A 115343-nucleotide genomic window follows, 5' to 3' on the forward strand; every position below is an offset into this window, starting at 1 on the left:
TTTACCAATGTGTAGAATATCTTGGCTTTCAGTTTTTATCCCCCTCGGCGCTGCCCCGTATTTTGTGCATTCCTAGATTTTTTCGCGGATGTATGATCCTGCGTTTGATTTCCTGTATGCTGAGCAGATTCTTGCGCTTTCGTTTTACCTACTTGTTTACACCCTTTCCTTGTTTTCCCATCCATAGGGTGCGTAATTTTTACTCTTATATACTACCGTCCTGTTTCATTTTCTTGTATATCTTCATATACATTTGCAATTCATTTATTAAATCGGCAACCATTGGTTTAGCCTCTTCTAGCAACTCACCATTTTGAAAATAAATACCATCCAAGACAAGCTGTTTTGGAATGACATTTGCGTATACACCTCTACCAACTGTTCTCATGTTGTTTAATGCATTTATTCCTCCTTTTCCTCCTCCTGCTACTGCAAGTAATGCAACCGGCTTATGGGCAAATTCTTTACTGCCCAAAAAATCAAGAGCATTTTTTAATGCCCCGCTCATAGCATTGTGATATTCAGGGGTGCATAATACAATACCATCCGCTTCTACTATTTCTTTTCTAAGCGTTTTGATAACGGAAAGTGTATTCTGTTGTTCCTCTCCGTTATAAAGAGGCAGTGGTTCTATACTTAAATCAATCAAACTTCCCCCGTATGTTTTTGCAATATAACTAGCCGCTATTGTTGTACGTCCATGCTTTCTAGGCGTTCCATTAATAATTGTTAATTTCATAACCTAAAGCTCCTTTTGCTCTATACTTATATAATATAGTATAGACTATTGTCCATTTTTCGAAATAGTAAAAAGGAATGATAGCTCTCTAGAACATTAGTATGACATGCCCTCATACTAATGTATGAGATTCTCTTTATACTATATACTAACCTGTGCTTTACTGCATGGAGGGCAGCTTGCGTACGGTCATCCAACTCAAGTTTTGCCAATATGTTTGATACATGCGTTTTGACGGTTTGCTCTGTAATATGCAGATCAGCTGCAATTTCTTTATTGCTTTTTCCGCTCGCAATTTCCTTTAACACTTCCGTTTCACGTGGTGTTAAAGTATGAATATGACTTGGCTTTGGTTGTTTTTGCGTTGAGAGAGGCTGGAACACAGCAGGAGTTACCTTCGGATGTAAATCAGTGCTCCCTCGGTATACCGCAACTATGGATGCAACAAGCTGGTCAGGTTCTACTTCTTTTAATTGATACCCATCTGCCCCTGCTTCTAATGCAGGAATCACATAATCCTGTTCAGCAAAGCTTGTTAAAATCAATATTTTTATAGATGGGTGAATCCGCTTCATTCTTCTTGTCGCTTCAATGCCATCCACGATAGGCATCGACACATCCATAATGACAACGTCCGGCAGGTGTTGTTGTATTAACTCAACCGCTTACACTCCATAATATTAGAAGCCTTCTGCAACCGCCCATCTGCAAACTTGTCGACACATCAGCACCGCCCTTCGCACATTGGCCTCTTCTGTTCAATGAGCAAAGCAGGAGGAAGTGCAGCATACGCTGCTAGTTCATGTCGGCCATTTTCATTGATGAAAAAAATCCATCCTGTTTCTAAGTTCATCGCTTGCAGTAATTTATGTAATACCTGCTCCAGCATCCGTTCCAGCTCTGTAGCCTCGTTTAAACTTTCTGCAATTTCCTTTAATGCCTGCAGTTCATGCATGCGCTTTTCCTCTTCCCTCATGATCTCCCTCCTTTCCATGTACTATAGATTCGTTTCACTTTACTCCTATCCTGTATAAAATAATCCGATTATGTCCACCTATCAAAAAAACGGCCCTATTGGACCGATCATACTTTTTTCATAACAAGACTAATACTTAAGTTATCGTACCTCTGCATTCAAAGAGGTTTGAAAATGCCCTAATGCCCATTGATGCCCCGCTTCATTAAAAGACGCGACCATTTTTGAATGCACTACAAGGTTAAATCCTTTATTATAAGCATCCACCGCTGTATGCAGTACACAAATATCCGTACAAACGCCTGCTAAATGTATTTCTTGAATTCCGCGCTCTCTCAGTTTGATTTCTAAATCAGTTCCTGCAAACGCACTATATCTCGTTTTATCCATATAATACACATTAGATTGGCCCTTATATCGGTTATAAACCTCTTGTAGTTTGCCGTATAGATTTCTTCCCTTTGTCCCTGCTATATTGTGAGGTGGATACATTGCAGTCTCAGGGTGATATGAATCGTTATGTTCGTGCCGATCAATAGCAAAGACTACATAATCCCCTTGCAAAATAAATTCCTCTGTTAATCCAGCAATATTAGATTCAATATTTTGTCCCGGCTCACCACATGTTAATGCTCCATTCTCTGCTATAAAATCATATGTATAATCAATATTAATCAATGCTCGTTTCATTTTTGTTCTCCTTCCATTAGCAGCATATTGCTTGAAAAGTAAAGCACTTCTGCTTTTACTATTTTATGTATTTCATTCATCTTATTATCAATCATATTCTAGTTCTCTCATACACAATACCTGTAAAATTCTATTTCTACATAGCATAATAAGCAAAAAGTAGAAAGATACACATTTTTCATTTTAAAAAAGACTGTCTATCACCACTCTATCTTTGTTTCATAACATATTTACAAGAGAGGACATGTTCTCTCTTCTTTATTTTATTGTGAAAGGAGGGAGAATGTAGGGTGTTAGCTCACGGCATCATTATGTTATTAATTGTTGTTTTATGTATTGCTCATTTCTTTGACCATAATGTAGCACAATCTATTAAACAAGCGATTTTGAATATTCTGGAACCTGATCTTGAAAAGTAGTATAAGAACAGCCTATTCTCCATAATTACGCATTTTTCACTGTCTGCCTACTATATACCAAAGATAAGGGCTCCTTATCTTTGGTATACATAAGTGAAGTTTACATAAAATAAAGTCTTGAATCACTAGTAAAGTTTACCCCACTATATGCTGTTATTCGCATTCTTTAATAAGGTTCAACCTCCACATTCATGCTAAAAAAATTACAATCTGTTTTTCTTCTGCAATTCCGATTAACTTACCCCTTATTTGCTAAATCTATAAATAGAGGAGGTGAATACGACATGAGTTATGAAGAGATTCCATATTTTGACGGCAGTCTGTCCCCCAATGAGGTGTTATTGACCAACAGCGCCTCCCTAGAAGCAGGTGTAATTACGCCTGAGGCACTGACAGCACTCGGCTACAATCCATTTGGAGAGTTTGAGAAGGAAACTCTCCAATAGGCAGAGAATAAACCTTACTTCCATTGAAGTAAGGTTTATTCTCTCTTTAACCAATTTAACAAAAAAATATAAGATTGATAATGCAGTTGTCTTACCAATGCCAAGAAAAGTAAAAATACAACACCTACTGCACTGTATAATAGTAAAAATTTCAGTACCATTTCTGCCATAGGCGCTAACATACTTTGTTTATAAATCACACCCGTTGTCAAAAATAATACAAGAAACATTGGAACATGTTGCAGTTCGTACGGTATTCCTTTTTTACCTAAAAGCTGGGCAAGCTTGCTGCTCGCGGCTTCTGCTGTCACATAAAATAAAAACCCTCCAATAATAACCCCTACCATCATCATATTCTCACAACCCTTTTCTTAATAATTAAAGAGTGAGTTGATAAAATAACACATCCTGCCACTTTTCAAATTTGAATCCTACTCCTCGGAAACATCCAACAAATGTAAATCCAAAACTCTCATGAAGATGAACACTTACATCATTTCCAGCTGTTATACCAGCTATAATGACATGATGATTCGCTTGTTTGCCAAGTTTAATTATGTTCATAATCAATTGACGGGCAATCCCTTTTCCTCTCGCATTTTCATGAACATAAACGGAAAGTTCTACTGTACGCCCATATGCTTCCTTTTCTCGAAAAGGTGACAAAGAGCAATAACCAACAACCTTTCCATCCATTGTTGCTACAATAAGCGGATAACGATCATTGTATTTCTCAAACCATTTGTTCATTTCTTCTACTGTTTTTTCTTTCAAATCAAACGTAGCAGTTGTATGGAGCACTGCATGATTGTATATTTCTAAAATGGCTGGTACATCGTTTTGTTTTGCTGCTCGAATGTCTATCACTGTTTATCCTCCTAATTATAGCGCTTTCTCCATACAATCTACGAGAATTCCTTTTGTTGTCTCCTTTTGAGTGTAGCAAGTAAAACCAATTGACTTCCAAAATGCATGTGCCTTTTCGTTAGTAGGTAATACACCTAAGCGAAGAGCGGTTTTTCCTTTTTCTTTTAATATCGCCTCTAGTGCATAATAAGCATTCGTCCCATAGCCATATCCTTGATAATCATGATGAATCATTAATAATCCAAGCCACGGGTACCCATCTCGTTCATTATGCTCCATATAATCCAGCAGGCCGATATATGTGTCGTCTGCTTTAATAAAATATGTTACTCGGTCTGAGTCACTATGCAAAAACTCTTCCTTCAACTCTTCATCTGTGCGTATAGGTTCGCCATTTTCTAGTAAATTATATTCTCTGTTGGAATTAACCATTTCTTTAACAATATCCAAATGTCCTTCTGTTACTGCTTCAAAGTGCAACATATATTCCTCCATCGTTTTCTTTTCATGTTATTACAATTGTATAAGCAAGGACAAGTATTTATGAAAAAAGTTTTACAAAAATACGGTAATTGAAATTATGTTTTTTTGTCAGTTTTTAAAATTGAAGTGTGTCACATTGTAGGCATATATCATATGATAAGGCAGATTCACATTCATTAGGAGGGGTCCTTATATGAACGATGAAAAACAAACTAAAACAACTTCTCGTTCTCATATTCGCGGGTATTTAAAACAAATTGACGAATTTTTCGAGCAAACTCCGCTTCGCGGTATCATTGAAGAAATGAATCATTTTTTTCAAAAAGGAAATCGTTTGGTAACATTCCCGGTTGATCTATATGAGTCCGGTGATGACCTTGTCGTGAAGGCGGAACTGCCAGGCATCAGCAAAAATCAAATTGCCATTGAAATACAAGGAGAATATGTTCGTATTGCTGTAATGTATGAAGTGTTAGAGGAAGAAGAAAATGAGGCTGACAACTATTACCGTAGAGAGCGTTCTATGTCAGAATCATCCCGTACTATTAAATTGCCTTACACAATTAATAAGAAATTAGCGAAGGCAAACTACCGTGATGGAGTACTTGAAATACGAGCTCCAAAAAAACCGTACAAAAAAGATATATTAATTATCGACTAAGATATTTCTATAAAAAACGCTTGGATTGAAGAATCCAAGCGTTTTTTATGTAACAATACTCTATTTTTTATTTAAAATCGTAATATCTTGTATGATTTCGTCGTATGGGGTATTTTTTAACCCGTTATAGCTTTTCATAACCTTTCCATTTTTATCGACCAGATAAATAGAAGTGCCATGAATCACTTGATCTGAAGATTGAGGCTTATCGACTAATGTCCGAAAGCTGTTTTTTGAAAATTCTTCAATATCCTGTTGGGAATATCCAGTTAAAAAATGCCAGTTGCTCAAATCCTGCGTAAACTTACCTGCGAATGTTTTTAACATGCTAGGTGTGTCTACTTCCGGATCAACACTAAAAGATACGAACTCCACATCTATATTTTTATCCTTGACCATTTTTTGCAAACGAGCCATGTTTGCGGTAATTGGAGGACATACGGTTTCACATGTTGTAAAAATAAAGTTAGCTATATATACTTTTCCTTTTAAATCTGCAGACCCAAACGCTTTACCATCTTGGTCCGTGTATGTATAGGACTTTACATTCCAATTTAATGCTCCCTCTATGTTTCTCCCCGTACTGCATGCTGACAAAAGAACGACACTTAAGATAACTAGCAATATAAGCCTATTTTGCATTTTCTTCATTTGTATGTTTCCTCCCTCTTTTCTCTATTTATTATTGTAATAAAAGTTATACTAAAAGAAAACATTCCCCTTCCTTAACACTTACTTTTTGTTTGTACTTGTCATCAAATGTTCAAATTTCTCTGTCGCCTCCCCTCTGTCAAAGGTGCTAAACAAACGATACCCTTCCCTATCCAATATACGATAATGCTGACTAATAATATTTTGCTGCAGCAGAAATTCTCCTTTTTTCTCCAGTTCCTTCCACCATACCTTACCGCCTAGTGTTTTGTCTTTTGGCCTCTCTACATGATCATGCGCCAATGTTTCAATCACTTCTAAAGGATCTCCTCCTAGTGTCGTATACAAAATTTCGCTGCTTCGAAATAGTGAGCATGCAGCGACAACCGATGTCCATGAAGGTAGAATCCGTTCCTTTTCAATTTGCACAAGTGTTTTTTTGGAAAGCCCGAGAACATATGCCATTTTATCTTGGGTATAGCCGCTCTCGATTCTTACAAGCTTAAACTTTCGAGCGATTAGTTCAATTGCTTCATCTCTATGCATCCATACACCCCAGTTATTATTGTAAATTTATATTGATTGTAATTTTACACTTTTTTAATAATTAGTCAATTCATTTTACTTCTCTAGGCTGTTATATTGGAATACAATAGAAGCAAGAATCCTATGTGAGGTGAGTGTTCATTGAAAACAATACGCTTTGAAAACTTAGACAGTATTTCAACCAAAAAGTCTGTCCTTGATTTTATTAAATGGAGAAGAGCACGAAATAAAAAGCAGAAAGATACCTCCTTTATCATTGAACAATCACCTATCAAACAAATTGACTATCTACAAGGTAACAAATCAAAAACTACAATCACTTGGATTGGGCATTCAACTTTTTTAATTCAATCGGATGGTCTCAACATACTGACAGATCCCGTTTGGTCTAACAAACTAAAAGTGGTTTCACGCATCTCAAATCCCGGATTAACGATGGAGGATTTGCCCCCTATACATGTTGTACTTCTATCTCACGGTCATTATGACCATTTAGATTTTACAACGCTGCGCAAACTTCATCCAGACGTCTTATACTTAGTTCCTGCTGGCTTACAAGCATTATTTAAACGAAAAGGATTTCTCAACGTAAAAGAGTATTCCTGGTGGGAAGCCGAGACAATCAATGAGGTTACCTTTTCGTTCGTTCCGGCACAGCACTGGACACGCCGTACTCTTTTTGATACGAATCGCTCCCACTGGGGCGGCTGGATAATAGAAGGACATGAGGAGACAGTCTACTTTTGCGGTGACAGCGGCTATTTTAGGGGATTTAAGGAGATTGGTGAAAAGTATTCCATCGACATCGCCTTGATGCCGATCGGTGCATACGAACCGGAATGGTTCATGAAAGTATCTCATATGACGCCAGAAGAATCCATAAAAGCCTATTTGGATTTAGGTGCACACCACTTTATTCCCATGCATTACGGAGCCTTTTTACTCGCAGATGAAACACCTAAAGAAGCGTTAACTCGTTTACGTAATGAATGGAATCGTCTCCAGCTCCCTTGGGAGAAATTGCATCTATTATTTTTAGGGCAAACCTTTACTCCGTCTGTAGCAGTTAACCTTGAAGAAGAAAAAGAACTGCAAAATATGCAATAAAGGTATAGCAATCCCCTCCTCCTGAACATCCTATATAGAAAGATACTCAGGAGGTTAACTATGCAATATATTCAAAAACGATTTTTTATGAGCTTGGCGGCAGGATTAACTCTTCTTATTTGTTACGTGATTTCGTCATAAAAACAGGACTGACCCTGCACCTTTTCAGTGGTAGGATTTCAGTCCTTTTTTGTTTAGTTGTATACAAAATTCCCATGATTTTTTAATTCAATACACCTGAACGCTTAATCGTCGTATCAATATGAATGCGAAACTGTGCATTTGGATACAAATTCTTATACCATTTTGTATTGGTTAGGCTCAAATTCCGAACCGATGTATCATAGATAGCTCCAAAACCAATCGGATCTACGTTTATTTTTTGCATCTTTTTTATTGTTTTTATAAGTTCAGCCTTTACCTTTTTATCGATGGCCTTCTCAAATACCTCATAAATTCCCGGTTGTCCCAAATCAATTTCTTCTGTTAATTCCGCAATACTACCTGTTAATTTCACATCCACATCAAACACAGGCGGATTTTGCTTCATCAATTGAATTTTTCTCTTAGCAGTAATATTTCTTATATTCACATGGATACTCTTTGGCTTATTTTTTTGTTTATATAGCTTTTGAAATGGTTCAAAAGGGAGTTCTAAGTCTACCACAGTGCCTTTATATCCATCCCGTAGCATTCGAATAAAAAATTCATTTCGAGCAGGGACTTTCGCTGCAAATTTGCTCCCTTTCATCAATGCCACTGCATCAATTAATACATAATCTCTTCTTTTTTCCATCATAGGGAGAACCGGGTCTCTTCCAACCTGATAATAATCCCGCAAAAATTCTTGTACTGTACAGGAAACCACTTGTTCCTCTTCGATATTTTGGCGAATCATTTTGTATAAATACGTCCCCATATTTTTCGATGATTCTGTTTTTTGCTGAAATAAAATATCTCTGGCAGTTGTTTCACTAATGGCCAAGTACATATTCGTTTGCGTAGAAGCATCACGCTTTAATGATTCCACAAGCTCAATAATACCCCTTTTTTTGGCAAGCTCTTTTCCATATACTGCAACGCGTAGCTGCCCCGTTACAAGTCGATCACTCGTTTCAAGGTTCATAAATTTTCGAAGCCCTTTATCTGTATACCCTGAGCTCGTTAGTTGTTGTGCCACATCCTCTGGCCGTGAACCAAAATGATGCAGCACAACCACCCCTTTAAGTTTGTTTCCTTTGGCTTGATCAATACCAACAGCTGTAGCCAACCCCAATTGTTCAAGAGGCTGTGTTTTTACAATACACCCTGAACAGACAAGCACGATGACCATTAGCAATAGGATTTGTTTTTGTATTATTTTCATGTTACAGTCACCTTCTTCTTGTTCCTTATTTTTTCAAAAACTATTGAGAAAAGGAAGAGAAATAAGGGATATATGTAAATAAAATAAAAAGCTATTTTACTGAACCAAGTCGTGTAACTGTTAATTTGTACGCTTGTGTTAAAGAAGAACGCTGCAATGATTATAGTAAAAGCGCAAATAAAGATTCCTGTTTTTTGGCGTACAGGAAGTAATTTTTTCATTCCTTTTGATGCTGACCAAAACAGCGTCGTAAAGTTTGGAAGAATGACCAACATAAATAAAGATACGATAAGAACCTCAAATTGCTCCAAAAATGGAAAACGAATCACCTTAAACAAACTGAGTGAAGGCCATAGGGTTTTTTCTAGTTGTTGATTACTATAAAAACCTAAGTTTAATACCATAACATACAAGTAAATCAAATTAGTACATAACGCTCCAAGCTGAGCATATATGCCTGCTTTTCTTTTGTCTTGTGCATAAGGATAAAAAAAATATAAGATTTCAAATCCTGTAAGCGCAAACGTCATATGATAGGTACCAAGAGCCAATTCTTTTGGATTCGCTTCTAATACAGGAAAAAAATGAAGATAGTCAAAATATTCAATAGACTGGACCATGACAGGCAATAACCAGGTTGTCAAAAGAAAGCTTACAAAAGCGACTCCTACAATTACCCTTATGCCACCAAACACTGCATAAATTGTCAGCGTAATCATAACAGTTATGACCAGCCACATTGGGGCATCTTCAAATAAGAATGCACGGATAATTTCAAAATATCCAAGCAGTATAGAAAGGGCGGATGAAATAAGATAGACAATGATACATCCATTAACAATAACACTTATTTTCTTTCCGAATAGTATTTTATGAATATCATACAAATCTTGTTGATCGTAGCGACTTAGTATCCTGACTATAATAAACAACGTAATATGAGTAAGCAGGCCAGCCAATATAACCGAAATCCAGCTGTCCTGTCCGGTATCGATAAATAAAATTCGAGGAAAGTTTGTGATACCGACTCCTACTTGTAACGTAGTAATAACAAAAAATAATAAGGAACTAGGAAACATAAGATGCTTCGGTATTGTTTTAAATTCATTCATACATAACCTCTACTCATCAATATCTTTTTTCTTTCTTTTTCGGGGTTTCGATTTCCTATCCCTATCTTGCGGACTGTTATAGCTCGAACGCTTTACTGTATATTTGTGAGGCAGCTGCAATATATTTTGACTGAAATTTTGAAAATGGAATGGATACACAGGCTCCAAATACGGACGATTCAAGCTTGTGATTTTCAAAAGGTGGATTAGCAATAAACTAAGTCCAAACACAAGTCCGATGCCTCCTGCCATTCCAGCTAGTATGATAAGAGGGAATCTCACAATACGTATTACTGTACCCATCACATAATTTGGTGCTGTAAACGAAGCAAGCGCACTTAATGCCACAACCATTATCAAAATATTACTTGTAAATCCCGCTTCTACTGCTGCCTGCCCGATTACAATCCCTCCTACAATACCCATGGTTTGACCTACTTTTGTTGGCAAACGAATACCTGCTTCACGCAACAGTTCAATCAATAATTCTAAAAGAAGCGCCTCCATTACGGGTGGAAACGGGACATTCGCCCGTGAAAGACCGATAGAAACAAGAAGTGCTGATGGTATAATTTCATAGTGATAAGTTAGGGCAGCTACATAGGTAGGTGTAAAAATAATAGAGATAAACATGGCTACAAATCGCATTAACCGTAAAAATAAGCTAAGGTTCCAGCGAAAATACAAATCTTCCGTCGATTCAAAAAAGCTGAAAAATGTGACCGGCCCAATGATAGCCATTGGACTTCCGTTTATTAACACACCTACTTTCCCGTTTAAAAGGGTATAAGCAAGGCGATGAGGCTGCTCGCTCTGAAGCAGCTGCGGAAATAAAGAAAATTCATGCTCCTCAATCAGTTGAATTAAAATCGAGCTGTCTTCAATTGAGTCTACGTCTACAGCTTGAATCTTTTCACGGAAGGTATTGATATTCTCCTCTTCAGCAACACCCTTCATATAAACAATACGTACTTCTTTCGGAGCTCTTTTTCCAATAGTGAGCGGCTCCATTACTAGGTTTTCATTCGGAATAATCTGGCGTAGCACTTGTGAATTTGTCTCTAATGATTCTGTAAATTCCAGTTTCGGTCCTAGTACATTAGATTCATTCATGGGTTGAAACAGATTTCTATATTGGGGTTGAGAAAGGTTATACAGAAGTCCTTCCGACTCCCCATCAATATGCACAAATACCCATCCATCTAATAAGGATTGGCAAACTTCCTTTATTTCATTGACTGTTTTGGATCGTGCAACAGACACAGTCTCATTTAATTCTTCATTCGTTATCGCTCCTTGTATAGCTTGAATTTTACCTATAACATCCTCATTTAACGTTTGTTCATTTATGGATCCTTTCACAAACAATAATGTGAGCTGCTTTCCTTGTATCCTAATTTCTCTAGATTGGAGATCTGGATTTCGGTTTAGTCCGTTTGTGATTTGTTCTACAAGTTGTTCACCATACAACTCGATTGGTTTTGTTGCAGAAAGCTGGTTGTTTTCATTAGTATGACTTGTCTGGTCAATTGAGTGTTTCTCACCATTATTTTGTTGTTTTTTTTTTCGTCGTATAATCTTTTTAAAAATCATCGCCATCACACCATTAGTTTTTTCTTATATTCTCCAATTTGAAGTATAATATTAAAAATAAAAAAGACTACGGCTATTCAATCCGTAGTCTTCACACATTATTCTGCAAAATACATAAAGCCGATAGCACCAACACCTGTATGAGTACTGATAATCGGACAAGTATCATAAATTTCTGTACCCTGGAAACCACTTATTTCTTCAACTCTTCCCTTTATTGATTGAGCTAAGGGTATTGCTCTTACATTTGCAATCCCAACGGCTTTTACTGTCTTACCAGCCGTTTCTTCTTCAAAATATTTAGCTAATGTTTTAACAACTTGATTTTGACTTCTAACTTTCGCCACTGGTGTATAGACCCCGTCTGCCAAGCTAGCAATCGGCTTAATATTTAATAGAGAGCCTATTAACGCCTTTCCTCTTCCGATACGACCGCCCTTTACCAAGTTATCAAGTGTATCTACAACAACATATAAGTATGTATTGGCACGTACTATGTCTAATCGTTTTATAATTTCCTCAACTGTACGTCCTTCTTTTGCCATTTTGGCTGCTTCAATTACTTGAAAAGATAAAGCATGAGAAATGAACATAGAGTCAATTACCGTTACCTTTGTGTCGGTCATATCAGCCGCACTGCGGGCTGTAGATACTGTTCCACTCATACCTCCTGTCATATGAATGGAAATAACTTCGCTTCCATCTTCTCCAAGCTTATTATACATATCTATAAATGCTCCGACAGCAGGCTGTGACGTTTTTGGCAACTCTACCGCTTGCAGCATTTTATCGATAAATTCATCAGGAGAGAGGTCCACACGATCTAAATAGGTTTCTCCATCGATAAAAATGGAAAGAGGTATTACATGAATATCATATTTATTCAAAATATCTGAGGATAAATCTACTGTTGAATCTGTTACTATTTTTATCTTTTGCATGCTTTCACTTCTTCCCTAAAAAATACTCTCCTAGATATTATACTAGCATTTATAGTGCTTTCAACTACGACTTTTGTTTTTTCGACAAAAAGCGTATTTTTCATAAAAAGCTTCTGCCGTTCTTTTTTAGATTTGGTTATTTCATTCATTTTCATTCAAAATCAATCCACATAAAAACAGGAACACGCTATGGCTGTATTCCTGTTTTTATGATGCTTATGCATTTTGTTCCAATGTATTTCCTTCATATACTTTAGAATAGTCAGTCCATTTTAAACAGCTTCGTAAATAATCTCGAAATGAGTAAATTTGCCTTGGATGATGATGTTTTTGAATTTTGGAGACAAACAATTGAAGACGCATTTTTAGCTGATATGCTAACGGATCAGCTTTCTGTAAAACGGGGATATCCACGATCTTAACGCATTTTCCATTTTGATGAGTGAAATAGAAGCTTTTCATAATCACAAATATCAATCCTCTTTTTTGGATTTATTTTTAATTATAGTTTGAACTAGTTGAAAAGTTTGTCTAAATTTAGGTGGTCCATAAAGAAAATTTTCGCCCATTCTTTTTATTGTATGCGCTTCCATTCATAGTATAACAAAGAAAATAAAAAAGTGCCCAGCAAAATGCTAGACACTATCATTCATATGTTCTCTTTCTCTTTTTAATCTACGTTTATAAACAATACTGGACAAAGAAATACTTAATTCGTATATAAATAATAGAGGCAGCGCGACCGAAAAGTCCGAAATAAAATCCGGAGGCGTAACCATAACCGCAATCACAATTAAGATAAAGTATGCATATCTTCTCATTTTTCGCAATACAATCGGGTTCAATATACCAATACTCGTCAAAAACATTGCAATTACTGGAAGTTCAAAAAGCACCGCAAACGGAAGAGTCATATTCATTACAAATTGAAAATATTTTTCCGTTGTAAACATGGTTTGAAACATTTCATCGCCAATACTAACCAAAAAACGAAAGATTAACGGCATGATGATAAAGTAACCAAAACAAAGGCCGCCTGCAAATAAAATGAACAACGCAGGTACATAAAGAATAGTCATTTTTTGTTCATTTGGCTGCAGTGCTGGTTTTACAAACAGCCAAATCTGAAATGCTGCAAACGGGATCGTACATACAATGGAAAACACTGTTGCAATAATAAAATAAATCCATAAAATATCACTCGGTCCAAGAACTGTCAGCTTCACCTCCAAATCTTTGACAATAAAAGAATAGATATCTTTTGTATATACAAAACCAATAATTAGAAAGAAAAAGAAGATAAGGATGGTTATAATTAAGCGTTTTCGCAGCTCGCCTAGATGTTCTATTACACTCATTTCTTGATTATTCATGTTTTCACCACATTTCCCCTGTTTTCTCCTCAAAAAAAGATGCAAGATTGTGACCTTACATCTTTCATGCTTCTTATTTCTTTTCTTTGTCGTCCATTATTTCATCCCGTAAATCATTTGTAGACCTTTTAAACTCTTTTAATGTCTCTCCGAAAGCCCTTCCAATTTCCGGAAGTTTTTTCGGTCCAAATACTACTAACGCAATAATTAATATTAGTATTAAGCCTGGAAACCCAATGTTAGGTAACATATATTTTCCCCCTTGAGTAGCTTTGCTTTTATAGCCACACTCTTTCAATTCAATTCCTTTATATATTTTGTCAAAAATTGCGGCATCCGTCAACTATTACCTATTATTTCACTATAAAATCGTCAGATTTCTTTTTCACTATTTGCTTATATTTTAATGGAGCCCGAATAAGATAAGCAAACCAAAGCCCACAACCAGCGACCCTGATATCTTGTTAATTACCGCTACATACTTATCTTTCATTTTATTCCGAACACCAGACAGAATGATTGTAAGCAGCAGCCACCAAAGAGCATACCCCAAAAATACACCTATACTAGTAAATAGAATATTGCTTTGTGAAATATGATGTGCATTAATCCCAAGCCCAGCAAAAATACCGGCAAAAGCAAGAATAGCTAAAGGATTCGCAAGCGTAAGCAAAAAGACTGAACCGTACGATTGAATAAGTTTCCCACTGTTCATGTCCGGATGAAATTCCGGCTTCTTCATAAAAATTCTTATCCCCAGAATGAGCAAATACAATACCCCAAACCACTTAAATATTGTTGTATAGTGAAGAAGCACATGAGCTACATAGCTCACTCCTACCATCGCAACTCCGCAATACAGAGTATCTGCGCTTGCAATTCCAAGCCCTGAAGAAAAGCCATGTCGAAACCCTCGTAGCAACGTCCTTTGAATACAAATTAAGGCCATAGGTCCTATCGGTACTGCAAGTGAAAATCCAATTGCCATTCCTTTTAATAAATGAAACATGAATATACCCCTTTTGCACCTTATTCAAAAGTCCCCTTTACAAGGATACTTTGATTTTCTACCATAACATTTCCTTTTGCAATCACAGTTTGAATGTGTAGACTTTGTTTATCGAGCAAAACTATATCCCCATCTTTTCCTTCTTGGATCTGTCCTTTTTGTGTAAGACGAAGCACTTGAGCAGGGTTTGATGTAATCACCTGCAAGGCAGTTTCCATTGAAATATTCTCTTCAAGCACCGCTTCCCTTACCGCCTCATACAACGATGCGACCTTGCCAACCTGCAGCCCTGTAAATTCTCCTTCTTTATTGAACGCCGGCAAACTCGCTTGTCCATCCGAACTGAAAGTAATACATCCAATTGGTACGCCTTGCTCTAGCATCAGACGCAGCCCCTTGCTGCATTTCACTTCCCCTTCTGCTAAAAACTGGGGGATGGTACTCGTTGTCAAATCTACATAGCCTCCCCGTTTAGCATACCGAATACCTGCTTGGAACAGTTCTTCATTTCGATTAATATGGGTTGGGTGAAATTGACGAATCGGGAGCTCTGTTTGATCGATAATTTGTTCAAGCAAAGTTAGCTTTTCATCCCCATCCCCAACATGAATCTCTATCACTCCTGCTTTTCCAGATAAGATCCCGCCATTGCGAGCTGCCGCTGCGACCTTTACCAACTCATCTAAGGTAGGCTGTGAGGACCGATGATCTGCAATTGCTACTTCCCCTACTCCAATAATTTTATCAATCAAAATTATGTCATCTTGGATACGAGACGTTAGCGTTTTTATTGGAATATGATAAGAGCCTGTGTGTATATAACAAGTGATTCCTTCTTCTTCAAGTGCACGTGATTTCGCTAATAAACTTTCCATGGTTCTAGTTGTACCATCTGTTCCTAGCACCCCTACTAATGTCGTAATGCCAGCGGTGGTTGCGTCCGTTAAATTCAATTCCGGTGTTCTTGTATGAAAGCCACCTTCTCCTCCGCCTCCAATAATATGGACATGGGCATCTAAAAAGCCGGGCACAACGTATTTATCCGAAGCATCTATTACATTTATATCTACAAAATTAGTTGGTACATCAATAGAATCGCGTATGCAGCCGATTTTATCGCCAACAAGAAGTATGTCCTTCTTTCCTAAATAGGAGGGAGAAAATACTTCTCCATTTTGAATTATAGTAAGCATAGTAGCCCTCTCTTTGATGTAATGTTCACCATTTCACCGCTCTGTAATCTGTTACTTTTCGGTTCCATAGTATGTTAGTAGTCTATACTTTTCCAATAAAATACAGACATGAAATTGTAATTTTTTACATATTACAAATCAAAAGCTCGCACCGAAACAATGTTGTAAAGAGAAAAGAAGCAGGCCATCTACTTTAAGCAGATGACTTACTTCTTTTATTTTCTCTATGTTGATAAACGTTGCCGTTACAAACGAGAAGTATCCACATTGGCAATGTTCTCCCTCATTTAGGCCGAAATGATTACATTTTCGAAGCAATGAGATCTTGCGTGTACTTAGCCAAATCTTTTAACTCCATCTCTTTATATTGCTCTTCATAAATGGGTGGAGAAACAGTAAGCTTAACATGAGCAGGCTTGATTCGGTTTCCATTTGCTTCAAGCAGGTTATAGGTACCATTGATTGTCACTGGTACAATTGGGACACCCGATTTTACAGCAAGATGAAAGCTTCCTGTTTTAAACTCTGCCATTTGTTTCGTTTTACTTCTTGTTCCTTCCGGGAAAATGACTAATGAATGACCATTCTTTAAAAGCTCAATCCCATCCTTAATGGCTTGCAATGATTGTCTGCGGTCACTGCGATTCATAAAGATAGAATTCATGAAAGTCATCCACTCCGCAACAAGCGGCAGCTTCTGAAGTTCAGCCTTTGCAATAAAGCCAATCGGTTTTTGCAAATAGCCCATAAGCAGCGGGATGTCAAAATTGCTTTGGTGATTGGATACGAAAAGGACCGCACGATCTGTCGGAATATGTTCGATTCCTTCTACTTCAACTTTTGCACCCGCTGCCTTCATCATGCCTTTCCCAAAAGAATCAGGCGTTTTATGAATTAACATATCCTTTTCTTGTGGTGACATCGAAGCCGGCAATTTTTTGATTTTCTGTAAGGGTGCATATGTGCCTAACACTAACAGAATAATTTTAAATGCTGCATAAATAGTACGAAACATAGAATTCCTCCACTTTTCTCTCATTCAACCTTCATTATACCGAAGACAAGGAAAAAAATGAAAGGAGTTTTTCAAATACACAACAATTTTAAAGAGAAAACAGTATGCTATGGAGATATTATAATGAACATATAAAAACCTAAGCCCTGTTCGACTTAGGTTTTTATAAACTACTATTCTTATGCTGTTACAGTTTCTTTTCCGAATCGAACAGCCATTTCCTTCGCTTTTTCCATTGCCACAGCTTTAATTTCGCCAGATCGTTGCGGCATTGCAGCCATTCCTTCTACTGCAAGCAACTCTACATCTTGGACGCCTAAAAATGCAAGAACTGCTTTTATGTGATTATGACCAAAGTCCATAGCTGCTGCAGGTCCCTCAGAATAGATGCCGCCAGTTGCTTGGATATGAACCGCTTTTTTTCCTTCAAGCAAGCCGACAGGTCCATTTTCTGTATACTTAAATGTTTTACCTGCTACTGCTAAATTGTCGATATACGCTTTTACAATCGGCGGGTAGCTAAAGTTCCACATTGGTGTCACGAACACATAACGGTCTGCTTCCATGAATTGCTCTAAATTTGCACCCATAGCGCTCACTTTTTCTTGTTGACTTTGACTTAGGTCCGTAAACACAGTGCCCGCAGCTAATTTTCCCCATGCATCTAACACTTCACCGTCAATCATCGGTATGTTCGCTTCAAATAAATCAATGGTTATCACTTCATCAGTTGGATATGCTTGTTTGTATGCATTCACAAATTCTTGACCTACTGCTAAACCGAAAGAGTTGTCTGCCGAATTTGGATTCGCTGTAATAAATAATACTTTGTTCATAAATAGTCTCTCCCTTGTTCCTCAAATTTTATTATTTTAATCTGGTTTCTATTTATCAATAACTTACATTACGTAAGTAAGTATATAAAATAATATACTTACTGTCAATAAGTAAGTATATTATTTTAAAAAAACCGTTCAAACGAACGGTTTTTTAGTTATTTTTGTCTCTCATATACCACAAACTCATAATCATACGGATTTTTTTCATCTCGTATGCCTTGTTCTTGTGTAATAACCTGCCACTCTTCTTTTTCAAACTGTGGAAAATACGTATCTCCTTCAAATACTTCATGAATGTGTGTTACATACAACCGATCAGCTAAAGGCAGAGCTTGTTTATAAAGCTGCGCTCCTCCAATTACGAACACGTCTTTCTCTTGTGCCTGTACTTCTTCTAACGAGTGAACAACAGTCACACCTTCCGGCTGATACTCCTTATTTCTTGTGACAACAATATTTTCACGTCCCGGCAACGGCTTACCGATTGACTCATATGTTTTACGCCCCATTACTACGGGATGACCATATGTCACCTTTTTAAAATATCCCAAATCAGCTGGAAGGCGCCAAGGTAAATCATTATTTTTACCGATTGTGCAATTGTCGTCCATTGCCCAAATCAATGAAATCATACACTGACAACTCCTTTTATATGCGGATGTGCTTCATAATTTTCAAGGATGAAGTCTTCATATTGGAAATCAAAAATAGACGTTACCTCAGAATTGACTTTCATCGTCGGCAACGGTTTTGGTTCACGGGAAAGCTGTAGCTTAACTTGCTCTAAATGATTGGTATAAATATGGACATCTCCAAATGTATGAATAAATTCACCTGGCTCTAGATCACATACCTGTGCAATCATCATCGTTAATAAAGCGTAAGACGCAATATTAAATGGTACACCTAAAAATACGTCCGCTGATCTTTGATAGAGTTGGCAAGACAGCTTCCCGTTTGCTACATAAAACTGGAACAAGCAATGACAAGGCGGGAGTGCCATATTTTCAACATCCGCTACATTCCATGCAGAGACGATGAGACGCCGAGAGTCGGGATTGTGTTTAATTTGATTAATTAAATTAGAAATTTGATCGATAGTTTTGCCATCCTTAGCTGGCCAAGAACGCCATTGATGACCGTATACGGGACCCAATTCCCCATTTTCATCTGCCCATTCATTCCAAATGCGCACTCCATTATCCTGTAAATACTTAACATTTGTATCTCCTTTTAAAAACCAAAGCAGCTCGTGAATGATGGATTTTAAATGAAGCTTTTTTGTAGTTACAAGAGGAAATCCTTCACTTAAATCAAAACGCATTTGATACCCAAATGTGCTGATCGTTCCCGTTCCTGTTCGATCTTCTTTTGTAACACCATTTTCCAAAATATGTTTGCACAGCTCTAAATATTGACGCATACTTCACCAGCTTTCTATGTATAGTATCCCATCCATTTTAGCATATCCTTTCCAGTATGCGGATAAAAAAATAGGGCAAGCTTTGCTTGTCCTATTTTACGATAGCCATTGCGGCGGTTTATTTTTACTCCAATATATTTTCCCTAAATCGTTATGAGCTAAAAAGTTATCCTCTGTAGAGTGATAATGAAAATTAAAATAGTATCCATCTTTAGGAGGATTATCACGTCTTACATGAAAACGCAGTAAATCTTTTCCGCTTTCCGAATTGTATACATGAAATATTTTTTCGTTTTCTCCACCCTTCGGCTTTGGTGATACAGCTAGATGCTGAACCGTTTCAGAAGGAAGTGCCTCCGTAAAAGCTGCTAAGGTATCTTCAATACGAGGCAGGATAGTACTCTTGAATTCCTTTTCAATAACCGGACCAATTTTTGAACCAAACTTAATCATGGATTGTTTCTCTGCTTCTTCTACGGCATAAGAGATAAAATCCTCCGGTGTTATCTCCGGTATATCGGCAGATTCTTCTTCTGTTTGCTGCTCTTCATCCATTTTCTCTAAGCTTTGTCTTGTCGGTCGGTCTGCTTTAGAGCTTGTATCGAGCAATACCGAAGGCGGTGTAACGAGTCCAAATGTAAATACTGTGATTAAGGCTACGAGTGTTTTCTTTATCCATGCAGGCATTACAAATCTTCCTTTCAGCGTGTACCAGTACATATTAGTCTATACAGGTGTATCTTCTTTTCTAGATTATATTTTGATTATACAAAATATTCTTCTAAAAAACTATTACGTTTTCGTTAAAATTAACTAAATTTTCAGATTAAAAATTCACAGATTGGACAAAATTTGGTAATATAGTTATAGGCTTTCTTATGAGGAGGGTTCTAATGGAGCTAAACACTCTATTCTTCATCGCAAGTTTTATTTCAATTATTTATTTTATTTATCAAATGATTGCCGATTAAGGTAATAACGCAAAAAAGATGGTAGCATACCATCTTTTTTGCGTTATTACAGCATTGTCATTGCAATTGTCACTCCGAGAACCAACGTAGCTATTATTCCAAAAACCGTCATTTTCAATGCTTTTTCTTTCCCTTCTTTTCGCTTCAAATAAAAATACATGATAATATCCAATACTAGAATAGCTAATAAGCCAATAATTAGACCTCTCATATATTGCCTGCCTTTCTCTATTTGTTATTGCTATTGTTCCTGTTTCTACCACAATTCATTCTCTCCAAAACACGATTGCAGCACATTATACAAGAGTTAGTAATGCGCCTCCGGCAGATCCAATTACGACAATAATCCAAGGTGGTAATTTCACATACGCAAGCATAGTGAATAATAAAGATGCAAAGGCAAAATCGATGGGCAGCAAAATAGCACTTGTCCAAATCGGCTGATAAAATGCCGCAATCAAAATCCCCACTACTGCTGCATTTACTCCCATCACCATCCCTTTCATGCTGGAACTGTGACGCATGGTGTTCCAAAATGGCAATGTACCGAAAAGAAGTAAAAATGCAGGAAGAAATATAGCCACAGTGGCAACTAAGCCACCCTGCCAGCCGTTTATGACTGCTCCAATATACGCAGCAAAGGTAAATAATGGTCCTGGTACAGCTTGTACAGCGCCATATCCGGCAAGAAAAGTCTCCTCATTCAGCCAGCCGCTTGGAACAAATTCACGCTCAAGCAAGGGTAGCACAACATGTCCTCCTCCAAACACTAAGGAACCGGATCGATAAAAGTTGTCAAACAAAGCCACCCACTGCAAAGAAGTATTCTCCCGTAAAACTGGTAAAAGAACAAGCAATACAAAAAAAATGCTCAAACATATAAATGCAAACCTTCGTGAAATTGGAAACTGCATGTTAGGAGTATTTTCGCCTTTCTGCTTCTTAAACATCAGAAAGCCCGCTGCTGCCGATGCCATAATTACCCCTATTTGCATATAGGTCGTTTGCCATATCACTGTACAAATGAGTGTACACAACGCAATCCACTTTCTTTGTATGTCAGGTGTAAGCTTTTCTGCCATTCCTAAAATAGCATGTGCCACTATCGTCACTGCAACGATTTTCAAGCCGTGAATCCAACCGGCATTACTAATATCCGCACCTTGCAGAACCCCAGCAAACAAAATGAGTGCGATAACAGAAGGAAGCGTAAATCCGATAAATGCCGCAATACCTCCTAATACTCCCGCGCGCATCACTCCAATTCCAATACCTACTTGACTGCTCGCCGGACCGGGTAAAAATTGACATAATGCTACTAAATCTGCATAACTGCGTTCATCCATCCATTTTCTCCTTTGGACATACTCCTCATAAAAATATCCTAAATGAGCAATAGGACCACCAAAGGATGTAATGCCGAGCTTCGTGGAAACAAAAAGGATTTCGAATAACGCTTTTAGCTTTTGAGTTAATTGTGTCTTACTCATACTTTATCTCCTGTTTTTCATATAAACTTACACTGTAATTTCTTACCTGTTCAACAGTATACTCTAAAACTTAACATAATCTTTACAGTATGAGATTGTACTCCTTTACAGTTTGGTCCAAAATAATGAGTGGTATTATATGTATCCTATCTGACTACTCTTGTTGTTATTGAAGCGATCAGATAATTTTATATACAAATTCACGGCATGTGATAAATCCGCATTTTCTATAAAATTCTTTCGCTATTGTATTGGCACACCAATAATCCAGTTCGAGTTTCCGTATCTTCTTAGCATTGGCAATTTCTTCGATTTTCTCCATAATTTTCGAACCATATCCTTTTTTTCTATAAGAATCCACTATACTGAATTGATGTATATAAAGTGACTGATAGGCTTTCTTAAATGGATTTTCTTGATACCGCTTTATTTCAATCATTGCATAGCCAAAATATCGACTTTCATCCTCTAATAATAAAAAGATAAAATTAGGATTATTCACCATACTTTCAAAAAACTCTTTTACTACATTGTAGTCATATTCTTTAAAATAGTCCGGATATAACTGCACATGCAGTTCTTGTACACCCTGACTTAAAACCGAAAGTATTTCACAATCTCTCGTTTCACTTATTTTCATATACTCCCCTCCTCTTTTGTCTTTCAAAATCCAAGAGAGATATAGTATGTGTGAGAGCTGCTTGAGGCCAGCATTCCCATACGTGTTTTCGGATATAACGAATGAACAAGTCGCAAAAGCTCTTTTCCCATTCCACGCCCTCGATATTCTCCACATATTAACAGTTCGCAAATATATAAACTAATTACTCCGTCTGTTAGTCCCCCAACAAATCCAATAGCTTTCTCTTCCACTTCAGCTACCTAGGCAATAGGAGAGTGCTTCCAAGCATACTTTGTATTCTCTTGCCTCTGTATAAAAGAAAGCCATCCTTCTTTTTCATTTAACCTTTGTATGATCGAAAAATCGATTTCTTCATATGAAACAAAGGTTACATTTTGTTTATTTTTATGTAACCTTTCCATTTGATTCTTCACCTCTGCCATTATTATAGTTGTATTATTTTTGTCAATAACATAAAAGCATCGGAGTAGTCTCCAATGCTTTTCTTAACGAAACTAATGATGTTCACATTCACATCCTAGAATGTAACAAACCTTCTTATTCTTTTATCCTCTCAATATATGGATAATCCTCTAAATGTCTTGTAAGTTCCTCCATCGTTTGTGCAAACTCATCATAATCTATATATTCAACAGGGAACGTAATTACACTTTCATTATAACGGGTACATATGGTCACCGTTGGTACATTACGTTTGAATAAAAATCCTTTCGTTTTTACCATTTTAATAGAAATTTGTTTGATTTCATGCAATTTCACGGTAACCTGCTCTTCACCATCGAAGTACAGGAATTCATCACCCTTTATTTGTATCAAAATATTTCCTATTTTTCGTTGATAATGAACGAAGGACTGCATTTCCTCTCTTTCTTTTTCGCGCTGCTCCATAAAACGCTGTATATGTCCTTCCACAGAATAGTCATGAAAGTTCTCCTCGATTACATATGTACCATCCCACATATAAATAGAATCTTCATCTTCTTCCGTAGCATATGCTCCAACCCAAGCACCATGGATACTGTCAATTTCATCTATAAATGTAACTAAATAATAACGAATTGGCTGACCGTAAGAATTTGTTATATTCAAAGTTTCTTTAATTTCAATTTTTTCAGAGGACAAAACAAATTCTTGTTGACCTAAAACATGATGAAATAAATGGCTTTTCACAAAGTAATGCTGCTTATTTTGCTTGATAGGAAATCGGTTTTCCATATTAATCCTTAGCAGCTCCCAATAAACAGTCTCTGACGTTTCCAAATTACTCGCACATTCTATAAGATGATTTTCGTCGATGGAAATCCCCCTCTGCAAGCATACACTTACAGATGCTGTTTTAATAACAGGATCAGCGAACAGCAGAGCTTCTTGTATTTCTTTTTGGATTTCTTCATTATAATAAAATACCATCAATGACAGCAGCAGCTCCATTTTTGTACGTAATGGAATATACGTTGCTTTCCAGCTCCCATAAACATACTTTGGATGATAAGCAGCCTCATATTCATTATACGTTTTCTTCATAGCTTGATAGTCCTGTAGTAATACAGGGAGAACGAACCCAGGTTTCAACGAACCCAGGTATTTGTTCTCTAAGCAAAATGCTAGCATTCTATAAAAATCAAATTTATATCGCTCATCTTTCAGAAATTCATAAAACTGCTCCACAATCTTTGCAACCCAGGCTGGACGTTCAAACAATACATCTAACGGTAAAATTATTTCCTTTTTATTAAGATTGCCTCGTAAAATATCAAGAAGATGGACTAGGACTGTTTCCTCTTCAAATTCGCACAAATATCGAATAGCTCTTTCCTTTGCATACATGCTAAAGCCATCAAAGTGGGACTTCATGGATTCTATTAATTCTGGATAAATGAATTGACTTACAAGATCTATCATATGAAAGCTAGGATCGTCCCATTCTCCGACAGCTTCTGGAAAAACTGCCGCAGCTTCTTCAATAAGCTTTTCTAACAGAAATAAATTAACCTCAAAATCCATTTCCTTCAGATCTTGCAGCTCAGACAAAGCATTATACCTTACTGCCGGATTTTCACTATGAATGTCTTTTATTATTTGCATTAATGTTGATTTCACTGACGACATAACTCTCCCCACTCCTATAGCTGATATGTATGTTACTGTAAATACTTGAATATATTAGCACCACTATATCACCTGCAGATTTGGTCTACAACAAGATTTCGAATAAAATTACAAACAAAAACATTATTTGTATTTTTTACAATTCTCTTTTGTCCCAACGATAAAAAGAGTGAAGTCACTCTATAAGAACTTCACTCTTTTTCATAATTTCACAGTATATGGACACCTTTTACTAATTATATATATCCATAGCTTTATATTTAAAATATGCATTTTGAATAAAAATTACTTTACATACAACAAAACCGAATAACCATCCCTTTCCTCTTGTGGTACCAGCCCCACCTACGCTGCATACCTCGATAGCCACGCGTGCTATCCAACCCATAATCATCATAACAGAAAGCGCTTTCATTGTAAAGTATATTTTATGAATTTTTATAAAAATCTGAAAATTATTTTTTGTATATTATATTCATCACTTTCTTTATGTCCTCTTCTCCAAATTCTTCGCAGTTTGGCTTGTTTTTACATCCTTTTCGTTTTTTAATGTACCAAACAAAACATCTACAAATGGGTTGGACACACCAAACCAATACTTTTCATTTTTATAATGATGAAGAATATGCAGCTTTTTAAACCATTTTCCTAATGCGGTTCTTGGCTTGATGGAAGTATGAGCAATATAATGCTTCCATTCGTAAATAAGCAGCATTGTGATTAAACCAGCACCAAAAGCTGTACTGCCTATAAATGATTTTGTTATAGAAAAAAAGATAGCTGCTAAAATCATAAAATTAGGCAAGCTGTACCAAAGTGGCAGAAATAATAAATGCAGCTCATTCGGATAGGCATGATGGTCATAATGTAATCGCTTTAACATCTTTAGAAAAAAAGTATTTTTAGGCGGCTTTAGATGAAACAAAAACCGATGAGTGATGTATTCACTAAATATAAAAACAATTAGACCAATAAGATAGAACGCTGTAAGTGCGAGTGTAATCCCATTTACAAATAGAAAGCTAAGCATAAAGATTACAAGAATAACCATAACGATAATGTCTGGATAAAAGAAAAAATTCCGATATACTTTTTTCACTGCTATCTCCTCCTTTAATAAATACTAATCATAGTATAAAAGGAATTCTTTTTCTTCACTATCTTTATTTCCATGGCTATGAAGATGTATTTCGCGCTTTATCAATCAGGACTATTGCCCTATACTTTTCCGTAGCTACCTGGTACTCTTATTTTAAAATAAAATGTGAAGCTATTTTCTTTCTCATAAAAAAACAGGAGTTGATTATATGCACGCACTTGATTTAGCTGCAATAGGCTTACCTCTCGCCATAGTGGTATTAACCCTTATCGGATTTTACAAGGTTTTTATACAAAAAAGACGAATTACAGCATACTACACCCCATTTGACCATATTACAGGTCACTCCTTATCCCCATTTCATGAAGAACAAGAGGTAATCGCTGTGGATGAAGATCAAGGAAACGGTAAAAAATAAAAGCCTTTCACTCGCTGAGGGGCTTTTATTTTTTACAAAATGTCAAGCTTCTTGAATTGATTGTTGTAGAATATCATGCTTATGAAGTTATCTACTTATATTACGGTATATGAAATTTTATAATAGTAATTTATATTTATCGTAGTGCCGATATATTTTCAGTTTTGCTGATTTCGCCTAGGGGTTTGCCCATTTATTCTGAATTCCGTCGATATCCCTGTACAACTTGCCGATATTTTCTATATTCCGTCGATATCCCTACATGAGACAAGGTAAAATAAGTCGGGGCATCAAAATGCCCCAACTTATTTTCATTGTACAGGTGTGAGATTTATAAAAATACTGTTTTTCCCTATCTTTACTTCTTCGGCATTGGATAAGTGCTCTTGGATTTCCAGCTTCTTCATTAATACATTTTCTTTCAACAACACTTGGAATCGTTCAATTGCTTCAATAACATCCCTATCACCGCATATTGTTATATTGACGCGTGTGTTTACTGATAAATCCAATTTCTTGCGGTATTCCTGAATCGCGCGGATAAACTCGCGAGCTACTCCTTCCTGCAACAGCTCTTTTGTTAAGGTAACGTCCAATATAACTGTATAGCCTCCATTTGATGCTGCTGCAAACCCTGCTTTCGGTATTTTTTCTACGAATACGTCTTCTACGGTGAGTACTACCGTTTCACCTGACAGCATCTCAAGTGTTTCTGTTCCTTGTTCTATAAACTTCTTAGCTTTGGCATTTGATAACTGCTGTAAGTATTTATGCACATAATTCGCTTGCTTTCCTAATTTTGCCCCCACTTTTTTAAAATTTAGCTTCAATTTATACAATATAAATTCTTGATCATTGTTTTTCACTTGCACTCCTTTTATGTTTAATTCATCTCTGATGATATCTTCGTACTTACTCCACTCTATTGTTTCTTCGCTTAACAACGACAAACTTGCCAACGGCTGTTTCACTTTTAACGATTCTGTATTCCTAATATTTCTACCAAGTTCAACCACCTGCAAGACAGCTTCCATTTCATACTCTAAGCTGCTATTTATTGCAGATTCATCATACACTGGGTAATCAGTAAGGTGAACGCTACCATTTTCTAAATTGGAATAAATATCCTCCGCCAAAAATGGAGTAAACGGTGCAAGCAATTGGCTGATTGTTACGAGCACTTCATGCAATGTGTTGTATGCGGCTGCTTTTTCAGGACTCATGTCTGCTGCCCAAAAACGCTCGCGGGATCGACGTACATACCAATTACTTACTTCCTCGACTAACCTTACAATTTCACGGGCGGCATTTGTAAATTGATACTCTTCTAATTGATGGCGCACTTCTTTTACCGTACTATGCAAACGAGATAAAACCCAACTGTCCATTATCGTTCTATTTACCTCATATGGGTGTTTTGGGTCGTATCCATCCAACTTAGCGTATAACACGTAGAATCCGTGTATGTTGACTAATGTATCAACAAGCTTTGATTTTGCTTCTTGCACTACACGTGCCGAGAATCGCTTTGGATTCCACGGTGCACTGTCCGCTAATAATGCCCAGCGTAACGCATCCGCACCAAATGTCTGCATAAGCTGAATAGGATCTAATGCATTCCCTTTGCTTTTAGACATTTTTTGACCGTGCTCATCTAAAATATGGCCAAGAGATAATACTCGTTTGTACGGTACTTTTCCTGTAAATAATGTAGATACAGCAAGTAAACTGTAAAACCATCCGCGCGTCTGGTCAATTCCTTCTGCAATTACATCCGCAGGAAATTGCTTTTCAAATAGCTCTTTGTTTTCAAACGGATAATGATATTGCGCAAATGGCATAGAGCCGCTATCGAACCAAACATCGATTACTTCCGGTGTACGCACCATTATCCCACCACATTTTGAGCAATGCAGTTTAACTTCATCAACATATGGCTTGTGTAAATCTAAATTAGAATCTAACGCTTGAAGAGCTCGGCTCTGCAATTGCATAACACTCTTGGGCGCATATTCATGATGACAGCTTTCACATTGCCATATATTGAGCGGCGTTCCCCAATACCGCTTGCGACTGATATTCCAGTCCACCAGCTGCTCAAGAAAATTGCCGAACCGGCCGGATTTAATATGTTCCGGGTGCCACGTTACTTCTTCGTTATTTTGTAACAATTTTTCCTTTATTGCAGTTGTTTGGATGAACCAGCTTTCACTCGCATAATACAGAAGTGGTGAATCACAGCGCCAGCAATGCGGATAGCTATGCTCATATTTTTCTTTATGATAAAGCAATCCATTTCCTGCTAAATATCGTACCACATCCACATCACAGTCTTTTACGAACCGCCCTTCAAACATAGGAACTTGTGAGGTGTATTGTCCTTTTTCATCCACAACATTAACAAATGAAAATCCATTTTCCTTTACCGTCTTATAGTCATCTTCTCCATAAGCTGGAGCGATATGAACGATTCCGGTTCCGCTTATGTCTGTGACATAGTCTGCCATTACTACCTTATGACCATGCTCCACAAAGACACATGCAAATGGTGGTACATATTCTATTCCCTTTAATTCTTCTCCTCTATGAACAGAAAGCACTGTATAGTCTTTCAGTACACTTTCTACCAATGCTTCTGCTACAACATAAATTTCCTCTCCCTGCTGCACCCTCACATACTTCATATCTGGATGTACCGCCAATGTCACGTTGGCTGGCAGAGTCCAAGGTGTTGTCGTCCAGCCGAGAAAATATTCGTTATCCCGGTCCTTTCTTTTAAATTTAACTGTTGCTGTTATATCCTTTACTGTTTTATAGCCTTGAGCAACCTCATGTGAGCTTAATGATGTTTGGCAGCTCGGGCAATATGGTGAAACACGATGCCCCTTGTATAATAATCCCTTTTCATGAATTGTACTGAGAATATGCCATACACTTTCGATATAAGAGTTATTCAATGTGATATATGAATGTTCCATATCAACCCAATACCCGATTTGTTCTGTAAAATTGCGCCACTGTTTCTCATACGTAAACACACTGTCCTTGCATTTCTTAATAAAAGCTTCTACACCGTACTGTTCGATTTCATGCTTTCCAGAAATGCCAAGCTGCTTTTCTACGCCTAGCTCCACTGGCAATCCATGTGTGTCCCAGCCAGCTTTTCGCAGTACTTGATAGCCAGCCATCGTTTTATACCTGGCTACAACATCTTTAATCGTACGCCCTAATGCATGCCCTACATGAGGCAGCCCGTTTGCAGTGGGAGGACCTTCATAGAAAACAAAAGTAGGCTTTCCTTCTCGGTTTGCAATGGATTGCTGGAATGTCTGATGCTCAATCCACTGCTTTTGAATTCTATGCTCCCGATTTGTCGCAGATTCTTTGACATTAACCTCTTTCACGTGATACCACTCCTTTTCACATTTAAAAACACACAAAAAACCCGCCCCTGTAAAAAGGGACGGGTTCAACCGCGATACCACCCTAATTCTATTGAATCCTATCCGTTCATCAATAGCACTTAGCTAGCGTACTAACATACGCGTTCCTTTTAACGGTAGACCCCCGTTCAAGCTTACTCGATTTCAGCTTGACTTCTCAGAGAGGATATTCGGTCATACACTGAACACCGGCTTGCAGCTGACACCGGCTCTCTGGGGAACAGCGTTACGACTTACTTGTTCTCGTCAACGAATTTGTGTGCTTTTATTGCTAGCTATTATATGATGAAGAAGTTTATTTGTCAATCTATTTTGAATTTTCTTTATTCTATTCAACATCCCCACTCTTCCAAATTGAAAAATAAAAAGTGTAAAAAAGTGATAGACTGAATAAGTTAACTATACGCTTTGAGAAAGGTAAAAAAACATTTCAATATTCTAATCTTTATTTCAACATGGTTTGGAAACTTCCCTGTCCCGTTGATGGGATATGGTGCTTCTCCTATTATTGGCTATTTACTGATGCTAACTTGGTTTATAAAAGTAAAAAACATAGACTATCTTTCATAAAGATGTCCATGTTTTCTATGAATATTACTCCGTAAATTTCCTTACCTCACATACCTAAGCATCTACTCGAATGGATTCTGACTTCACTATTTGTTTTTCATCAAACACCTCTTCTTGGAATACAAGCGTGCACATGCATAATAAAATTGAAATCCCTACGATGCATATCACACCGATTACTATTGTTGTATGTATATTGGCAATTTGACCGGAGAATCCAATAATTAATGTCACCATGACTTGCAGGATGCTTTGGAATAATCCAAATACACTCCCTACACGTCCCATCATTTCAGTTGGAATATTATTTTGATACATGGTCATAAAGCCGGTGTTTGCTACCGATGAAAACATTCCTAGTAGTACAAATCCGAGTGCTGCTATAAAAAAAGTCGTAGAAAAAGCATATATAAGAAACCCTATTGACATGACCAGCATACCGAGACCAATCATATATTTCGTTTTCATATATTTATGAAACAGAGACACTATTAAAGAACCTGCTACATAGCCGCCTCCTGTTATACTAACCAATAGACTGTATTGAGATTCTTTAAGACCGATAACCTCCCGGGTGAACACCACCTCTTGTGAATCTAGAGCCATTCCAACTATTATTGCAGCTTGAAACAAGATATAAATAGTTATAAAGCCTTTTACACGCGCAGCAAATTGAAATACAAGTTTCCAGTCTGTCCGTAATGTACGAAACAAGTTAAGTGTTTTCGCAGACGCAGAAGGTTCAGAAGGATTTTCAATATTAGGCAAAAAGCTGATAATAATAGCCGATGCTAAAAAGGATATCGCATTACAATAGATTGCTATATTCGTAGAGCTATAAACAAGTAAAAGACCCGCAATGGCAGGACCCACTACTAACGACCCTGTTGTTAGTAAGCTTTGAAACGAATTGAACTGTTTTCTATTCTCACGCGGAACAAACATTGTAATGTATGTAGAGGATGCCGGATTGAAGACAGAACTCGCCATACCTATCAAAAAGAGACAAATGTACAGCCCCCAAAGCGATGATGATAAAATAAATGGAATGGATCCTACTAATACTGCTCGAATTATATCCATAATGATCATGAATTTGCGCTTATTCATTCGATCAATTAAGCTTCCAGCCCAAAATTTCGTACATATAGCTGCAATTGGGCTTATAATCCATAGGCCGGCTACTGCTGCCGGAGAACCGGTTTGGTTGAGTACCATAATGTTAAGCGCTACGAGATATATAAAATCTCCTAAAGTGGATATCCCAATCCCGGATAACAGCAAGCCTGGTTTTTACGTTGTTTTAAGTATAGCTCATTTGTCATATTCCATCTCCTTTTTTATACCGCAAGATACAGAATACTCTGTGCGGACTATGTTATCACTTTGATCCATATTCTCCCATCTGAGCAATAATTGCTCCAGTTCCCATAAGAATTGTTGTCTTTCTGACTCACTTAGCATAAGGTGGGTGGCAACATTCGCATTAAAGGCATTGTTTCTTTTCTCCTGCTGTACAACAAATCGCGTTGCTTTTGCTTTGTAATATTTTTCAATAATACCGCTGTTTTCTTTCGTTTCTACCAGGTCAATGATGCCGCCTTTATACAGCAGTTGGATATGATAATGGACGCTTCCCGGTGTTTTGTTAAGTCGCACAGCAACCTGCTTTGCAGTTAACGCCTCTGCCTGTAAAAGATGCACAATTTTAATGCGCAGAGCATTTGCGATCAGCTTCTGTTGATCGGCTGAAATTACTAATTCATTTTCTCCTATATACATACCACTCCTCCTTTATCATTCTAAATTTTTTTACGTTCTAATTTTTTAGAACACAAGTGTTTATCCAGAAAATTCTTACTAATATCCCTCCAAATAACTTGTACCGTTTAGTAATAATAGCTTTATATATGGGGAATTTAGATGGGTCTCTACGTTCTATAAAGCTACCTTTCTATAGTTTATAGTTTTCTAAATTTTTTACACTCTTGAAGTAACCAACATCCTCGTTAATGATGAAGAAAAAAACTGAGCAATACAAATTCACTGCTCAGCCTTTACTTCTATAATGTTTCGGATTTACTACAGCCTTCCATACAATACTGGCAGCATTACACAACTTGGATACTCCTTTGTATGATATACCTTTTGAGTAACTACAAGCGGGGCAGGTTCATCATAAGGGTTTTCACCGGTATTCGTATTTGGAAAAGCAACAAATTTACTGGATGAAGTAATAGTAAATCGAATTCGATGCCCTTTTTTAAAAGTATGGGCAATGTTTTGCATATAAATCTTATATTTTTCTATTTTTTCAGGTGTTAACAGCTCTGGTGAATCAAATCCATTGCGATATTTCGCCCTTACAATATAATTGGACAAACGGATAGAATTATTATGTTCGTCTACATCTGTTAAGGTTACCACCCAATCTGTATCTTTCCCTGTAGAGGAAGCATATAATTCTGCCGATAGTTCACCTGCAATCGCTACTTCTTCTTCTAGCACATCTGATGTATACACCAAAATGTCATTTCGAAGTTCATATTGTTTTAAATTCTCAGGTTCACGTTCACCACTGTCGTTCATTGGAAAAGTAGGATCATATATATAGCTGTCACTTACTTCATTCTCGTAAATCGCAGCTGTTAATCTCCCGTCTCCAAAGCTTGAATTTGCTTGTCCATTGCTCGTTAAGTAAAACGGTGTTACTGCCGCTTCAACAGGTGTCCAGTCATCAGACGTTTTCCACGTATTTTCACCAACCAAGTAATAGGAAGCACGGGGCTCTTTATCGATTCCATTCTCTACTCCTTTTAAATATCGGTCAAACCATTTCAACACATTAATATCATAATTATATACTACTGCATCGTTACTAAAGCGGATTCCTTGTAAGTCTCTTGCTCGGTTAGGTCCATGCTCCCAAGGTCCTAACCAAATTTTCCGATTTGCCACATCGTGCTCTGTCAGCATTCTCCACGTTTCAGAAACCCCGGGTCCATCCCCATCATACCATCCTGAAATAACAAACATCGGTACATTCACATATTTACCTCTCTCAGTGAATGTACAATTTTTCCAAAACCCATCATACTCTGGATGCTCACTCCAAATGTCCCACGGTCCAGAAGACTTTCCAATCATTTGCTGCGGAATGTCTTTTATCGGTCTAGCATCTACAGCCACTTCAGGATTCACCGTGATTCCTGCAAAAATATCGAAATCTGTTCTTGTTCCAACAGATTGTGCTAAAGTCCAGCAAAGAAGCGGCCATGAGCAAACAGTTCCCCCTCTTCTCACCGTATCTACAAATGGAGAACCCACATTTACCTCATTCACAACAGCTTTTAAATTAGGATGTCCACTAGTTGATGCTGCAGTTACAATATATCCAAGATAAGAGGCTCCCCACATCCCAACATCTCCATTGGACCAATTCTGCTTGATAATCCAGTCAATCGTATCGCTGCTATCGTCTCTTTCATAATAAAATGGGACTAGCTCCCCTTCTGAATCAGCTCGTCCGCGAACATCTTGCGAAACAACTGCATATCCTTTATTCGCCCAGCGCAGCAATATTTCTTTTCGCAAATGACGGTCATAGCAAGTACGAACAAGAATAGTCGGTAATTGTACGCCTTCCAGCCCTTCTGGTAAATATACATCGGTTGCTAGTTTGACCCCATCTCTCATTGGAATCAGATATGTACCTAAATCGTTTACACCATACTCAGGTTTAGACAACAACGGATCATCATATAAAACAAGCGGCGTTACTGTTTCATATCCTTCTTTCACTAGAATCTCCATGCCGCTTCTATTAGGGGCAACAAAGGCAATAATTTGTCCATCTGCAACAACAACATCTACAGCTGTCTCATTTCTTAATGCCCACACTTGTGAAGTTTTCCCAGTCGCCACATCAGAATACGTGATGTATCTTTCGAAGGTTTGCCCATTTTGCAGCACGACTTGTTCTCCTGACCAAATCCCATTTTCATAATGAGGCATATTTTCATGTATTGTTTTAAGAGGCATATTGTATTTATTTTGTGGTGATAATACAGATTCCTGCATTTGCGTCCGTCTTCTTCTGTCTACTGCCGCGTGCAAAATTTTTTCTTTTGTAAATCGTATTTTTCCATCATACACACCGGCGCAATAAAAGTTGAATATCGTTTCTTCTAAATATGGCTTCATTTATTTCGCCCCCCAAACTTCTGTAAACACTCGTAACCAGTTTTCGCCAAGTACCTTTTGAATATCTGTATCAGTATAGCCTCTTTTAATTAATCCCCTTGTAAAATTAAGAAATGAGCCGTATCGTTCAAATCCAATAATAGTTTCTGTAGATGGACCGTTCCCTTTCTCAAAACCTAATCGCGGAGCAATGTGCTCTTTAAAATAAACTAGTGACCATGTTACGTCACTCATTGGCCAATCTGTACCAATACCTACATGGTCAATTCCAACTAGATTGATAATATATTCAATATGATCTAATACATGATCAACAGTGGTTTTCCTAGGCTCATGGTGAATAAACCATGGCATTGCAAACACGCCGATTACTCCGCCTGTACCCGCAATCGCTTTTATTTCTTCATCACTTTTACATCGCATATGATGAAAAATAGACTCTACTCCTGTATGAGAGGCAATAACTGGTTTAGTAGAATAATAGCATGCGTCTAACGTTGTTTGTTTACCGCAATGACCTGTATCAACTACAATCCCCAGCTCATTTAACGTCCGTACGAATTCTATTCCAAAATTCGTTAATCCCGCATTTGATTTTTCTGCACATCCTGCACCGACAAAGTCTTGATTATTGTAAGTTAATTGAAGTACGCGTAAACCAAAGGCATGCAAGGTTTTGAGCAATTCTAAATTTTTTCCGATTCCAATTGTATTTTGCGAGGTAATAATGCCTGCCTTCTGATTATTCTGTTTAGCATGAATAATATCTTCTGCTTTTAACGCTTTTGATAACCAATCAAATGAATCAAACTGCTGCTGCACCTCAGTCATACTTTTAATCATACTTTCGTAATCTGTTAAATCCAGCTCTCGATTTCCTGCTGTAATTCCTGATTGATACCACTCATCTTTATACTCTGCGATTTCGTGGTTGATTGCCTTATTTAAGATAATCTCCCGAGGCAAACTGCTATATTTCATCGGATCACCTTTAAAAGGCTCGCATATCTCTTTTATTTCTTCCGAAAGACGAGAAGAAATTACACGGGGGGATAACGGTCCTTGAAACAATAAGTCTATGATAATACTTTCTTCATGAAGCTTCAGCGCTCTGTTTTCTTCCGCTTCTGTTAATCCGAATTCATACTGTAACAGCTGATTCATTCACGGTTTCTCTCCTTTAAAAGTTGATAGTTGTTCCTTTGTGAAGACGTACGGCTTTTTGATATATAAAATTAGCAGCAGCAAGATCCTCACATGCTAGTCCTAATGATTTAAATATTGTTGTTTGTTCCATCTCTGATCGCTCATATCCCTTCATAACTAACTCACTAAGCTCGCCGCATATATGATGCTCATCTATTACCCCTTCCTGTAATGGGATTAAATAGTCTCCTGCTTCGTTTAATGCAGATTCCATTTTATCCACATACAGCACTGAGCTCTTGACGAGATTGGAATCCAGTTCCCGATCTTTTGCCTTGCAAGCTCCCACAGCATTTATATGGGCACCTTGCTTCACCCATTCTTTCTGTAAAATAGGAGTTTTTGACGAAGTCACTGTACAAATGATATCGCTGTTATACACCGTTTCCTCTATCGTATCATATATTTGAATTTCAATATCTAACTTTTCTGACATTTCAGATTGGAATTTTTTTAGCCGTTCTTTGTTTTGTCCCCAGACTTTTATTTGTGTAATCGGTCTGACAAATAGCATTGCTTCCAAATGAGTTCTAGCTTGTGTACCCGTACCAAGTATGCTCAATGCTGCAGAATCTTTTTTACTCAGTAAATTTGTCGCTACTGCACTTACCGCTGCCGTACGGATTGCTGTAATATTTGTCCCATCTATCATTGCTTTAAAGCTACCATTACTAGAATCGAATAATAAAACGGTCCCTTGATGAGAAGGCAAAGCAGATGCATGATTATTATCAAAAACAGTGATTAATTTAGCACCGACAGTCTCCTCCGTTTTGAGATAAGCCGGCATAATTCCGAATACATTTTCTTGTTCTAGCGGAATTGCCGTTCGTACAGGTTGGATAATACCTCTCTTTCCTAAATCATGAAAGACTTTTTCCATTACCAATATGCAATCCCTCATTGACATTAATTCTCGTACTGCCTCTTTATTAATAACTAGCATAGTTTCCTCCTAGTGTTTACAATGTATAAAAAATGACTAATAGAACTTCTTATCTTTCAAAATTAAACGGTCGCAGTTGCGACCGTTTTTTAATCTATTGCATTCCTAATTAATGTAAGCTCATATCCAATGTATAGTAAGTATGACGATACCCAACATAATTCGTACGACTCTCCATGTGAATTCCCTTAGTCACCTTATGATGCACGTTCTACTCTAGAAAATCATGCAAATTCAAGAGTTTGCATTAAATCATTGCCCTGGCTCATTACATGTCCAGAGGAGCCTGCAGCCCAAGGAGATCTAATGCCCCTTTCAATACAATAGTCACTGCATAGACGAGCTGCAAGCGGCTTTGCTGCTCGTCATTGTCCTCCAATATGCGTACATTACCATAATACTTGTTGAACGCTTGAGCTAAGTCGAGTACATACTTCGCGATTTGGGATGGCTCGTAGCGTTCGAAGGCTCTTTCTAAAACTGCTGGAAATTCCTCTAATAGCTTCACGACACCCCAACTTAAATCATCGGTCAAGTTCACTGTGCGCTCTGCCGGTTGGAAATTTCCTTTTCGCAAGATGGAAAATGCACGGGCATGAGTATATTGTACATATGGCCCAGTTTCCCCTTCAAACTTCAGCATATTTTCTAATGAAAATTCAATGCTGTTTGTACGCTCATTTTTCAAATCTTGGAATATGATAGCCCCGACGCCGACTTGTCTTGCTGTTTCTTTCTTGTTCGGCAAGCTTGGATTTTTCTCTTCAATGTTTTTCTCAGCAAGCGCAATTGCTTCTTGAATGACTTCTTCTAGCAGCACGACTTTCCCTTTTCTTGTGGACATCTTTTTGCCGTCCTTTAAAATGAGCCCGAACGGTATGTGAGACATACCTTCTACCCACGAATAGCCCATTTTCTTGAGCACCGCAAAAAGCTGTTCAAAATGCAAGCTCTGCTCACCGCCTACTACGTATAAAGCACGATCAAATTGGTACGTATTTTGTCTGTAAATCGCTGCTGTTAAATCACGGGTAGCATATAAGGTTGCTCCATCCGATTTTTTGATTAAGCATGGCGGTAATTCCTTTTCTTCAATAGTTACCACCTGTGCGCCGTCAGACTCCACTAATAGCTGCTTCTCTTCTAAAAGCTTTACCATATCGTCCATTTTATCATTATAAAACGCTTCGCCGTTAAAGCTGTCAAAGGAAACACCAAGCAGCTCATAAATACGAGAAAACTCTTGCAGCGACTCTGTTCTGAACCATTTCCATAAGTGCGTCGCTTCTTCATCTCCATCCTCTAGCTTTTTAAACCATGCCCGTCCTTCTTCTTCAAGGTCGGGATTCTCTTTCGCGTCTTCATGAAATTTTACATACAGCGTAAACAATTCTTTAATTGGATTTTGCTTAACCTTCTCTTCGCTTCCCCATCGTTTGTATGCAGACATTAATTTCCCGAACTGCGTTCCCCAATCTCCTACATAATTAATCCCTACTACCTCATAACCGCATTTTTCAGAAATGTTGTAAAGAGCATTTCCGATAACAGTAGAGCGCAAATGTCCCATAGAAAATGGTTTGGCAATGTTTGGAGACGAAAAATCGATGATAATTGTTTTTCCTTTCCCAAATGCGTGTGCTCCATATGCATCTTTTTCTTTAGTGACAAGGGATATAATTTCATTGCTGACCCTTTGACGGTTTAAAAAAGCATTTATATAAGGCCCTACTGCCTCTATTTTTGTCAGCATAGGTGATTCAATAGTGTTTGCTAGTTCCTGTGCAATCACTACAGGAGATTTGCGTAAGGACTTTGCCAGTTCAAAGCAAGGAAATGCTAAATCGCCGTGTTGTTCATGCTTTGGAATTTCAATTACAGATTCAATCTTCTCAAGCTGCATATATTCATGCAGCTTTTGATGCAGCGCTTCTGCGAATACCGATTTGTAGCTCATATTCATCCTCCTTTATAATAAAAAAATCCCGTCTCTATAAAAGAGACGAGATTACTATTCCCGTGGTACCACTCTTGTTGTTCTGTAACAGAACCACTTTACTCTTGTTAACGAGGCCCGCCCCGGCTTGCTTTACTGGTGGTTCAAGCAAGCATCTCCAAAGTGCGCTTCATTATTTCCCTTGCATCGGGCTTTCACCGGCCCCGATTCGCTTTGGCATTAGAAAATAACTACTCTCTTTATCCTTGACATTACTTATTTTCTTATTGTTCATTATACAGCTTTAGTTTGAATTTTCAACTAATTTTTCAATAAATCCGTAATGAAATTTAGACGACCTTCTAATCAATTGATGAAACCCATACTTCTGAAAACGGGGACTGCGAAAATGATCCTTTAAGACTACTCGCCGCTTGGCTACCCGCATTGCCTCTGCTATGATTGCCTCTGTTATATCATCGTATAAGGCGAAGTGCTTTAATCCACGTATTCCATCCGATTCTAGTATGCTTTCATCAAACATTGGGTCTAAATAGATCACGTCAATCGAATGCTCAGGGCAAGTTTGCAGATACATCAAGTGATCGCTCTGGATAACCTGAATGCGTTTCATCGCTTCATTGATTTCTCGTACCTTAGCATCCCATTTCTGCAATCCAATTGAAACGAGAAATGCCATAAACGGATTTGCTTCTATTCCTGTTACACTCCCTTTTTCTCCAACAACAAAGCTTGCCACAATACTGTCCGACGCCATGCCGAGTGTACAATCAAGAAACGACATTCCTTCTTTAAGCTTCGCTGCGTCGATAAAAGGGTCATGTTCTCCCCTCATGAGCCGTTTCACACGAAACATAGAGGAATTCGGATGAAAGAAAAACGATTCTTCCGCTCCGTACGGATATATTTCTAAGCGGTTTTTGCCTACTACGAGCACATCATCTTGAAACCTTGTATGTAAATCTGCCACAGAGTCCTCGTTTCGAGTATGCCACTTAGAGCTTAAGGCAGCGGCAACGTCTTTTGCATAGGTTATCATATTTTCATTCGTTTTTCCTGCAGTTGTTATAATCATTACACTCACCTTTTACTTACTTTCGCATTTGATCACCGTGGAATATTTTCAGAATAAATTCACGGTCCGGTACTTGCAGCTGTTCGTACGACAGCAAAAATACAGTATTATCATAATTAGCTCTCACAAAGCTAACTTCTATTTTTCCTTTTTCTATATTCACTATAGCATACCGTGCAGTTGATGTATTATTGCACCCTAACGAACCTGGATTCGCATACATTGTTTTGTCGCCGTTAAAATAATGTAAAGGATGATGATGGCCAAAACAGATTAAATCGTACTTACAGTTAGAAAATAACGCTTCTTTATTACTAAGACTAGGTTCTACTATAGTATGAAACGGATCTTGACTGATGTGGGCATTTAATTTCTGATGTTCAATATGATAATGGCTAAATAAAATAGAATGGCCTTCAATACTTTGTTCTATCCTTTGAGGTCACGATTCTAGCTTAGGCAGAAAGGACGAATCCATCCTTTCTGCAATCCATTGGTGATGCTGTTTGGCATACGCATGGCTTTTCGGATGTTTTTCGCCCTTTAGAAGAGTCATCACGGCTTCATCATGATTACCTGTAATCATCGAAATATCACTTCTAGACAATAACATTTCCAGTACCTCATTTGTATCAGGTCCTATTGCTATCATATCCCCTAAGCAATAAATTTGCTCAATATCCTGTTTGTTATCAATTTCTTCAAGAACCGACTGTAATGCAGGCACATTCCCATGAATATCTGCAATAATTGCGAACTTCATACTCGTCTGAATCTCCTTTGCACTTGGCAGTATGCTAGATTACTTTAGCTGCTTATAATAAAACACGGTTGGATGTAATTCTCCATTTGCTGATTTAGCAAATGCAGGAATTTTACCTGCTTCTACATATCCCATCGAGGAGTACAGCTTGTTAGATGGATCTCCTTATCTTGTATCAAGAACTAGAAGCGACCTGCATTCAAGCTACCTGCAAGATTCCACCCCTTATAAGCAAACCTTAACAAATTTGCGTTTCCCTGCCTGAATAATATCATGCTGTTTGAGATGAAGTTCCAATTTCGGGTCCTCCACTTTCGTTCCGTTTATCTTTACACTTCCTTGTTCAATTGCTCGCCTTGCTTCTCCGTTGCTCGAAGCAAAACCAGCCTCTACCAAGGCTTTTACAATCCAGATGGGGTTTGCAGAGAATTGAAACTCTGGAACATCTGCTGGTACAGATCCTTGCTGAAATACAGTGTTCCAATGCCGCGCTGCTTCTTCTGCAGCCGCTTCACCGCAAAATCGCTGCACAAGCTCCTTCGCCAGACGCAGCTCCGCATCTCTCGGGTGTAGAGATCCCTCCTGCAACCCTTTTGTTAGTTTCTTAAGCTCATCAAGAGAAATACCTGAGACAAGTTCAAAGTATTTTGGTATCAGATTGTCAGGAATCGACATCGCCTTACCGAAAATCGTGTTCGGCTCCTCGTCTACGCCAATATAGTTACCAAGGCTTTTGGACATTTTTTGAACACCGTCCAATCCTTCGAGCAGCGGCATCGTGATTGCTACTTGCATTTCTTGTGAAAATTCCTTTTGTAATGTCCGTCCCATCAGCAAATTAAAGGTTTGGTCTGTCCCACCAAGCTCAATATCGGACTGAAGAGCGACAGAATCGTACCCTTGCATAAGCGGGTAGAAAAATTCATGTATGTGTATCGGTTTATTTTCCTTGTATCGCTTCGTAAAGTCTTCTCGTTCAAGCATACGAGCCACAGTCAAGCTCGAGGCTAGCTTTATTACATCGGCAAACTGCAGAGGAGCAAGCCATGCAGAGTTATATACCACTTCTGTTTTACTCGGATTCAGCACTTTAAAAAGCTGCTGGACGTAGGTTTTAGCATTTTCTTGCACTTCCTCTTGCGATAATTGCTTCCGTGTAACTGATTTTCCGGTCGGATCGCCAATTTGTGCGGTAAAATCGCCAATTACGATCTGAACTTGATGTCCAAGATCTTGCAGTTGTCTAATCTTTTGGAGCACCACTGTATGCCCTAAATGAATATCCGGAGCCGTAGGATCCAGCCCGAGTTTGATTCGTAAAGGAGTGTTTGTGGCCACAGACTTACGAATTTTTGCTAGCAACGAATCTTTTGGCACAATTTCCGCAACGCCGCGCTCAATAATTTGAAGCTGACGAGTTACTTCCTCTTCTTGTTTTACACTTAACTCTCCATTTTTGCTCATATACGTATCCCTCCTTATATATTGAGAACACAAAAAATCCCCATCCCATGCGGGACGAGGATTTACTCGCGGTACCACCCAGCTTATTGGCCAACTGCCAATCACTCTTACACAGATAACGGCGTACACCGGCAGCTACTACCGCAGCTGCGCCTCCAAAGACGTAACTTCCCCAAACGCTGTGACCGGTTCCCACCTACCACCGGCTCTCTGTACACTCACACGTATGCGTACTACTCTTTATCATCGGCTACTTTAGATTAAAACGTATTATAAACGTCCAGTGATTGACACGTCAATCACATTCTATCGTTTTTCATCAATACAAACAAACAATATTGAAAGAAAATTTAATCAATTGCTTTTATCAACATTTACTGGCAAACTTAAAGATATAAAAGATTCCATAGAAAGAAATGTATAGGTGACTATTATGATTGAAGTAAAAACTTCCACACTCAGCAATGGAGAATTCAATAGAGGAGTATTTGCTACACAAGATATAGCAAAAGGTCAGCTTATTCATGAAGCACCTGTTATTGCTTATCCGAATGAAGAACATGTGCATATTGAGAAAACACTACTTGCTGATTATGCATTCGAGTACGGGATAAACCATACTGCTATTCTTTTAGGCTACGGGATGCTTTTTAACCATTCTTATCAGCCTAATGCCGATTATGAAATCAACTTCGATAATCATACGTTTGATTTCTATGCTTACAAAGATATAAAAGCAGGAGAAGAAATTTTAATCAACTATAATGGTGAAGTCGATAACGAAGATCCTCTTTGGTTTAATAAAGAAGAGGAATAACTCTATGCATTGTATTCATGCACCAATGCGAATGTTAAACAAAGCAAAGGAGAAACCGCGGAGCATCTGCGGCTTCCCCTTTGCTTATTTCTTCATCCCAATATAAATGTAAATAGCATCTCTTAGAAATTCCGCTGCCCCCGGCTGCTTGACATCATAGTAAGCCTTAAACCGTTCATCCTCTACATACATCTGGGCAAGGCCTGCATGCGCCTCTTTACTATATTCACTCCAATAAAACATTAACCACTTTTTATGCAAGTCTGCCGCTTTTTGAGCAATATCACTTGCGGGGTCGCCTGTTTGGAATGCTTCGGTTAACGTATTGATAACTTCCTCCGCCAGACGCGTTACTTCTTCGTGTTCTGCTTGTGTCATATTTTTCAGCTTTTCATTAGATTTGTTAACAGTGTCATCCCCATATTTCTTACGAATTTCTTTCCCGTACTTTTTCTCGTTATCGTCAATTATCTTTTGTTTAAACCCTTCGAATTTTTCTTTATCGGTCATTATGATTCTCCCTTCGTGTAATGCTATTGTTTTTTCTACATTGGCAATCAGTACATCTAACTGTCTTCGTTTGTCAAGGAGCTGTTCTCGATGTTCGATTAGAGCTATAGTACCATTAAAGGCAGGAGCGGTCATAATTTCCTTAATACGATCTAAACTGACTCCTAGCTCTCTGTAAAATAGAATTTGCTGCAATCTGTCAACTTCCGCCTCTCCATAAATGCGGTATCCTGAGGAATTGATTCTTGCCGGCTTAAGAATCCCAATTTCATCATAATACCGAAGCGTTCTAGTGCTGATTCCCGCCAATTTTCCCAGCTTCTGCACTGTATATTCCATCATTTCCCCTCCTGACAATATAACAGTACACCTTCACGTAACGTGAAGGTCAATGCCTTTTATTCATTTTTTACTGACAAATACCAGGAAATGAACCGTAAACGCTAAACTTCCCTTCAATAAATTCCATAAGAAAAAGTATGGTGTTACCCATACTTCGTTTTATAAATAGGATGCTATCATTTTCGCAAGCCATTCCTTTGCTTTCTCTTTTAAAGATAGATGGCTTACATAAGATGAGTTGATGCGCTTAGCATTTTGCAAATCTCGTTGAATATACGGTTGCACTTTACGGATATACTCTGCATCGTAAATATAACAATTCATTTCATCGCTTGAGTGAAAAGAACGCGCATCAAAATTTACCGTTCCAACCATTAACACTTTCTCATCAATCATGAATACCTTTCCATGCAGCACGCCCTTTTTATATCCATATACCTCTATTCCTTCCGACAAAGCTTTTCGAATATATGGATACGCCGCCTGTTTTACCAAAAGAGCATCTGAATGAGGAGACCACAAAATTTTAATCTGAACGCCTCTCTTCCTAGCATCCCGCAGCGATTTCCAAACTCTCTCATCCTTTGGTATAAAATATGGAGTTAGAATCGTAATAGATGTTTGTGCCTGCTGAAACATCTTTTCATAGCTCTGTACTATGCCGTCTCCTTTGTATGCAATAAGCTGATGTGCGCTTGTCCCTTGCTTGTTTGTCACTTCTGCTTTTGATATCGTTTCTCCAGTATTATCCTTCCAATCACTCTCAAATAAGGCTTCTAAATCCTGCACCCCTTCCCCGCTTATTCGAAGCTGATAGTCTCGCCAGTGACCAAGCTTTTCTTTTTCACCTAAGTACTTTTTACCGATGTTAAATCCGCCGATATATCCAATTTCCCCATCGATAACGGTGTTTCTTCGATGATTCCGATGGTTTAGAGAAGAAAACAAATAGGGGAATTTCGGCTTATTGTAATACATAAAATGCACGCCCTCTTGCTCCAGTGATTTCCTTTCTTTCTGTTTTAGTAAAATTCCGCCTAATCGATCTACTGCATAGTACACCTCTACGCCTTGGCTGCTTTTTTCCTTCAATAGATCTAAAAATTGATGACTGATTTTATCATCTGCTATAGAAAAGAAATAAATATGTATGTAGCTCTTTGCTTGCTTTATATCATCAAACAACTGCTTATACAAAGCTTTTCCGTCAGTGTATAAGCTCAAATCGCTTTTTCGGAGCGGATACTCAATCGGTTTTTCCTCAAAAATGCCTCTTTTCTCTGCCGCAATTCTATCGATTTGATTCCAAGCCAATAAAAGCAAGCAGATTCCAATGATTATAAAAAAGAGGTTACGGACAAATTTGCCTAGTTTCCTCATCAGTATTCCTCCTTGTGATGATTAACTTTTTTATCTTTTGCCATAGGAGGAATACTATTCTATATGATGAAGAAATTTCTTCCTTTGGACGAATCACTGTTTTGTCCCTTCAGTAAAAAAAGGCACAACAGGGTGTTCTCCTTTGGTGCCTTCTTCGTTTTTATACTTTACGCCGCCTGTCTGGCAGCTGCTTTTTTTATCCAATCTTTCCCTTCGATGAAACGAGTTACAAGCATCGCTGTTACTGTGTTTCCTGTGCTGTTAGGCAAGGTTGCTGGAGCATCAATAATAGTAGAAATAGCCGCGATAATAGGCAATACTTCCGGAGAAAAGCCGTAAATGGAAACAATCAGCATTTCACCGATCATCCCGCCTCCAGGAATAGCACCCATCACAGCTCCAACTAACAAAGCTACCCCAAGAATGCTTAAAATACTCGTTGCTGAAGTCATATCCTTACCAAATAAGCTAAATAAAAATACAATTTTTAAAATACCGCCGATGACCGAACCATCTTTATGTGTGTTAGCACCTATATGATAAGTTTCTTTGTAAATAATTTCATATTCCTCTTCATAAGAACAAATGTTTGGTGTATAATAAGAACAAACGTTCTATAACGAGGTGTTGACTATGTATGAATATGGTTACGACAGCTATCAAAATCGCATCATTCTTTGCATTGATTTAAAGAGCTTTTATGCCAGTTGCTCCTGCCTTTCCATGGGGCTCGACCCTCTCACTACTAAATTGGCGGTGGTCGGTGATGTAACAAGATCTGGATCCATTGTGTTAGCTGCAACCCCGCCATTAAAAGCATTAGGAATTAAACAAGGTTCTCGATTATTTGATATTCCGCAGGAGCAGGATATTCACGTTGTTAATCCTTCTATGGCACAATACATACACGTTTCAAAACAAATTACGAGCATTGCTTTACAATACACAGCTCCAGAAGATTTTCATCAATACAGCATTGACGAGATGTTTCTCGATGCTACACAGTCTATACATTTATTTGCCAAAGCACCGTATGAACTGGCACAGCATCTCATTTCTACTATTCGTGAGCAAACAGGTATACCAGCAGCGGCAGGAATTGGACCTAACTTGTTACTGGCAAAGATAGCACTCGATAGAGAAGCAAAGAAAACAAAGCAGAGCATAGCCCATTGGACTTACGATGATGTACAAACAAAGCTTTGGAGCATTCAACCTCTTTCACAATTTTGGGGCATCTCTGCCAACACGGAAAAAAAATTAAATCGATTAGGCATATTTTCAGTTAAGCAATTAGCCAAGTCATCACTCGAATTATTGAAAAAACACTTCGGTATCATAGGAGAAGAGCTGCATCGGCATGCGAACGGGGTGGATGAAAGCCGGATAGCAAATCTTTATATCCCGTCCAGCAATTCCATCGGAAAAAGCCAAATTTTACTTCGTGATTATATGCAACTCAGTGAAATACAAGTAGTTCTCCTCGAACATATCGAAGAGGTTTGCTTCCGATTGCGGAGCCAAAGAAAGCTTGCCAGAACGATTCAATTCAGTATATCGTACAGCCGGGAATGGGGAGCTGGTGGCTTTTCACGTATGCATACACTTGAAGAACCCACAAACCTAACAATGGAATGTTACAAAACGTGCTTACAAATACTGCAGGAATCTTATACTGGAGAGCCTATACGGAAGCTTTCCGTTTCCTTGACTAACTTAATTGATGATGATGAAGTGCAGCTTTCACTCTTCAAGCATGGCCTACGTCGTGAAAAGGAACGTAATTTGGCTTTTACAGTAGATGAAGTTCGCAACAAACACGGTAAAAATAGCCTGTTACGAGCTGTTAGTTACACAGCAGGCTCAACCGTACAATATAGAAATACCCTTATCGGCGGGCATAAAGCATAGAAAGGAGCGAATGAAAATGGAGCGTGGAATGAAAAAATGGCGGCCGTTTGCCGCCATGCCGGAGCAGTTTGAAAGAATACAAGAGCTAGTGGAGGCGCAAAATCAAATGAAGCATCCTGTCTTAGATGAGCAACGGTTACAGGAATTAAATGAAATTATCGACTGTTCTATGGCAGAAACGCAAGCATTATCCTTTCGTTACTACAAAAAAGGCTATATCCGCATGATTGTCGGGTATATTCATTATTATGATGAATACAAAAAGCAGCTTCGTATTATGGATTTGCAGCAGCAGCCGCACATATTACCTATCCATCAAATTACTGATGTAGAAACAGTAGAAATGAACACATACAAATCATTCTGATGCCTCTTGTATATGCTAGAATAGAAGTAATCATAAGGAGGAGGAAGAAATGAGTCAGGAAACAATCACATGTCCAGGATGCGGAGCGCTTCTTCCTCAACAGGGTATAGAAGGGCCTGCTCGTTATAACACATCAGGCGAATGCTATGCAGCCTATAGTGAACTGAGCGGATATACGATGGGCAAGCAAGATATACATTTTATGCATCAGCATGCTATCGACACTTACAGTGCACAGCATGCGGGAAGTGATGTTAAAACTATCACAGTTGCATTCTCTTTAATCGGACTTTATTATGCCATTGAGCATGGCTATACGGGAAAGCAGGTGCAGCGTGTACATATGCTGTTGGCTCAGCAGAAAATCACCTGGCCATCGTTATCGCTCCCGAAAAAACCGTATTCCTTCACTGTTATAGACGTGTTACATGCAGCACCGGGTAAACACTGGGACGATATGCTGAAAAAGTGGATGCTTGATGTGTGGATGTGCTGGGAGCACCAACATACCTGGATTCGAAGCATTTCGCAAACATTGTTACACTAAACTGAAAAGGACCTTCGATAACTGAAGGTCCTCTGCAGCAACTCAAACTACCAATAAAGAAAAAACACTGACGATAGAAAAGTACTTTACTATGTAAAAGCTTTCCTCATACATAATTACAGTTCCATTGTTATTTTACCTCATCCATGCTTTCGTAAATGCCCAGATCGTTTCACTCCTAATATTTCATGCTGTGTTGTTTGTGAATCCACTCTTTATATACAGCGATTTTATTCTCCAGCATCTTTTCTGTAGCCGCTAAGGTTTTAATTTGATTCTGAATGGAGCTTTTATGATGTTCTAAAAGCTCCAGCCTTGCTTGCGTTGTATGCTCTCCTTCTGTATACAATTGAGCATATTTCCTTATTTGTGCGACCGGCATTTGTGTCTCTTTTAGCTTCATCACAAAGCGCAGCCATGTTAAATGCGATTCATTGTATACTCTATCTCCACTCTCGTTTCGATCTGCCGTAATAATGTTTTCCTTTTCATAATACCGTAACGTGTGTGTGCTTACCCCTAATAATTTAGCTACTTCGCCAATGGTGTACATAAAAGCCTCCCTATGTCGTATACTTCCTTTATCGAAATAATATATTTGACTTAGAGTTTACTCTAATCAGTATACTCAAATTGTGATTCACTCACGATAAAATAAACTATTTCTAATAAACCTAGGAGGAATTCATATGAAATATACTGTTATTACAGGTGCCAGCTCAGGGATTGGATATGAAACCGCTTTAGCTTTCGCTTCTCGTGGAAAAAATGTAATTCTTGTAGCACGCAGAACAGAAGAACTAGAGAAATTAAAGTCTGAAATCGAAAAGATGAACCCTAACGTAGATGTTGTTATCCGAACAGCTGACCTATCTATTCCTGAAAATGTGCATGCACTGTATAAAGGACTTCAAGATTTTCAACTTGAAACGTGGATTAACAATGCGGGATTCGGCAACTTCGCTTCTGTTGCAGACCAAAATTTAAACAAAATAGAAACTATGCTGCATTTGAATATTGAAGCCTTAACTATTCTGTCGTCTCTGTTTGTTCGTGATTATTCGAATGTAGAAGGTACGCAATTAATCAATGTTTCATCAGGTGGAGGATATACAATCGTGGCAGACGCGGTTACTTACTGTGCTACCAAATTTTATGTCAGTGCATTTACAGAAGGTCTTGCACATGAACTGAAAGCGCAAAACGCCAAGATGCAAGCAAAGGTGCTAGCGCCTGCTGCTACAGAAACAGAATTTGCACAACGTTCATTGGACCTTGAGCATTTTGAATATAGTGGTGTAGTACCAAAGTTTCATACTGCAAAAGAAATGGCAGCATTTATGCTGGAATTATATGATAGTGATAAGATTGTAGGAATCGTAGATGGCATTACGTATGAATTTAAGCTACAAGACCCTATTTATCCGTATGCTGTAAGAGCTAGGAAATAAACAAGGATCTTTGCTTGCCATTACCCATCAGCAGGAGTCTTCCATACTGATGGGTAATGAAATATTTACACAGCGTTTTAGTAAAAGAGAGCCGTATTGGCATATAACGCAGGAGATCCACCTGAGTGTACAAATAAAATATTATCCTCCTGTTTGAAGGTGCCTTTATGTATTAAATCGATAAGCCCAGCCGCTGCTTTGCCAGTATAAACAGGATCAAGTAAAATTCCTTCTGTTCTTGCCATAAGCTGAACTGCTTCTACCATTTCCGGTGTAGGTATAGCATAGCCCTCTCCGACATACTCATCAAAACACGTTATCACTTCTCGCGGGATTGAATTTATGCCAATGTGTACTGAAGTTTCTTGAACAAGCTGAAACACTTTCTCTTCTTGTTCGGCTTTTCCCCTGCTTACATTTATCCCCATTACGGGTATGTGACTTTGGCTAGCGTAAAGCCCGCTCACTAAGCCTGCATGCATTCCTCCGCTACCACTTACACACACGACAGCGTTTATATCAATTTCTTGCTCAAAGGACTGCGTTAAAATTTCCTGTGCACATGCAGCATATCCCGTTGCACCAATAACATTAGAACCTCCAACCGGAATTATATAAGGACGACAGCCTTCTGCAGTTGCTTCTTTCGCTGCTTTCTGCATTTCTTCCATCAAATTTGTGCCATTTGGAACAATTTTAATATGTTCAGCACCGAGCAAATGATACAAAAAATAATTCCCGTTAAAATCCGGCTTAGAGCTTTTTGAAAGCCCTTCTTCCAGCACAAGAATGCATTTCATTTTTTCCTTCACAGCAGCAGCTAGTGTTAAACGGCAGTGATTCGATTGAATGCCTCCACATGTAATGAGCGTGTCCGCTCCCTTTGTAAGCGCGTCAGCCACAAGGAATTCTAGCTTTCTTGTTTTATTTCCACCTGCCGCCAAACCTAGTAAATCATCTCGTTTCATATAAACATTTGGACCTCCAAGAACTTCAGAAAAATGCTGCAGCTTCTCAATAGGTGTATACACTTCTGTATAACGCCGCCTTGGAAATTTTGCTAAATTCATATACAATCTCCTCCTGTATTGCTAGTAACAAAAAACGTCTGCAGTCCCGCTTCTATTATAAAGAAACATACTTCCCACTCTTAAAAGTAATATAATACCCCCGATAATGCTAATAAAAGTACTCCAATCAGTCCGCTCCACAAAGAAATACGTGTTCTGAAATCCCGATGCTCTTTAGTTTCAGAATGAAAATTTGCCCGCTGCTGATTACCATTTTTCCAAGCCCCTACAAATATACCGGAAATCACCATGAAACCAATTCCAGTCCAAAGAAATATCGCAGCCAATTTTGTTTTCTCCCATTTCTTCGTTTAATCCAATCTTACTTTAAACAGGAATAAAAACTCTATTTTAAAAGAATATCGTGCACTTTCCTGACCCTACTCGTCTTTCCGTTATAGTAAATGTATCAGTTTCACTCATTTTATCGACTTCTTTCCTTCCATTCATGTCTACCGCTTATATGCCTTCTGCATATGATGTTAAGTTAATATATACGAGATATACTCATTCCAAAATTCCGTATTAAGCGCTTACAAATTCTATCATATTTCCCTATAACAACATCATTCTTTTTTCTATATACTACTTGATTCTGCTGTTTATCCCCTTTCCCTTTAGTTTGATTTTTCAGAAAATTAAACTATCTATCATTTGTTATATCTTTACTGTTTATATAAATAAAATTAATGTTTTTTAAGCTGGTATTAAGAAAATCTTATATACAAAAAAACTGTGAATCTTAGCTATCCTCAACTCCTAGCTACGACTCTATATGATAATGACTTTATAATACTGAACAAATAGAAAGAAGAGCATTTAGTACGATACTCGCTGCATACTCTACAAATACAAAAAAGGAGCCTCTACTGATAGACTCCTGAAGCGTTATTTACCCTGCACTTAATCAAAAATTTCCTTATTTTAATATTTTTAAGTTCTCTATGCTTGGCGATGCAGATGCAGCAGATGCAATGTTTTGTCTTCTTTACTCCCTGCTCCTTCTATGCATTGAGTCACTGCACCGTCTTTCATAAATAAAATATGATCTCCTACTTCTGCCGCAACATCCATCATATGCGTAGAAAACACAATAATAGTACCCTCTCTCTTTAGTTGCAGCAAGATTTCCACGAAGGCATTTACCCAAAACGGGTCCAACCCATTTGTAGGTTCGTCTAACAACAATAGTTTAGGCTTACCTATACATGCTTGCGCAAATAATAACCGCTGCTTCATTCCTTTAGATAAATGCTTGACAAGCTCCTTTTTCTTCTCAGCCAGTCCGACCTTCTCCAACACCTCTTGTATATGCTTCTCCTCTGTCTTTCGTAGCTTTGCATAAAAAGAGAGAAACTCCTGAACCGTCATCATTTGCTGGGCATGAAAGTCATCGGGCATATATCCAATTTGTGAAACATAGGCATTTCTATCCTTGCATAACTCAATATCCTGTAATACGACTGTACCAGAGGAAGACTTTAAAGTACCCGCCAAAATATGAAGAAGGGTGCTTTTTCCCGCCCCATTTCCCCCGCAAAGTACAACACACGTTCCTTTAGCTGCCTGAAAAGAGAAAGAGGAAAGCGCTTGTTTCGTTTTATATTTCTTTGAAACTTGGGAAATTTGTAAAAGTGTCACTGCATTTTTCTCCTTTCTAAGTTCCAGGTAGAGAGCATCAAAGAACAACCGGTGTATACTACCATATATAAGGCAAGAACTCCCCATGAAACCCCAGTTTGCAAGAATGTAACCAAACTATCATAAGCCTGCCCGAATACTGCTCCTCCACCTAGCTGAACGACAAACACGATGCGAAGGAGTTCAGCCGGATTCAACAGCAACGCCATTTTCAAAAGCAGCCCAATCATGGGATATGGCACTAAGCCGAGAATGGCTATAAGTGCCGACGGCCATATCATGATGAGAAAGAACCATATACCAACTGAAATCGTTAAAGCTTGCCATCTAGTTGTGACAAACGCACCAATTACCAGACCGATGGTAAGAAAGAAAAACATCAATGCTACTGCAAATAAATAGAGAGCACATACCCATTTTACAGACAAGGCACTCCCGCTCAGCAAGCCAATCATCAGACTAATGCCGAAGCTAAGTGTAAAGATAGTAGCTTGAGCTGTGAATTGTCCTGCTAATTTTCCAGTGACATAAGTAAAAGAAGAAATAGGATATGTGCTCAAAAGCCGCCACTGTCCGTTTTCCATCTCGTTTGCGACCGAAAAAGACCCGATAATGAGCATAAACAACGGTACGATGTAAATGACTAAATTTGCGATTGTTCCTGTCATGTTTGTGTATCCTGTTAAGGAGGGTGTGTTTCGCTCTAGCAGAAACAACAAAGACAAAATACTTACCCATAACAACACAAACGTGTACGATGAACGCTGCCTTATGGTCATACGCCACTCTGAGCGCCAAATATTTCCCATACAATCCCTCTTCTCCGTAAAAAAGGACAACCGGAGCGGTTGTCCTTTTTATTAATGCGAATGATTCATGTCCATGTTACCATGTTGTTCTTTCATCTTCATCATCATTTCTTTGTTCATTTCCCATTGATGATTTTCTAATTCCTCAGACATTAACACTTCACCCTCATGTTTAGAGATGAAGCTTTCTGCATCTTTTTTATCTTTAAAAGAAATTACATTATAGGCCATCGGAGTCTGAATATCGTTATCATACACATAGGTTGCTTTGTCGACTGCAATCCATTCCTTTGTATTGTAATCACGCACAAATTTGGCTTGCAGTTCGTTATCCTCATTCTCACTTAGCCATTTGTACATGCAGCCGATATCATCAAACGTCAACACTTTTCCGTTTTCCAAAATCGCTTCTGTCGCAAATTGGCTGTCCATAACAGCCATATTACAAATTGCACATGTATGATTCTTTTCATCAATCGCAACTGGCTTAACTTCCTTCTTTCCACATCCAGCCATAGCTACTACTAAAATTGTAAATAACGTAATTAATACACCTTTCCACTTCATGTTCTCTTCCTCCCAATTATAAATAAAATACTACTTATTGCTAACATGCTTGCACTAAGCATAAAAATTGGCATACTAGATGACGAACCCGTTTTCTCATCCCATCCTGTCGCTTTCATAGCTGGCGCATCATCTATGAACACTTGCTCTTCAGGACTTTTTAATAATTTCTGAAGTACAACCATGCCAGGAGATTGAAAAAACAGCTGGTACTCTGGCACGTCCCTCGTCAAAGTAAGAAAAAATGGATCAGCTCTATATGGTATAGAACTCGTCCCCTTGCCTCCTGTATCCAGTTTTAATGCCGTATCCCAGTAGTTATGAATAATATTGTTCCTTGTACTGTCTATTGCTTGTGATTCGTTCACGTTTCCAAGAAACGTATTATGAGATACGCTGTTCCCATTAGCATTCTTAAATTGCATACCAATAAAATTGCCACGCAGTTCATTATTAAAAATACGATTGCCTGCTGTGTTTTCCACATAAATCCCTACTCGATTATAGGCGATATAGTTATGAATGACTGCCGTTTCTTCTGCATCGTACAGCAATAGTCCTTGTGCATGGACATTACGGTTGTTAAAGATGAACTCGTTCTCTTCAATCGTTGTTCCCTTTGTTTCCATTACCATTGCTCCCGTGATATTATCACGAGACACGTTGTTCCTTACGGTTATATCATTAGAAAACATAACATGTATACCATAACGTGAATTTTGGATAGCATTTTGGGTTAGTTTATTAAAATCACTTCTCTCCATATAAATCCCGTCTCTTACTCCATTAATCTTCACATTATGAATAGTATTTCTGCTGGACTTCCATAAATCAATTCCGTTTCCATTTTGGTTTCCTTGAATGGAACTGTTTGTAACAACTATATCGGATGCCTTGTCAAATTTAATGCCAAACTGCTTTGTCTCTATTTGGATGTCCTCTATCCTATGATTCTCACCCGTAACATAGATTGCTTCTAAATCCTTCCTAGTACCGCATTGCTCTACCTTAACATGTTTCAGCACAACCCCTTGGTTCTGTATCGTAATGACAGGGTTTTGTCCGCAAGAACGAATCGTGACTTGTCCAGTTCCTTCTATTGCAATAGACTTAGAAAGCACAATTGCCTCTTGATAAATACCGCCTGGAATTTTCAAAACCCCATGCTCAGGAACTGCGTTTATTTGAGATTGTAAAGTAGCTTGCGCCTGCGTATGGGATGATAGAAACGTAAAAAATACTAAAAAGAGAAAAAACACCCGAGTTATCTTCATATCAACAAACCCTTTTTCTTATAAACTTGTATGTCCCAAAAGCAGTATACTGAATATTTGTGATGAAATGATGAAGAATCTATGCAGTTTTTTTGATAAAATAGAGAATTTTTATACTAAAATAAAAAAAGATAATTCATCATTATCTTTTTTAAGGAGGATGTAAAGCTATAAAAAAATTATACTGGCAACACTTTAACCATTAAAAAGGTAGTAAATTCTCCTCTTAAAAATGAATAATAGACAAAAACACCGCTCCATTTATATGTTGAGCGGTGTTTTCCCTATCTTCATTCAGATCATCAAATATGCCTCGTTACATACCTGCCCCATTACGCTTTCGCTAAATAATCCGCAAGCTGATCCAATGTACCTCCGATTCCTTGTTTCACTCCGTTTCTTGCCGCCTCAAAGGTTTTGCGTTCCTCCTCTGTTGGAGATAAAGGTCCTCCTTGCATTACAAGCTTCGTCTTGCCTTCATATTCTGAAAATGTGAGTATGTTTAAAATTTCAAGCGGCCATGTTGGACTAAATGGCGCACGAATGGTATTGCCTTCCTCATCAGAAAAGGAGTTGGTGAAAACGAGTTTTTCTGGTGCAGTAATTTCACGATAAACAAACTTGCCCCACATTTCTTGCCCATCAGGAGATTTTTGACTGTAGTGAAACATACCTCCTGGTCGAAGTTCTAACTTAGCTACATTCATCGTGAAGCCTTTCGGTCCCCACCAATGCTTTAAATGTTCAGGATCAGTCCACATTTTGAACACAAGCTCACGCGGCGCATCAAATATACGTGTAATAACGAGCTCATTCTCCTCATTTGTTGTTACATTGTTTGCTGTATTTTCTTTATTCATTGCTATTCCTCCTTATGTTTTGTTAATGCAATACGATGAAGCTCTTCTCCTTCCGTACAGTTTGGGAATATCACATGTCATCATGCTTCTTTTCCTTATCCTGCAGTTCTTTTAGATAATCATCCAACTGAGCGAACCTTACCTCCCAGATGTGACGGAAGGAGTTCAGCCAAGAATCCATTTCTTTAAGCGGCTCAGGCCGCAGCTTGTAAATCCTTTTATTAGCGCTTGGCTGTACCTCAACCAGTCCAGCTTCACTCAATACGCGAAGATGCTTAGAAGCTTGCGGCTGACGAAGATTCAGCTTCTCCGCGATTTCCCCCACTGTAAGAGGACCATCGCGCAACAGTTCAACAATTTGGAAACGATTCGGTTCGGCAAGGGCCGTTAAAATCAAATTCATACCCTTAATATAACCCAAAAGGAATATTCCTGTAAAGGAATATTTTTTCTTTTCTAAACTAATTGCTTATACTATGTACAGCAACACTATCCACCTATATTTTGTACGAAACACACTGTAAGCATTCTACTGAGCTTTTATATACACTCTGTTGAAACATGTTGTTGATTTTCTTCTTGAGCTAGGGGAACAGATTCATGCAAGAAGGATTTTTGTATCAAGCTGCCGAATTGTTTCATTTTCCTAATCTAGTTATGCAAGTTGTGCCAACTGCATTGTACGGTGCTTATCATAGCGGCAAAAGAAAACAGTAAATAATAAAAATGAAAGAAGTGAAGAATTTGATTACATATACATGCCTCCATCATGTAAGTTTAACGGTTACGGATTTGGAAAAATCCAAAGGATTTTATGAACACATTTTATGTTTAAAAGAAATACCGCGTCCTGATTTTGATTTTCCTGGCGCATGGTATGAAATAGAGGGACAGCAGCTTCACTTGATAGTCGATCCCTCTTCACAGACGATTCGTCAGGATAAAAGCTTATCCAGCAGAGAAGGTCACTTTGCTCTTAGAGTCAAAAGCTACTATGACACGCTTACGTGGTTAAAGCAACATGAAGTGGATATTCTTGAAAAGCCATACGGAAAAAGCGGATTCGCACAAATTTTCTGTGCTGACCCAGATGGTAATTTGATTGAATTTAATGTTGATCAAAAAGAGTTATAAGCAAACAAAGATAGCCTCTAATGGCGTAGAACAAGAACTCACAAACAGCTTCAGTATTCTTTAACAAGGACTTAAAAAGCCTCATAAAGTTTTATAGACTCAATGAGGCTTTTTTCATCTGATAGCATGAAGAGCATGTAATGCAGTTTGTTCATCTTGTAGAAATAATACTTGCTTTCCTTGGTTGCATTCATATATAAAATCTGCAAGGCTTTTGCTGTTGTATATTTGAAAATCACCAACAATAGCGAGTTTCATATTGTAGTTAGCGTATTTTTGCAGTATTTCACCAGCCAATCCCTTTCTTAGTGTAAAGAAATCCTCTGTAATATTGACAGCATGGATGATCAGTTTATAGCATCCATAATTAGACAATGCTGATGCCATTAAATCTAATGCCCCTTGCACATCACGTATGACTATTTCACAACTTTCTACAACAGCAACCTTTGATTCTCCTTCTTCATAAACATGCAGTTCCATCTTGTATCCTCCTATTTATTTTTCCTGTCATTTTATCAAATGTAGCTATTTTTTCAATATATCCGCCTTGAAAATAACTGTGCCAATAACCTAAAAGTTACATATCATGCAGCACAATAAACCATGCCGTTTTAATGTAAACAGATAAAAAGACCTTCCATAGCGTGAAGGCCTTTCCATCTGACAGCTTACCTATTCGGTTTTTCTATACATTAATAAGAAAATGTCCAGCAATAGTGGGAATGAAGCGAATCTTCTACCTTAATAATAATCGAATGATATTTGTTTTTCTCTCTTTCAAGAGAATAGCTGTACTTTCCGCTCCTCAAAATTTCAGGAATTTTCATTTGCGAAACGGGTATATTGTCGGCTGTCCAAATCTTCCTTCTTAACTCACTGATGCAATGTATATCACATGTCTCCATCAACAGCCATCGGTCCTGCTCATAAATTGCTTCCAGCTTTTCTTCTGAACTCTCTCTTCTTCCTATGTAATCGCTCATTCTCCATCCCCCTAAAGAAATATTTAGCGCTTACAAAATATATATGAATATATGTGAATTTTATTAAAATAAACGTTCCTTTATTTAAAGAAAAAATCCACATTTTCCAATTATAAAAAGATGAGTTTACTTGTATTTACATACAACTGAAAAGTTCCGAAAAGAAATCCATCTCCAAAATGAGCATAAAAAGAGCTGAACCTATAATCTTTCTAGGTTCAGCTCTTTACAAATTAATATTTATTCCATGTTAAAACGTCATCTAATGGTAAGCGTACTTTTTCAAATCCTGCCTGTACACCTTTTCCTACTGCAATTAACATAACAGGCTTGTAATTTGCTGGAACATCAAATGCTTCGATAAATTTAGCCTCATTATACCCGCCCATAGGAACTGTATCTAAGCCTTTTGCTTTTGCCGCCAACATCAGCATCATAGACACTAATCCGCCGTCAATCATAGCTACACGAGTTGCTTGCTCGTCAGACAATTTTCCATAGTTTTCCATGATGGAGTTCACATAAAACTCTTTAATCTCCTTTGTCATCATGCCTCGCTCTACAAACTCACCGTATATTTTTTCAGCATTTTGATAAGCTTGAATATCTCCCAATACAGCAATAACAACGGAAGCATCAACAATTTGTTTTTGATTGTTGGCAATTGGCAATAAAGCTGCTTTTTCTTCAGCATCTTCAATCACAAGAAATCTCCATGGCTGTAAATTAGAAGAAGATGGCGCTTGAACAGCGATTTCTAACAACTCACGAATTTCATCTTCTGTCATTTTAAAGCTTGGATCATAATGACGTACAGAACGACGTTCAGTCGCTACTGTAAAAAAGTCAGTAGAAGTAAGCTCTTTCGGCTTCACATTGCCCATCCCAATTTCATTTATTTTATTAAGATATTCTTCTTTTTCAGCTACTTTTGCAGTCATTTTGCATGTCTCCTTATAAAAAGTTTAATCGTTTAAGAGTTTGAACATTTAGACTCAATAGCTATTATATCTTGTGGAATAAATGTCTGTCAAAGAATATACATCTTAAGTTTTGCAAATAAGAAACAACATCCTTTAACGTTCAATCTTTAAATATAGATATACACTCTGCATAACTACAGAAAAAACCTCTTGATTTAGCATTTTAATCAAAAGGTAGGCTAGCTTATAAATCTACATTCAATAAATAGATATTCACAACTTTATTACATTTAATCACTCCCTACACCACTCTACTACTACAAGGGAGCCGCTACAAATAAATCCTTCTAAGTCGTTTAATTTGTTTCCATCAAATAGCTGTTGTAACCTTTTTATTAGCTTCACTATATAAGGTTGTAAGGAAGATGTTTCAACCTCCTTAGGACGAGATATTTGTTGCAGCATCTTTTTTTTTGGTATTATAAGGAAAAAGGAGGAGATAGGATGGAACATGGATATTCGGTTACATCGTTAATGATTGTAACTGCGGTAGCATTCTTTATCCCCATTCTCTTACACCGCTTTAAAATACACATCATTCCCGTTGTTGTGGCAGAGATTATAGCAGGTATGATAATCGGGAAAAGTGGATTTCATATAGTTCATCAAGATGAGTGGTTAAATGTTATGTCTACCTTTGGAATTATATTTCTTATGTTTTTGAGCGGACTTGAAATTGATTTTACATTATTTAAATCGAAGCATGGAAAAAAACATGGAAGTGTACCGCGATTACCCTTCGTTGCGAGCGGTGTCTTTGTGTTAATTTTAAGTGTATCCTTTGCTTGTTCCCTTGTCTTTCAGTGGCTAGGATGGATTGATAATGTATTTTTAATGACCTTAATCATTTCCACTATATCGCTTGGCGTGGTTGTCCCCACATTAAAAGAAAAAAACATGGAAAAAACAGAAATTGGACAATTTATCTTGTTAGTTACTGTTATCGCAGATTTAGCAACAATGGTGTTATTGGCAGTGTTCGTCTCTTTGTATTCAGAAGAAGGAAAAAACACGGCGATGCTATTGCTATTATTTGCAGCAGGGGCCATCTTATATGCGATTGCAAAACGGGCAAAAACCGGGCATATATTTGAAAAGTTATCAAGCGGTAGCGTTCAATTAGACACAAGGGCAGTGTTTGCTCTTATAATCGTTCTTGTAGGATTATCTGAAACGGTAGGTGCTGAAAATATATTAGGAGCATTTTTAGCAGGGGCCTTACTATCATTGCTAGTGCCTAACGAGGACTTAGTGAAGAAAATGGATTCCATTGGATACGGATTTTTTATCCCTATCTTTTTTGTTATGGTCGGGGTAAAAATGGATTTATGGAGTTTATTTGAAAAGAAAGCAGCCTTGTTATTGATTCCTTTTTTGCTGATTGCTTTTTTCATATCCAAAGCGGTTCCGATGCTAGTTATGAAAAAATGGTATACGAACGCTATAGTCATCCCGACTACATTTTTACTAACAGCAAAATTATCGCTCGTAATTGCCGCATCCAGCATCGGGGAGAAAATGGGAATTCTTTCAGAAGAGATGTCTTCAGCTCTTATTTTGTCTGCTATTATTAGTTGTATTGTTTCACCTATCCTGTTCAAAAAATGGTTTCCACCTATTGAAAAAAAACGAAAAACATTGCATATTGTGGGAGGAAATCGAATCACATTCCCTCTTATGGAAGATTTTAAAAAAGACGGATATGATGTGTTGATGTTTGATGATATTGAAAATGAACGGAATGAGACGGATGATATTGGCAATGTGTGCATACTAGACAGTATCAATCCAGAGAGTGTTGAATCCCAAGGCGGGTTTAAAGCAGATATACTGGTAATAGCAACAAGTGATGATACAGTGAACTATGAGTTGGCAGCAAGAGCAAAAGAACGTGGTGTAGATCGAGTGATTGTAAGAATAGAGGATATTCAATTTCATAAACAATTAATTGAAAAAGAATATGTTGTCTTTTCTACAGTCAATTCCACTAAAACTCTCGTTAGAATGTTAGTTGCAAATAAAAGCTTAGTACAGTTAATACAATCCGAAGAAAAACTGCATGAAATTAAAATCAGCAACATGGAATATGAAGGAAAAAGAATACGGGATATTAAAGAATTGGGAGACACGTTGATTGTTCAAATTTATAGAGAAGATTCATTTATTATTCCTCACGGCAACACAACATTAAAACGAGACGATGTTCTATTGGTTACCGGAAGCCAAGACAGTATAGATGAAATTAAACAAGCATTCTAAAAAGGTCATATATATGGCCTTTTTCTTATTATTATAGGGTTTTATGGAATGAAGAGGCTCTTATTTGAAAAATTAATCCAAACGTCATCTCCTACATCCTCTTCAGATACAACTCAAAATGAAAGAATATAAAAGACGCCATCCAAAGATGACGTCTCAAATCTGACTTATGACATGAGAAGAGTTTCCTGTTTTTCCTTCTCAACTATCAACCTCTTAAGTATGGAGCAGGGATTCTTTATGTATCTAGAATACTTATCTTCCTTACTCATAGTGAGTTCGTATTGTATCGAGAACGATTCAATTAATCTAAGAAATCCGGCTGTTCTTTCACAATGCGATCCCATAAAGGCTGGAATTGGAACCAGCCAGCGTAGGATTCCCCAACTTGCTTAGCCGTTACCTTTGCATTCTCCTCTTCAATCAGAACCGGTGTTCCAGCAGCTTCTGCTAATAGCTGTGCTTGGCAAGAACGCTCCATTGTAATAAACCACCAAGCTGCTTCATCCACACTTTGTCCTACGGTTAATAAACCATGGTTACGTAAGATAGCCGCTTTATGATTTCCTAATGCTTTTGCAATGCGCTTACCTTCTTCAGTTTCCAAGACTACCCCTGTATAATCGTCAAACAGGCTGTGATCATTATAAAATGCACATGCATCTTGTGTAATCGGATCTAATAGTCTCCCTAGAGAAGACCAAGATTTTCCATATACAGAATGAGCATGAGCCGCAGCAACCACGTCAGGACGAGCAGCGTGTACTTGAGAATGAATAGCAAACGCAGCCTCATTCACTGGACGAGTTCCTTCCACTACTTTTCCGTGATGATTAACCAATAATAAATCAGAGGCCTTAATTTGGCTGAAATGCATCCCAAACGGATTTACCCAGAAGTGATCCTTAAGCTCTGGATCGCGGACAGTAATATGACCTGCTACTCCTTCATCAAATCCAAACTTGGAGAACAAACGAAAAGCACCTGCTAAGCGTTGTTTAAGATGCAGTCTTTCTTCCTCAACAGAATTAAAAGTTGGTTGATTAAGATCTAATTGGTAAGTTTTCATAATTTTCCTCCTTAGTATTCGTGAATTGATTCGCCTCAACTAGAAGAGAGCGATCAAGTTCTGCAATTGATTTTTTCCCAGAAAGAGCCATCGTTAAATCCACATCAGCAATTAAATTGCGGATTACTTCCCTTACACCTTCCTCACCAGCAAGCGCCAGCCCGTATCCATATGGTCTGCCAAGGAGAACTGCAGATGCCCCAAGCGCCAACGCCTTTACTACATCAGCACCGCGTCGGATACCACTATCAAATAGCACTGGGATACGCCCCTGTACAACATCACAAATTTTTGGCAATGCATCTAGTGCTCCTATCGATCCATCTACTTGTCTTCCACCATGATTGGATACAATGATTCCGTCTACACCATGCTGCAATGCCAATTTGGCATCGTCTGGATGGAGAATGCCTTTTAATAAAATTGGCAATGTTGTATGCTCACGAAGAAACGCTAAGTCGTTCCATGTTAAACTAGCATCTCCATACACCTGTGACCAAAGTGAAATAGCTGCTTTCATATCTTCATGAGGCGCCTTTTCCAGCTTGGAGCAAAAGACTGGATCCTTTAGAAAATTCCCCACTCCTATCCCTGACAAAAACGGAAGGTAAGCGTTTTCAAGGTCGTGCTCACGCCATGCCATCATCGGTGTATCAAGTGTAACAACGATAGCGGAATAGCCAGCTTCTTCCGCACGACGCAGCATGCTGGCCGCTATTTCACGGTCGTTACTCCAATATAATTGATACCATCTAGCAGAATCACCCATGACAGATGCTACCTCTTCCATACAATGTGTGGATGCTGAGCTAGAAATGAATGGAACATCCATGGCAGCTGCAGCACGTGCAGAAGCTAGCTCTCCCTCAGGATGAAAAATTGTCTGCACACCGATTGGGGCTAACATTACCGGATACGGGAATGTTTGACCAAACAGAGATACACTCAAGTCCCTATCTTCTACATTGCAGAGCATTCGTGGAACGATCTGCCAGCGGTCAAAGGCTTGTACATTAGAACGCATGGTGTCTTCAGCACCTGCTCCTCCTGCTATATAATAATACGGACCATCCTCTAGCTTTTGACGTGCTTGTTTCTCCAATTCTTCAAATCGGACAGGAAGATGCTTTTTGTCCTTTTGCTGATACACATTCATTTGTACTTCATTTCCATACTTCCCCATACTTCTCCCCCTTTTGTAACTCTGTTTCACTTTCTTAATTAAATTTATAAATATAGAGAATAGTGGTGTTTACGCTTTGAATATCACTATTTCTCTATTTTTAAAAAGAGAAATTAAAAACTCAAAAACAACAACACATTTAAATATTTTTTACTTTTCTAGTTACAAATAAAAATAAATGCTTTATAATCTGATATATCAGATTTTACTCCGAAAATTCAGAATAGTCAATCCATAATTTCTATTACGAATAATCAGTTTAATTTCTGGTACTTTACATATCTAAATACTCCACGAAAACAACTTTTATTAAAGAGAGGGGGATAGAGAATATACTAGCCTTTTGCAAGGGAATGAAAATGACCAAATGGGGGAGTTTGAATGAGCCAAAACAATAATGTGCTAGAAAGTAGAACTGTACAAAAAGTGACGACAAGAATCATACCTTTTCTTTTTATTCTATACATTGTCGCTTTTTTGGACCGAAGTAATCTTAGCTATGCCGCTCTCGAAATGAATAAGGAGTTGGGTTTAACAGCTGAAGTTTTTGGGTTGGTAGCGGGAATTTTTTTCATTGGATATGCCTTTCTTGAAATCCCAAGTAATATCATATTGTATCGTACTGGTGCTCGGAAATGGATTGCCAGGATTATGCTTACATGGGGATTCGTTGTCATATTGACAGCGTGGGTTCAATCAGCGACACATCTTTATATACTGCGCTTTTTGCTAGGTGTGGCCGAAGCAGGATTTTTCCCAGGGGTCATCCTCTACCTGACATTTTGGTTTAGAGCTAAAGAACGCGCGCGCGCAATTGCCCTTTTTATGACTTCAGTAGCAGTTTCTAATATTGTTGGTGCACCGGTATCCACCTGGATTATGGACAATATCCAATGGTTTGGACTTTCTGGATGGAGATGGATGTTTATATTAGAGGGTATTCCAGCAATTATTTTAGGTGTTATTACATGGTTTTATTTAACAGATCGTCCTGAACAAGCAAAGTGGCTTACAGAAGATGAAAAACGTTGGCTTAACACAGAACTAAAGAAAGAAAACGAAGAAAAGCTTTCAGTAAAACAATCTTCCACAAGAGAAGTACTAAAGGATTCTCGGGTATGGCTGCTTACTTTTGTGTATTTATTTTATTTGCTCGGCGCATATGGATTAACATTCTGGACACCAACTATTATTAAGTCAATTTCAGCGTCATATACAAATACTCAAGTAGGTTTACTCGCAATGATACCTGCTATTATAGGATTAATCGCAATGATTTGGTGGGCGCGTCAGTCTGATCGAACAGGCGAAAGATGGATTCATACCGCTGTTACTCTTATTGTCAGCGCTGGCGGCCTTATTGGAAGCGGACTAGCATATAATCCTATAGTATCCATCCTAATGTTGGCGGTCGCATTTGCAGGAGCGTACAGCTTTTTCGGTCCATTCTGGTCGTTGCCTTCACTGTTTCTCACTGAATCGTCTGCAGCAGTTGGAATCGCATTAGTTAACTCTATCGGTGCTTTGGGTGGTTTTTTTGGTCCTGTTTTGGTAGGTTTGCTGGAGACAGATACAGCTCTTTTTGTTTTAAGCGCATCATTTTTCGTTAGCTTAATTCCTTTATTTGCGATCAGAAAGAAAATGTTGATACATGATAACGGCGCAAAAGTCCAGCTAGAAAATATAAATAAAGCAAATTAATACGAAATCCTACCATTCAACAGGAATGATTTAAAAAACTAAATACCATAAACAAAAAATAGTAAGCGTATACAAAATCGGCCGCAGCAATAGATTCGTAATGAATCTATAAAAAGCTTTTGAGCGCGGTCGATTTTACTTCTTCAATATGATTTTCCATTAAATTTTGTGCTAATACGGCGTCTGAATCCAACATCGCACGTAAAATACTTTTGTGATGTTCGTTTACCTCGAGTAATCCCTCAACAGCATTCCCTATCATTACTCCAATCCAAGTGACTTGCGCTTGCAAGGAATTCAGTATGTGAATAAGCCTTTGATTATCTGAGTTGAGAAAAATCACCTTATGCATTTCATGATCTATTTGCAAGTATCTATTGAAATCTCCACTAAGAATTACTTTCTCAGCAAGAATCGTTTTTTCAAGTAACTGTTCCATCACATCCCGCGGCATCCTTGTTGTTGCTAGCCCAACTGCTTGCCTTTCAAGAGCCTTTCTTACATCAAATATTTCTTCGATATCTTTGGCATTCGGCATCTTTACAAATGTTCCTGAACGAGGCTTAATTTCAATCAGACCATCTTGTTGCAGCCGATTTAATGCATCCCGCAACGGAGTCTTACTTACGCCTAATTCCTCTATTAATTCCTCATAACTAATCCGTGTTCCCGGTTTTAATTGATTAAAGATAATTTTATTATGTAAATAAGTATAAATTCTTTCATTAAGATTTCGAGTATCCGGCTTTACACCTTTGAATATAAGTTTTTCATTTTCCAATATAATTACCTGCTTTCCCTCACCTTTTAAAATAATGTATAGCCTCTGAATAAATCTCCATAATGCATGATAATTTACAGTATGTTCTCCTTATATTGTAACGAATTTATACTTTAAAGAAAATAAAATATTCCACTTGGTGTTATATTAATAACATTTTCACCTTCACTTTTCATAGTTTTATAAAGTGCTGTTCACTGAGCTGCGACTCTTTTACAGTTCTTTGAGATGATTTCTGTATTTCCTTGTTGCTATAAGCACTCATTCACATATCATGTAGAAACTACAATAAACGAGTGAGGTAAACTGTTATGATATATCCATGCTTTAGGCAATTTGAAACTGGGACCGCCATTACTTGGGCTTCCATTCAAGATACCTTTCATGCACTTCAAGCTCAACATCCGTTCTTGACGCATCATATCCCTCATCATACAACACATTATCCAGATATCTATTATGTTATTTATCCAGGTGACCTCTCGACAATTCCACTTGGCGTAACATATTATTTTTGAGGACAGTCATATAGAACAACAGAATCCAGCTAATATGAAGCGGCTTCTAGCTAGAAACCGCTTCATATGTAAGTTACTCGTTTATCTCGCTTATAATTTCCACAAACCCTTGATTACCATCCACCCGAATCATTTGTCCATCTTTAATTCTTTCGGTTGCACCGTCTACCCCTACTACAGCGGGGATTCCATATTCTCTAGCTACAACAGAACCGTGCGTCATCAGTCCCCCAACCTCCGTTACCAATGCGCGGGCGGATTGAAATAATGGAGTCCAGCCCGGGTCAGTGTGAGGTGCGACTAATATTTCTCCCTTATTCAAATGAGCTTTTTCTGGAGATAAAATTACCCTAGCAATTCCCTCCATCACTCCTGCTGAAACCGGGCTGCCAATGAATGCCCCTTCCGGAAACTTTCCTTTCCGTGGAGCGCCTGTAATACTTTCACCTTCACTTGTCACTACACGAGGCGGCTGCAGTGTTTGATAATATCCATATTGTTCTTTTCGTTGTATTACAGACTGTGTAACATTTTCTGTATACGTACCTTGTACAAGTGAAATTAACTCATCTAATGTCAAGAAATATACATCCTCTGCCTGCTCAAAGACTCCTTTTTTGACAAGCTCTTCTGCCTCATCCATAATAACTTTTTTACATTCATCCAAAGCACATATAAATAAGTACTTGTGGTGTTCCCGTAGCCCGCCGAGACCGCGAAAGACTGTAATAAGACGCTTTAGAAGTTTTTTCTTGATTGGATTGTACCTTACTTGATAGAGGATGCGTTCTGCAGCTTCATGGGCTTCTCGTTCACCTTGTGCAAATTTTTCTCGATGCTCATTTTCTTTTACACTTCGCATATGTCCTAAAATAGCTGGGATGAGCTGCATCGGGGCTTCTCGCCAGCGTGGCTTTGTTATATCGATTTCACCTGGGCATCTCATTCCATATTGAGCAATAAACAAGTCAAATGCTTGAAGGAACATTTCTCCTCCGCTCACGTTTGCCAGCCCTTGATAAAAGGTGGAATCAGTTGCATGCTTAAGATATTGTTCCACTTCTGGTAAATCTCGAACTATATCAGCTAAATCTCCAATCATAAGGCCCATTTCGCTTGTCACATTACCAGGCAATGATTTGTTTAATTGGTAGAATTCTTTATCGTCACCTAACCATCGTACAAGCGCTTTTTTCAGTAATACAGAAGAAAGAATAAACGCCACCATTTTAGGGATTATATGTTGGAACACCTCTAAGCCAAGCGTATCGAAATGATATTGCATTCTTTCTAACCGCTCTGTTCCTTGTAATCTCCTCATATCTTGCTGAACTTGTTTTCTTTTATTCTCCATAAATAATTCAACTTGTTTTTTAGCTACCGCTGGATCATACTTACGAAGGTGCCTCAGCCCTTCTTTTAAGATAGGCCGTATAAATGCAATCAACGCTTTTATCGCGCCAGGTTTGGATGGAGCATTATAGAATTCGGGTCGTTTTGCAATCTCTTCCAGCGCACGACTAATAGTGTCTTCAGCATTTCCAATAACTTTAGGTACGATTCTTTTTCCTATCTTATGATGAAGAACGTCCGATAAATCCAAAAAGAGGCGTCCCCCGCCCTCCCTTAGTACTGTACCTCCGCCACGAAACAGCTTGCGAAGTACTGAAAGCCCCAGTGGTTTTATCGCATCTGTCATCACTTGCAAATGACCAACCGATATCATAACGCGCAAGGGCTCCTGCGGTAGATCAAGAAGAGGATACAACGATGTAATCGGCCTGCTTTGTACAATAAACATCTCCCCATTTTCAATACAGAACTCAATATCTTGCGGAGATTGAAAATGCGCTTCAATTCGTTTTCCGAGTTCAGCCAAGCTTATAATTTGACTGTCTGTCAGCGCTTGCATCGTTTGCTGTTCTGAAGGCAAATCCTGCTTCACTGTTCCCCCTTCTGGCAACGAGAAAATAGCTAGCTTCTTCTCTGAAATATTCTTCTCAGTAATGTCCCCATTCTTCACTTTGTATAAATCTGCAGAGACGATTCCGGATACAAGTGCTTCACCTAATCCAAAGCTCGCATCAATGGATACCACCTGGCGATTGCCAGTAACTGGATCAGCAGTAAACATGATTCCAGAAAACTCTGGATTCACCATCCTCTGTACAACTACTGACAAATAAACGTGCCGATGATCAAATTTATTTTTCGCTCGATAAGAAATCGCGCGGTCTGTAAAAAGAGAAGCCCAGCATTGCTGAATATGCTGAAGCAATGCTTTTTCACCTTTTATATTAAGATATGTATCCTGCTGGCCGGCAAACGAAGCAGTAGGTAAATCCTCAGCGGTAGCACTGGAACGCACTGCATAAGCATGCTCTTTTCCCACTGATTCCCAAGCACGAATAACCTCTCTTCTTAACTGAGAAGAAAATTGCAATTGTTGCAAATGTGTACGAATACGCTGTCCGAGCTTTCGTAAATACTGTAAATCGTTTGGATCAAGTGTATTCAGTTCATCTAACATCGAATTCATTTCAGGACTGGCAGCAACAAATTCTTTATAAGCGTCTGTTGTGATACAAAATCCTCCTGGTACAGGAAATCCAGCCTTGCTTAATTCTCCTAAATTTGCTCCTTTGCCCCCTACAACAGAAAGGCTCGAACGATCAATTTGATTAAAAAATAAAACAGATGAATTCCTCAAATGTAAGCTCCTTTCGTAATTAAGTAAACGTTCCCCTAAATTGCATAAAAACACTAGAAATGTAGAATAAATCAATAATGTACCGGTGCTTGTATTTCTCTGTCTGATCGATATGAAATAAAAAGATAATATATGATAAATGAAATTACATAATAACTGAAGTAAGTACTCACTTTTTACAAATGCTAATAAATACTCCTAAGACAGAAAAAAGAGTATATAGCACTATACACTCTTTTTTCCTCTCCTTAGTAATATCCTTACATTGATTCATTCAAAATCCTGCATTGATTTCCACTATCATATTAACCCAATCTGTTCTTTTCAGTGCATTACCTCTATACTCGTCCCAAAAACTCTCATTTGTCAGCTTATCTCTATCAAAATATTTTCCAAAAATAGAATGATAGTTGTTTAATTTTTCTTGATGCTGCTTTAGCTCATCCCGCTGCTCCTTACTCAGAATTAACGTTTGAGAATGGCTATCTTCCATTAGTGTCACGTATTGAGCAAAGTAATTATTACTGGCTATATACAGCAAGGCATTCACGTTGATTTCTGTATCGGACGTTGATAATTTTAGTGCATTTGCAGTATGAATTAAATGCTCCATAGATTCCATTAAATCACGCCTCAAGCTGGCACCATATTCACTATCCATTTTTGATACTTTGCCTGCGTTCAGGATTTCAGCATTTGTACTTACAATGTGAGAAAGACTGTTTATATACACTTGAAGATTATTAGCTATTTGATAAGATAGCTCCTTCTCATATACACTGTTCTTTTTTAAAGCGTATATATTTGAGATGGCACTACATACAAACAGCAAGCAAACAAAAATAAAAATTGCGTTTCCCCTGTTTGTCATATACTCATCACTTATCCTATAAAAATTACCTATTCATTCTCGTTTATTTTACAGTTTATGTCATACATTCCTTATCACCTTTTACACCGGCATATAAGAAAAAAGCCTTTATTTATTTTGGAATGATAACCCTTTATCGGCAAGAGAACGACGAATTTGCTCTAATGCTTTTGGTCCCATACCGTGCAACTGCAGTACATCAGATTCACTAACTGTGGTGAACTGCTCAAGGCGCAAGTATCCAGCCCCTTTAAGTGCACGCTGCGCCGGCTTGGCTAATCCGGGCGGAAGGTCGCTCTCCCCTTCCACCTGATAGAGCTGTTTTTCGTTCTGTTTCATACTGCTTTCCCCCTTCTCAAACAAACATTACTTCATTATTTCCCTTGCAATGTCTGTAGTTCGTTTACTGTAACGAATGTATATCCTTCTTCTGACAACGCTTGTAATATCCCTTTAATTACTTTAAGCTCGTCACCAGTTTTATCGTACATTGGATGGATTAAAATGATAGAACCGTTTTTTACATTTTTCTTTACATAAGCAACCTGATCAACAGACACATCTGGTTCAACATCCCACATTATCGTATCTCTATTATGTTTATTTAGATAATAAGGCAGTGCTATAAGCTTCTTTCCAAACGGAGGACGGAAATCTATTTCATCTTTATATCCAATACTTCTAATTAGCTTATCTGTTTTTTCAATTTCTTCTGCAACAAAAGAAGAAGATTTGAAGACCATTCGCTGGTGCGAATAGCTATGATTTCCAATTTGATGCCCGGATTTTGCAATTTTTTTAGCTTCTTCAGGATGTTTTTCTATATCAGCTCCAATTAGAAAAAAGGTTGCTTTTGCATTATACTGCTCCAGCAATGGTAAAATGTCATCTACATTTTCTGTTGGCCCGTCATCAAATGTCAATGCAACTGCCTTTTGGCTCGTTTCTACGTGATTGATTAGCTCACCAAACAGCTGAAAGCTTCTAGCGTTCATTAATTTATAAGTGCTTACTAATAAAAGAAAAATTACTAAAATTATCATTCCAACTCTTATTACTATTTTTTTCATAACCTCTACCTTTCTAGGAGATTATAAGCCTTTCCTGTATATTCTCCGTCCTTTTAGCTCTTCCTTCTTCAATCGGATTGCCTTTTCATCTCATAAAGACATGATTCTTCCTTTGAGAGAATGATGTTTGATGCATATTGATTATGCTACTGCGTAAAATGCTGCAAAACGGTTCCTTTTCCGTTTTCTACTTTCACCTCAGCAAAGGCACCATTAATAAATGTGATTTGCGGAGGCACATGACCACAATCAATATCATACATAACGGGTATGTGCAGCTCCTCAGAAAGCTCTCTATACACATCCACAACTGTATAGTCATCCACTGGATGATTGGCAGGGCTTCGTCCAAACAGAATGCCGGAGCAATGCTCAAACCATCCTGCCAGCTTCATTTGGACTAATGATCTGCGTAAATCTGTCGTTGTTAATTCACAGTTTTCTAGATACCATATTATAGGTTCGTCTGTAAGAAATTGGTTTCTAAAGCCTCCTACATCGCCATATGGTGTACCGATTACATGTCTGATTACATCTATGCAGCCGCCGAGTAAACGGCCTTGTATTTTCACATCATTAGTTGAAGTTGTTTTCCAATCTGTTTGTTCTGTTAAATGAAACACACACGGTGAAGGGTTATCATGCTGCCATTTTTTTTGATACTTCGCTGAGGAATGCTGAAGAATAGATTCTCCCGTTTTTGTTGCTAGTACGTTTTGCCACATGGCAGTCGTATCATCCCAGTATTCTCCTCTTAAATCAACGAAGTTCGTTCCGTGAGCAGTTGCTATTCCGGTCCGTAACGTAATTGCCAATAACAATACACTGGTATCTGAATAGCCTAATACCCATTTGTTTTGTATATGCTCAAAATCTACATATTCCAGCACCTCAAGTAATAGTTCTCCGCCCCAAGGAGGAATAATGATATCAATTGCTTCATCTTGCATCATTTGATTGAATTCCTCGCCGCGTTTCTTAGCAGGTGCTGATTTTGCTTTACTTTGAGTCCAAACCGTATCGCCGCAAATGACTTTATACCCTCTCACCTCCATACGATTGCATGCAAGTCTAAACATATCATGTAATTCAGCTCGTACCCCCGATGAAGGTGCTGTTACCCCAATTGTGGCACCCTTTGCTACAAACGGATATTGAATCATACTTATCCCCCCAAAACACTTTACATGATTTTACCAAAGGAAAATTAGCTGAACAAGACCTATTTCATCATCTTAACGTGTTTTTATAGCAAAAAATACCCCGCCACATCAGCAGCAGGGTGTTCCTACACACATTTTTCAGATCACACATATAAATCTCTTTTTTTGTAAAAAACAAAGGTCAGTCCAAATAGTATTACAATAATGAGAATTGACAATAGAACAAATACAGTTTCAAAGCCTCCGCCATACATCATATTTTTCGCTTCATAATATTTAAACGGTGTTATATATTTTAAAAATTCAAGCTTATCGTTCAGGTCGATAGCAACTGATAAAATGTAAGCGATTAAAAGAACTCCTGTAGAGAGCGAGGCAGCCTTTTTTGGCTTTTTATATGCAGCGGCTATTGCTGTACCGACTGCCAAAAAGATGAGCTGCAGCATAAGCATTCCTACTATGGTGATTATAATATCTCCGCCAACGGATTCACCGTTACTGTATTTGCCGACGATGATAATACTCGAAACTAAGGAAACAATATTAAAAATGAGGATGTTAGCGAAAGCTGCGAGTAATTTTGAAATAATAACCTGATTTCTTGAAACAGGTTTTACAAACAAAAACTCTGCTGTCTTATCCCGCTCTTCTTTGGAGATAATCGTAGCTCCCAGCATCGCAGCATGAATGGTCGCCATTAACACCAAATATACAAAGAGTATCCCGTAATATCCGGATGCCTTTGATATATCCAGCGATCCTACCCCCATAATAGCCTGCAAGGATTTAGGCATTTGCGCCATGATATCATTCATAGATTGACCAGATGAGGATAAACCAACATATTTCCCCATACCTGATGCTATAAGAAATATCACACCTATACACCATATTATAATTGCTTTTCTATGAGCTTTCATTTCTCTTAAAAATATATTCATAACACAGCTCCTCCTTTCAAGCCCAATATGCTTACACCGTATGGATATCCTTTTTCGTATAAACTATATAGCTGGCAATAAGCGCAATAACAACAATACCTGCTCCTGCATATAAAAAGGAAGCTTCATAGCTTGCATGTTCCATAATATAAGCTGTGTCAAAATATTTAAATGGCGACAGATAGCGCTTAGCTTCATCCCCGCTAGTCGAAGCGAGCATGCTTAGAAAAAAGAAACAAAAGACAGTCCCAAGAGACACAGTCAGCACAGATTTGATTTTTGAAAAAACAACAGAAATAATGATTCCTATCGCAAGAAAAATAAGCTGTACAAAAAACATCGAAAGGGAAATCAAAATAAAAGTTTTCATGCTGTAGTCTTCTGTCGTTACCTGCGATATCATAATATTAGCAGCAATTAAATATACAATATTTGTGATTACCAGCGAAACAACTGCTGCCAATAGCTTAGATGTTAATACTGTTGTACGTGAAACCGGCTTGGTTAAAAGAAAGTCTGCCGTTTTTTCACGAACCTCCTTGGATATAATAGAGACTCCTAGATTCATTCCTTGAATAGATGCACAAAGTGTAATATAGAAAAACGCATAGGAATAGAACCCTAATACCGTTCCAATGCTGTCTAGTTGAATCCCAAGCACTTGCCTTACTGCTTCTGGAAAGCCTTCCATCACCTTTTGAAATTCGTCAATATCCTTTGCGATGGATGGAAAGAGCGACATAAAGAGGAGCACGATGCCGATTAAAGAGAGTGTCCATATCATTGTGGATTTCCGATAAGCCTTTAGTTCATGAAAAAATATATTCATAGCTTATTAGGCCTCCTTTTCGTAATAGTGCATAAAGATCTCCTCAAGATCGGGCTCTTCAATCCAAAGATTGGCGATTTCAATTTCAGAGATTTTTTTCATTACAATATTAATATCTCCTCTAAACAAAAAGCTGATGGTATTTTCTTTTTCTTCCAAGTTAGTAACACCTGTTATATTAAAGAAGCCCTTATTAATTTTATTTTTTAATTCAATTTTGAACTTTTTATGATTGTTTTCTTTTAACACGCTAATCTTTTCAACTTGCACAATTTCCCCTTCCTTAATAATCGCTACCCGATTACATAGGCGCTGAACCTCGCTTAAAATATGGGAAGAAAATAAAATTGTTGCCCCTTTTTTGTTTTCTTCTTCCAATAATTCAAAGAACTTATGCTGCATAAGCGGATCCAGCCCGCTTGTAGGCTCATCAAGAATAATCAGCTTTGGTTCATGAAGCAGTCCTTGAACAATCCCGACCTTCTTTTTATTACCTAAAGATAAATCATCAATTTTTTTAGTTAAATCCAAATCGAGAATTTCGGCCAATTCTTTAATTCTCTTAGTACAATCTTTTTTATAAAAGCTAGCTGAATATTTTAATAGATCAATAACCTTCATATTGTCATAATAAAATACTTCAGATGGAAGATACCCAATCTCCTTTGCAATTTCAGGAGCAAATTCAATACAGTCCTTACCGAAAATTTTAGCGCTTCCGCTAGTCGGATAAATCAATGATAACAATGTTCGAATTGTTGTGGATTTCCCTGAGCCATTCGGACCGATAAATCCAAAAATTTCTCCCTCCTCCACATGAAAGCTTACATTAGAAATCCCTCTAGACTTTCCGTAATGTTTCGTTAGATTATTGATTTCAATTACATTCATTTTGAGAATCCTCCCTTTTTTCTAGATTCAACTTCTCTCTTTGTAGAAAGATGCTTTTAAAATTTCAATGTACTCATCCATTTGCGAGAATACTTCGTCTAAATTTATTTCATCTACATTCAGCCCTAACACTTTCTCCTGCTGTTGATAGGCAAAGCCTTCCATCGTCCAATAAATAATTTGAATTGCTTTTTGGATATCGATCCCTTCTTTAAATTTTGAAAAATCAATATCCCCAAACATTTTGCTGTAGCTGCTATTAATAAATTCTTTATTTCTGTTTTCTAAATCTTGCTTCACTTCAGGAGCGTCTTCTGTTGGCACCATTTTAATGAAATTAAATATTTCAGGGTATTTTTGGAACAGCTCCATTTTTAATACTGCGATGTGCCGATATCGAATAAAGATGTCTTTTTCATCCCAATCTATATTGGCATAAATCTTTTCTAAAAACATTTCGATAAAATGGTCATACAAAAATAAATACAAGTCCTTCTTGCTATTGAAATAGTGAAATAATAGCCCTTTTGAAATACCGGCTTCTTTTACAATCTCATTTGTAGAAGCGCTCCGGTACCCTTTTTGAGCAAATTCTTTTGTTGCTGCATTTAAAATGATGTCTTGCTTCTCAGCATCTAAATTAAAAAATTTCGAAAATATAGAATTAACTTCCATTAAAACAACCTTCCCTTTTGACCACATTGGTCAATTTCATTATAATACCGTTGACTAAAGTGGTCAATAACTGATATCCATATTTTATTTACCTTCATAGCAGAATATACATGCCCCTCGCTTCACACGGCAAAAGAACGTTACAACCGCTCATCCTATCAGCCCTTCATTTGGGGGATTTCACTTTATATAGCAACTTACATTCTGGCTTTAGCTTAAAAAATCCTTGTCTGCTTTGAAAAAGGATTTATTTCATAGATCCAGACGTACCGTAATCAGTAACTGTTATTTTCACGTTGTATGTAATGGCAGCCTTACTAAATGTGCTATCCCAATCTTTTTTACTTTTTGCTATACTTCTGGATATTCAATTCTCAATCTGTCTCCAAATCCAGCTACATCCACTTTATATTCATGTTACGTTCTTTGTAATACCCCCTCCACCAATCGCTTCACTTCTTTTTCTGCGGCTGCTTCTTCTCTTTTTAGAACAGTATTTTTATTAGGAGATTCCGACGCCACCCAGTATTCAGCTATCCGCCCTTCCGATTGGATATCCACATCAAAAGAGATTTTGTTTCCATCCACATGAGGCTGAATATGACTTGTCATTGATTCTATCTCATATATAATTGGTTCATTTGTCTCTTCATCAAAGCTTTTCACTACCCTACTTTTCCCTATCTGTCTCTTTATATCCCGTGTTGAATGCATATATTTTGGCTATGATCAATGAATAGAGTTGGCTTTTCGAGATTAGCGTTCATAAAAAATCAGCAGAAGTACATATTTTTAAGCAAAAGTTAAGGAAGCCCCCTGATAATAAACATACGCAGAGAACAAAGGTGCATGTACATCTCCTTCTGTTCTTGAAAGCACCTTGTATAAACATAACACTATTTATATAAAGGAGAATCATATGAATCAAGAAAAATGGATTTCATGGGTTGTACGATTAGGAAGTGTTTCACTGGTTGCAGGTATGGTATCCTATCTGGCATTTACACATCATTCCGAAAGCACAACAGTCAGTTCACAAGAGCAAGCTGACATTGATCAGCCTACTCAATCAGACGAAAGAAATTACAGCAGTTCAGATCATCATAGAGATGCATTTGGCTCACATGTTAATAGACAATCACAAGAGAATAGATTCAATCAAGGATCTGACGGTCAATATTCCGATAGGCAGTTTCCTGGAGGGAACGAAGGCTTTGAGCAGCATGACGGCTATGACACAACAACAAGAGGGACGTAATATGAAAAAATACACCTTTAAAGCAATGAGTACTGTAGTTGAAATAGGTACCTTACTAGATTTGCCCGAAGATATACAATGTGTGGTAAAAGAACAGCTTCGGACGCTCGAAGCTGCTTGCAGCAGATTTCAAGAGAATAGTGAGCTTTCAAGTTTGAACAAACAGCTTGGCAAAGAAATGCCAGTATCCTCTCTTCTTTTTGATATTTTGCAAAAGGCACAAGTATTTTATGAAGAAACTGACGGACTGTTCAACCCTGGTATCTTACGTGCGCTTGAATATGCCGGATACTCAAAATCAATAGAATATATTCGGGGAAAAGCAACGGACTCACCATCTTCTCCACCTCCTTATCCAGTTCAAATGTTTCCATATACACTTAATGAAGGCCTTCAGGCAGTTACACTCCATACAAAAATTGACTTAGGCGGTATGGCGAAAGGCTGGATCCTTGATGAAATTGGAACATATTTAGAAACACATGGAAATGGCTTTGTAAATATCGGAGGAGATATACGTATTTTTGGCTCCTTGCCGCATGCTTTACATATAGGCATTGAGCACCCGTACCTTGTAAATACAATCGTTGATTCTCTTACTATCTCTTCAGGTGCAATTGCAACTTCCACCTCCATGAAAAGAAGATGGCTAGTAAATGGAGAATGGAAGCATCACTTAATTAACCCACTTACAGGACAGCCATCTGACAGCACCCTTATTTCATGCACTGTCGCTGCTCCTACTGCCATACAAGCAGACATTTGGGCAAAAACGATTTTGCTTTTAGGAGAAGAACAAGGCCGTAAATGGCTCCAACAAAAAAAGATTACTGCAGTTCTGCTAAATCACCACAATGAAATATGGAAGGGGGAAACAATATGACCACTTACGTATGGTACTTTATTCGTGCTACCGGTACCGTCGCCTATCTTCTCTTATACGCTTCGGTCATGGTCGGACTCTTTTCACAAGTACAGAAAAAACGAAGAAAAAAAGTCAAAAACACATTACATCTTCATGAAGCTCTCTCAAATTGGGCACTGATTCTTGTTACCTGTCATCTTGTTTTCTTATTCTTCGATACGTATTTGTCCTTTCAATGGTTTGAGCTGTTCCTTCCATTTACTACAGATTACAAACCGTTTCCGATGGCAATCGGTACATTTTCTTTCTATATATTACTAATCACATTCGTAACAACAAAGCTTAGAAAGAAAATAGGTATCCAAACATGGCGCAAGCTTCATATGTTAACGCCCTTTTTATATATTTTCGTCACCGCTCACGCCTTATTAATCGGTACTGATTTCCAAGCATTCTCTATTTTTATATTGAACATGGTGCCTCTAGCTGTTTTCCTATGGCTCCTCTTTAAACGTTATGATACTGGTGCAGTCGTAAAATCATAGGCACCTAAAGTTATCTATCCTCAAAAAAGGTACTGAACTTGAGTCAGTACCTTTTATATTCCTTATCCTTCAGCATTAACTTATATAGCTCCTATCTACTTTCATCAGATTGTATCCATATACGAAGCGGCCCTAATGATTCCCATCCGCAAGAAAGTATAGCGGCTAGGTCGCCCTTCTGTTCATACCCCACCATAGGCAATTTGGGAAACTCCGTTGCAACCGCTTGGACGATATCTTTCCACAAATTTTGATTATGATAATCCGTTGCAAACACATTGGATATCCCAACTGCACCTGCCCCCGCATTTGCTATAAATCCTGATAGTTTGTCTCGATTCTCGTGTATAAATATTTTCACATCATCTCGTCCTATAAGCTGCGGCTTGATTATTTTTTCTATACCATAAGCTGCGGTCCACCTTGCCAAATCTTCCTCCGTTGTAACGACACGCCATGCCGACACAGCAGATTCTAAAACAGGAGCATGATAAATCCATTCCGCATCAAACAGGATCTTAAAGCCAAAAGGTTCCATAGCCAGATTCGCAAAGCTATCCTTAATGGATAAAATGTTCCTGTCTCCAATAAACTCTACCACTTCTTGCGTAGTTACGTTTTTATTGGAGGTAATAATGTCAGGATAAAAAGGAGGAGCTTCAGAAGCTAAGCCCCAAACATTCCCTCTCGAATTGTGCGTAATACCGTGTGTTTCGCTCACAATCCCGCACCAAATAATATTATTTAAAACCGCTGTGTTACTATACGTGTCCAATTTTCTTTCTCCTTTGAAATATACTCTCTGTATTAATGTTCCATAATCAATACGTATATCCCTATGTATTCGTTTAAAATCACCAATTATTTATAGCTTTCAATTCAAGAAAAACGAAGTCTATGATAATTGAGGACATATGTCCTTTTCAATGTACCTGGATATGTTATTCAATAATAGAGAAATCTATGTTAGGGAGAGATAAAAATGAGGGGAAGTTTATTTGCATTTTTAGGAGGGGCCTTTATAACCTTACAAGGTGTAGCCAACTCTCATATTAGTCAAGACATCGGCACTTGGCAAACTGCAACCATTACCCAGTTAACCGGATTCATCGGGGCGTTGCTGGTCCTGGTGTTCGTCCGAGACAGAAATTGGCGAAAGGTAAAGCAGGTAAAGCCGTTATATTTAATCGGTGGTTCTTTCGGAGCTTTGGTTATCTTCAGCAATGTAACAGCGTTTCACAAAATCGGTGTTACTCTTACAATAGCTTCTTTACTAATAGCTCAGCTCTGTTTAACTTTCTTAATTGATAGTAACGGATGGTTTGGCGTTGTAAAACAAAAAATGAGCTTACCCCAGTTTATCGGCATCGGTATGATGATAGCTGGTGTGGTCATATTAAAGTTTTAAGACTTCCAGCACATCACGAATTCCAGGGGGCAGTTTTATCATGAAAGAGATTAAGGATCGGGAGCTACTGTATCATTATTTACATGTGTATCAAATACAATCCATATTTAATGAACAGCTATTACCTCATTTATCACTGTATAGTTTTGATCAAGGTGAGCTTATTTGTTCCCAAGGGGAGCCTTCACAATATCTATACGTACTCGTCAAGGGAAAGGTTAAAGTCTTTACCACCTCGCCGGATGGTAAAGCTTTGATTCTTTCGTTTAAGACTCCACTTGAATTAATCGGCGATATTGAATATATACGAGGTACTAATATTATGAATACGGTTGAAGCAGTATCACCTGTTTGTATGATTCGCATTCATTATAATTGGTTAAAAAAATATGGAAAAGATTATTCTCCCTTTCTGCAATTTTTACTAGAAATTATCACACAAAAATTTTATGTTAAATCCAATTCTTTGAGCTTCAATTTACTGCATCCTGCAGAAGTGCGATTAGCGAGCTATCTAATATCCGTCTCTATTGATGAATCCAATTCTCTATTTCAAGATAAACTAAATGCAGATAGTTTAATAGATGTAGCAAACTTAATTGGAATAAGCTACAGACATTTGAATCGCGTTATTCAAAAGCTATGTACAGAAGGTCTAATTGAACGCAACAAAGGATTTATCCTTATTAAAAATCTAGAAGGGCTGCGTGCGCTTGCAGGCTATAATATTTACGAATAGATGCATCTGTCACATATACACCTCAACATAAAATTGATAAACAGGAGAGTTAACAGTATGATTTCAGGACTATTATTGGCGCTTACCGCGGGAACACTGGTCGGTTTGCAAAACATTTTCAACAGTAAAGTAAATGAACGAGCGGGTTCTTGGACAACCACGACATTAGTGTTAGGTATGGGGTTTCTCGCTTCACTCACTATCGGTCTCATCTTTGAAGGAACACATATGTTTACCTTAGACCATATGAAGCCTTGGTATTGGATTAGCGGTTTGATTGGAATAGGAGTAGTGACCTGCCTAGTAAAAGGAATCAGACTGCTTGGTCCTACGTATGCCATCTCTATAGTTCTCACATCCCAGCTCGGATTTGCTTTATTGTGGGACTCACTAGGATTATTTGGTCTCGAAAAGGTTCCCTTTACTTTTAAGCAGTTGCTAGGTGTACTCGTCATAGTCGGCGGCATTTTTGTATTTAAATTAAGCGGTAGAGATGTGCCAGAACATAACTTTGAGCAGGCTTAATTGATTGCAGAAACTACTATACTAGTAAATAAAAAGAAAGGATAGGGAATATATTTTACAAAAATACACAACATTATTCTTTGATGTAGATGACACACTATTAGACTTTGAAGCAGCAGAACGCCTTAGCGTTACGTGTGCTTTTTGAGGAACAAAACATTCCGTTAACTTCTGAAATCGAAGCACACTATAAAAAAATAAATCAAGGTCTGTGGAGGTCCTTTGAAGAAGGCAATATAGCACGAGATGAAGTAGTAAATACTCGCTTTTCCCTTTTGTTTAAAGCCCATGGTCAAGAGGTCGATGGTGTGTTACTAGAGAAGAGCTATCGCAGCTTCTTAGAAGAAGGCCATCAGCTTATTGAGGGGGCTTTTGAATTAATAACGAACCTGCAGCAGCAATATGACTTATATATCGTTACTAACGGTGTTTCACAAACCCAGTATAAACGATTGCATGCTACAGGATTACATCCGATATTTAAAGATATTTTTGTTTCAGAGGATACGGGCTTTCAAAAGCCCATGAAAGAATATTTTGATTATGTCTTTGCACGTATTCCTCATTTCTCTGTGGAGCAAGGATTGATTATCGGAGATTCCTTAAATGCAGATATTAAAGGCGGGCATCTGAGCGGGCTGGATACGGGCTGGTTCAACCCTACCATGAAACCAAATACCAGCACAATTATCCCAACCTATCAAATACAACAACTGGATGAGTTATATCAAATTTTAAAATATTGACTATCTTGGAAGACTAAGAACTTACACTTAGTCTTTTTCAGTTTGTTCCTTTTAACTCTTCCTCCTCACTATCCCTAAAACTCAATAAACTGTCTGTTAGCTACCTTTCAACATCTCTGTTTTTTCATTCTTATATGTATCACGAATTGAGGACAGTTTTATACTCCATAAAAATAGAAATAATACAAGTGCCATAACTAAGATAAAAGCTCCGGTTATACTTATATAATACAGAAGCGGATAGTTTATAAACCAAGATGGAAATATAATCATTTTTTCAGTAAACATATAGTTTCCACCTGTTAACGGATTGTACCACAAGGATAGCAGACCAACTCCAAAGACGAACAGACTTGACCATGCTAGCGTATCTTTTGATAATTTTAATCGAATCGTCCATACAGAAAAAAATGCCACCGTGATCAGGAGTACATGATACTCAAAGTAATATAAGATTCTGATACTCGGAGAACCTTCCGGTGTAAATGGGAATAACAAAGCTAACATCGGTCCTCCTACTAACGGTAAAATCAGTATTTCTAATAATCTATCCCAATGAAAAAGTAATGCTAAACTACTTAAAACGAGTAGGATAGAACAGAGGTGAAGTGGTAAATCAAAGGTAACATCATAGTTACTTTTTGCAAAATATCCAGGTGTAAAAATCATAATAAACTGATAAAATGATTCAGAACCTAATAAAATAAATACTAAAGCATATCGAATACGATTTTGAATATGCCCAGCTAAAGATTTGGTATACAACAGTGTACCTATCAAAAATAAAGTAAAAAATGAAAAAATTTGATAATACATCATACTTTGATACTTTTATCCTCCTATACTACTATTTCTGCCATCATACATCTTTTCACATCCTATAAAAATTATATTATCACCTCTATTTTTATAAATTTTAATAATATAAAATTTTTAATTTATATATAATTATATATACATAACAATATTAAGTAAACGTACAATATCCATTGTATTTTTTAATATTTTTGAAATTAACTATATAAATTTAATAATTCCTTCAAAAACCACAGTTTAACTTAAAATCCCTGCAAATCACCCTAAATATCTTATAAAAACAGCAAAATGAATGATCTTCTTTTCCATTTAAGTTTTTGGAATCAAATCGGATATACAGTTGCGTCAATTTTTCGGAGTAATAGCTAAAGAATGTAAAACACCCTGATTATTTGCTTTATTTTGGCTTCTCTATAGTATGATATATCTGCTGTTGAATCTCCTAATGTACCAAATATATACTCAAATCAGTATCTCCAAATTCAGTGAATACTAAGGCATATAGAAAAAAAGAAGGAAGCTTAGCTCTCCTTCTCTTTTTCTATAACGTATGTATCATTTCTATTACATCTAAATCATACTTTCTTTTCATTACTTATATTCAATTTTAATGCCTAACAGCCGTGCAATACTCGCAGCTTGCGTAAAATGGATTTTCAACCCTTTAGCAAGTGCCGGTGATAACAGAATCTCGTCAAAGGTTGAATTGGAAAAATCCATAGTATTTAACTTAGAATCCGTAAAGTCACTAGCTTCTAACTGGCATCGAGTAAAATCTACTTTTTTAAAATCGACTTCTTGAAAAAAAGCACCTTCTAGGTTACATCCGTTAAATACAACATAATTCAACTTACTTTCAGAAACATTCATATATCTTTGGATGTTGTTCTGAAAAACTACATCAGTTAGCCTCGAAAGCATGAAGTTGGTCCCTATCAGTTTGCAATCTTCAAATTCTGTACGATATATAGTTGAGCTTTCAAATGAAATATTTGATAAATCACAATTGATGAAAATACAATCTAATATTTCAATATTCTTAAGATCCTCAGTTAAAAATTCACAGTTTTCAAATTTGACTTCTTTTATTTTTGTATTATAAACAGAGCTCTCAATTTTACAATTTTTATAGCATGTGTCTGAGATTACATCCTCTAAGAATACTGTTTCGTCACTAATGGTTTGAGTTATAACTAAATCCGGCTTTGTAATTGACTTCATAGCTTTCTCCTTTGGACAATACTTTTATTTTACAGTTTCACGATTTAATTGTATCATAGAGAGTTTTAAGAAGGTGCCTGCATTTTAAAGATATATTTCATAACAAAAAACTAACTTTCAATTCCTTTAAATCGGTAACCATATATTAATTATGTCTACTTACTTTTTATCACTACAGACGACTGCTTATACAAATAATCGTATTCCTCTATCTATTAAGCAAGTAAAAGACACTCTGATTTATCAACATATATTCGCCATTAATATTCTAATTTGCAATCATAGTTCATCTTTAAAACACTGAATAAACAAAAAATCAGCTGAACTTAGTACCGCATACTGTATATCTTTTATTATGAGGTTTCGTTTCTTCACTTCATATAATAGCCACTCTTTACTCGGGTATGCCGACTGTAAATTTGCATGAACGAATTCACCATTTATTATAAGCTCTAGCGGTACTTTATTTTTCATAGCTGAAAACATTCCAAGCTCTTGCTTTGTCGGGTTACGATAAGCTTCTTTTTTTAAAACAGATATTTTCCCGCTATTCTCAAGTACAACATACTCTACTTCTTTTATATCAAAAATATCTTTTTCTCTTAATAATTGCTGCAGCATATCCAATGTCATATTAAGTTTTTTCATATTCTCTTCCACTATCTTGCCATTTTGGATAATCACAGCTGGCTGTCCGGAAATCCATCTTCTTATATGACGGCTTTTTGTAGCTATATGTGCTAAACCGAGTGTGATGAACGTAAAAGATAAAAACGAAGCAATCATGGGCAAAGATTTAATATGCAAATTAAAGGCAAGATTTGCAGCTACAGAGCCAATCGTAATATAAAAAACAAAATTATAGTATGTACTCGTCGAATTTACAGTTTTTCCAAGTTTATTTGCCATAATCATTAATAAACAAAAGGAAACAAAGGTTCTAAGGATTGATTCAATAATATCGTGCATGCTTCTTTCTCCAAATCTTATAAGATACTTGTAAATAATCATTTACAGTATGCATGGAATCAAAAGAAAATATGTTATGAAGAACACCGCCATCAGATGGACTTGGTGCAAAATCTAATTCATGTTGTAAACAAACATTGAACTTCCCTCACTTACTTTTTATGAAAAACTGCAGTAGAGATCTTCTCACTCAAAATAATAAAATTTTGCCAAAAAAGCTTCGCCCCTTAAAAAAGGCGAAGCTTTTTCCAGAAAACTGTTCGCTTTATTTAGAACCTTTACCTTGCTTTCCACCAGGTGCAGGCCCTTCATTGTCACCTTTTCCTTCGCCTTGATCTTTACCAGGACCTTCGCCTTGACCCTTTCCTTGGTCTTTATCTTGGTCCTCATCTTTTCCTTCGCCTTGGTCCTCACCTTTTCCTTCGCCTTGGTCCTCACCTTGGCCTTCTCCTTGGCCTTCTCCTTGACCTTCTCCTTGGCCTCCGCCTTGACCTTCTCCTTGACCTCCGCCTTGACCTTCTCCTTGGCCTTCTCCTTGACCTTCTCCTTGACCTCCGCCTTGACCTTCTCCTTGGCCTCCTCCTTGACCTTCTCCTTGGCCTCCGCCTTGACCTTCTCCTTGGCCTCCGCCTTGACCTCCTCCTTGGCCTCCTCCTTGACCTTCTCCTTGGCCTCCTCCTTGTCCTTCTCCTTGGCCTCCTCCTTGACCTTCTCCTTGGCCTCCGCCTTGACCTTCGCCTTGACCTCCTCCTTGGCCTCCGCCTTGGCCTCCTCCTTGACCTCCTCCTTGGCCTCCGCCTTGACCTCCTCCTTGGCCTCCGCCTTGACCTCCACCTTGGCCCTCACCTTGGCCTCCTGGCTTCGGAGAGATTTTCAGACTTGCATAAGCATACATAATTGATTCAAGCGTACGGCTATCTACCGCTCCAGTAACCGGAAGACCATGTCGTTTTTGATAATACTTTACTCCACGAACTGTTGCTTCATCGTAATGACCATCAATTTTACCTGCATAACTGCCGAGTGATTTCAACATCCCCTGAATTACAAATATATCAGATCCATGCGCACCTTTACCGACAGCCAAACCAACAGCCGGCATGCACACCAATAACATGACCGTCAATAGCAACGCACTGATACGTTTTCCTCCAGCTCGCCCAAAGTTTAGTTTGTTTCCGTTCCAATCCCATTTTTTCAAAAAACACACCATCCTTCAAAAAATTTTCCAATTATTATTGGTACAAATGTTACTATCCCCTAATTTTCGTTGAGTACTACAAGTATTTGCTTGCTTCTTAAAAGCCCCGCTATTTATTGGCTTATACATTGTAATGGTTTTATAAAAATAAAAAATGAATAAATCCCGTTCTTCTATTAAGAAGAATCATGACATTATTTACTACACACAAAAAAGCACCGTATTACATTAAAGTAATACAGTGCTTTTCAAAAACAGCTATTATCCAACTTGCGTGGAGATTTGCCAAAATACCCCGTATTTATCTGTTACTTGTCCATATAACGGGCTCCAGAACGTTTCTTGTAGCGGCATTATTGCTTTACCGCCTTCCTGTAATTTTGCGAATACTTCCTTTGATTTTTCTACATCATTTATCATAATAGCTATAGTCACGTTTGACCCAATTTCATAAGGCTGCCCCGGGAATGTATCAGAAATCATAAGATCCGTGTTGCCAATTTTTAAATGTGCATGTAAAACACGCTCTTTTACCTCAGCAGGAACAGAGAATTCCGGGCTTTCAGGCATGTCTCCAAACGTTTGCAGGCCTTCAACCTTTGCATCTAATGCATCTTCATAAAATCTAACCGCTTCTTGTCCATTGCCATTCAACACTAAATAAGGATTAATACCTAAAATCATAAAAACACCTCTTTCGTAAAATATATTGTTTAGCTTACATAAACATATGTATCCACAAAAACAGAACAAACGTTCCTATTTATTTTACTATACATTCTCTGTTTATGGAACCCTTTAACAGAAAGTTTTTTACCTTTTTGCAGAAATACGCATATAAAAATGTTAGTGCAGCTACATTTAACCTGTTCCACCTGTCATGTTGCACCATAAACAAACCATTGCCGATTTCACTCTCAGATTTTTATATCTCCTTAGATAGCTTCTCCTCTTGTTGAAACCGTAAACACCTTTGTTTGATTTCTGTATCGTGACCTTATTAAGTTACCTTAGTTGTAATATACCATTTTTCTATGATTAAATATTGTAAAAATTATTAAATAATGGTAAAAATATAGTCTATAGAATACTAGAAAACTATCTGAAGTAGGGAGATATTTGATATGACCGAAGAAAAGCTGCAACAAGTCATATATAATTTAGAATGCAGTCACCTGAAACCACATGTGCGAGTTTCGGAAGAAGAGCTATCGCTTATACTGGCGGACGATTATTTTGAATTTGGCAGCTCGGGGCGTGTATGGCAAAGAGAAGATTTTAAAGGAGAGCAGCCATTATCACCAGATATCTTTTCGATTTCTGATTTTAACATGCATGTGTTATCTTCAGATTGTGTTCTAACCACCTATAAAATTTTCAATGAAACGAGAGGAACCCAAACTCTGCGCAGTTCGATTTGGAGAAAAAGAGATGATCAGTGGAAATTATTTTTCCATCAAGGAACAAAAACGAGCTGACAGGAATGTAGGTTAAACACACTTCAAAACAAAAGAATACGAGGGCAAAGCAATGAAAGATTAGCCTTTTCTATTGTTACGAGCATACTCTATGAGCCAGCAATCTTGATATTTCCCCTCATGATATTCATGCTGAGGAAGATATTTCACCTTTTTAAAGCCGCATTTTTCATAACACGATAATGCTCTTTGGTTCCAAGCTTGAGGATCCATTACAATCTTGTCCGCATACTTATGTTGAATCAAATATGCAATCATCAGTTTTACAACCTGTGTCCCAATTCCTTTATTCCAACATTCTGCTTCTCCAATGAATTGGTCTGTTCCATATATAGTTTCTGACTCATTGTATCCATATTCTTTTTTAAATTCGGATTCTAATAAATAGAATTGAATATATCCGATTGCCTTGTTCTCAAACTCTATAATGCACCCTGTCACATCATTGTCACGTTGATAGAAATGTTCACTCACCTTTTTTATATCATGAGGATTGTCTCTTCCTTCATAATATTGAAGCACAAGTGGATTGCTTAACCATTGAACGAGCAAAGATTTATCAGATTCTGTAAGCTCTCGAATGTTTAGCTTACCCTTACTTGTAATCATACTGTTCTTCAAAACCTCCTTTATTCCATCGTTTTGTACTTTCATTAAATCCAAAAGTGAAACAGGCAATTTAAGACCTAAAATCTCCTTTGCTTTCTTTATGATTTCTTCATTTGTAGGATAGCTAATATGTTTACTATTGTTGTTCCAAAATCCTTCACCCTGATAATATTATTTCTTAACAACATACGTCTTCTTAAGCAATCCTGCTCCGTTAGTTTATTAAGCTTGTTGTATAAGCTAGGGGATAGGCGCTTGCCTCAAGTATTATTTTGGGCAAGCTGCCTATCCCCTTGGTTCTTTATTTTCTGTGCTTTAGACAAAAAGTTAAGATCACAAAAATCTTGGGTATTATTTTTTGGAACGTTCACTAGCGTCCTCAGACTTTGGTTGCGTAAAGAAAAACACCAAAGCGGATAATGCAACTGCTGAAAGAAATACTACACCTTTTGGTGGTTTTATCGTCGGTAAATCAGATAAAGCCATACCTATTCCCCCTTCTTTCTATTTTTTTTGCAAATATTTCCCAAAATCATAAAGCATTCGTTCGACATCGCTTCCTTCTCTCTTCTCTCCTCTGAATGGAGGCCCTCCGACAACAATAGTAAATCTTCCAGAAGTAATATAGGTTCCTATTACATTAATTTGATCAGTAAGCAGCAATACCCCTGTCAAAATATTAACAATATCGATAGCCCCATCTACTATTGGACGCCTCGGATTGCTTTCAACCCGAGAACCGCCCGTAATTGGCCCCGATAATGATAATGAAAACGCATCTCCTGTCTGTATAAAAACTCCTCCAATGGTAATTTGTCCGATAAAAATTAGAACAGCTGTTATGATATCAAGTTCGCGTAGTATTACTTCTATTTCTTTACTCAATCATATTCACCATCCTTTGCACCCTTTGGAGGACCCGAAGAACTTCCTTTATTTAATTAATTTATGCGTAGCAATCAAGCTGGGTGTAGAATACCGTAAAATATTGTGGGTTCACTTTTATATGAAAATGAACAAATCGAATTTTCAGGTAAATAGCTTTTCATAAATCATGCTATTCCTGCTTCAATTAAAGGGAGTGGTTATGAAAAAACACAGATAGACAAGAATCACATTTTTTATAAAAATTGAACACTTAATCACAAAGAAGGAATCCATTTTGATCAATCTTTTTTTCGAAATGGATTCTTTTTATTTATCTTAACATACAGATTTATAAGAAGTTTTCAATCAAACTTTATTCCAAATCTACAGCTATTGTTTTGTCATTGTCACACATACATCTGCACGGCGCAAGAATAACTGTTGTAAATTCCATATGCCTCCATGCTTTAATTTGAAAAGGTTTATATAAAAAAGAGAACAAAGTGCTATACCTTGTTCCCTTAAATATATTATGATTCAATCGCCGCAGGAGACTTCTAGCAGCTACCTCTATTGAAAATGCTCCTCTTATCTTAATTCAATGATACTTTCTTCTGAATCCACAACTCTTAGTATTATCTCGTTTTATTGTAAAAACTAACGGAAAGTTGGCTGCCAACCTTAGCATTGTGTTTTACTAATGCTATATTGGCATCAAGGCTTTTACCTCCCGTTAGTTCTTTAATTTTCTTCAGCAAAAATGGGGTATTCTCTTTACCAATTATATGTTTTTCTTCTGCTTCTTTGATTGCGTGATCGATAATTTTATTTATGTATGATTCGTCCATCGCATATTCTTCAGGAATAGGATTAGCGATTACCGCTCCGCCCTTAAGATTTAATTCCCATTTCGTTTTTAATATTTCTGCGATAACATCGACTGAATCAGTAGAAAAGCTTAAGCGATGCTCACTCGTTCTTGTATAAAATGCCGGTAAATACTCTGTTTTATATCCAATTACAGGAACGCCTTTTGTTTCAAGATATTCTAACGTCAAAGCCAGATCTAGTATTGATTTAGCACCTGCACAAATTACAGCAACATCCGTTTGAGCTAACTCTTCAAGGTCAGCTGAAATATCCATAGTAGTTTCTGCCCCTTTATGTACTCCTCCAATACCACCTGTTACAAATATTTTAATGTCTGCTAGATCAGCACAAATCATTGTTGACGCAACAGTTGTTGCGCCTAATTGTTTTGTAGCAATAATTTGAGCTAAGTCGCGTCTAGATACTTTCGCAACACCAGAGCTTTTACCAAATACCTCTAATTCCTCATCTGTTAAACCAATTTTAATTTTCCCGCCAATAATAGCAATGGTTGCAGGAACAGCACCGTTATCACGAACAATTTGTTCCACTTCACGAGCTGTTTGTACGTTTTGTGGATAAGGCATGCCGTGAGAAATAATAGTAGATTCTAATGCAACAATTGCTTTCCCTTCCTTTTTTGCTTGTTGTACCTCTGCAGATAATTCAAGATAGTTTTTCATTTAAATTCCCTCCATATCTAACATAGTTATTATTTCTATTCTCCATAATCTACTGTAATTAAGTAGCTGCTCCTTTTACTAACTGAGGAGATATACATCGAGCAGTATGTGAAGGACGCAGCATAACGATATTAGGTGTCACTCATTGATTCGGATAAGTCTCTTGCAAGAATCTTACAGATTGGTTAATTAACGCTTTTAAAATATTGACATCAATGTCTCCTACTTTATTAATATACACACACGCTTTTCCTGTCGTATATTTTCCAAACTCCTTTAACAGTCCCTCTCGCTCTGTGTCACCCGCTGGAAAATACAAACTGATTTTTGCTTTTCGAGGTGAAAAGCCAACTAACGGCGCATCGCCTTCATGTCCCGATTTATATTTATAATGATAGGAACCAAATCCAATAATACTCGGCCCCCACATCTTCGCTTGATACCCCGTCGTTTCCGTAAAAACATCTAACAATTTATATGCATCTTCACGTTTTTTAGGACTTTGAACAGTTTCGATAAACTCAATAACACTGTTGTCATTTTCTTTTGTTTTTAATTCGTACATAATGTAGAACCTCTCCTTTTCTTAAGTCTCCTTTTACAGATAGTGCTTTTAATTAACACTCCTTGTGGCGAGAGTTCTCTCAGCAAAACTTATCGATTGCGAGTGAAACAAGGAGATATCTTAGGGGTTATACTTGAAGTATTCGATTGAGACAAAATTTCCCCCTCCCCTTCTTTCTTATTTATAATAAATTATAAATTATAGATTTTTGTATAAGCCAGCTAGAAAGATTGAAAAAGAATGCCAGAAACTGCTATAAGAAAAGAGGACAAGGTATCATACCTTGTCCTCTTTCCTTAATCTTTTTAGTAAACTGGCACGCTTTTGATTTACCATTTGCAATATGCAAAAAGGCAAGCCCGTTTATCGGCTTGCCTTTATCTATAGGATAAAAGATTGAACACGCAATGAATTATCCGCGTCTTCCACCTCTGCCGCCTCGTTTTCCTTCAGTGCTGCGCTTAAGGGTAGAGAGGGTCTCTTCACTAGACTTCAAAAAACGAGCCATTTTATCTTCAAAACTTTCTTTTGGTTGGAACTTGTTTTTTGAACGGAAGTCCTTGGAACGATTGTCAGTTTTTCCTTGACGTGGTGGACGTTGGGAATAAGAAGACTCTTGTCCCTCTGGTTTATCTATAGCTTTTTTGATGGACAAGGCAATCTTTCCATCTTTCTCACTAATTACTTTTACTTCAACTTCATCTCCTACTTTGAGATGGTCATTAACGTCTTTCACATAGTTATTTGCTACTTCACTGATATGCACAAGACCTGTTGATCCGCCTGGTAATTCTACAAACGCTCCAAAATTAGTGATTCCTGTTACTTTGCCTTGTACCTTGCTACCTACTTCAATTGACATAAAAAAATGTTCCCCCTTAATAATGTTACCACTCATTCATTATAACAAATAAAAGGGTACAATATCAATGCAATAGTCCATCCTCTTTGTATTTTAATGCATTTTTCTGACAATATTCCTCCAAAATGAAAAAAATGCTGTAAATCAGCACCTTTTTCATTTACTGTTCAGCTCGAAATGTACCATGTTCTGCAAAGTATTTAATAGATGTACTTATTTCATCGCGAACGCGTTGAAATTCTGACCATTCCTTACCTGCCGGGTCATCAAATCCTACGTGTATCTTACGTGCATTTTCTTTGCGGGGATGTACTGCTGGACAGTGTTCTGCTGCATGTCCGCACAAAGTGACAATTAAATCAGCATTGTTCAAAATTTCAGAGTCAATTACGTCAGAAGTTTGATTTGAAATGTCAACTCCCGCCTCTTTCATTGCCTTTACAGCGTTTGGATTCAGACCATGTGCTTCCAGTCCCGCACTGTACACTTCCCACTCATCTCCAAGATGTTGTTTCGCCCAGCCTTCTGCCATTTGACTGCGACAAGAGTTACCTGTACATAAAAAATAAATGATTTTCTTTTCCATTTGTCATGTCTCCTTTTAATATGTTGATTTACTCGTGCATAAATTTATACACAACTGTTGCCGTAATGGCTCCCACTATTGTCGCAACAATATAGATCCAAAGATGCTCTAAGTGACCTGAGATAAGCGCCGGGCCAATAGAGCGTGCAGGGTTCATCGATGCACCGCTTATCGGTCCCCCAAACATTGCTTCCAGCCCAACTGTAGCACCAATCGCCAGTCCGGCAAATGACTTGACTGCTTTACCATGAACAGCCGACCCTAAAATAATCAGCATTAGAAAAAAGGTAAGAATAAATTCCAAACCAAATGATTGAAGCTCTGTTCCTCTTGGTAGAGTCGCACCTAACGTCCCAACATTTCCAAATAACATAAGCATCGTCATGCTTGCCAATACTGCACCTGCTATTTGTACAATTACATATCCAATCGCATCCCGCTTGTTCGTATCACCAAGAAGGAAAAACCCAATTGTCACAGCCGGGTTAAAATGTGCACCTGAGATATGTCCAAACGTATAGATAAGGGCTGTCACGACAAGTCCAAAAGTTAGCGCAATGCCAATATGCGTTAAGCTCTTTGTGATTTGATTGATTACAACGGCTCCTGTTCCAGCAAACACTAAAAAATATGTCCCTAAAAATTCTGCCGTTAGTTTCTTTCTCATATTATAAACCCCTTTACTGTACTACCTATTCATCACAACATGTATTTAAGGAGCACTTTTGAATAATCTGTATCTTTTCGTCAGGATCTGGAACATGCTTCAAAACATCCTCAATCAGATCGTATAAATTTGTTTGTGTATTAAGAGAATAATAAATCCACTGTCCTCTTCGCTCCTCTTTGACAAGTCCTGCATCCTTTAACTTACGCAAATGCTGACTGATGGAAGGCTGACTCATGTCAAACACCTCAAGAAATTCGCATACACAACATTCGCGCTGCTTTAAAATTGAAACAATGGATAAACGGGTTTTATCTCCTAATAGCTTCAGTGCTTGCGACACACGCTCTATATCCAGCATGGTTTGCTCCATTCCAACACCTCCATTTTATTATTATATAATTATTTACTTATATATCAAATAAAACAGTTATGAAATTTTTAACATGATCATAGAATGGTTTGCTTTTATTTGCTGATGAAACCAAAACGTCCCTCCTTTCGAATGGAACCCTGCCTCTAAATGAAAAAATACCACCTTATCTCATTGTACAAGATGGTACCTCATCCTAATAATAATTTGTGATTAGCTAATGTATATTATCTTTTTGGAAATGCCTCATTTTCATCAATTTGCTTTCCTTCGAATGCAAAGTCCACTTTTAAGCTGGCACCTTGAAACTCGTTTCCAGCACTCTCTTTCAATTTGACTTGCAGACGAAGCTCAAATGTATCTCTTGCTTTGAACTTGTCAGAGTCAGTTGGGCTGTTTCCCGTACCTTTCTTGGATGGAAACACTTGTCTAATAATGTCTTGTTCTAATTCCATTGCAATTTTTTCAATTCACTATAACAGGTCCCTTTTATTGGTTATACATGCACTAAAACTCCAACTTGAAATAGCCTAAAATAGACCTTAAATATTTCGGGAGGGAGCTGTATAGATATATGGAAATGGACGACCGAACGCGAAAACAATACTCTGAATATTTATTGGAATGGTGCAATCATCTTTACTTTCATTGGGAAGGCATGAGACTGAAGTTTTCAAGACTATTTGATTTAAAAACTTTAGAGGAATGGGAAGAGCTATATTGGGAATTAAACAAAAAACTACAAACAAATGCAAGAGCAGACCTTATCGATTTTCAGATAGCTCAAAGCCTATATGAACAGTGGGAACTGTTATATGGAGAATCCCAAGCTTATCTAAGTTGCTAAAAATAACAAAAAACACTTAGGAGAAATCAGAAGTTTATCCTTTTAAAACAAACAGCAACTCTACACTGTCTATTGAAACGTATGTAAAAAAGTATTGATGAGTAACCTTCTGCTCTTGTAAATGATTTCCTATACGTACTGTATCCTTAAACGTGCTTATTGCCATTATCCATACGATCTGAGTTGCTCAAAGTCAAAAAGGAGAAATCATCACATGATGACTTCTCCTTTTTTCATTATAAATTGCTGAACTTGCTACAACAATCAACATTCAATTTAATTCGCAACCGCTCTATCAGATGGTTTTTCTTCTATTATATCTTCCGCTGGCTTTGCTCGTTTAATAAAGAATGATAGGACGAGGGCAACACCGGCAATAAACACCGTTACATAAAATGCAAAGTTGATTCCTTCTAACAGTGCCTTCATCGCAATTTGCTCCTTGATTTGAGCCAGCATTTCAGGTGTTGGCGTACCCGTTACCTTTTTCATAGCCTCTGCTGCTAAGTCTTTACCAACAGATTCTGTACGGTTGGACATGATTGTAACCAGCAACGCAGTACCGATTGCACCGGATACTTGTTGTAACGTATTGTTCATCGCCGTACCGTGAGGATAGTAGCGCGCAGGTAATTGATTTAAACCGTTTGTAGAAACAGGCATCATTACCATCGACATCCCAAACATACGCAAAGAGTATAAAATAATTAAATGAGTATAAGTTGTATCGAGAGCTAATTTACTGAAAAAATAACTTGTTATCATTGTAAGGGCTAATCCAATAATGGCAAGTATTCTTCCGCCAATTTTATCAAATAATTTCCCTGTGATTGGTGACATAATGGCCATTAATATTGCCCCTGGAAGCAACATTAAGCCTGCATCCAGCGGTGAAATTCCACGAATGGTTTGCACGTAAATTGGTAATAGCATCATACCAGAAAACATCGCCATCGTAATGACCATGGAGATGACCGATGATAAAGCAAACATCGGGTAGCGATAGATTTTAAAATTCAACATTGGTTTATCAAGTTTTAATTGACGTACAATAAACGAGACTAATGAAACAGCTCCAACGATAAGAGTAATATATACTTGCGGGCTGTCCCAGCCTTTGCTTCCAGCCATACTAAATCCATACAGCAATCCGCCGAACCCTGCACTAGATAACAGAACCGAAATAACATCCAGACGCATAACCATTTTCTCTTTTTTATCTTTTAGTAAGAAAAATCCAATTACTAGTACTGTAAGAGCAATTGGCGTTACGACATGGAACAGCATTCTCCAGTCATAATGTTCCACTAACCAGCCTGATAAAGTTGGGCCGATTGCAGGTGCTCCCATCATCACTAAACCGAACACACCCATAGCTGTCCCGCGCTTTTCCACAGGAAAGCTTGTAAGCATAACATTCATTAATACGGGCATTAATATTGCTGAACCGGAGGCCTGAATCATTCGCCCAGCCAGCAAAATAGGAAATACATGCGCAAATCCGGCAGCAATCGTACCGATATTGAATAAAATCATGGCTCCTAAAAATAGATGTCTGACCGAATATTTTTGGATTAAATATGCTGTGATAGGAATTAAAATTCCGTTAACTAACATATATCCGGTCGATAGCCACTGTACAGTCGAAGGATCAACCTCTAAGTCCTTCATAATTGACGGCAGCGCGATATTTAATAAAGTATTGTTCAAAAATGCAATAAACGCCCCGATCATCAAAACAGCAAGAATTCCGTACGGCGGACGATTAGGTTTGTTTATGGAATGCTCCATGATTTCTCCCCCTGTATACTATAAGTTCACTTTTTATACTAACGTTCTATATCATATACCACCAGTTCAAATATTACAATTAGAAAGTTGTCCATTTTATTTGCCAAGTTTGTACAAATCATAAAAATAATGTACTATGATTTGTATACAGGACTTAATAAAGGTGATTATTATGAACGACAGGAAACTGCATGTCATCAAAACGGCGCATCAATTATTTATTGAAAAAGGCTTTCAAGCTACATCTATTCAAGATATATTGGACCAAAGTGGAATTTCTAAAGGAACGTTTTATAATTATTTTTCATCTAAAAATGAGCTGTTAATCGCTCTTTTAAAAATGCTGTATACAAAGCTTGAGCAAGACCGCAATGTATTGCTCCTTGATCAAGATCCTTCTAATATCGAAATCTTCATCAAACAAATGGAAATGCAAATGAAAATGAATAAAACAAATAAAATCATCTCTCTTTTAGAAGAATCTACTGTTTTGAATGACCCTGATTTGAAACAATATATAAGATATGGCAGCTTCAAGATGCTTCGCTGGTTATACAATCGGTTCATAGATATTTTCGGTGAAGATAAGAAGCCGTTTTTATTAGATTGTGCTATTATGTTTTTAGGAATTTTACAACATAATCTCAATTATTACAGTATGGTACACGAATCCAATACTAGCATTCATACAGTTGTTCGATATAGTGTAGAACGTGTAGTGAGAATGGTGGCTGAAGTAGCAGAGACTCGCGAGCAATTAATCCCGCCTGAGCTTTTAGATACTTGGTTGCCAGACTGCCAAAAAGTCAATCAAACTTTTGAACAAAAGCTCCGGCACACTATATTTACGTTAAAGGAAGCTTCAGACTATAGTGAAGAACCTTTAAAGTATATCGAATTGTTGGACTTTGTTCAGCATGAATTATTGCATTCGAAAAGTCCTCGGAAATTTCTGGTCGAAAGTGCCCTTTTATCCTTAAAAACAGGGAAAGTCTTGCTTGAAAAAAAAGAGCTTGAGACACTTGATCTAATGGTGGCAGCTTATTTTACTCCCAAAAAGGAAACGGAATAATATTTCTTAGGTCTGTACTCCAAAATGGTACACAAAAACGCTTGGATTTGAATCCAAGCGTTTTTTCATATATTCATACCCTTTTGTATTAGACTTTATAGGGATGTTTCAATCTTTATACCCAGTTCCCTTTCATCTTCTTTGAGGTGGTCAACGAAAGAACGGAAGAAATGTTCATTAATCATGCCAGTTCCCCATACATCTTCATTAGACAAGTAAATGCCAGCAAGCCATATTCTTCTCGCAGCTACGAACCAAGGAATCGATTGAATTTGAGTTTCTGTAATAGGTCTAAGAGTACGATAACCGTTCAAGAATGCTATCCAGTTTTCAGTTTCTGTATCTTTATAGTTGGTTTTAAGATTCCATAGATACACCGCCAAGTCATACGCCCGATAGCCTGGTCCGCAGCAGTCGAAATCAAAAACCGTCAATGTGCTGCCGCTCCAATGAGCGTTCCAATCATGACAGTCACCGTGACAAAGCCCAAAGTCCATCTCTTCAATAAGGACACGTTCACGAATTGTCCGAGCCCAAGACTGCACGTATGCGATATCGCCACCGTACTCGATCATTGACAGAGTGACAACTCTGAGAGGCTCGTCTATCAAATGCCTAAAGTCTAGGTGGAATCGGTCTTGTGAATCGTTGAAGCCATCGGTTACATTATGTATTTGGGCTACCGTCTTTCCGTATTCGTAACTGACATTCGCATCAAGACGAGGTCTTGCCCCTTCTGCATATGTAAACAGAGTTACGCAGCGTATACCTTCTGGAGCATTGATTTCGCTGCTCATTTGACCGCTGATGTTTTTAATTGGTACTGAAACAGATACACCATGTTTAGAGAGAAAATCCAGCACACCAAGTTCGTACTCCACCTCAGCTCGACTTCGCCACGGTGTGCGGTACACACGAAGAATATATTTACTGTCCTCAGTAACAACAACATACGTATCATTTAACCCTCTATGCAGAATTTTACATTGAATGACCCATCCAACATCGAAATTTTCATTTACGAAATCACGCAGAGCATCGCTGGACAACATGCTATACATAACTGGAAAAACGGTGCTCATAGAACTCCCCCATCTGTATGTGCCTTAGTGAACTTAACTGCTTCGAGTTTTAGAATAACCCTTCACAAATTTTATATGTAGTTTAACATAAAATTACAATTTACGTTCGAATAGAATGCTTTCACAATACAAAAGCTCGAATCTGATACAGGATTCGAGCTTTTGTCATTCACTATGAAAGAACGGGAGCCATGGTCTCTTTTAACACTTTTACCGAGTGTGCAAATTGCTCTTTTTCTTTTTCATTCAGGTCAAGCTCAATGACTTTCTGGATGCCTTTGCGGTTAAGAATAGCGGGTACGCCAATATACACATCGTGATGTCCATATTCTCCGTCGAGATAGACAGATACAGGCAAAATGCTGTTTTCATTATTTAAAATTGCCTTGGTAATACGAACCAGTGACATTCCAATTCCATAATAGGTTGAGCCTTTTCGTTGGATGATATGGTATGCTGCATCACGTACATTCATGAATATCTCTTCCAAATCACTTTCCTTAAGTTCCGGGTTACCCTTAATATAACTATATAAATGTTCAACGCCAATATGCGCATGGCTCCATACTGGCAGCTCTGTGTCTCCATGCTCTCCTATAATAGCCATATGTACATTGCGCGGGTCTACTTTTACATAATCTCCTATCATATATCTAAGTCTTGCGGAATCCAATGTAGTTCCCGAACCGATAACTCGTTCCTTCGGAAGTCCAGACTCCTTCCAAGTAACATACGTTAAAATATCCACTGGGTTTGTTGCGATTAAGAATATACCATTAAACCCGCTGTCCATGACAGCTTTTACAATTTGTTTGAAAATTTTTGTATTTTTCTCTACCAAGTCCAGTCTTGTCTCACCCGGCTTTTGTGGAAGTCCCGCCGTAATGACAATGAGATCTGCTTTACCGCAGTCACTATACGTTCCGCTCCATATTTTTGTAGGAGTAGGCGCAAATGGAATGCCATGATTCAAGTCCATAGCTTCGCCCGTCGCTTTTTCATGATTCACATCGATCAGCACTAACTCTTCAGCCACCCCTTGATTAACCATGGAATACGCGAAGCTGCAACCTACTGCACCAGTACCGATTAAAACAACACGATTAATTTTTCTATCCATTTTTATCGTCTCCTTATGGAATATAATTGGGTATACAAGCAAATAGAAAATGATAACAAATGCTGTCAAAACTATAAATGCGGGCCAACACCCCATATGCATTATTGGTGCAGGCATCCCGTATCAAAAACAACTCCTGCTACTAGAGTACTCAAAGCTTGTGCTATGTATCCTTTCAATTTCAATACAGCTAAGACTATGCTAAAAAACAGAATAGGAAAAGCTGCCCTCACTGCCCAAACTTAAATGTAACTTTGCCGAGTATACAGGTGTTCCAAATTCTTTATTCCTGCAAACTCCTCCCCTAGTTAGTACAAGGATATGTTTTAATTGATACCTATAGGTTTTATCAAAGATAAAACCATTATACAACCTTAATTGTGATATTATTCACAATATAATTGACTTATTTGTAAATCATTGTACAAAACGAAAAATACTATCTATTTGCCTGCAGGATAACTGCTGCATGTAAAATATATATATAAAATTTGTACACACTAAAAATAGCTGGAACGCGGCCAGCTATTTTTTAAATAAGTTATATTCGTATCTACTGTTGCTTCTGATTAGGTTCAATTCGTCATACATAAAGCAATATAAGGAAAAAGTAATTCAGTAGTAATTGCGGAAACTGTCAACAATGCTTCATAATCTTCAAGAAACGAATATCCCCACATCCCTCTATTTCGTTCGTATCATTACGTAAATATTATCTTATCCTAAATATATTATGAATTTGCCTAAATCTTCATGAAATATTTTGCAGTCAAAGTCCTGATTAGGTTTAATTCACATATTTCACCATTTAGTTTACTTTGAGAGCGCAACCTTATATTTTTAAACGTTGAAAACTATTTCGTTAAAAATGATCTTATAGCTTCATGAGATGGATTAATTGAAAAAATAATTGTTTTTCATTTTTCGAACCACAAATTATTCGCCAAGAGGTAATGAACATCACGATACTATTCTCTCTTAGTATGCTCATGTTAAAAATCCTACGCTTTACAAAAGGTGCCTCTTCTCTTTCTTTATAAACATACACAGCTATTGCCGGATCAAGATTACATGGAGAAAACAGCAGTCTATTCCCATAAAAACGATTATCATTTATTTCTAGCCTTCGTAATAGTATAGTGGTAGCCACTCTGTTCAGTAGGTTAAAAGATTGTTTTCTCGTATATTGAACACTTGATCCTCTGATGGTTAAACCCCCTTAAAAGAAGAACATTCTTGTTAGCAGGAGGGAGAAGGATGCGCCCCAGCAATCATAATAGAAAATGGAGCGGATTTTCCAAGTCTATTCCCTTTCCTCTTTTACATGTAAAAGAGGAGTTAAAGAAAAAAAGTAAACATACACATCCTTCCTTTAAAACGTGGGTGTTACCAGAAGAAGAGACAAGGCTGGTTCATGAAATAAAAGAACGAACAGCACTCCACAACAAAAATAATGTAACAAGAACGCATGCTTATTTTCAGTTTTACCTCCGCTACTCTGAAATACGCTGGGCGCTGCTTGGCCATATGGTTTCACGTAATGGCGGATGGAATATGACAGATTTAAAAGGAGACCTGTATACACGACTATTATCAGAACAAGATCAGCTAATTTTCTTTTCTTTTTTGGAACGTGGAAACTGGTTGATTTTTCAAGATGTGTACCCGCAATTTTTGTTGTATGAACAAAGTGTAAAAAGAGCAAAAAACCTGTTTCATCTTTTACCTTTTTTCAATGTATCCACATTTATGGAAACGATGTGGAATCATTTTTGGCGCACAGGTAACTACGATACATTGGCTATTGCGACTATTATAAATGAGCAAAGCTATTTAGAAAAAAGAGTGATTCAAAACAACCAAGTTAATAAGAACATATTAAATAGTCTTGGATTCAAGCTGTATGATTTTTTTCGCTTTAACCATATTCTTTTTCCATTTTATAAGGATGAGAAAAATATCTCGTTAGTCGGTGATACGATGAAGCATTTCACTTCTCTTCATGAGCGGATTTTACTGGGCAAGCGTCTATACTCACTCCTGTTTCGCTGTGAGAACATTTTATCAGGAGTAATAAATTGGGCTCGTGATCATCCACATACTGGTTCACGAAAAGATTACTGGCCGCATTTGTTTTCTGATGTAAACGAAGCATTTTCCCGTGCATTTTACAAACGTCGGACAAAACAAGGGCAATTAAGAAAAGGTGCGAATCGTTTATATAGTCCTCAATTAAATTATGTCTGGAGAGATATTCACCATGAAGAGGCCGAAAATGGAGACTGGTTTGAAGACTGGCGCATCATGAACTACTTAATGAATGAAGAAGAACATACAGATGGGGAGATTTATGATGAATACTGCACAGCGATTGAAAAAATCGAACTTGCTATTTTGGCAAAAAACAATATCCTCCTTCGAGAAGAAACAGAAGACGAATAACTGCGGGGCGTATGCAGCCACCATTATTTTCTCATGTTTTATCGGCACATATTTAGACTTACTCTTTGTTGGCAACGAAATGTATGCTTTTCCAGCAAGACCCTTCTCAAATGTATTTACAATCAATATCGCTTTTACATTATGCATATTGCCGCTCTTTACTGCGCTTTTTCTTGTAATCATCAAAAGGCTGTCCGCACTAGCAAAAGTCGTACTTACCGTTTTCATTGGACTTGGAATGAGCGTTTCCGAACAATTTGCGGAGAATACAGGATGGTTTACACATAGTGAAGCATGGCATCATTCTTATTCCTTTTTCGGATATATGCTTTTCATGTTCCTTATATGGAAAGTGTATCAATGGTTTCTCTAAGAACAGCTACGGAAATCAGAAAAATTATTATAACTAAAAAACGCTATTCTTTTTGTAAAAATATACAGAAAGGATGGCGTTTTTTCCTGCGGTGAATTCACTCTAGATTATCTGCTTTGTAATCCAGATACAAAGTGCCGTCTGTTTGTACCTCTGCATAAAACACATCTGAAACATCCTTCACCCCAACTTTTTTTACTTGTTCATGCAGCCATCTAACTTCGAGGTTCAAATCTGAGAGAGCATCTTCATTAATTTTCCCTTCTGATATGACCCCTGTAGAAGTAGGAAACAGCAATACTTTTTCGCTTATATAGCCTAATCCTGGTTTTTTATCTTGCTTTTTCATAATCGTAATACTTCCATCGATTTCCATAATAGCATATTCAACATCTGCTAGGGAAAAGACATTTTGTTGTCTGAGCATACCCTGAAGCGTATCAGAATCCAGGTGAACCTTCTTTAGTGTCTTTTCCATAATTTTCCCTTTCCTTATTATAACAGTTGGTGTACCAACAATGATTCGCCGCACTGTTTTGGATTTCAAGCTCAAATACCCCATTACTATTGTTAAAACTGCCCAGCCCAATAGAGCATATAAACCCTCACCGATTTCTAAATCTTTTTCTGTAGATACAGATGCTGCAATATTGCCAATCGTTATAGCTGTGATAAATGTAAACACATTTAGCTGACTGATAGCATTTTTGCCCATGATTCTAGTCAAAACTAATAAAACAAAAAAGGAAGAGACAATTCGCAGGGAAGTCTCAAAATACCCCATATATATCACCTTTCCTATTTTGAAACACTTTAACGGATTAAATTATTCCTTCAGATTTAACAAACCATTTACCAAATTATGTTATGAAAAATAGCAAAAAATATGCGTACTAAGGAAAAATACATATACGCTTTGATCAGTAACTCCACCAGTAGGTAATGCAGTAAAATCCATTTCGCCACTATGATACAAAACGATTCTAGTACCTTACTTATTCATTATGCTTGTCTTAATTAGAATAAAATTGATCTATATTATAATTCGGGCTTATGTACTTAGTTATTTAACCATTCCTAAAACAAATAGTTACATATCCTAGTATTAAATTTGTTAGCACGAAGGAGTGATCAGTATGTACCCAGGTTTTGGTGGCTGGAACAGTTCTGGTGGTTGGGGCGGTCCTGGTGGCTGGAACAGTTCTGGCGGTTGGGGCGGTCCTGGTGGTTTTGGGGGTCCTGGTGGCTGGAACAGCTCTGGCGGTTTTGGGGGTCTCGGCGGCTGGAACAGTTCTGGCGGTTGGGGCGGTCCCGGTAGCTGGAACAGTCCCGGTGGTTGGGGCGGTCCCGGTGGCTGGAACAGTTCTGGCGGTTGGGGCGGTCCCGGTGGCTGGAACAGTCCCGGTGGTTGGGGCGGTCCCGGTGGCTGGAACGGTTCTGGCGGTTTTGGGGGGCTCGGTGGCTGGGGCGGCCTTGGTGGCTGGGGTGGTCGTCCTGGAATTTTAGGAAGTTTAGGATTGCTTAGTAATATGCTTGGAGGTAAAGGTGGTGGATTTGGTGGATTGGGGCTTCTCGGCAGTTTGCTTGGAGGAGGAAAAATGTGGTATTAGCAATACATTACTAGCTTAGGGTGTTTTGCAGCATCCTAAGTTTCTATTTTAATTAAATGGTATTTATTAGATTATTTCCCTTCCTCCTAGACATCCTCATTATATCTTTTATGAATTCTATATTTAGTATCCTCTAACACATTTCAAAAGAAAGTTATGGGTATTATTCCTTTTGATTTTGATGTCGTAGTACCCATTTCACTGCTTCTCTAATTTCTTGGTAGCTTGTGCAGCGGCAAATATTGGAGCTAAGCCATTCTTCAATCACTTCATCGTTTGCGTCTGGATAAGCATTTACCAACGCATGACAGTTTACAATAAAGCCTGGCGTGCAATATCCGCACTGAAATGCCCATTTTTCTATAAATGCTTGTTGTACAAAAGAACCCTGTAACCCTTCAATCGTTGTTATCTTTTTATTTACAGCCTCTACAGCAAGCATAATACAGGACTTAATAGGCCATTTGTCTACTAAAACTGTACATGCACCACAATCCCCATTTTCACATCCCCGCTTCGCTCCTGTTAAATCGAATTGATCCCTGAGTGTATCCAACAGAGTATCTGCCATTCTTACTATCGCTTCCCGATTCTCTTCATTGATATTTAGGATAAGTTTTGTAATCATACACTTCCTCCTTCAAAGCTCGTTACCATATCTAATAACATATTTTTTAGTACAAATAATCGATAGTCTTTTGAACCGCGCAGATCATCTAAAACAGAAGCAGGAATCTGAAGTATGGTACGTTCTATTCTTTCTTCCATTCTAAGAGAATGATTATTTATTTCCGCCTCCATGTAAAGAGAGCGAAACGGAAAGGCGCATAGACCGCTAAATGCCATGCGAATGTTATTCCCTTTTTTTAAAGCACTCATTGTAACCAGCGGATAATCTATTTTTTCAAGCTTTCTCTTTTTAACAGTATAATAAGGAAGCGTTACGTACTCTATGTCAGTTATCATTTGTACAAGAAACTCTCCCTTGTTCAGCCGTAATTTTTCGATAAACATCTGGTGGATAGGCACATAGCGTACTCCCTCCATTCCTGCAACGACCAAAGTACTATTCGTCAATAAAAACGGAAGCACCGCTTCTCGATATGGGACTTCGCCGACAATATTACCACCTAATGTTATTTTGTTCCGGGCAGTATGATCAGCTATTTTCGCTGCAGTTTTCCCAAGGAGCGGAAAGACACTCGCTTCAGCAACCTGTGTCAAAGTAAGTGCCGTGCCAAGAACAAGATGATTTTTATGTTGCCCAAGTACGTTGCACTCAGGAATTTCTTTTATATCAATGACAGCCTTTGTAAAAGCCTGTTTGTTTCTGCCAAGTGTAATAATTTCTGTCCCGCCTCCGTAATAGAGAGGCTGTTTCTTTTCACGATACAGTTTATAAAACAACTGCACCGCTTCTCTTATGGAATGAGGCTGATAATATTCAAAATCGAATGGAATCATACTAAACGATTCTCCTCTTTTTGTGATACCTCCCAAATCAGCTCTGGAGTTAGGGGCAGCTGCTGTAAAGACACATTCGCAGCAGTCGATAAGCTGTTTGCCAGCGCAGCCGGCATGCCGAGGATACCATGTTCACCAAGGGCTCGCGAACCAAATGGTGAACCGTCATGAGGATTTTCCACAAATTCTACCTCAAATTTGGGCTGCTGGCCATAATGCGTCACTTTATACGTGCGAAACTGATTATTTAATACTCTTCCTTTTTGGTCATAGCTGAATGCTTCTCTCGTTGCAAAACTAAGCCCCATACTCATCGCACCTGTTATTTGCGTTTCTGCTCCTTTGGGATTAAGTACCTTTCCCGCATCTACAACGCTGACAGCACGCAGCAATATATATGTATAATCCCGTGTATCCAATTCCACTTCAACTGCTTGCGCTGCAATTCCCCATTCTGGTCCTGATTGTCCCTGTCCGGTCTCCATATCTGGCTCGGTGATTCCTTCAAATACATATACGCCTCTTCCGACAACCTGTGGGCTAATCACGTTTCCCTTTGCATCGATGTATCCTAACGCTATTTTAAAAATATCTACAGCAATACGAGGAGAGTCTTTTACAAATACTTTTTTATTAGCAACATCCAGTTCCTCTGCTGAATATCCCAATAAAACAGAAGCACATTCTTTTAGTTGTCTAATAGCATCTTCTGCCGCGGCAAGAACTGCATTTCCTACCAGATAGGTAGTTCGGCTGGCGGCTGTTTTCCAATGTTTTGGAGCAACATGTGTATCAACTTCCATTTTGATATGAACATCTTGCATACCCATTTTCATTTTTTCCGCGACCATCTGAGCGAGTACGGTTTTTGTTCCCTGCCCAATTTCCACCGCACCGCAATTTATATTCACACTTCCATTTTCATTAAATGTTACTATTGCCCCCGCCCCTGCATTTTGAGGAGCCGTAGAATTTTTCCATGCAAAGGAAATTCCTTTAGCACGTACCTTTCTGTCAGAAATTTGAACGTAAGCACCATTCTCCCAACCAATTAGTTTCTTTAATCTCCTTAAGCATTCTGCAGGATCTCCTACATTGCTTCTCGTCAGCAGAACGTTCGTAGGTGTCGTATCTCCAGGTTTAATGGCATTTTTCAATCGGAATTCAAGCGGACACATCCCTAATTTTTTTGCCATAATGTCTACCGTTCTCTCTACAACAAAGGTATATTCAGAATGTCCAAATCCACGAAATGCTGTTGCATACGGATGATTAGTATACATACACAGCGAGTCACACCATACATTATCTATCGAATAGGGTCCTGTACAATCCAAACCGGCTGCTTTGCTGACAACAACTGCCCGATCCGCATAAGCTCCGCCGTCAAATAAAAACAAAAGCTCCGCTGCCTTTACCTTACCCTCCTTCGTACAACCTAATTTGACTTTGGCTTGTAAACCAATATGAACCGGGGAAGTAATAAAATCTGCTTCTCTGCTGTTGCGAAGCTTGATCTTTCTTCCTCCCACAGCTTTGGAGGCAAGATAGGCCAAAATTTCAAGCTGTACCATAGTTTTCCCGCCATATGCTCCACCAACTAGAGGGATGTGCACCTGTATGTTCCCATCATCTATACCAAATATTTGACTTAACTGCTTTTTGATTTCAAAAGGGGCTTGCGAAGAAGAGGAAATAATCACATCTCCATTAGACTTGATTTCTACTATTGCACATCTAGTTTCCATTGCTGCATGATCCGATTGCGGAAAAGAAAAAAACTCTTCCACTATCACATCACTCTCCGCGAACCCTTGTTGAATATTCCCTTTACGCACCTTCGTCCGAGTAGCAATATTGGTATTTGGTTCTGGACGTGCTTCTGCTATCACTTTATATTCTCCTAAACGTTCATGCACAAGGGGCGCATCTGTTCGATATGCCTCTATAGGAGAGTTAACTACCGGCAGTTCTTTATATGTGACATGTATGGAAAGCACTGCTTTTCTTGCTGCAGCTTCGCTGTCTGCAATAACCATAGCAATTGGCTCACCAAAATACCGAACCTTCTCAAAAGCGAGCGGCGGTCTATCCACGACACTTCCGCCAACAAGATAAGGAAAATCCTTACCGGTGACAATATTTCGTACTCCCAGCACCCCCCAAGCCTTTTTCGTATCAATTTCCTCTATATATGCGTGAGCATACTTGCTGGTTACCAGCTTTACATGCAGCATGCCCACTTCGTTTTTATCATCCATATACTTGGCTCTTCCATTGACCTTATCCAGTGCTTCTTTTCTAATAACACTTTTTCCGATAATATGATACTCGTCCATACGCCCCTCCTTTCACAGCTATTCTATACTATTAATGTTGTATTCTCTTTAGTACAAAGGCCATGCTCTCTTGCTGTGAAAACTTAATAGTATAGAAGACGTTAGTATAAACATACATTCTCTCTAACAGGTCAATATAAGCTTTCACTAAAGACAAATGTAAGGTTCAAAACATTAAAATCTGTCTATAAAAATTTTATGATTAATAATGAGGCTAATTCTGAAGACTAAAAAAAGACTAGCAATAGCTAGCCTCTTTTTTTAGCAGGTTGAAATCACCCGTATATTCCGCTTAAAGTTGTTGTAGCTTTTTAATTAAGTTACCAGCTTTATTTTTCGATTTTAAATAAAAAAGGGATACGGCAAGTAGAATGACCTTCTACTAGCCTTGCGGGATAGTATTCTTTTTTACTAGAACATTCTCCATTGACCATATCTAATAGCCTTGTAACGGCCCTCTCTCCAATTTTATCTTCTTCCTGCTTTAGGTGTGTGAAGGTCCAGTCAGTTACACTATTTTTCAGCTCGTCGAAGCAAAGAATCGAAACATCTTCTGGTACACGCATACCTGCTTGTTCTACCGCTCGTTTTGCCAGCACAGCAATCTTATATTCGAGGGCAAATAAAGCAGTAATATCAGGGTATTTTTGAAGGTGGTTTTTGATTATCTCAATGTCTTGCTCAGGTGTTGCTTCTGGAAATGGAAGTGTACTTTTTATTTCTTTACACCATAATTGACGGTTCACCATCACGTTTCGTTCAGCATATGCTTGAACAATTCCATCAAACCGATCTTCAATTGTTGTTGTTTCCACCCTTGTTGGAGAAAGAATACCAATTTGTTGATGATCTAACTCGAACAAATAATCCATTCCCATTTTGGCAGCATGTACATTATCGGTAGAAATCGATGCCGCAGCAACGCCTTTAAACGCGCGATCAATCAAAACAAGCGGGAATTGATCGACGACCATTTTTAAAATTTCCGAGCTATAATGCTCAGCCTGTGCCGGGTAAATAATGAGACCGTCTACTCCGTAATCAAGCAATTCTTTAATAACCTTCTCTTCTTTTTCCGGAAAGCCGAATGACTGCTTTAAAATAATCAAGCATTGATCATCTGAGGAAGTTTCTATGCTAGATATAAGCTTAGAACTATAGCTATCATCAAAATCTGTGACGATAAGGCCAAATAAAGGCTTTTGTTTTTTATCCTGACGGGACACTCCTCTTTTTTCAGAAACAAATGTCCCTCTCCCTCTCTGGCGATACACAATTCCATCTTCTACTAGCTTTTCTAACGCTTTTTTACTCGTAATTCTACTGATTCGATAAGCATCAGATAACTCTTTTTCAGATGGAATACGATCACCAGCATTATATTTCCCCTCTGCAATGTCCTTCTTTAACGAGTGATATACTTGTTCGTACAAAGCTTTCATAATAGCCACCTCAACGTCTAGTATCATCAAAGGCGTTCTTTCACCTGATGACATGTATTCTACTTATGCAATTGAACAATAAATGTCTTAATTTCATATGGCTTGATATTAAATGCAAATGATTCAGTTTCTCTTTTTTCTTCTATATTTCTTTCTAATAAATCACATTCCTGCCATGATAGGATGTTCAAATCACTGCTTATCTCTACATTCCCTCTTGCACCAGCAAATTCATGAAGACGTACTATCACTTGATTGCTGTCTTCTCCTTTTTTTACTGCATCAATCATGACGTGATCTGTATTGATTCTAAACAAAGACGTGCTTTGGGATTGGCCTTTTGTATATGTTAACGGATTATTTAATGACCATGCTTCCTGCACTGTACCTCCGTCATACCAACTTCCTTTATGAGGCAATAGAGAATATGTGAACAAGTGCTCGCCCTGATCCGCTTCCACGTCTGGATATGTGGCAGATTTTAAGAGAGTGAGCCTCATGACGTTATCTTTAATATCGTGACCATATTTGCAATCATTCAACAAGCTCACACCGTACCCTGTTTCGGATATATCCACCCACTGATGACCAACCGACTCAAAACGGGCATAATCCCAGCTCGTATTCCAATGCGTTGGACGCTTCACATTGCCATACTGAATATCATACGTAGCTTCTGTTGCCCTTATATCTACAGGAAATGCTGCTTTTAACAGCTGATTTTTTTCATGCCAATCGATTTTTGTTTCAAAATCAATGCGCGGATTGGCAGAATATACTGTCATTCGCTGGGTAATCAATGAGTTACCATACTCCCATACGAATTCAATCATGCAGCGGATCGGTCCGTTTTCAATCACTCTAGTGCCTCTTAAGCTTGTAATCTCTTTCATTTTTTCTTGATAATAAATGTCAATGTCCCAGGCATCATATTGCATTGGTTTATCTTCAAATACCTGCAAGACATTTCCGCGGGCATCCGGCGCTAAAATATTCCGTTGATGCTGCCTGTCAAAAATTTTGGTTAACTGTCCGTTTTCGTTCCAACAAATTTCATAATAAGGAGTGAAAACTTTATTGTCAGAAACAGCAAAGAAGGATTTGCTCTCTCGGGCTCCTTTTTCATATATAATCGAGCTTTTTCCAAGAGATGGAACTTCTTCTACTTTAACGAGCCATTTCCCATCTGCCGTTTGTTGTGATTGTAGTGTCTTTCCTGTATCGTCTTTCCACACAACATCTTGTTCTACATCTGCCTGTATTGTAACTATATCATTTCGATTCCATGAAGAGGAGTTGAAAATGGTAAAGGCTCGTTGATGATTGTCTTCTACCAGCGCTTGAGATCCACTATTCCAGGCGGTTTGTGCTAACTCGTGCGCCTGTGCATACTCCAGTTTACTATCCTCATATACTTCTCGAATTGAAGAACCTGGAATAATATCATGAAATTGATTACGCAGCACAATCTTCCAGCTTTCCTCTAATTCTTTGCCAGGGTAAGAGGACCAATCTTTGTGAAGTACGCTGTTTAACGTATGCAGCCATTCTGTTTCACGAAGCAGCAATTCCATTTTCCGATTCATTCGTTTATTATAGGCTTGGCTTGTATACGTACCGCGATGATATTCTAGATACAGTTCTCCATCCCATGTATGAACGTATTGATCGGTTTGCTTTACGTTCTCATGAAGACGATTAAAAAACTCGTCCGCCCGTCCTGTTTTTACAGACGGTAATCCCGGCATTTTATCCAAACGTCTTCGCATTTCCAGCATTTCACGATTGACTCCGCCGCCGCCGTCCCCATATCCATAAGAAAGCAATAATTCCTGATTCACAGCCTTATCACGATAAGCCTCCCAAATCCCTTTTACCGTACGCGGAGTAATGCGGCCATTGTATGTGTAGAACCAGTATTCATCTTCTGGCGTCGTAATAAAGTGTGTTAAAATTTCGGTCCCGTCAATTCCTCTCCACTGAAATGTATCATGAGGCATTTTATTGAATTGACTCCAGCTGATTTTAGTTGTCATAAAGGTTTTAATACCTGATTTCACTAAAATTTGCGGCAGCGCCCAGCTATATCCGAATACATCCGGAAGCCATAAATACTCGCATTCTTTCCCATAATGCTGGCGAAAGAATTTTGTACCTAGTAATAATTGACGGACTAGAGATTCACCGGACGTTAAGTTGCAATCTGCTTCGAGCCACATTCCTCCTTCTGTTTCCCAGCGCCCTTCCTCAATCCTTTTCTCTATTTGCTGATAGATATCCGGATAATCATTTTTAATATAATCATATAATTGTGGCTGAGATTGCAAAAAGACATAATCAGGATATTGCTCCATTAAACGAAGGACTGTGGAAAATGACCGGGCTGCTTTTTCCCTCGTATGCTTCAAGCGCCACAGCCACGCCACATCGATATGTGTATGACCGATCGCAGTGACAGTAACAGGATAATTTTTCGGGATTTTTTCAATTTCTTCATGTAAAAAGGATTGAGCTTCATAAACCGTTTCGTAAAAGCTGCCAGAACCAGGGACAGACCAATCAATCAATACAAACGCTTTATTCAGCGCCGATAATAATGTTTGTCTTTCAGGCTGCGTTTCTTGCAAATACTTAACAGTATCCAAGGCAGCTTTCGCCGTATAATATAAATCATCCGTCTTTTCATCGAGACATGCGATATACGCTGTCTTTAACTGATGCTCTTGAATCGTTGGTGCTCCTCCGCCTTCCAGGCCTGACCAGAGACGAAAACACAGCTCGATGGTACTGCCAGCTACCTTTTGGTCAAAAAACACTTCCTGATGATTCATATCCACACCTTGATAAGGCTGACCATTCACATACAATAAGGACTCAAATCCAGAATTATGCCCCCCGCCTGTTTTTCCGAAATCAAATACACCGACAATTTTCTCGTTGCCCCAATGACTCGGAATGGAAACGGTTGTCTTGAGCCATATGTATTTATCCCGCCCTTCCCATCTGTCTCGGATGTTTAATGTTTCCCACGCACCCTCTTCTGGAGGTCTCTGTCCCACCGCTCCTTCTTCATCTAACTGCGCTCGAAAGGACAAGACAGGCTGGACGTTTTGATAACGATAAGAATCTAATTCTTGAATCCGTTTTTCTAATTTTTCAATTGTCCAAAACATTTCAAACACCCCTCAATATTTATCAAATTAGGCTTCCATAATTCATATAGGTCTCCCTTGAGCCCACGCTATGTAGACTGCCAATGTTATCCTTTTGACGCTCCTCCAAGGCTGAAGCCTTGTGACATGAACCGCTGTGACAGCATGTAAAGAATCACTGCAGGCAGTGTATAAATCATTGAAAAAGCCGCCAACCTTCCATATTCAATGAGGCCGTAGTTGCCAAAGAACTGAAAAATGGTTACAGAGGCAGGAAACTTTTCTGGTGTTTGAATTAAAATGTACGGAACAAAAAAGTTCCCCCAGCTTCCTGAAAACGTAAAAATAGCTACTGTACAAATCCCAGGGATCATTAATGGCGCAACAATTTTTCGCAGCCCTCCCCAAACGGACGCACCGTCCATCCATGCAGATTCTTCTAATTCCAAAGGCACCGCATCCATAAAATTTTTCATCATCCAAATAGCATACGGCAAACCAGATGCCGTTAAAAACAAGACCGTTCCTATAAGCGAGTCCTGCAAATTCATAAAAATAAAAAGCTGATAAACGGGTACCATCACAGCTGTAATGGGCAAAGAAGTCATAAACAACACCGTATACATAAACGGCTTTTTAAATTTTAAGTTATAACGTGAGAGCGGATAGGCTGCCAGTCCAGCAACGATTATAACGAGCACAGCCTGTCCAAATGATAGAAACAGCCCGATCCCAAACGATCGAAGAATAGCGGGATCTTTTAAAATAGAGGTAAAATTCTCCATTGTCAAAGAACTAGGGGATTTTATCGACTGCTGAGCGTGTGGATCAACCGAGGCAACCAATACCCATAAGAGCGGCAGTAAAAATAAGACTCCTATTATGGTTAAAATGACATATGGGATAATTTTTTCTAGCTTGTAACGATTCATCTTTACTCCTCCCTTACACTTTCACCTTCATGGATCGAATATAAATTAGACTTGCGACAATTCCAATTAACAACAAAATGAGTGAAATAGCGGTACCATAACCAAGCTGATAATTTACAAAAGCTTGATTATACATGAAAATTGGAAGAGTTTGAGTAGAGGTTCCTGGCCCTCCTCCTGTCATCGCATAAATTAAGGTAAAAACACCTAATGTTTGCAATGTGACAAGAATCATATTCGTAACGACCGAGCCTTTAATCATCGGAAGTACGATTTTGCTTAAAACCTGAAGGCGGGAAGCTCCGTCCATCACGGCTGCTTCTTCCACACTTTTTGGTACGTCATCTAATGCAGCTTGGAATACAAGCATGGAAAAGGCTGTTCCGTGCCATATATTTGCTATAACTACGCTCACCATAGGGAAGGTGTATAGCCATGTTACAGGCTTTAAGCCTATATGTTGTAAAATTATGTTTAATGTACCATTATCACCCAAAAAAGCTACCCAGCAGAATGCCACAACAATTTCCGGTGTAACCCAGCCGGCAATAACAATAATTCCAATAATCCTGCGAAAGGTTTTGTTTTTCTCCTTCATCAGTACAGCCAAAATAAACCCGAGCACCTGCTGACCGATAACTGCTGATAAAAGCAGAAAAACTATCGTATTCAATACACTGATACGAAAATCCGGGTCTTGGAACATAGAAAGGAAATTTTGGAATCCGATAAACTGAGTACTCTTCGCTTCTGCCCCTGTCAGAGTGAGATTTGTAAAGGCAAAATAAAATGTTAATAAAATAGGCCCCACAACAAAGACAAGCAATAAAATCCAGGCGGGCAATAAGAAAAGAACTGACTGCATCCCTATGTAATCTTTTTTCGCTTTTCTCTTTATTTTAACTGCTGGTGACACAACTGAATTTGTGTTCACTATACACACCTCATTCCTGTTCCCATAAATAATTGCTTCCTTTCTAACCTAGGTTAGAAAGGAAGCTGTGCTCACTTACTTTTCAATTACATTCTCTTTCCCTACAATGCTTGTTACATTTTTTTGATATTGTTCAGCTGCCTGTTCAGCAGTCAATTTACCTGTTACCACATCTTCCACAAGAGCTTGGATTTCAGTTGATACAGTTGGATACTTGTCAACAGCTGGACGGAACTGTGCCGTTTTTAGCATTGCTGTCGCTTCCTTAAACATAGGAATTTCCTGATATTGAGGATCGTTTGCAACATCATCGCGAGTCGTTAAGCTACGGTCTTTCATTTGAAGCTTAAGATTGTTTTCTTTGCTGGATGCAAATTTAATAAATTCCCATGCTAGCTCTTTATTATCGGAATTCTTCGGAATAGAAAGTGCCCATCCTCCAGACATTGTGACCGTTCCAGGAGCATCTCCCGTTTCTGTCGGCATTGGTGCAAATCCTATAGTATCAAATGCCTCAGCCCATGGAGCCGGACCGTCTGTGCGCCAGTTTCCTGTTTGCCAAATGCCATCAAGGCCGATTGCCAATTTTCCTTTTGGCATTAATTGCTGATATGCCAGTGTACTTCCTTGTCCATTTAGCACCTGAGAAAGATTAGGTCCGAGCTTTTGCTCATACACCGCATCAATAAACTGGAATGTATGAAGAAGTCCGTCGCTTTTTACAATCCATTTTTTCGCTTCGTTATCATATAAAGGGGTCTTTGTACCATAAAGAAGCATTTCAAATGTTTGCATTGACGTTGCTTCTCCTGTTGCTTTTCCAGAATTCATCCAAAGCGGGATCACATCTGAAGGTAATTTTTCTTTAATGGTTTTTGCAGCTAGCAAAATATCATCCCACGTTTTTGGCTCCCATGGCACAGGAAGACCAGCTTGTTTAAACAGCGCCTTATTGTACCAGAGTCCGCGTGAGTCAGTATTATATGGTACCCCATATACCTTGCCGTCCTGGGCAATCACACCGTTCTTCACGTTTTCTGTAAATTGGCTCCACTCGTCCCATTCCTTTACCTCATCATCTAATGGCTCTAAATATCCAGCGCTTGCATCGGAATTCACCATGAACGTATCTTCCGTTACAATATCAGGTGCCGTATTTTTCGATTTAAGCATGAGTGCGATTTTTGCAAAATAATCCCCTTCCGATACATTGAGAGGAGCAAGCTTAATTTTGGCATTTGGGTGATCCTTTTTAAACTCAGGAATAACCTCCTGCTCAAGCCACTCTGTTAACCCTTTATTAGCTCCTCCGCCAGAACGAAAGGAAATACTAATTTCATCCTTATTGCCGTTTCCATCCACCTTTTTGCTCGCTGATTCATTAGAACAAGCAGCACTCATCAGTACAGCACCTGCAATAAGTGAAGCCGCAGCTATCTTTTTATATTTCTTTACTCCCATGAAACCCTCTCCCCTTCTCTCATTTAATAGTATCTCCCATCATAAAACCCAAAAAGTAATCGCTTTCAAATCAACTAAAAAAATAAATGATACTGCCCCCCCATTCGCTATCTGTTTTACGGTTCACATCTGAATTAGACTCTCTATCACCTCTTCTTTTACAAATATATACAAAGTTGATATATACATAGTTTAATTGGTATATATAACCTATGTCAATATGATATATTAGAAATTTCTGAAAATTAAATAAATATTACATTCTAATATAAGAGACAAGTTAGAACCTACTTTCTCACCTTTACCAATCGCT

117 protein-coding genes, 6 pseudogenes and 3 other annotated features are annotated in these 115343 nt (G+C 38.0%); of the genes and pseudogenes, 26 read left to right on the forward strand and 97 right to left on the reverse strand.

Annotated elements, in window-relative coordinates; all coding sequences use genetic code 11:
• Positions 1–205: 205 nt before the first annotated feature.
• The 4 genes and pseudogenes from J7Q84_RS06365 to J7Q84_RS06380 all read right to left on the reverse strand — a co-directional run bounded on the left by J7Q84_RS06365 (position 206) and on the right by J7Q84_RS06380 (position 2405).
• A complete protein-coding gene (locus J7Q84_RS06365) occupies positions 206–739 on the reverse strand; it encodes an NADPH-dependent FMN reductase (protein ID WP_209093691.1) in 534 nt (177 codons plus the stop codon).
• Positions 740–894: 155 nt separating this feature from the next.
• Positions 895–1383 (reverse strand): annotated as a pseudogene (locus tag J7Q84_RS06370) (LuxR C-terminal-related transcriptional regulator); the annotation flags it as partial.
• A gap of 14 nt (positions 1384–1397) precedes the next feature.
• Positions 1398–1715 (reverse strand): annotated as a pseudogene (locus J7Q84_RS06375) (histidine kinase); the annotation flags it as partial.
• Between the two features lie 141 nt (positions 1716–1856).
• Complete coding sequence (locus J7Q84_RS06380; protein ID WP_209093694.1) at positions 1857–2405, reverse strand: cysteine hydrolase family protein; 549 nt, start codon at positions 2403–2405, stop codon at positions 1857–1859.
• Between the two features lie 290 nt (positions 2406–2695).
• Here J7Q84_RS06380 and J7Q84_RS18550 point away from each other — a divergent pair, with 290 nt between their 5' ends.
• Together J7Q84_RS18550 and J7Q84_RS06385 are read left to right on the forward strand one after the other, a co-directional pair.
• Entirely contained in the window at positions 2696–2824 is a 129-nt protein-coding gene (locus J7Q84_RS18550) for a hypothetical protein (protein WP_280635565.1), read from the forward strand.
• A gap of 284 nt (positions 2825–3108) precedes the next feature.
• The gene (locus J7Q84_RS06385) at positions 3109–3270 is read left to right on the forward strand and encodes a hypothetical protein (RefSeq protein WP_209093695.1); all 162 of its coding nucleotides are present in this window, start codon (positions 3109–3111) and stop codon (positions 3268–3270) included.
• A 35-nt stretch (positions 3271–3305) separates the two neighbouring features.
• On the opposite strand, the gene J7Q84_RS06390 is transcribed toward J7Q84_RS06385, so the two are convergent.
• Genes J7Q84_RS06390 through J7Q84_RS06400 form a run of 3 tightly spaced genes read right to left on the reverse strand, consistent with a single transcriptional unit; the run spans position 3306 to position 4620 of the window.
• Positions 3306–3623: a hypothetical protein gene (locus tag J7Q84_RS06390; protein WP_209093696.1), complete on the reverse strand. Its 318-nt coding sequence runs from the start codon at positions 3621–3623 to the stop codon at positions 3306–3308.
• Positions 3624–3648: 25 nt separating this feature from the next.
• Entirely contained in the window at positions 3649–4137 is a 489-nt protein-coding gene (locus tag J7Q84_RS06395; protein ID WP_348519828.1) for a GNAT family N-acetyltransferase, read from the reverse strand.
• A 15-nt stretch (positions 4138–4152) separates the two neighbouring features.
• Positions 4153–4620: a GNAT family N-acetyltransferase gene (locus J7Q84_RS06400; RefSeq protein WP_209093697.1), complete on the reverse strand. Its 468-nt coding sequence runs from the start codon at positions 4618–4620 to the stop codon at positions 4153–4155.
• Positions 4621–4813: 193 nt separating this feature from the next.
• On the opposite strand from J7Q84_RS06400, the gene J7Q84_RS06405 reads away from it, so the two are divergent.
• A complete protein-coding gene (locus J7Q84_RS06405) occupies positions 4814–5281 on the forward strand; it encodes an Hsp20/alpha crystallin family protein (RefSeq protein WP_209093698.1) in 468 nt (155 codons plus the stop codon).
• 60 nt (positions 5282–5341) lie between these two features.
• Here the strand turns inward: J7Q84_RS06405 and J7Q84_RS06410 are convergent, their stop codons facing one another.
• Both J7Q84_RS06410 and J7Q84_RS06415 read right to left on the reverse strand, forming a co-directional pair.
• Entirely contained in the window at positions 5342–5932 is a 591-nt protein-coding gene (locus J7Q84_RS06410; RefSeq protein WP_209093699.1) for an SCO family protein, read from the reverse strand.
• Positions 5933–6013: 81 nt separating this feature from the next.
• The gene (locus J7Q84_RS06415) at positions 6014–6478 is read right to left on the reverse strand and encodes a helix-turn-helix transcriptional regulator (RefSeq protein WP_209093700.1); all 465 of its coding nucleotides are present in this window, start codon (positions 6476–6478) and stop codon (positions 6014–6016) included.
• A gap of 141 nt (positions 6479–6619) precedes the next feature.
• Here J7Q84_RS06415 and J7Q84_RS06420 point away from each other — a divergent pair, with 141 nt between their 5' ends.
• Positions 6620–7585, forward strand: a complete 966-nt coding sequence (locus J7Q84_RS06420) for an MBL fold metallo-hydrolase (RefSeq protein WP_247739113.1) — start codon at positions 6620–6622, stop codon at positions 7583–7585.
• A gap of 223 nt (positions 7586–7808) precedes the next feature.
• Here J7Q84_RS06420 and J7Q84_RS06425 read toward each other — a convergent pair whose 3' ends face one another.
• From J7Q84_RS06425 to J7Q84_RS06520, 21 genes are all read right to left on the reverse strand, one after another.
• The gene (locus J7Q84_RS06425) at positions 7809–8951 is read right to left on the reverse strand and encodes a Ger(x)C family spore germination protein (RefSeq protein ID WP_209093701.1); all 1143 of its coding nucleotides are present in this window, start codon (positions 8949–8951) and stop codon (positions 7809–7811) included.
• Positions 8948–10063 carry a GerAB/ArcD/ProY family transporter gene (locus J7Q84_RS06430; RefSeq protein ID WP_209093702.1) on the reverse strand — a complete coding sequence of 372 codons (1116 nt, stop codon included), beginning with the start codon at positions 10061–10063 and terminating at the stop codon, positions 8948–8950. Before J7Q84_RS06430 ends, J7Q84_RS06425 begins: the two co-directional genes overlap by 4 nt.
• Positions 10064–10072: 9 nt before the next feature.
• On the reverse strand, positions 10073–11656 hold the full coding sequence (locus J7Q84_RS06435; RefSeq protein WP_209093703.1) for a spore germination protein: 1584 nt from the start codon (positions 11654–11656) through the stop codon (positions 10073–10075).
• Positions 11657–11754: 98 nt separating this feature from the next.
• Positions 11755–12597 carry a DegV family protein gene (locus J7Q84_RS06440; RefSeq protein WP_209093704.1) on the reverse strand — a complete coding sequence of 281 codons (843 nt, stop codon included), beginning with the start codon at positions 12595–12597 and terminating at the stop codon, positions 11755–11757.
• Positions 12598–12813: 216 nt separating this feature from the next.
• Positions 12814–13065 carry a DUF2535 family protein gene (locus J7Q84_RS06445; protein ID WP_209093705.1) on the reverse strand — a complete coding sequence of 84 codons (252 nt, stop codon included), beginning with the start codon at positions 13063–13065 and terminating at the stop codon, positions 12814–12816.
• 167 nt (positions 13066–13232) lie between these two features.
• Positions 13233–13970, reverse strand: a complete 738-nt coding sequence (gene tatC, locus J7Q84_RS06450) for a twin-arginine translocase subunit TatC (protein WP_209093706.1) — start codon at positions 13968–13970, stop codon at positions 13233–13235.
• Positions 13971–14043: 73 nt separating this feature from the next.
• Complete coding sequence (locus J7Q84_RS06455) at positions 14044–14220, reverse strand: twin-arginine translocase TatA/TatE family subunit (RefSeq protein ID WP_209093707.1); 177 nt, start codon at positions 14218–14220, stop codon at positions 14044–14046.
• 153 nt (positions 14221–14373) lie between these two features.
• Positions 14374–14979, reverse strand: coding sequence for a LysE family translocator (locus J7Q84_RS06460; RefSeq protein WP_209093708.1), 606 nt, complete (start codon positions 14977–14979; stop codon positions 14374–14376).
• Positions 14980–14999: 20 nt separating this feature from the next.
• Complete coding sequence (gene iadA, locus J7Q84_RS06465) at positions 15000–16172, reverse strand: beta-aspartyl-peptidase (protein WP_209093709.1); 1173 nt, start codon at positions 16170–16172, stop codon at positions 15000–15002.
• A 301-nt stretch (positions 16173–16473) separates the two neighbouring features.
• Positions 16474–17187, reverse strand: coding sequence for a lysophospholipid acyltransferase family protein (locus J7Q84_RS06470; RefSeq protein ID WP_209093710.1), 714 nt, complete (start codon positions 17185–17187; stop codon positions 16474–16476).
• A 179-nt stretch (positions 17188–17366) separates the two neighbouring features.
• Positions 17367–18023 carry an FMN-dependent NADH-azoreductase gene (locus tag J7Q84_RS06475; protein WP_209093711.1) on the reverse strand — a complete coding sequence of 219 codons (657 nt, stop codon included), beginning with the start codon at positions 18021–18023 and terminating at the stop codon, positions 17367–17369.
• Positions 18024–18181: 158 nt separating this feature from the next.
• Positions 18182–18658, reverse strand: a complete 477-nt coding sequence (locus J7Q84_RS06480; protein ID WP_209093712.1) for a dihydrofolate reductase — start codon at positions 18656–18658, stop codon at positions 18182–18184.
• Complete coding sequence (locus J7Q84_RS06485) at positions 18655–19449, reverse strand: thymidylate synthase (RefSeq protein ID WP_209093713.1); 795 nt, start codon at positions 19447–19449, stop codon at positions 18655–18657. Before J7Q84_RS06485 ends, J7Q84_RS06480 begins: the two co-directional genes overlap by 4 nt.
• A 96-nt stretch (positions 19450–19545) precedes the next feature.
• Positions 19546–20136: a YpjP family protein gene (locus J7Q84_RS06490; RefSeq protein ID WP_209093714.1), complete on the reverse strand. Its 591-nt coding sequence runs from the start codon at positions 20134–20136 to the stop codon at positions 19546–19548.
• Between the two features lie 330 nt (positions 20137–20466).
• Positions 20467–20631: a hypothetical protein gene (locus J7Q84_RS06495; protein ID WP_209093715.1), complete on the reverse strand. Its 165-nt coding sequence runs from the start codon at positions 20629–20631 to the stop codon at positions 20467–20469.
• An 85-nt stretch (positions 20632–20716) separates the two neighbouring features.
• Positions 20717–21910, reverse strand: coding sequence for a chromate transporter (locus J7Q84_RS06500; protein WP_209093716.1), 1194 nt, complete (start codon positions 21908–21910; stop codon positions 20717–20719).
• Between the two features lie 178 nt (positions 21911–22088).
• A complete protein-coding gene (locus tag J7Q84_RS06505; protein ID WP_209093717.1) occupies positions 22089–22550 on the reverse strand; it encodes a GNAT family N-acetyltransferase in 462 nt (153 codons plus the stop codon).
• Positions 22551–22573: 23 nt separating this feature from the next.
• The gene (locus J7Q84_RS18295) at positions 22574–22783 is read right to left on the reverse strand and encodes a GNAT family N-acetyltransferase (protein ID WP_348519829.1); all 210 of its coding nucleotides are present in this window, start codon (positions 22781–22783) and stop codon (positions 22574–22576) included.
• 9 nt (positions 22784–22792) lie between these two features.
• Positions 22793–22954: a hypothetical protein gene (locus J7Q84_RS18300; RefSeq protein ID WP_247739114.1), complete on the reverse strand. Its 162-nt coding sequence runs from the start codon at positions 22952–22954 to the stop codon at positions 22793–22795.
• Between the two features lie 136 nt (positions 22955–23090).
• Positions 23091–24662 (reverse strand): hypothetical protein, encoded by a 1572-nt coding sequence (locus J7Q84_RS06515; protein ID WP_209093718.1) that lies wholly within the window; start codon positions 24660–24662, stop codon positions 23091–23093.
• A 487-nt stretch (positions 24663–25149) separates the two neighbouring features.
• The gene (locus J7Q84_RS06520; protein WP_209093909.1) at positions 25150–25713 is read right to left on the reverse strand and encodes a sterol desaturase family protein; all 564 of its coding nucleotides are present in this window, start codon (positions 25711–25713) and stop codon (positions 25150–25152) included.
• 256 nt (positions 25714–25969) lie between these two features.
• Here J7Q84_RS06520 and J7Q84_RS06525 point away from each other — a divergent pair, with 256 nt between their 5' ends.
• On the forward strand, positions 25970–26179 hold the full coding sequence (locus J7Q84_RS06525) for a DUF3951 domain-containing protein (protein WP_209093719.1): 210 nt from the start codon (positions 25970–25972) through the stop codon (positions 26177–26179).
• A 311-nt stretch (positions 26180–26490) separates the two neighbouring features.
• On the opposite strand, the gene ileS is transcribed toward J7Q84_RS06525, so the two are convergent.
• From ileS to tyrS, 11 genes and pseudogenes are all read right to left on the reverse strand, one after another.
• Positions 26491–29583: an isoleucine--tRNA ligase gene (gene ileS / locus J7Q84_RS06530; RefSeq protein ID WP_209093720.1), complete on the reverse strand. Its 3093-nt coding sequence runs from the start codon at positions 29581–29583 to the stop codon at positions 26491–26493.
• A gap of 52 nt (positions 29584–29635) precedes the next feature.
• Positions 29636–29881 (reverse strand) — a binding site (T-box leader).
• Between the two features lie 365 nt (positions 29882–30246).
• On the reverse strand, positions 30247–31476 hold the full coding sequence (locus J7Q84_RS06535; RefSeq protein ID WP_209093721.1) for an MFS transporter: 1230 nt from the start codon (positions 31474–31476) through the stop codon (positions 30247–30249).
• 30 nt (positions 31477–31506) lie between these two features.
• A complete protein-coding gene (locus J7Q84_RS06540) occupies positions 31507–31968 on the reverse strand; it encodes an ArsR/SmtB family transcription factor (RefSeq protein ID WP_209093910.1) in 462 nt (153 codons plus the stop codon).
• A gap of 306 nt (positions 31969–32274) precedes the next feature.
• Complete coding sequence (locus J7Q84_RS06545; protein WP_209093722.1) at positions 32275–34395, reverse strand: CocE/NonD family hydrolase; 2121 nt, start codon at positions 34393–34395, stop codon at positions 32275–32277.
• A complete protein-coding gene (locus J7Q84_RS06550; protein ID WP_209093723.1) occupies positions 34396–35559 on the reverse strand; it encodes a dipeptidase in 1164 nt (387 codons plus the stop codon). It lies immediately after the preceding gene.
• Between the two features lie 16 nt (positions 35560–35575).
• Positions 35576–36547: an ornithine cyclodeaminase family protein gene (locus tag J7Q84_RS06555; RefSeq protein ID WP_209093724.1), complete on the reverse strand. Its 972-nt coding sequence runs from the start codon at positions 36545–36547 to the stop codon at positions 35576–35578.
• 268 nt (positions 36548–36815) lie between these two features.
• Positions 36816–38504, reverse strand: coding sequence for an arginine--tRNA ligase (gene argS, locus J7Q84_RS06560; RefSeq protein ID WP_209093725.1), 1689 nt, complete (start codon positions 38502–38504; stop codon positions 36816–36818).
• 38 nt (positions 38505–38542) lie between these two features.
• Positions 38543–38759 (reverse strand) — a binding site (T-box leader).
• A gap of 28 nt (positions 38760–38787) precedes the next feature.
• A complete protein-coding gene (locus J7Q84_RS06565; RefSeq protein WP_209093726.1) occupies positions 38788–39579 on the reverse strand; it encodes a class I SAM-dependent methyltransferase in 792 nt (263 codons plus the stop codon).
• Between the two features lie 16 nt (positions 39580–39595).
• Positions 39596–40342, reverse strand: a pseudogene (locus J7Q84_RS06570) (metallophosphoesterase family protein).
• Positions 40343–40381: 39 nt separating this feature from the next.
• Positions 40382–40537: pseudogene (locus J7Q84_RS06575) on the reverse strand (GNAT family N-acetyltransferase); the annotation flags it as partial.
• A gap of 30 nt (positions 40538–40567) precedes the next feature.
• Positions 40568–41806 carry a tyrosine--tRNA ligase gene (gene tyrS / locus J7Q84_RS06580; protein ID WP_209093727.1) on the reverse strand — a complete coding sequence of 413 codons (1239 nt, stop codon included), beginning with the start codon at positions 41804–41806 and terminating at the stop codon, positions 40568–40570.
• Between the two features lie 47 nt (positions 41807–41853).
• Positions 41854–42062: a binding site (T-box leader), on the reverse strand.
• A 177-nt stretch (positions 42063–42239) separates the two neighbouring features.
• Here tyrS and J7Q84_RS06585 point away from each other — a divergent pair.
• A complete protein-coding gene (locus J7Q84_RS06585) occupies positions 42240–42623 on the forward strand; it encodes an SET domain-containing protein (protein ID WP_209093728.1) in 384 nt (127 codons plus the stop codon).
• 84 nt (positions 42624–42707) lie between these two features.
• Here the strand turns inward: J7Q84_RS06585 and J7Q84_RS06590 are convergent, their stop codons facing one another.
• The 3 genes and pseudogenes from J7Q84_RS06590 to J7Q84_RS06600 all read right to left on the reverse strand — a co-directional run.
• A complete protein-coding gene (locus J7Q84_RS06590; RefSeq protein WP_209093911.1) occupies positions 42708–43472 on the reverse strand; it encodes a MerR family transcriptional regulator in 765 nt (254 codons plus the stop codon).
• Between the two features lie 162 nt (positions 43473–43634).
• A complete protein-coding gene (locus J7Q84_RS06595; protein WP_247739117.1) occupies positions 43635–44855 on the reverse strand; it encodes a phospholipase D-like domain-containing protein in 1221 nt (406 codons plus the stop codon).
• 167 nt (positions 44856–45022) lie between these two features.
• Positions 45023–45391 (reverse strand): annotated as a pseudogene (locus tag J7Q84_RS06600) (cation:dicarboxylate symporter family transporter); the annotation flags it as partial.
• A gap of 97 nt (positions 45392–45488) precedes the next feature.
• Between J7Q84_RS06600 and J7Q84_RS06605 the strand changes: the two are divergent.
• Genes J7Q84_RS06605 through J7Q84_RS06615 form a run of 3 tightly spaced genes read left to right on the forward strand, consistent with a single transcriptional unit; the run spans position 45489 to position 47680 of the window.
• Positions 45489–46766, forward strand: a complete 1278-nt coding sequence (locus J7Q84_RS06605) for a Y-family DNA polymerase (RefSeq protein WP_209093729.1) — start codon at positions 45489–45491, stop codon at positions 46764–46766.
• A gap of 16 nt (positions 46767–46782) precedes the next feature.
• Positions 46783–47133, forward strand: coding sequence for a YolD-like family protein (locus J7Q84_RS06610; protein WP_209093730.1), 351 nt, complete (start codon positions 46783–46785; stop codon positions 47131–47133).
• A 49-nt stretch (positions 47134–47182) separates the two neighbouring features.
• On the forward strand, positions 47183–47680 hold the full coding sequence (locus tag J7Q84_RS06615; RefSeq protein WP_209093731.1) for a DUF5946 family protein: 498 nt from the start codon (positions 47183–47185) through the stop codon (positions 47678–47680).
• Between the two features lie 178 nt (positions 47681–47858).
• Here J7Q84_RS06615 and J7Q84_RS06620 read toward each other — a convergent pair whose 3' ends face one another.
• A complete protein-coding gene (locus J7Q84_RS06620; RefSeq protein WP_209093732.1) occupies positions 47859–48233 on the reverse strand; it encodes a MerR family transcriptional regulator in 375 nt (124 codons plus the stop codon).
• Positions 48234–48369: 136 nt separating this feature from the next.
• On the opposite strand from J7Q84_RS06620, the gene J7Q84_RS06625 reads away from it, so the two are divergent.
• Positions 48370–49131: an SDR family NAD(P)-dependent oxidoreductase gene (locus J7Q84_RS06625; protein WP_209093733.1), complete on the forward strand. Its 762-nt coding sequence runs from the start codon at positions 48370–48372 to the stop codon at positions 49129–49131.
• A gap of 77 nt (positions 49132–49208) precedes the next feature.
• On the opposite strand, the gene cuyA is transcribed toward J7Q84_RS06625, so the two are convergent.
• The 8 genes from cuyA to J7Q84_RS06665 form a co-directional block, all read right to left on the reverse strand.
• On the reverse strand, positions 49209–50201 hold the full coding sequence (gene cuyA, locus J7Q84_RS06630) for a D-cysteate sulfo-lyase (RefSeq protein WP_209093734.1): 993 nt from the start codon (positions 50199–50201) through the stop codon (positions 49209–49211).
• Between the two features lie 80 nt (positions 50202–50281).
• Positions 50282–50488: a DUF5316 family protein gene (locus J7Q84_RS06635; protein WP_247739118.1), complete on the reverse strand. Its 207-nt coding sequence runs from the start codon at positions 50486–50488 to the stop codon at positions 50282–50284.
• 655 nt (positions 50489–51143) lie between these two features.
• Positions 51144–51842, reverse strand: coding sequence for an ABC transporter ATP-binding protein (locus J7Q84_RS06640; RefSeq protein WP_209093735.1), 699 nt, complete (start codon positions 51840–51842; stop codon positions 51144–51146).
• On the reverse strand, positions 51839–52651 hold the full coding sequence (locus J7Q84_RS06645) for an ABC transporter permease (protein WP_209093736.1): 813 nt from the start codon (positions 52649–52651) through the stop codon (positions 51839–51841). Before J7Q84_RS06645 ends, J7Q84_RS06640 begins: the two co-directional genes overlap by 4 nt.
• A gap of 51 nt (positions 52652–52702) precedes the next feature.
• Entirely contained in the window at positions 52703–53218 is a 516-nt protein-coding gene (locus J7Q84_RS06650) for a nitrous oxide reductase accessory protein NosL (protein WP_209093737.1), read from the reverse strand.
• Entirely contained in the window at positions 53215–54492 is a 1278-nt protein-coding gene (locus J7Q84_RS06655; protein WP_209093738.1) for a right-handed parallel beta-helix repeat-containing protein, read from the reverse strand. The genes J7Q84_RS06650 and J7Q84_RS06655 overlap by 4 nt, the downstream gene beginning before the upstream one ends.
• Before the next feature lie 332 nt (positions 54493–54824).
• Positions 54825–55352, reverse strand: a complete 528-nt coding sequence (locus tag J7Q84_RS06660; protein WP_209093739.1) for an SRPBCC domain-containing protein — start codon at positions 55350–55352, stop codon at positions 54825–54827.
• Positions 55353–55422: 70 nt separating this feature from the next.
• A complete protein-coding gene (locus J7Q84_RS06665) occupies positions 55423–55755 on the reverse strand; it encodes an ArsR/SmtB family transcription factor (RefSeq protein WP_209093914.1) in 333 nt (110 codons plus the stop codon).
• A 341-nt stretch (positions 55756–56096) separates the two neighbouring features.
• Between J7Q84_RS06665 and J7Q84_RS06670 the strand changes: the two genes are divergently transcribed.
• Positions 56097–56486, forward strand: coding sequence for a VOC family protein (locus J7Q84_RS06670; RefSeq protein WP_209093740.1), 390 nt, complete (start codon positions 56097–56099; stop codon positions 56484–56486).
• A 114-nt stretch (positions 56487–56600) separates the two neighbouring features.
• On the opposite strand, the gene J7Q84_RS06675 is transcribed toward J7Q84_RS06670, so the two are convergent.
• The 3 genes from J7Q84_RS06675 to J7Q84_RS06685 all read right to left on the reverse strand — a co-directional run bounded on the left by J7Q84_RS06675 (position 56601) and on the right by J7Q84_RS06685 (position 58413).
• Entirely contained in the window at positions 56601–56969 is a 369-nt protein-coding gene (locus J7Q84_RS06675) for a DUF4180 domain-containing protein (RefSeq protein ID WP_209093741.1), read from the reverse strand.
• A 212-nt stretch (positions 56970–57181) separates the two neighbouring features.
• On the reverse strand, positions 57182–57472 hold the full coding sequence (locus J7Q84_RS06680) for a hypothetical protein (protein ID WP_209093742.1): 291 nt from the start codon (positions 57470–57472) through the stop codon (positions 57182–57184).
• 233 nt (positions 57473–57705) lie between these two features.
• Positions 57706–58413 carry a nitroreductase family protein gene (locus tag J7Q84_RS06685; protein WP_209093743.1) on the reverse strand — a complete coding sequence of 236 codons (708 nt, stop codon included), beginning with the start codon at positions 58411–58413 and terminating at the stop codon, positions 57706–57708.
• Between the two features lie 486 nt (positions 58414–58899).
• Here J7Q84_RS06685 and J7Q84_RS06690 point away from each other — a divergent pair, with 486 nt between their 5' ends.
• Positions 58900–60714, forward strand: coding sequence for a monovalent cation:proton antiporter family protein (locus J7Q84_RS06690; protein WP_209093744.1), 1815 nt, complete (start codon positions 58900–58902; stop codon positions 60712–60714).
• 304 nt (positions 60715–61018) lie between these two features.
• On the opposite strand, the gene J7Q84_RS06695 is transcribed toward J7Q84_RS06690, so the two are convergent.
• Both J7Q84_RS06695 and J7Q84_RS06700 read right to left on the reverse strand, forming a co-directional pair.
• Positions 61019–61783, reverse strand: a complete 765-nt coding sequence (locus J7Q84_RS06695; RefSeq protein ID WP_209093745.1) for a class II aldolase/adducin family protein — start codon at positions 61781–61783, stop codon at positions 61019–61021.
• Positions 61758–62966: a lactate 2-monooxygenase gene (locus J7Q84_RS06700; protein WP_209093746.1), complete on the reverse strand. Its 1209-nt coding sequence runs from the start codon at positions 62964–62966 to the stop codon at positions 61758–61760. Before J7Q84_RS06700 ends, J7Q84_RS06695 begins: the two co-directional genes overlap by 26 nt.
• A 381-nt stretch (positions 62967–63347) precedes the next feature.
• Between J7Q84_RS06700 and J7Q84_RS06705 the strand changes: the two genes are divergently transcribed.
• Positions 63348–64667 (forward strand): MFS transporter, encoded by a 1320-nt coding sequence (locus J7Q84_RS06705; RefSeq protein ID WP_209093747.1) that lies wholly within the window; start codon positions 63348–63350, stop codon positions 64665–64667.
• A 106-nt stretch (positions 64668–64773) separates the two neighbouring features.
• Here J7Q84_RS06705 and J7Q84_RS06710 read toward each other — a convergent pair whose 3' ends face one another.
• Positions 64774–65448 (reverse strand): GntR family transcriptional regulator, encoded by a 675-nt coding sequence (locus J7Q84_RS06710; RefSeq protein WP_209093748.1) that lies wholly within the window; start codon positions 65446–65448, stop codon positions 64774–64776.
• A 311-nt stretch (positions 65449–65759) separates the two neighbouring features.
• Between J7Q84_RS06710 and J7Q84_RS06715 the strand changes: the two genes are divergently transcribed.
• The gene (locus tag J7Q84_RS06715; protein WP_209093749.1) at positions 65760–65966 is read left to right on the forward strand and encodes a hypothetical protein; all 207 of its coding nucleotides are present in this window, start codon (positions 65760–65762) and stop codon (positions 65964–65966) included.
• Positions 65967–66039: 73 nt separating this feature from the next.
• On the opposite strand, the gene J7Q84_RS06720 is transcribed toward J7Q84_RS06715, so the two are convergent.
• The 10 genes from J7Q84_RS06720 to J7Q84_RS18305 form a co-directional block, all read right to left on the reverse strand.
• A complete protein-coding gene (locus J7Q84_RS06720) occupies positions 66040–68676 on the reverse strand; it encodes a phosphoenolpyruvate synthase (protein WP_209093750.1) in 2637 nt (878 codons plus the stop codon).
• Between the two features lie 274 nt (positions 68677–68950).
• Entirely contained in the window at positions 68951–69547 is a 597-nt protein-coding gene (locus J7Q84_RS06725) for a hypothetical protein (RefSeq protein ID WP_209093751.1), read from the reverse strand.
• A 108-nt stretch (positions 69548–69655) separates the two neighbouring features.
• Positions 69656–69886: a helix-hairpin-helix domain-containing protein gene (locus J7Q84_RS06730; RefSeq protein ID WP_209093752.1), complete on the reverse strand. Its 231-nt coding sequence runs from the start codon at positions 69884–69886 to the stop codon at positions 69656–69658.
• 35 nt (positions 69887–69921) lie between these two features.
• Positions 69922–70617 carry a polysaccharide deacetylase family protein gene (locus J7Q84_RS06735; RefSeq protein ID WP_209093753.1) on the reverse strand — a complete coding sequence of 232 codons (696 nt, stop codon included), beginning with the start codon at positions 70615–70617 and terminating at the stop codon, positions 69922–69924.
• 146 nt (positions 70618–70763) lie between these two features.
• Positions 70764–71780: a S66 family peptidase gene (locus J7Q84_RS06740; protein WP_209093754.1), complete on the reverse strand. Its 1017-nt coding sequence runs from the start codon at positions 71778–71780 to the stop codon at positions 70764–70766.
• 143 nt (positions 71781–71923) lie between these two features.
• On the reverse strand, positions 71924–72721 hold the full coding sequence (locus J7Q84_RS06745; RefSeq protein ID WP_209093755.1) for an ABC transporter permease subunit: 798 nt from the start codon (positions 72719–72721) through the stop codon (positions 71924–71926).
• A gap of 31 nt (positions 72722–72752) precedes the next feature.
• Positions 72753–73550 (reverse strand): ABC transporter permease subunit, encoded by a 798-nt coding sequence (locus tag J7Q84_RS06750; RefSeq protein WP_209093756.1) that lies wholly within the window; start codon positions 73548–73550, stop codon positions 72753–72755.
• Between the two features lie 6 nt (positions 73551–73556).
• Positions 73557–74441 carry an ABC transporter ATP-binding protein gene (locus tag J7Q84_RS06755; RefSeq protein WP_209093757.1) on the reverse strand — a complete coding sequence of 295 codons (885 nt, stop codon included), beginning with the start codon at positions 74439–74441 and terminating at the stop codon, positions 73557–73559.
• Positions 74442–74468: 27 nt separating this feature from the next.
• Complete coding sequence (locus J7Q84_RS06760) at positions 74469–75116, reverse strand: TetR/AcrR family transcriptional regulator (RefSeq protein ID WP_247739119.1); 648 nt, start codon at positions 75114–75116, stop codon at positions 74469–74471.
• Between the two features lie 417 nt (positions 75117–75533).
• Entirely contained in the window at positions 75534–75782 is a 249-nt protein-coding gene (locus J7Q84_RS18305; RefSeq protein ID WP_348519830.1) for a Ger(x)C family spore germination C-terminal domain-containing protein, read from the reverse strand.
• Between the two features lie 253 nt (positions 75783–76035).
• Between J7Q84_RS18305 and J7Q84_RS06770 the strand changes: the two genes are divergently transcribed.
• From J7Q84_RS06770 to J7Q84_RS06780, 3 genes are read left to right on the forward strand one after another with little or no spacing between them, the layout of a single operon-like run.
• Positions 76036–76374 carry a hypothetical protein gene (locus tag J7Q84_RS06770; protein WP_209093758.1) on the forward strand — a complete coding sequence of 113 codons (339 nt, stop codon included), beginning with the start codon at positions 76036–76038 and terminating at the stop codon, positions 76372–76374.
• A gap of 1 nt (position 76375) precedes the next feature.
• Positions 76376–77257, forward strand: a complete 882-nt coding sequence (locus tag J7Q84_RS06775; RefSeq protein ID WP_209093759.1) for an FAD:protein FMN transferase — start codon at positions 76376–76378, stop codon at positions 77255–77257.
• Positions 77254–77784, forward strand: coding sequence for a ferric reductase-like transmembrane domain-containing protein (locus J7Q84_RS06780; RefSeq protein WP_209093760.1), 531 nt, complete (start codon positions 77254–77256; stop codon positions 77782–77784). The genes J7Q84_RS06775 and J7Q84_RS06780 overlap by 4 nt, the downstream gene beginning before the upstream one ends.
• A gap of 91 nt (positions 77785–77875) precedes the next feature.
• Here the strand turns inward: J7Q84_RS06780 and J7Q84_RS06785 are convergent, their stop codons facing one another.
• Complete coding sequence (locus tag J7Q84_RS06785) at positions 77876–78559, reverse strand: hypothetical protein (RefSeq protein WP_209093761.1); 684 nt, start codon at positions 78557–78559, stop codon at positions 77876–77878.
• Positions 78560–78766: 207 nt separating this feature from the next.
• On the opposite strand from J7Q84_RS06785, the gene J7Q84_RS06790 reads away from it, so the two are divergent.
• From J7Q84_RS06790 to J7Q84_RS06805, 4 genes and pseudogenes are all read left to right on the forward strand, one after another.
• Positions 78767–79192 (forward strand): DMT family transporter, encoded by a 426-nt coding sequence (locus J7Q84_RS06790; RefSeq protein ID WP_209093762.1) that lies wholly within the window; start codon positions 78767–78769, stop codon positions 79190–79192.
• Between the two features lie 40 nt (positions 79193–79232).
• Positions 79233–79931: a Crp/Fnr family transcriptional regulator gene (locus tag J7Q84_RS06795; protein ID WP_209093763.1), complete on the forward strand. Its 699-nt coding sequence runs from the start codon at positions 79233–79235 to the stop codon at positions 79929–79931.
• Between the two features lie 57 nt (positions 79932–79988).
• On the forward strand, positions 79989–80456 hold the full coding sequence (locus tag J7Q84_RS06800) for a DMT family transporter (protein ID WP_209093764.1): 468 nt from the start codon (positions 79989–79991) through the stop codon (positions 80454–80456).
• A 52-nt stretch (positions 80457–80508) separates the two neighbouring features.
• Positions 80509–81202, forward strand: a pseudogene (locus tag J7Q84_RS06805) (YjjG family noncanonical pyrimidine nucleotidase).
• Positions 81203–81298: 96 nt separating this feature from the next.
• Here the strand turns inward: J7Q84_RS06805 and J7Q84_RS06810 are convergent.
• The 5 genes from J7Q84_RS06810 to J7Q84_RS06830 all read right to left on the reverse strand — a co-directional run bounded on the left by J7Q84_RS06810 (position 81299) and on the right by J7Q84_RS06830 (position 86093).
• Complete coding sequence (locus tag J7Q84_RS06810; protein WP_209093765.1) at positions 81299–82021, reverse strand: TMEM164 family acyltransferase; 723 nt, start codon at positions 82019–82021, stop codon at positions 81299–81301.
• Positions 82022–82609: 588 nt separating this feature from the next.
• Positions 82610–83239: a pentapeptide repeat-containing protein gene (locus tag J7Q84_RS06815; protein WP_209093766.1), complete on the reverse strand. Its 630-nt coding sequence runs from the start codon at positions 83237–83239 to the stop codon at positions 82610–82612.
• Positions 83240–83518: 279 nt separating this feature from the next.
• Positions 83519–84208 carry a DUF421 domain-containing protein gene (locus J7Q84_RS06820; RefSeq protein WP_209093767.1) on the reverse strand — a complete coding sequence of 230 codons (690 nt, stop codon included), beginning with the start codon at positions 84206–84208 and terminating at the stop codon, positions 83519–83521.
• A gap of 265 nt (positions 84209–84473) precedes the next feature.
• A complete protein-coding gene (locus tag J7Q84_RS06825) occupies positions 84474–85409 on the reverse strand; it encodes a peptidoglycan-binding domain-containing protein (RefSeq protein WP_247739121.1) in 936 nt (311 codons plus the stop codon).
• 261 nt (positions 85410–85670) lie between these two features.
• Positions 85671–86093, reverse strand: a complete 423-nt coding sequence (locus J7Q84_RS06830; RefSeq protein WP_209093768.1) for a VOC family protein — start codon at positions 86091–86093, stop codon at positions 85671–85673.
• Between the two features lie 440 nt (positions 86094–86533).
• On the opposite strand from J7Q84_RS06830, the gene J7Q84_RS06835 reads away from it, so the two are divergent.
• A complete protein-coding gene (locus tag J7Q84_RS06835) occupies positions 86534–86887 on the forward strand; it encodes a nuclear transport factor 2 family protein (RefSeq protein ID WP_209093769.1) in 354 nt (117 codons plus the stop codon).
• A gap of 60 nt (positions 86888–86947) precedes the next feature.
• Here J7Q84_RS06835 and J7Q84_RS06840 read toward each other — a convergent pair whose 3' ends face one another.
• From J7Q84_RS06840 to J7Q84_RS06880, 10 genes are all read right to left on the reverse strand, one after another.
• On the reverse strand, positions 86948–87496 hold the full coding sequence (locus J7Q84_RS06840; RefSeq protein ID WP_209093770.1) for a GNAT family N-acetyltransferase: 549 nt from the start codon (positions 87494–87496) through the stop codon (positions 86948–86950).
• 351 nt (positions 87497–87847) lie between these two features.
• Positions 87848–87982 (reverse strand): hypothetical protein, encoded by a 135-nt coding sequence (locus tag J7Q84_RS18555; protein ID WP_280635566.1) that lies wholly within the window; start codon positions 87980–87982, stop codon positions 87848–87850.
• An 18-nt stretch (positions 87983–88000) separates the two neighbouring features.
• A complete protein-coding gene (locus tag J7Q84_RS06845; RefSeq protein WP_209093771.1) occupies positions 88001–88381 on the reverse strand; it encodes a hypothetical protein in 381 nt (126 codons plus the stop codon).
• Between the two features lie 617 nt (positions 88382–88998).
• Positions 88999–89916 carry a pseudouridine-5'-phosphate glycosidase gene (locus tag J7Q84_RS06850; protein ID WP_209093772.1) on the reverse strand — a complete coding sequence of 306 codons (918 nt, stop codon included), beginning with the start codon at positions 89914–89916 and terminating at the stop codon, positions 88999–89001.
• A gap of 142 nt (positions 89917–90058) precedes the next feature.
• Positions 90059–90481 (reverse strand): DUF1801 domain-containing protein, encoded by a 423-nt coding sequence (locus J7Q84_RS06855; protein WP_209093773.1) that lies wholly within the window; start codon positions 90479–90481, stop codon positions 90059–90061.
• 412 nt (positions 90482–90893) lie between these two features.
• A complete protein-coding gene (locus J7Q84_RS06860) occupies positions 90894–91343 on the reverse strand; it encodes a S1 domain-containing RNA-binding protein (RefSeq protein ID WP_209093774.1) in 450 nt (149 codons plus the stop codon).
• A 160-nt stretch (positions 91344–91503) separates the two neighbouring features.
• A complete protein-coding gene (arsC, locus tag J7Q84_RS06865; protein WP_209093775.1) occupies positions 91504–91929 on the reverse strand; it encodes an arsenate reductase (thioredoxin) in 426 nt (141 codons plus the stop codon).
• Between the two features lie 28 nt (positions 91930–91957).
• The gene (locus J7Q84_RS06870; RefSeq protein WP_209093776.1) at positions 91958–92596 is read right to left on the reverse strand and encodes an MIP family channel protein; all 639 of its coding nucleotides are present in this window, start codon (positions 92594–92596) and stop codon (positions 91958–91960) included.
• 25 nt (positions 92597–92621) lie between these two features.
• Positions 92622–92969, reverse strand: a complete 348-nt coding sequence (locus J7Q84_RS06875) for an ArsR/SmtB family transcription factor (RefSeq protein ID WP_209093777.1) — start codon at positions 92967–92969, stop codon at positions 92622–92624.
• 227 nt (positions 92970–93196) lie between these two features.
• Positions 93197–93424 carry a hypothetical protein gene (locus J7Q84_RS06880; protein ID WP_209093778.1) on the reverse strand — a complete coding sequence of 76 codons (228 nt, stop codon included), beginning with the start codon at positions 93422–93424 and terminating at the stop codon, positions 93197–93199.
• Positions 93425–93543: 119 nt separating this feature from the next.
• Here J7Q84_RS06880 and J7Q84_RS06885 point away from each other — a divergent pair, with 119 nt between their 5' ends.
• Positions 93544–93816 carry a hypothetical protein gene (locus J7Q84_RS06885; RefSeq protein WP_209093779.1) on the forward strand — a complete coding sequence of 91 codons (273 nt, stop codon included), beginning with the start codon at positions 93544–93546 and terminating at the stop codon, positions 93814–93816.
• A gap of 276 nt (positions 93817–94092) precedes the next feature.
• On the opposite strand, the gene J7Q84_RS06890 is transcribed toward J7Q84_RS06885, so the two are convergent.
• Complete coding sequence (locus J7Q84_RS06890; RefSeq protein WP_209093780.1) at positions 94093–95607, reverse strand: DHA2 family efflux MFS transporter permease subunit; 1515 nt, start codon at positions 95605–95607, stop codon at positions 94093–94095.
• A 172-nt stretch (positions 95608–95779) separates the two neighbouring features.
• Here J7Q84_RS06890 and J7Q84_RS06895 point away from each other — a divergent pair, with 172 nt between their 5' ends.
• The gene (locus J7Q84_RS06895; protein WP_209093781.1) at positions 95780–96679 is read left to right on the forward strand and encodes a TetR/AcrR family transcriptional regulator; all 900 of its coding nucleotides are present in this window, start codon (positions 95780–95782) and stop codon (positions 96677–96679) included.
• Between the two features lie 95 nt (positions 96680–96774).
• On the opposite strand, the gene J7Q84_RS06900 is transcribed toward J7Q84_RS06895, so the two are convergent.
• Positions 96775–97761: a phosphotransferase enzyme family protein gene (locus tag J7Q84_RS06900; protein WP_209093782.1), complete on the reverse strand. Its 987-nt coding sequence runs from the start codon at positions 97759–97761 to the stop codon at positions 96775–96777.
• A gap of 172 nt (positions 97762–97933) precedes the next feature.
• Positions 97934–98881, reverse strand: a complete 948-nt coding sequence (locus tag J7Q84_RS06905; RefSeq protein WP_209093783.1) for an L-lactate dehydrogenase — start codon at positions 98879–98881, stop codon at positions 97934–97936.
• A gap of 1257 nt (positions 98882–100138) precedes the next feature.
• On the opposite strand from J7Q84_RS06905, the gene J7Q84_RS06910 reads away from it, so the two are divergent.
• On the forward strand, positions 100139–101323 hold the full coding sequence (locus J7Q84_RS06910; protein ID WP_209093784.1) for a DUF2515 domain-containing protein: 1185 nt from the start codon (positions 100139–100141) through the stop codon (positions 101321–101323).
• Complete coding sequence (locus J7Q84_RS18560; protein ID WP_280635570.1) at positions 101235–101696, forward strand: CBO0543 family protein; 462 nt, start codon at positions 101235–101237, stop codon at positions 101694–101696. The genes J7Q84_RS06910 and J7Q84_RS18560 overlap by 89 nt, the downstream gene beginning before the upstream one ends.
• Positions 101697–101793: 97 nt before the next feature.
• On the opposite strand, the gene J7Q84_RS06915 is transcribed toward J7Q84_RS18560, so the two are convergent.
• The 9 genes from J7Q84_RS06915 to J7Q84_RS06955 form a co-directional block, all read right to left on the reverse strand.
• The gene (locus tag J7Q84_RS06915) at positions 101794–102480 is read right to left on the reverse strand and encodes a YetF domain-containing protein (RefSeq protein ID WP_209093785.1); all 687 of its coding nucleotides are present in this window, start codon (positions 102478–102480) and stop codon (positions 101794–101796) included.
• A 989-nt stretch (positions 102481–103469) separates the two neighbouring features.
• A complete protein-coding gene (locus tag J7Q84_RS06920) occupies positions 103470–103934 on the reverse strand; it encodes a (2Fe-2S)-binding protein (protein WP_209093786.1) in 465 nt (154 codons plus the stop codon).
• Positions 103931–104770 (reverse strand): FAD binding domain-containing protein, encoded by an 840-nt coding sequence (locus J7Q84_RS06925; RefSeq protein WP_209093787.1) that lies wholly within the window; start codon positions 104768–104770, stop codon positions 103931–103933. Before J7Q84_RS06925 ends, J7Q84_RS06920 begins: the two co-directional genes overlap by 4 nt.
• Complete coding sequence (locus tag J7Q84_RS06930) at positions 104767–107109, reverse strand: xanthine dehydrogenase family protein molybdopterin-binding subunit (protein WP_209093788.1); 2343 nt, start codon at positions 107107–107109, stop codon at positions 104767–104769. Before J7Q84_RS06930 ends, J7Q84_RS06925 begins: the two co-directional genes overlap by 4 nt.
• Before the next feature lie 329 nt (positions 107110–107438).
• On the reverse strand, positions 107439–108551 hold the full coding sequence (locus J7Q84_RS06935) for a GntR family transcriptional regulator (RefSeq protein WP_209093789.1): 1113 nt from the start codon (positions 108549–108551) through the stop codon (positions 107439–107441).
• Positions 108552–108610: 59 nt separating this feature from the next.
• On the reverse strand, positions 108611–111724 hold the full coding sequence (locus J7Q84_RS06940; protein ID WP_209093790.1) for an alpha-mannosidase: 3114 nt from the start codon (positions 111722–111724) through the stop codon (positions 108611–108613).
• An 86-nt stretch (positions 111725–111810) separates the two neighbouring features.
• Entirely contained in the window at positions 111811–112635 is an 825-nt protein-coding gene (locus tag J7Q84_RS06945) for a carbohydrate ABC transporter permease (RefSeq protein WP_209093791.1), read from the reverse strand.
• A gap of 13 nt (positions 112636–112648) precedes the next feature.
• Complete coding sequence (locus J7Q84_RS06950; protein ID WP_209093917.1) at positions 112649–113500, reverse strand: carbohydrate ABC transporter permease; 852 nt, start codon at positions 113498–113500, stop codon at positions 112649–112651.
• A gap of 144 nt (positions 113501–113644) precedes the next feature.
• A complete protein-coding gene (locus J7Q84_RS06955) occupies positions 113645–115030 on the reverse strand; it encodes an ABC transporter substrate-binding protein (RefSeq protein ID WP_209093792.1) in 1386 nt (461 codons plus the stop codon).
• Positions 115031–115343 lie beyond the last annotated feature (313 nt).

Source organism: Bacillus sp. 165 (genome assembly GCF_017742235.1).
Lineage (GTDB): Bacteria > Bacillota > Bacilli > Bacillales > Bacillaceae_G > JAGHKQ01.

Excerpts from the sequence above, each read along its gene's own strand:
- J7Q84_RS06385 (WP_209093695.1), top strand. The coding sequence starts at position 3,109 with ATGAGTTATGAAGAGATTCCATATTTTGACGGCAGTCTGTCCCCCAAT.
- J7Q84_RS06415 (WP_209093700.1), bottom strand. The coding sequence starts at position 6,478 with ATGCATAGAGATGAAGCAATTGAACTAATCGCTCGAAAGTTTAAGCTT.
- J7Q84_RS06505 (WP_209093717.1), bottom strand. The coding sequence starts at position 22,550 with ATGAAAATAAGTGAAACGAGAGATTGTGAAATACTTTCGGTTTTAAGT.
- J7Q84_RS06490 (WP_209093714.1), bottom strand. The coding sequence starts at position 20,136 with ATGCCTGCATGGATAAAGAAAACACTCGTAGCCTTAATCACAGTATTT.
- J7Q84_RS06665 (WP_209093914.1), bottom strand. The coding sequence starts at position 55,755 with ATGAATTTGATTTTAACGGCCCTTGCCGAACCGAATCGTTTCCAAATT.
- J7Q84_RS06455 (WP_209093707.1), bottom strand. The coding sequence starts at position 14,220 with ATGTTACCTAACATTGGGTTTCCAGGCTTAATACTAATATTAATTATT.
- J7Q84_RS06920 (WP_209093786.1), bottom strand. The coding sequence starts at position 103,934 with ATGATTACAAAACTTATCCTAAATATCAATGAAGAGAATCGGGAAGCG.
- J7Q84_RS06550 (WP_209093723.1), bottom strand. The coding sequence starts at position 35,559 with ATGAATCAGCTGTTACAGTATGAATTCGGATTAACAGAAGCGGAAGAA.
- J7Q84_RS06760 (WP_247739119.1), bottom strand. The coding sequence starts at position 75,116 with ATGGAAGTTAATTCTATATTTTCGAAATTTTTTAATTTAGATGCTGAG.
- J7Q84_RS06775 (WP_209093759.1), top strand. The coding sequence starts at position 76,376 with ATGAAAAAATACACCTTTAAAGCAATGAGTACTGTAGTTGAAATAGGT.
- J7Q84_RS06735 (WP_209093753.1), bottom strand. The coding sequence starts at position 70,617 with ATGAAAAAAATAGTAATAAGAGTTGGAATGATAATTTTAGTAATTTTT.
- J7Q84_RS06915 (WP_209093785.1), bottom strand. The coding sequence starts at position 102,480 with ATGGGGTATTTTGAGACTTCCCTGCGAATTGTCTCTTCCTTTTTTGTT.
- J7Q84_RS06480 (WP_209093712.1), bottom strand. The coding sequence starts at position 18,658 with ATGATTTCATTGATTTGGGCAATGGACGACAATTGCACAATCGGTAAA.
- J7Q84_RS06430 (WP_209093702.1), bottom strand. The coding sequence starts at position 10,063 with ATGAATGAATTTAAAACAATACCGAAGCATCTTATGTTTCCTAGTTCC.
- J7Q84_RS06870 (WP_209093776.1), bottom strand. The coding sequence starts at position 92,596 with ATGAGAAAGAAACTAACGGCAGAATTTTTAGGGACATATTTTTTAGTG.
- J7Q84_RS06470 (WP_209093710.1), bottom strand. The coding sequence starts at position 17,187 with ATGTTTCGTACTATTTATGCAGCATTTAAAATTATTCTGTTAGTGTTA.
- J7Q84_RS06950 (WP_209093917.1), bottom strand. The coding sequence starts at position 113,500 with ATGCAGTCAGTTCTTTTCTTATTGCCCGCCTGGATTTTATTGCTTGTC.
- J7Q84_RS06800 (WP_209093764.1), top strand. The coding sequence starts at position 79,989 with ATGATTTCAGGACTATTATTGGCGCTTACCGCGGGAACACTGGTCGGT.
- J7Q84_RS06790 (WP_209093762.1), top strand. The coding sequence starts at position 78,767 with ATGAGGGGAAGTTTATTTGCATTTTTAGGAGGGGCCTTTATAACCTTA.
- J7Q84_RS06730 (WP_209093752.1), bottom strand. The coding sequence starts at position 69,886 with ATGAAACAGAACGAAAAACAGCTCTATCAGGTGGAAGGGGAGAGCGAC.
- J7Q84_RS18300 (WP_247739114.1), bottom strand. The coding sequence starts at position 22,954 with ATGGAAAGGTTACATAAAAATAAACAAAATGTAACCTTTGTTTCATAT.
- J7Q84_RS06565 (WP_209093726.1), bottom strand. The coding sequence starts at position 39,579 with ATGATTATAACAACTGCAGGAAAAACGAATGAAAATATGATAACCTAT.
- J7Q84_RS06755 (WP_209093757.1), bottom strand. The coding sequence starts at position 74,441 with ATGAATGTAATTGAAATCAATAATCTAACGAAACATTACGGAAAGTCT.
- cuyA (WP_209093734.1), bottom strand. The coding sequence starts at position 50,201 with ATGAATTTAGCAAAATTTCCAAGGCGGCGTTATACAGAAGTGTATACA.
- J7Q84_RS06650 (WP_209093737.1), bottom strand. The coding sequence starts at position 53,218 with ATGAAGTGGAAAGGTGTATTAATTACGTTATTTACAATTTTAGTAGTA.
- J7Q84_RS06780 (WP_209093760.1), top strand. The coding sequence starts at position 77,254 with ATGACCACTTACGTATGGTACTTTATTCGTGCTACCGGTACCGTCGCC.
- J7Q84_RS06685 (WP_209093743.1), bottom strand. The coding sequence starts at position 58,413 with ATGACTGCAAAAGTAGCTGAAAAAGAAGAATATCTTAATAAAATAAAT.
- J7Q84_RS18560 (WP_280635570.1), top strand. The coding sequence starts at position 101,235 with ATGAATACTGCACAGCGATTGAAAAAATCGAACTTGCTATTTTGGCAA.
- J7Q84_RS06885 (WP_209093779.1), top strand. The coding sequence starts at position 93,544 with ATGGAAATGGACGACCGAACGCGAAAACAATACTCTGAATATTTATTG.
- J7Q84_RS06520 (WP_209093909.1), bottom strand. The coding sequence starts at position 25,713 with ATGGTTATTCTTGTAATCTTTATGCTTAGCTTTCTATTTGTAAATGGG.
- J7Q84_RS06910 (WP_209093784.1), top strand. The coding sequence starts at position 100,139 with ATGCGCCCCAGCAATCATAATAGAAAATGGAGCGGATTTTCCAAGTCT.
- J7Q84_RS06610 (WP_209093730.1), top strand. The coding sequence starts at position 46,783 with ATGGAGCGTGGAATGAAAAAATGGCGGCCGTTTGCCGCCATGCCGGAG.
- J7Q84_RS06525 (WP_209093719.1), top strand. The coding sequence starts at position 25,970 with ATGCACGCACTTGATTTAGCTGCAATAGGCTTACCTCTCGCCATAGTG.
- J7Q84_RS06810 (WP_209093765.1), bottom strand. The coding sequence starts at position 82,021 with ATGATGTATTATCAAATTTTTTCATTTTTTACTTTATTTTTGATAGGT.
- J7Q84_RS06460 (WP_209093708.1), bottom strand. The coding sequence starts at position 14,979 with ATGTTTCATTTATTAAAAGGAATGGCAATTGGATTTTCACTTGCAGTA.
- J7Q84_RS06905 (WP_209093783.1), bottom strand. The coding sequence starts at position 98,881 with ATGGATAGAAAAATTAATCGTGTTGTTTTAATCGGTACTGGTGCAGTA.
- J7Q84_RS06895 (WP_209093781.1), top strand. The coding sequence starts at position 95,780 with ATGAACGACAGGAAACTGCATGTCATCAAAACGGCGCATCAATTATTT.
- J7Q84_RS18555 (WP_280635566.1), bottom strand. The coding sequence starts at position 87,982 with ATGGCTTTATCTGATTTACCGACGATAAAACCACCAAAAGGTGTAGTA.
- J7Q84_RS06875 (WP_209093777.1), bottom strand. The coding sequence starts at position 92,969 with ATGGAGCAAACCATGCTGGATATAGAGCGTGTGTCGCAAGCACTGAAG.
- J7Q84_RS06705 (WP_209093747.1), top strand. The coding sequence starts at position 63,348 with ATGAGCCAAAACAATAATGTGCTAGAAAGTAGAACTGTACAAAAAGTG.
- J7Q84_RS06830 (WP_209093768.1), bottom strand. The coding sequence starts at position 86,093 with ATGATTTTAGGTATTAATCCTTATTTAGTGTTGAATGGCAATGGACAA.
- J7Q84_RS06485 (WP_209093713.1), bottom strand. The coding sequence starts at position 19,449 with ATGCGTCAATATTTAGAGCTGTGCAAACATATTTTGGAAAATGGTGTT.
- J7Q84_RS06930 (WP_209093788.1), bottom strand. The coding sequence starts at position 107,109 with ATGGACGAGTATCATATTATCGGAAAAAGTGTTATTAGAAAAGAAGCA.
- J7Q84_RS06820 (WP_209093767.1), bottom strand. The coding sequence starts at position 84,208 with ATGCACGATATTATTGAATCAATCCTTAGAACCTTTGTTTCCTTTTGT.
- J7Q84_RS06675 (WP_209093741.1), bottom strand. The coding sequence starts at position 56,969 with ATGGAACTGCATGTTTATGAAGAAGGAGAATCAAAGGTTGCTGTTGTA.
- J7Q84_RS06605 (WP_209093729.1), top strand. The coding sequence starts at position 45,489 with ATGTATGAATATGGTTACGACAGCTATCAAAATCGCATCATTCTTTGC.
- J7Q84_RS06500 (WP_209093716.1), bottom strand. The coding sequence starts at position 21,910 with ATGAGTAAGACACAATTAACTCAAAAGCTAAAAGCGTTATTCGAAATC.
- J7Q84_RS06935 (WP_209093789.1), bottom strand. The coding sequence starts at position 108,551 with ATGAAAGCTTTGTACGAACAAGTATATCACTCGTTAAAGAAGGACATT.
- J7Q84_RS06595 (WP_247739117.1), bottom strand. The coding sequence starts at position 44,855 with ATGAGGAAACTAGGCAAATTTGTCCGTAACCTCTTTTTTATAATCATT.
- J7Q84_RS06855 (WP_209093773.1), bottom strand. The coding sequence starts at position 90,481 with ATGTACGAATTAAAAACAAAAGAAAATGACAACAGTGTTATTGAGTTT.
- J7Q84_RS06690 (WP_209093744.1), top strand. The coding sequence starts at position 58,900 with ATGGAACATGGATATTCGGTTACATCGTTAATGATTGTAACTGCGGTA.
- iadA (WP_209093709.1), bottom strand. The coding sequence starts at position 16,172 with ATGCTTACTATAATTCAAAATGGAGAAGTATTTTCTCCCTCCTATTTA.
- J7Q84_RS06770 (WP_209093758.1), top strand. The coding sequence starts at position 76,036 with ATGAATCAAGAAAAATGGATTTCATGGGTTGTACGATTAGGAAGTGTT.
- J7Q84_RS06795 (WP_209093763.1), top strand. The coding sequence starts at position 79,233 with ATGAAAGAGATTAAGGATCGGGAGCTACTGTATCATTATTTACATGTG.
- J7Q84_RS06900 (WP_209093782.1), bottom strand. The coding sequence starts at position 97,761 with ATGAGCACCGTTTTTCCAGTTATGTATAGCATGTTGTCCAGCGATGCT.
- J7Q84_RS06925 (WP_209093787.1), bottom strand. The coding sequence starts at position 104,770 with ATGATTCCATTCGATTTTGAATATTATCAGCCTCATTCCATAAGAGAA.
- J7Q84_RS06745 (WP_209093755.1), bottom strand. The coding sequence starts at position 72,721 with ATGAATATATTTTTAAGAGAAATGAAAGCTCATAGAAAAGCAATTATA.
- J7Q84_RS06390 (WP_209093696.1), bottom strand. The coding sequence starts at position 3,623 with ATGATGATGGTAGGGGTTATTATTGGAGGGTTTTTATTTTATGTGACA.
- J7Q84_RS06425 (WP_209093701.1), bottom strand. The coding sequence starts at position 8,951 with ATGAAAATAATACAAAAACAAATCCTATTGCTAATGGTCATCGTGCTT.
- J7Q84_RS06715 (WP_209093749.1), top strand. The coding sequence starts at position 65,760 with ATGATATATCCATGCTTTAGGCAATTTGAAACTGGGACCGCCATTACT.
- J7Q84_RS06410 (WP_209093699.1), bottom strand. The coding sequence starts at position 5,932 with ATGAAGAAAATGCAAAATAGGCTTATATTGCTAGTTATCTTAAGTGTC.
- J7Q84_RS06495 (WP_209093715.1), bottom strand. The coding sequence starts at position 20,631 with ATGAGAGGTCTAATTATTGGCTTATTAGCTATTCTAGTATTGGATATT.
- J7Q84_RS06515 (WP_209093718.1), bottom strand. The coding sequence starts at position 24,662 with ATGTCGTCAGTGAAATCAACATTAATGCAAATAATAAAAGACATTCAT.
- J7Q84_RS06940 (WP_209093790.1), bottom strand. The coding sequence starts at position 111,724 with ATGTTTTGGACAATTGAAAAATTAGAAAAACGGATTCAAGAATTAGAT.
- J7Q84_RS06655 (WP_209093738.1), bottom strand. The coding sequence starts at position 54,492 with ATGAAGATAACTCGGGTGTTTTTTCTCTTTTTAGTATTTTTTACGTTT.
- J7Q84_RS06475 (WP_209093711.1), bottom strand. The coding sequence starts at position 18,023 with ATGAACAAAGTATTATTTATTACAGCGAATCCAAATTCGGCAGACAAC.
- J7Q84_RS06700 (WP_209093746.1), bottom strand. The coding sequence starts at position 62,966 with ATGGGGAAGTATGGAAATGAAGTACAAATGAATGTGTATCAGCAAAAG.
- J7Q84_RS06835 (WP_209093769.1), top strand. The coding sequence starts at position 86,534 with ATGACCGAAGAAAAGCTGCAACAAGTCATATATAATTTAGAATGCAGT.
- J7Q84_RS06660 (WP_209093739.1), bottom strand. The coding sequence starts at position 55,352 with ATGAATAAAGAAAATACAGCAAACAATGTAACAACAAATGAGGAGAAT.
- J7Q84_RS06750 (WP_209093756.1), bottom strand. The coding sequence starts at position 73,550 with ATGAATATATTTTTTCATGAACTAAAGGCTTATCGGAAATCCACAATG.
- J7Q84_RS06695 (WP_209093745.1), bottom strand. The coding sequence starts at position 61,783 with ATGAAAACTTACCAATTAGATCTTAATCAACCAACTTTTAATTCTGTT.
- J7Q84_RS06590 (WP_209093911.1), bottom strand. The coding sequence starts at position 43,472 with ATGGAATATACAGTGCAGAAGCTGGGAAAATTGGCGGGAATCAGCACT.
- J7Q84_RS06555 (WP_209093724.1), bottom strand. The coding sequence starts at position 36,547 with ATGCTAGTTATTAATAAAGAGGCAGTACGAGAATTAATGTCAATGAGG.
- J7Q84_RS06380 (WP_209093694.1), bottom strand. The coding sequence starts at position 2,405 with ATGAAACGAGCATTGATTAATATTGATTATACATATGATTTTATAGCA.
- J7Q84_RS06365 (WP_209093691.1), bottom strand. The coding sequence starts at position 739 with ATGAAATTAACAATTATTAATGGAACGCCTAGAAAGCATGGACGTACA.
- J7Q84_RS06440 (WP_209093704.1), bottom strand. The coding sequence starts at position 12,597 with ATGCAAAAGATAAAAATAGTAACAGATTCAACAGTAGATTTATCCTCA.
- tatC (WP_209093706.1), bottom strand. The coding sequence starts at position 13,970 with ATGAATAATCAAGAAATGAGTGTAATAGAACATCTAGGCGAGCTGCGA.
- J7Q84_RS06840 (WP_209093770.1), bottom strand. The coding sequence starts at position 87,496 with ATGATTACAAGTAAGGGTAAGCTAAACATTCGAGAGCTTACAGAATCT.
- J7Q84_RS06625 (WP_209093733.1), top strand. The coding sequence starts at position 48,370 with ATGAAATATACTGTTATTACAGGTGCCAGCTCAGGGATTGGATATGAA.
- tyrS (WP_209093727.1), bottom strand. The coding sequence starts at position 41,806 with ATGAGCAAAAATGGAGAGTTAAGTGTAAAACAAGAAGAGGAAGTAACT.
- J7Q84_RS06945 (WP_209093791.1), bottom strand. The coding sequence starts at position 112,635 with ATGAATCGTTACAAGCTAGAAAAAATTATCCCATATGTCATTTTAACC.
- J7Q84_RS06620 (WP_209093732.1), bottom strand. The coding sequence starts at position 48,233 with ATGTACACCATTGGCGAAGTAGCTAAATTATTAGGGGTAAGCACACAC.
- J7Q84_RS06615 (WP_209093731.1), top strand. The coding sequence starts at position 47,183 with ATGAGTCAGGAAACAATCACATGTCCAGGATGCGGAGCGCTTCTTCCT.
- J7Q84_RS06880 (WP_209093778.1), bottom strand. The coding sequence starts at position 93,424 with ATGGAATTAGAACAAGACATTATTAGACAAGTGTTTCCATCCAAGAAA.
- J7Q84_RS06645 (WP_209093736.1), bottom strand. The coding sequence starts at position 52,651 with ATGGGAAATATTTGGCGCTCAGAGTGGCGTATGACCATAAGGCAGCGT.
- J7Q84_RS06850 (WP_209093772.1), bottom strand. The coding sequence starts at position 89,916 with ATGAAAAACTATCTTGAATTATCTGCAGAGGTACAACAAGCAAAAAAG.
- J7Q84_RS06680 (WP_209093742.1), bottom strand. The coding sequence starts at position 57,472 with ATGAGCGATTACATAGGAAGAAGAGAGAGTTCAGAAGAAAAGCTGGAA.
- J7Q84_RS06955 (WP_209093792.1), bottom strand. The coding sequence starts at position 115,030 with ATGGGAGTAAAGAAATATAAAAAGATAGCTGCGGCTTCACTTATTGCA.
- J7Q84_RS06815 (WP_209093766.1), bottom strand. The coding sequence starts at position 83,239 with ATGAAGTCAATTACAAAGCCGGATTTAGTTATAACTCAAACCATTAGT.
- J7Q84_RS06400 (WP_209093697.1), bottom strand. The coding sequence starts at position 4,620 with ATGTTGCACTTTGAAGCAGTAACAGAAGGACATTTGGATATTGTTAAA.
- arsC (WP_209093775.1), bottom strand. The coding sequence starts at position 91,929 with ATGGAAAAGAAAATCATTTATTTTTTATGTACAGGTAACTCTTGTCGC.
- J7Q84_RS06725 (WP_209093751.1), bottom strand. The coding sequence starts at position 69,547 with ATGACAAACAGGGGAAACGCAATTTTTATTTTTGTTTGCTTGCTGTTT.
- J7Q84_RS06890 (WP_209093780.1), bottom strand. The coding sequence starts at position 95,607 with ATGGAGCATTCCATAAACAAACCTAATCGTCCGCCGTACGGAATTCTT.
- J7Q84_RS06740 (WP_209093754.1), bottom strand. The coding sequence starts at position 71,780 with ATGATTCAATATCCGTTTGTAGCAAAGGGTGCCACAATTGGGGTAACA.
- J7Q84_RS06860 (WP_209093774.1), bottom strand. The coding sequence starts at position 91,343 with ATGTCAATTGAAGTAGGTAGCAAGGTACAAGGCAAAGTAACAGGAATC.
- argS (WP_209093725.1), bottom strand. The coding sequence starts at position 38,504 with ATGAGCTACAAATCGGTATTCGCAGAAGCGCTGCATCAAAAGCTGCAT.
- J7Q84_RS06545 (WP_209093722.1), bottom strand. The coding sequence starts at position 34,395 with ATGAAGCCATATTTAGAAGAAACGATATTCAACTTTTATTGCGCCGGT.
- J7Q84_RS06435 (WP_209093703.1), bottom strand. The coding sequence starts at position 11,656 with ATGATTTTTAAAAAGATTATACGACGAAAAAAAAAACAACAAAATAAT.
- J7Q84_RS06405 (WP_209093698.1), top strand. The coding sequence starts at position 4,814 with ATGAACGATGAAAAACAAACTAAAACAACTTCTCGTTCTCATATTCGC.
- J7Q84_RS06585 (WP_209093728.1), top strand. The coding sequence starts at position 42,240 with ATGATTGAAGTAAAAACTTCCACACTCAGCAATGGAGAATTCAATAGA.